General features: G+C 43.7%; 123 protein-coding genes and 2 pseudogenes. 70 read left to right on the top strand and 55 right to left on the bottom strand.

Features of this window, described 5'->3' with window-relative positions; translation table 11 throughout:
* A pseudogene (locus ACTNB3_RS05495) lies at positions 1–753 on the bottom strand (transposase); the annotation flags it as partial.
* A 174-nt stretch (positions 754–927) separates the two neighbouring features.
* Between ACTNB3_RS05495 and ACTNB3_RS05500 the strand changes: the two are divergent.
* The gene (locus tag ACTNB3_RS05500) at positions 928–1560 is read left to right on the top strand and encodes a histidine phosphatase family protein (RefSeq protein ID WP_427819825.1); all 633 of its coding nucleotides are present in this window, start codon (positions 928–930) and stop codon (positions 1558–1560) included.
* Between the two features lie 71 nt (positions 1561–1631).
* Here ACTNB3_RS05500 and ACTNB3_RS05505 read toward each other — a convergent pair whose 3' ends face one another.
* On the bottom strand, positions 1632–2630 hold the full coding sequence (locus tag ACTNB3_RS05505; RefSeq protein ID WP_441024733.1) for a LacI family DNA-binding transcriptional regulator: 999 nt from the start codon (positions 2628–2630) through the stop codon (positions 1632–1634).
* 237 nt (positions 2631–2867) lie between these two features.
* Between ACTNB3_RS05505 and ACTNB3_RS05510 the strand changes: the two genes are divergently transcribed.
* The 5 genes from ACTNB3_RS05510 (at position 2868) to ACTNB3_RS05530 (ending at position 7825) form a co-directional block, all read left to right on the top strand.
* On the top strand, positions 2868–4148 hold the full coding sequence (locus ACTNB3_RS05510) for a galactokinase (RefSeq protein ID WP_427819827.1): 1281 nt from the start codon (positions 2868–2870) through the stop codon (positions 4146–4148).
* A 38-nt stretch (positions 4149–4186) separates the two neighbouring features.
* Positions 4187–5677, top strand: coding sequence for a UDP-glucose--hexose-1-phosphate uridylyltransferase (gene galT, locus ACTNB3_RS05515; protein ID WP_427806552.1), 1491 nt, complete (start codon positions 4187–4189; stop codon positions 5675–5677).
* Positions 5678–6164: 487 nt separating this feature from the next.
* On the top strand, positions 6165–6827 hold the full coding sequence (locus ACTNB3_RS05520; protein WP_441024735.1) for a hypothetical protein: 663 nt from the start codon (positions 6165–6167) through the stop codon (positions 6825–6827).
* A gap of 281 nt (positions 6828–7108) precedes the next feature.
* Positions 7109–7612 (top strand): GNAT family N-acetyltransferase, encoded by a 504-nt coding sequence (locus ACTNB3_RS05525; RefSeq protein WP_441024736.1) that lies wholly within the window; start codon positions 7109–7111, stop codon positions 7610–7612.
* A 6-nt stretch (positions 7613–7618) separates the two neighbouring features.
* Positions 7619–7825: a hypothetical protein gene (locus ACTNB3_RS05530; RefSeq protein ID WP_427819832.1), complete on the top strand. Its 207-nt coding sequence runs from the start codon at positions 7619–7621 to the stop codon at positions 7823–7825.
* Positions 7826–8071: 246 nt separating this feature from the next.
* Here ACTNB3_RS05530 and ACTNB3_RS05535 read toward each other — a convergent pair whose 3' ends face one another.
* Positions 8072–9706, bottom strand: coding sequence for an ABC-F family ATP-binding cassette domain-containing protein (locus ACTNB3_RS05535; RefSeq protein ID WP_427806554.1), 1635 nt, complete (start codon positions 9704–9706; stop codon positions 8072–8074).
* A gap of 397 nt (positions 9707–10103) precedes the next feature.
* Here ACTNB3_RS05535 and ACTNB3_RS05540 point away from each other — a divergent pair, with 397 nt between their 5' ends.
* The 7 genes from ACTNB3_RS05540 (at position 10104) to ACTNB3_RS05570 (ending at position 18256) form a co-directional block, all read left to right on the top strand.
* Entirely contained in the window at positions 10104–11852 is a 1749-nt protein-coding gene (locus ACTNB3_RS05540) for an MATE family efflux transporter (RefSeq protein ID WP_441024737.1), read from the top strand.
* A 16-nt stretch (positions 11853–11868) separates the two neighbouring features.
* A complete protein-coding gene (locus ACTNB3_RS05545) occupies positions 11869–12723 on the top strand; it encodes a class I SAM-dependent methyltransferase (RefSeq protein WP_441024738.1) in 855 nt (284 codons plus the stop codon).
* Between the two features lie 3 nt (positions 12724–12726).
* The gene (locus ACTNB3_RS05550) at positions 12727–13341 is read left to right on the top strand and encodes a hypothetical protein (protein WP_427806557.1); all 615 of its coding nucleotides are present in this window, start codon (positions 12727–12729) and stop codon (positions 13339–13341) included.
* Positions 13338–14972 carry a SpoIIE family protein phosphatase gene (locus ACTNB3_RS05555; RefSeq protein ID WP_441024739.1) on the top strand — a complete coding sequence of 545 codons (1635 nt, stop codon included), beginning with the start codon at positions 13338–13340 and terminating at the stop codon, positions 14970–14972. Before ACTNB3_RS05550 ends, ACTNB3_RS05555 begins: the two co-directional genes overlap by 4 nt.
* 83 nt (positions 14973–15055) lie before the next feature.
* The gene (locus ACTNB3_RS05560) at positions 15056–16861 is read left to right on the top strand and encodes a bifunctional metallophosphatase/5'-nucleotidase (RefSeq protein WP_441024741.1); all 1806 of its coding nucleotides are present in this window, start codon (positions 15056–15058) and stop codon (positions 16859–16861) included.
* A 44-nt stretch (positions 16862–16905) separates the two neighbouring features.
* Positions 16906–17796 (top strand): patatin-like phospholipase family protein, encoded by an 891-nt coding sequence (locus ACTNB3_RS05565; RefSeq protein ID WP_441024743.1) that lies wholly within the window; start codon positions 16906–16908, stop codon positions 17794–17796.
* Positions 17786–18256 (top strand): acyl-CoA thioesterase, encoded by a 471-nt coding sequence (locus ACTNB3_RS05570; protein ID WP_441024744.1) that lies wholly within the window; start codon positions 17786–17788, stop codon positions 18254–18256. The genes ACTNB3_RS05565 and ACTNB3_RS05570 overlap by 11 nt, the downstream gene beginning before the upstream one ends.
* 36 nt (positions 18257–18292) lie before the next feature.
* Here ACTNB3_RS05570 and ACTNB3_RS05575 read toward each other — a convergent pair whose 3' ends face one another.
* Both ACTNB3_RS05575 and ACTNB3_RS05580 read right to left on the bottom strand, forming a co-directional pair.
* On the bottom strand, positions 18293–18562 hold the full coding sequence (locus ACTNB3_RS05575) for a hypothetical protein (RefSeq protein ID WP_427806564.1): 270 nt from the start codon (positions 18560–18562) through the stop codon (positions 18293–18295).
* Complete coding sequence (locus ACTNB3_RS05580; RefSeq protein ID WP_427806618.1) at positions 18444–19010, bottom strand: hypothetical protein; 567 nt, start codon at positions 19008–19010, stop codon at positions 18444–18446. The genes ACTNB3_RS05575 and ACTNB3_RS05580 overlap by 119 nt, the downstream gene beginning before the upstream one ends.
* A 212-nt stretch (positions 19011–19222) precedes the next feature.
* Here ACTNB3_RS05580 and ACTNB3_RS05585 point away from each other — a divergent pair, with 212 nt between their 5' ends.
* A complete protein-coding gene (locus ACTNB3_RS05585; RefSeq protein ID WP_427820516.1) occupies positions 19223–19375 on the top strand; it encodes a hypothetical protein in 153 nt (50 codons plus the stop codon).
* 56 nt (positions 19376–19431) lie between these two features.
* Here ACTNB3_RS05585 and ACTNB3_RS05590 read toward each other — a convergent pair whose 3' ends face one another.
* Entirely contained in the window at positions 19432–19677 is a 246-nt protein-coding gene (locus tag ACTNB3_RS05590) for a chorion class high-cysteine HCB protein 13 (protein WP_427806566.1), read from the bottom strand.
* A 136-nt stretch (positions 19678–19813) separates the two neighbouring features.
* Here ACTNB3_RS05590 and ACTNB3_RS05595 point away from each other — a divergent pair, with 136 nt between their 5' ends.
* From ACTNB3_RS05595 to ACTNB3_RS05685, 19 genes are all read left to right on the top strand, one after another.
* Entirely contained in the window at positions 19814–20725 is a 912-nt protein-coding gene (locus ACTNB3_RS05595) for a S8 family peptidase (protein WP_427820517.1), read from the top strand.
* 75 nt (positions 20726–20800) lie between these two features.
* The gene (ylxM, locus tag ACTNB3_RS05600; protein ID WP_427806568.1) at positions 20801–21145 is read left to right on the top strand and encodes a YlxM family DNA-binding protein; all 345 of its coding nucleotides are present in this window, start codon (positions 20801–20803) and stop codon (positions 21143–21145) included.
* Between the two features lies 1 nt (position 21146).
* Positions 21147–22508 (top strand): signal recognition particle protein, encoded by a 1362-nt coding sequence (ffh, locus tag ACTNB3_RS05605; protein WP_427806569.1) that lies wholly within the window; start codon positions 21147–21149, stop codon positions 22506–22508.
* 75 nt (positions 22509–22583) lie between these two features.
* Positions 22584–22829, top strand: coding sequence for a 30S ribosomal protein S16 (rpsP, locus tag ACTNB3_RS05610; RefSeq protein ID WP_427806570.1), 246 nt, complete (start codon positions 22584–22586; stop codon positions 22827–22829).
* A 23-nt stretch (positions 22830–22852) separates the two neighbouring features.
* Positions 22853–23083, top strand: a complete 231-nt coding sequence (locus tag ACTNB3_RS05615; protein ID WP_427806571.1) for a KH domain-containing protein — start codon at positions 22853–22855, stop codon at positions 23081–23083.
* Positions 23084–23163: 80 nt separating this feature from the next.
* Complete coding sequence (rimM, locus tag ACTNB3_RS05620; RefSeq protein WP_427820519.1) at positions 23164–23679, top strand: ribosome maturation factor RimM; 516 nt, start codon at positions 23164–23166, stop codon at positions 23677–23679.
* Between the two features lie 16 nt (positions 23680–23695).
* Positions 23696–24454 (top strand): tRNA (guanosine(37)-N1)-methyltransferase TrmD, encoded by a 759-nt coding sequence (gene trmD / locus ACTNB3_RS05625; RefSeq protein WP_441024746.1) that lies wholly within the window; start codon positions 23696–23698, stop codon positions 24452–24454.
* A gap of 85 nt (positions 24455–24539) precedes the next feature.
* Positions 24540–25262, top strand: coding sequence for an SIR2 family NAD-dependent protein deacylase (locus ACTNB3_RS05630; RefSeq protein WP_427806616.1), 723 nt, complete (start codon positions 24540–24542; stop codon positions 25260–25262).
* 128 nt (positions 25263–25390) lie between these two features.
* Positions 25391–25738 carry a 50S ribosomal protein L19 gene (gene rplS, locus ACTNB3_RS05635; protein WP_427806574.1) on the top strand — a complete coding sequence of 116 codons (348 nt, stop codon included), beginning with the start codon at positions 25391–25393 and terminating at the stop codon, positions 25736–25738.
* 91 nt (positions 25739–25829) lie between these two features.
* Positions 25830–26408, top strand: coding sequence for a signal peptidase I (gene lepB, locus ACTNB3_RS05640; protein ID WP_427820520.1), 579 nt, complete (start codon positions 25830–25832; stop codon positions 26406–26408).
* 19 nt (positions 26409–26427) lie between these two features.
* Positions 26428–27288, top strand: a complete 861-nt coding sequence (gene ylqF, locus ACTNB3_RS05645; protein WP_441024748.1) for a ribosome biogenesis GTPase YlqF — start codon at positions 26428–26430, stop codon at positions 27286–27288.
* Complete coding sequence (gene lepB / locus ACTNB3_RS05650; protein WP_427820521.1) at positions 27278–27868, top strand: signal peptidase I; 591 nt, start codon at positions 27278–27280, stop codon at positions 27866–27868. The genes ylqF and lepB (ACTNB3_RS05650) overlap by 11 nt, the downstream gene beginning before the upstream one ends.
* A complete protein-coding gene (locus ACTNB3_RS05655; RefSeq protein WP_441024749.1) occupies positions 27861–28622 on the top strand; it encodes a ribonuclease HII in 762 nt (253 codons plus the stop codon). Before lepB (ACTNB3_RS05650) ends, ACTNB3_RS05655 begins: the two co-directional genes overlap by 8 nt.
* Before the next feature lie 77 nt (positions 28623–28699).
* Positions 28700–29086 (top strand): YraN family protein, encoded by a 387-nt coding sequence (locus ACTNB3_RS05660; protein ID WP_427820523.1) that lies wholly within the window; start codon positions 28700–28702, stop codon positions 29084–29086.
* 2 nt (positions 29087–29088) lie between these two features.
* Complete coding sequence (gene pgeF, locus ACTNB3_RS05665; protein ID WP_427806580.1) at positions 29089–29949, top strand: peptidoglycan editing factor PgeF; 861 nt, start codon at positions 29089–29091, stop codon at positions 29947–29949.
* Between the two features lies 1 nt (position 29950).
* Positions 29951–30847, top strand: coding sequence for a mechanosensitive ion channel family protein (locus ACTNB3_RS05670; RefSeq protein WP_427820524.1), 897 nt, complete (start codon positions 29951–29953; stop codon positions 30845–30847).
* A gap of 60 nt (positions 30848–30907) precedes the next feature.
* Positions 30908–31474 (top strand): 16S rRNA (guanine(966)-N(2))-methyltransferase RsmD, encoded by a 567-nt coding sequence (gene rsmD / locus ACTNB3_RS05675; RefSeq protein WP_427820525.1) that lies wholly within the window; start codon positions 30908–30910, stop codon positions 31472–31474.
* The gene (gene coaD, locus ACTNB3_RS05680; protein ID WP_427820526.1) at positions 31468–31944 is read left to right on the top strand and encodes a pantetheine-phosphate adenylyltransferase; all 477 of its coding nucleotides are present in this window, start codon (positions 31468–31470) and stop codon (positions 31942–31944) included. The genes rsmD and coaD overlap by 7 nt, the downstream gene beginning before the upstream one ends.
* A 30-nt stretch (positions 31945–31974) precedes the next feature.
* Complete coding sequence (locus ACTNB3_RS05685) at positions 31975–32571, top strand: ATPase (RefSeq protein ID WP_427806584.1); 597 nt, start codon at positions 31975–31977, stop codon at positions 32569–32571.
* 21 nt (positions 32572–32592) lie between these two features.
* Here ACTNB3_RS05685 and ACTNB3_RS05690 read toward each other — a convergent pair whose 3' ends face one another.
* A complete protein-coding gene (locus ACTNB3_RS05690) occupies positions 32593–33531 on the bottom strand; it encodes a nucleoside recognition domain-containing protein (protein WP_427820527.1) in 939 nt (312 codons plus the stop codon).
* A 137-nt stretch (positions 33532–33668) separates the two neighbouring features.
* On the opposite strand from ACTNB3_RS05690, the gene ACTNB3_RS05695 reads away from it, so the two are divergent.
* The 30 genes from ACTNB3_RS05695 to rsfS all read left to right on the top strand — a co-directional run bounded on the left by ACTNB3_RS05695 (position 33669) and on the right by rsfS (position 60189).
* Positions 33669–34469, top strand: coding sequence for a M23 family metallopeptidase (locus ACTNB3_RS05695; protein WP_427820528.1), 801 nt, complete (start codon positions 33669–33671; stop codon positions 34467–34469).
* 38 nt (positions 34470–34507) lie between these two features.
* Positions 34508–35899, top strand: coding sequence for an RsmF rRNA methyltransferase first C-terminal domain-containing protein (locus ACTNB3_RS05700; RefSeq protein WP_427820538.1), 1392 nt, complete (start codon positions 34508–34510; stop codon positions 35897–35899).
* Positions 35896–36600: a pseudouridine synthase gene (locus ACTNB3_RS05705; RefSeq protein WP_441024752.1), complete on the top strand. Its 705-nt coding sequence runs from the start codon at positions 35896–35898 to the stop codon at positions 36598–36600. Before ACTNB3_RS05700 ends, ACTNB3_RS05705 begins: the two co-directional genes overlap by 4 nt.
* Positions 36594–37262 carry an HAD family hydrolase gene (locus tag ACTNB3_RS05710; RefSeq protein WP_427806588.1) on the top strand — a complete coding sequence of 223 codons (669 nt, stop codon included), beginning with the start codon at positions 36594–36596 and terminating at the stop codon, positions 37260–37262. Before ACTNB3_RS05705 ends, ACTNB3_RS05710 begins: the two co-directional genes overlap by 7 nt.
* Entirely contained in the window at positions 37263–39176 is a 1914-nt protein-coding gene (locus tag ACTNB3_RS05715) for a YgiQ family radical SAM protein (protein WP_441024753.1), read from the top strand. It abuts the gene before it with no gap.
* Between the two features lie 4 nt (positions 39177–39180).
* Positions 39181–39945: an SDR family NAD(P)-dependent oxidoreductase gene (locus tag ACTNB3_RS05720; protein ID WP_427806591.1), complete on the top strand. Its 765-nt coding sequence runs from the start codon at positions 39181–39183 to the stop codon at positions 39943–39945.
* A 44-nt stretch (positions 39946–39989) separates the two neighbouring features.
* Entirely contained in the window at positions 39990–40565 is a 576-nt protein-coding gene (locus ACTNB3_RS05725) for a hypothetical protein (protein ID WP_427806592.1), read from the top strand.
* Between the two features lie 12 nt (positions 40566–40577).
* On the top strand, positions 40578–41609 hold the full coding sequence (locus tag ACTNB3_RS05730) for an RluA family pseudouridine synthase (RefSeq protein ID WP_441024755.1): 1032 nt from the start codon (positions 40578–40580) through the stop codon (positions 41607–41609).
* On the top strand, positions 41567–42109 hold the full coding sequence (locus tag ACTNB3_RS05735; RefSeq protein WP_441024757.1) for a Holliday junction resolvase RecU: 543 nt from the start codon (positions 41567–41569) through the stop codon (positions 42107–42109). The genes ACTNB3_RS05730 and ACTNB3_RS05735 overlap by 43 nt, the downstream gene beginning before the upstream one ends.
* A 136-nt stretch (positions 42110–42245) precedes the next feature.
* Positions 42246–43493, top strand: a complete 1248-nt coding sequence (gene hisZ / locus ACTNB3_RS05740; protein ID WP_441024758.1) for an ATP phosphoribosyltransferase regulatory subunit — start codon at positions 42246–42248, stop codon at positions 43491–43493.
* An 11-nt stretch (positions 43494–43504) separates the two neighbouring features.
* A complete protein-coding gene (hisG, locus tag ACTNB3_RS05745; protein ID WP_427806597.1) occupies positions 43505–44152 on the top strand; it encodes an ATP phosphoribosyltransferase in 648 nt (215 codons plus the stop codon).
* Positions 44153–44155: 3 nt separating this feature from the next.
* Positions 44156–45457 carry a histidinol dehydrogenase gene (hisD, locus tag ACTNB3_RS05750; protein WP_427806598.1) on the top strand — a complete coding sequence of 434 codons (1302 nt, stop codon included), beginning with the start codon at positions 44156–44158 and terminating at the stop codon, positions 45455–45457.
* A 3-nt stretch (positions 45458–45460) separates the two neighbouring features.
* Positions 45461–46051 carry an imidazoleglycerol-phosphate dehydratase HisB gene (gene hisB / locus ACTNB3_RS05755; RefSeq protein ID WP_427820534.1) on the top strand — a complete coding sequence of 197 codons (591 nt, stop codon included), beginning with the start codon at positions 45461–45463 and terminating at the stop codon, positions 46049–46051.
* Positions 46052–46076: 25 nt separating this feature from the next.
* Positions 46077–47360 (top strand): bifunctional phosphoribosyl-AMP cyclohydrolase/phosphoribosyl-ATP diphosphatase HisIE, encoded by a 1284-nt coding sequence (hisIE, locus tag ACTNB3_RS05760; protein ID WP_427820535.1) that lies wholly within the window; start codon positions 46077–46079, stop codon positions 47358–47360.
* 142 nt (positions 47361–47502) lie between these two features.
* Positions 47503–47820, top strand: coding sequence for a hypothetical protein (locus ACTNB3_RS05765; RefSeq protein ID WP_441024760.1), 318 nt, complete (start codon positions 47503–47505; stop codon positions 47818–47820).
* A gap of 94 nt (positions 47821–47914) precedes the next feature.
* Positions 47915–48634 (top strand): TraX family protein, encoded by a 720-nt coding sequence (locus tag ACTNB3_RS05770; protein WP_441024761.1) that lies wholly within the window; start codon positions 47915–47917, stop codon positions 48632–48634.
* Between the two features lie 1088 nt (positions 48635–49722).
* Positions 49723–51588 carry a TIGR03960 family B12-binding radical SAM protein gene (locus tag ACTNB3_RS05775; protein ID WP_441024763.1) on the top strand — a complete coding sequence of 622 codons (1866 nt, stop codon included), beginning with the start codon at positions 49723–49725 and terminating at the stop codon, positions 51586–51588.
* A complete protein-coding gene (locus tag ACTNB3_RS05780) occupies positions 51572–52285 on the top strand; it encodes a TIGR03936 family radical SAM-associated protein (RefSeq protein WP_441024765.1) in 714 nt (237 codons plus the stop codon). The genes ACTNB3_RS05775 and ACTNB3_RS05780 overlap by 17 nt, the downstream gene beginning before the upstream one ends.
* Before the next feature lie 3 nt (positions 52286–52288).
* Positions 52289–53479 carry a ribonuclease E/G gene (locus tag ACTNB3_RS05785; protein ID WP_427820323.1) on the top strand — a complete coding sequence of 397 codons (1191 nt, stop codon included), beginning with the start codon at positions 52289–52291 and terminating at the stop codon, positions 53477–53479.
* Positions 53472–53954: a Cys-tRNA(Pro) deacylase gene (ybaK, locus tag ACTNB3_RS05790; RefSeq protein ID WP_427805700.1), complete on the top strand. Its 483-nt coding sequence runs from the start codon at positions 53472–53474 to the stop codon at positions 53952–53954. Before ACTNB3_RS05785 ends, ybaK begins: the two co-directional genes overlap by 8 nt.
* 22 nt (positions 53955–53976) lie before the next feature.
* Positions 53977–55296, top strand: coding sequence for an aspartate kinase (locus ACTNB3_RS05795; protein ID WP_427805701.1), 1320 nt, complete (start codon positions 53977–53979; stop codon positions 55294–55296).
* 71 nt (positions 55297–55367) lie between these two features.
* Entirely contained in the window at positions 55368–55805 is a 438-nt protein-coding gene (locus ACTNB3_RS05800) for a CBS domain-containing protein (RefSeq protein ID WP_427805702.1), read from the top strand.
* 138 nt (positions 55806–55943) lie between these two features.
* A complete protein-coding gene (rplU, locus tag ACTNB3_RS05805; protein ID WP_427805703.1) occupies positions 55944–56252 on the top strand; it encodes a 50S ribosomal protein L21 in 309 nt (102 codons plus the stop codon).
* A 12-nt stretch (positions 56253–56264) separates the two neighbouring features.
* The gene (locus ACTNB3_RS05810) at positions 56265–56597 is read left to right on the top strand and encodes a ribosomal-processing cysteine protease Prp (RefSeq protein ID WP_427805704.1); all 333 of its coding nucleotides are present in this window, start codon (positions 56265–56267) and stop codon (positions 56595–56597) included.
* Positions 56598–56600: 3 nt separating this feature from the next.
* Positions 56601–56885 (top strand): 50S ribosomal protein L27, encoded by a 285-nt coding sequence (gene rpmA, locus ACTNB3_RS05815; protein ID WP_008975781.1) that lies wholly within the window; start codon positions 56601–56603, stop codon positions 56883–56885.
* Positions 56886–56952: 67 nt separating this feature from the next.
* Positions 56953–58236: a GTPase ObgE gene (obgE, locus tag ACTNB3_RS05820; protein WP_427805705.1), complete on the top strand. Its 1284-nt coding sequence runs from the start codon at positions 56953–56955 to the stop codon at positions 58234–58236.
* 33 nt (positions 58237–58269) lie between these two features.
* Positions 58270–58560 (top strand): ribosome assembly RNA-binding protein YhbY, encoded by a 291-nt coding sequence (gene yhbY, locus ACTNB3_RS05825; RefSeq protein WP_427805706.1) that lies wholly within the window; start codon positions 58270–58272, stop codon positions 58558–58560.
* 42 nt (positions 58561–58602) lie between these two features.
* Positions 58603–59244 carry a nicotinate-nucleotide adenylyltransferase gene (nadD, locus tag ACTNB3_RS05830; RefSeq protein ID WP_427805707.1) on the top strand — a complete coding sequence of 214 codons (642 nt, stop codon included), beginning with the start codon at positions 58603–58605 and terminating at the stop codon, positions 59242–59244.
* Positions 59216–59830: a bis(5'-nucleosyl)-tetraphosphatase (symmetrical) YqeK gene (yqeK, locus tag ACTNB3_RS05835; RefSeq protein ID WP_427805708.1), complete on the top strand. Its 615-nt coding sequence runs from the start codon at positions 59216–59218 to the stop codon at positions 59828–59830. The genes nadD and yqeK overlap by 29 nt, the downstream gene beginning before the upstream one ends.
* Entirely contained in the window at positions 59830–60189 is a 360-nt protein-coding gene (gene rsfS / locus ACTNB3_RS05840) for a ribosome silencing factor (RefSeq protein WP_427805709.1), read from the top strand. Before yqeK ends, rsfS begins: the two co-directional genes overlap by 1 nt.
* Positions 60190–60275: 86 nt before the next feature.
* Here the strand turns inward: rsfS and lexA are convergent, their stop codons facing one another.
* A complete protein-coding gene (gene lexA, locus ACTNB3_RS05845) occupies positions 60276–60893 on the bottom strand; it encodes a transcriptional repressor LexA (RefSeq protein WP_427805710.1) in 618 nt (205 codons plus the stop codon).
* Positions 60894–61159: 266 nt separating this feature from the next.
* Here lexA and ACTNB3_RS05850 point away from each other — a divergent pair, with 266 nt between their 5' ends.
* The 4 genes from ACTNB3_RS05850 to ACTNB3_RS05865 all read left to right on the top strand — a co-directional run bounded on the left by ACTNB3_RS05850 (position 61160) and on the right by ACTNB3_RS05865 (position 64480).
* Positions 61160–61582 (top strand): LysM peptidoglycan-binding domain-containing protein, encoded by a 423-nt coding sequence (locus ACTNB3_RS05850; RefSeq protein WP_427805711.1) that lies wholly within the window; start codon positions 61160–61162, stop codon positions 61580–61582.
* Between the two features lie 145 nt (positions 61583–61727).
* Positions 61728–62702 carry a signal peptide peptidase SppA gene (gene sppA, locus ACTNB3_RS05855; RefSeq protein WP_441024766.1) on the top strand — a complete coding sequence of 325 codons (975 nt, stop codon included), beginning with the start codon at positions 61728–61730 and terminating at the stop codon, positions 62700–62702.
* Entirely contained in the window at positions 62692–63339 is a 648-nt protein-coding gene (locus ACTNB3_RS05860; RefSeq protein ID WP_441024767.1) for an RDD family protein, read from the top strand. The genes sppA and ACTNB3_RS05860 overlap by 11 nt, the downstream gene beginning before the upstream one ends.
* Positions 63340–63415: 76 nt before the next feature.
* The gene (locus tag ACTNB3_RS05865; RefSeq protein WP_427805714.1) at positions 63416–64480 is read left to right on the top strand and encodes a tyrosine-type recombinase/integrase; all 1065 of its coding nucleotides are present in this window, start codon (positions 63416–63418) and stop codon (positions 64478–64480) included.
* Positions 64481–64588: 108 nt separating this feature from the next.
* Here the strand turns inward: ACTNB3_RS05865 and pepV are convergent, their stop codons facing one another.
* The gene (gene pepV / locus ACTNB3_RS05870; protein ID WP_427805715.1) at positions 64589–65953 is read right to left on the bottom strand and encodes a dipeptidase PepV; all 1365 of its coding nucleotides are present in this window, start codon (positions 65951–65953) and stop codon (positions 64589–64591) included.
* A 49-nt stretch (positions 65954–66002) separates the two neighbouring features.
* Positions 66003–66452, bottom strand: coding sequence for a D-aminoacyl-tRNA deacylase (gene dtd / locus ACTNB3_RS05875; protein ID WP_427820329.1), 450 nt, complete (start codon positions 66450–66452; stop codon positions 66003–66005).
* A 201-nt stretch (positions 66453–66653) separates the two neighbouring features.
* On the opposite strand from dtd, the gene ACTNB3_RS05880 reads away from it, so the two are divergent.
* Positions 66654–67388: a tRNA 2-thiocytidine biosynthesis TtcA family protein gene (locus ACTNB3_RS05880; RefSeq protein ID WP_427805717.1), complete on the top strand. Its 735-nt coding sequence runs from the start codon at positions 66654–66656 to the stop codon at positions 67386–67388.
* Positions 67389–67440: 52 nt separating this feature from the next.
* On the opposite strand, the gene ACTNB3_RS05885 is transcribed toward ACTNB3_RS05880, so the two are convergent.
* From ACTNB3_RS05885 to ACTNB3_RS05925, 9 genes are all read right to left on the bottom strand, one after another.
* Entirely contained in the window at positions 67441–69324 is a 1884-nt protein-coding gene (locus ACTNB3_RS05885; RefSeq protein ID WP_427805718.1) for a fructose-1,6-bisphosphatase, read from the bottom strand.
* A 30-nt stretch (positions 69325–69354) separates the two neighbouring features.
* A complete protein-coding gene (locus tag ACTNB3_RS05890) occupies positions 69355–69999 on the bottom strand; it encodes an AAA family ATPase (protein ID WP_427820330.1) in 645 nt (214 codons plus the stop codon).
* Between the two features lie 62 nt (positions 70000–70061).
* Positions 70062–70979: an RluA family pseudouridine synthase gene (locus ACTNB3_RS05895; protein ID WP_441024769.1), complete on the bottom strand. Its 918-nt coding sequence runs from the start codon at positions 70977–70979 to the stop codon at positions 70062–70064.
* A 35-nt stretch (positions 70980–71014) separates the two neighbouring features.
* On the bottom strand, positions 71015–71536 hold the full coding sequence (gene lspA, locus ACTNB3_RS05900; protein ID WP_441015781.1) for a signal peptidase II: 522 nt from the start codon (positions 71534–71536) through the stop codon (positions 71015–71017).
* A gap of 32 nt (positions 71537–71568) precedes the next feature.
* Positions 71569–72345, bottom strand: coding sequence for an RNA-binding protein (locus ACTNB3_RS05905; protein ID WP_427805722.1), 777 nt, complete (start codon positions 72343–72345; stop codon positions 71569–71571).
* Between the two features lie 18 nt (positions 72346–72363).
* Positions 72364–72906, bottom strand: a complete 543-nt coding sequence (locus ACTNB3_RS05910) for a cell division protein SepF (protein ID WP_427805723.1) — start codon at positions 72904–72906, stop codon at positions 72364–72366.
* 30 nt (positions 72907–72936) lie between these two features.
* The gene (locus ACTNB3_RS05915) at positions 72937–73629 is read right to left on the bottom strand and encodes a YggS family pyridoxal phosphate-dependent enzyme (RefSeq protein WP_427805724.1); all 693 of its coding nucleotides are present in this window, start codon (positions 73627–73629) and stop codon (positions 72937–72939) included.
* Positions 73630–73642: 13 nt separating this feature from the next.
* Positions 73643–75067: an HlyD family efflux transporter periplasmic adaptor subunit gene (locus ACTNB3_RS05920; protein ID WP_441024770.1), complete on the bottom strand. Its 1425-nt coding sequence runs from the start codon at positions 75065–75067 to the stop codon at positions 73643–73645.
* A 32-nt stretch (positions 75068–75099) separates the two neighbouring features.
* Positions 75100–76071, bottom strand: a complete 972-nt coding sequence (locus tag ACTNB3_RS05925; protein ID WP_427805726.1) for a TIGR01212 family radical SAM protein — start codon at positions 76069–76071, stop codon at positions 75100–75102.
* Positions 76072–76181: 110 nt separating this feature from the next.
* Between ACTNB3_RS05925 and ACTNB3_RS05930 the strand changes: the two genes are divergently transcribed.
* The gene (locus ACTNB3_RS05930; protein WP_427805727.1) at positions 76182–76388 is read left to right on the top strand and encodes a DUF378 domain-containing protein; all 207 of its coding nucleotides are present in this window, start codon (positions 76182–76184) and stop codon (positions 76386–76388) included.
* Between the two features lie 37 nt (positions 76389–76425).
* On the opposite strand, the gene ACTNB3_RS05935 is transcribed toward ACTNB3_RS05930, so the two are convergent.
* The 30 genes and pseudogenes from ACTNB3_RS05935 to ACTNB3_RS06080 all read right to left on the bottom strand — a co-directional run bounded on the left by ACTNB3_RS05935 (position 76426) and on the right by ACTNB3_RS06080 (position 106564).
* Positions 76426–77397 (bottom strand): D-alanyl-D-alanine carboxypeptidase family protein, encoded by a 972-nt coding sequence (locus tag ACTNB3_RS05935; RefSeq protein ID WP_427820334.1) that lies wholly within the window; start codon positions 77395–77397, stop codon positions 76426–76428.
* Complete coding sequence (locus tag ACTNB3_RS05940; RefSeq protein WP_427805729.1) at positions 77381–77776, bottom strand: methylglyoxal synthase; 396 nt, start codon at positions 77774–77776, stop codon at positions 77381–77383. Before ACTNB3_RS05940 ends, ACTNB3_RS05935 begins: the two co-directional genes overlap by 17 nt.
* A gap of 13 nt (positions 77777–77789) precedes the next feature.
* Entirely contained in the window at positions 77790–78914 is a 1125-nt protein-coding gene (locus tag ACTNB3_RS05945; RefSeq protein WP_427805730.1) for an FtsW/RodA/SpoVE family cell cycle protein, read from the bottom strand.
* Positions 78911–79141, bottom strand: coding sequence for a cell division topological specificity factor MinE (locus ACTNB3_RS05950; protein ID WP_441024772.1), 231 nt, complete (start codon positions 79139–79141; stop codon positions 78911–78913). Before ACTNB3_RS05950 ends, ACTNB3_RS05945 begins: the two co-directional genes overlap by 4 nt.
* A gap of 11 nt (positions 79142–79152) precedes the next feature.
* Positions 79153–79944: a septum site-determining protein MinD gene (gene minD, locus ACTNB3_RS05955; RefSeq protein WP_441024773.1), complete on the bottom strand. Its 792-nt coding sequence runs from the start codon at positions 79942–79944 to the stop codon at positions 79153–79155.
* An 11-nt stretch (positions 79945–79955) separates the two neighbouring features.
* Entirely contained in the window at positions 79956–80612 is a 657-nt protein-coding gene (locus ACTNB3_RS05960) for a septum site-determining protein MinC (protein ID WP_427805733.1), read from the bottom strand.
* Between the two features lie 5 nt (positions 80613–80617).
* Entirely contained in the window at positions 80618–83488 is a 2871-nt protein-coding gene (locus ACTNB3_RS05965; protein ID WP_441024810.1) for a penicillin-binding transpeptidase domain-containing protein, read from the bottom strand.
* 61 nt (positions 83489–83549) lie between these two features.
* Positions 83550–84077, bottom strand: coding sequence for a rod shape-determining protein MreD (gene mreD / locus ACTNB3_RS05970; protein WP_441024774.1), 528 nt, complete (start codon positions 84075–84077; stop codon positions 83550–83552).
* Between the two features lie 2 nt (positions 84078–84079).
* Positions 84080–84940 (bottom strand): rod shape-determining protein MreC, encoded by an 861-nt coding sequence (gene mreC, locus ACTNB3_RS05975; protein ID WP_427805735.1) that lies wholly within the window; start codon positions 84938–84940, stop codon positions 84080–84082.
* The gene (locus ACTNB3_RS05980; protein ID WP_427805736.1) at positions 84941–85963 is read right to left on the bottom strand and encodes a rod shape-determining protein; all 1023 of its coding nucleotides are present in this window, start codon (positions 85961–85963) and stop codon (positions 84941–84943) included.
* Positions 85964–85983: 20 nt separating this feature from the next.
* Complete coding sequence (radC, locus tag ACTNB3_RS05985) at positions 85984–86694, bottom strand: RadC family protein (protein WP_427805737.1); 711 nt, start codon at positions 86692–86694, stop codon at positions 85984–85986.
* Between the two features lie 70 nt (positions 86695–86764).
* Positions 86765–87025, bottom strand: coding sequence for a DUF4321 domain-containing protein (locus ACTNB3_RS05990; RefSeq protein WP_427805738.1), 261 nt, complete (start codon positions 87023–87025; stop codon positions 86765–86767).
* Between the two features lie 81 nt (positions 87026–87106).
* Positions 87107–88798, bottom strand: a complete 1692-nt coding sequence (locus tag ACTNB3_RS05995; protein WP_441024775.1) for an NAD(P)/FAD-dependent oxidoreductase — start codon at positions 88796–88798, stop codon at positions 87107–87109.
* A complete protein-coding gene (locus ACTNB3_RS06000; RefSeq protein ID WP_441024776.1) occupies positions 88791–90029 on the bottom strand; it encodes an NAD(P)/FAD-dependent oxidoreductase in 1239 nt (412 codons plus the stop codon). Before ACTNB3_RS06000 ends, ACTNB3_RS05995 begins: the two co-directional genes overlap by 8 nt.
* Positions 90029–91288, bottom strand: coding sequence for an aminotransferase class I/II-fold pyridoxal phosphate-dependent enzyme (locus ACTNB3_RS06005; protein WP_427805866.1), 1260 nt, complete (start codon positions 91286–91288; stop codon positions 90029–90031). The genes ACTNB3_RS06000 and ACTNB3_RS06005 overlap by 1 nt, the downstream gene beginning before the upstream one ends.
* A gap of 35 nt (positions 91289–91323) precedes the next feature.
* The gene (miaA, locus tag ACTNB3_RS06010) at positions 91324–92307 is read right to left on the bottom strand and encodes a tRNA (adenosine(37)-N6)-dimethylallyltransferase MiaA (protein WP_441024777.1); all 984 of its coding nucleotides are present in this window, start codon (positions 92305–92307) and stop codon (positions 91324–91326) included.
* Positions 92308–92356: 49 nt separating this feature from the next.
* Complete coding sequence (gene mutL / locus ACTNB3_RS06015; protein ID WP_441024778.1) at positions 92357–94495, bottom strand: DNA mismatch repair endonuclease MutL; 2139 nt, start codon at positions 94493–94495, stop codon at positions 92357–92359.
* A gap of 34 nt (positions 94496–94529) precedes the next feature.
* On the bottom strand, positions 94530–97199 hold the full coding sequence (gene mutS, locus ACTNB3_RS06020; RefSeq protein ID WP_441024780.1) for a DNA mismatch repair protein MutS: 2670 nt from the start codon (positions 97197–97199) through the stop codon (positions 94530–94532).
* Between the two features lie 237 nt (positions 97200–97436).
* Positions 97437–98087 (bottom strand): hypothetical protein, encoded by a 651-nt coding sequence (locus tag ACTNB3_RS06025; RefSeq protein ID WP_441024781.1) that lies wholly within the window; start codon positions 98085–98087, stop codon positions 97437–97439.
* A 165-nt stretch (positions 98088–98252) separates the two neighbouring features.
* Positions 98253–98684 (bottom strand): putative ABC transporter permease, encoded by a 432-nt coding sequence (locus ACTNB3_RS06030; protein ID WP_427820340.1) that lies wholly within the window; start codon positions 98682–98684, stop codon positions 98253–98255.
* Positions 98685–98743: 59 nt separating this feature from the next.
* Positions 98744–99232 carry an ATP-binding cassette domain-containing protein gene (locus tag ACTNB3_RS06035; protein ID WP_441024782.1) on the bottom strand — a complete coding sequence of 163 codons (489 nt, stop codon included), beginning with the start codon at positions 99230–99232 and terminating at the stop codon, positions 98744–98746.
* A 5-nt stretch (positions 99233–99237) separates the two neighbouring features.
* Complete coding sequence (locus tag ACTNB3_RS06040) at positions 99238–99486, bottom strand: hypothetical protein (RefSeq protein WP_427820342.1); 249 nt, start codon at positions 99484–99486, stop codon at positions 99238–99240.
* Positions 99487–99513: 27 nt separating this feature from the next.
* Positions 99514–99966 carry a hypothetical protein gene (locus ACTNB3_RS06045; RefSeq protein ID WP_441024784.1) on the bottom strand — a complete coding sequence of 151 codons (453 nt, stop codon included), beginning with the start codon at positions 99964–99966 and terminating at the stop codon, positions 99514–99516.
* Positions 99966–100628 carry a hypothetical protein gene (locus ACTNB3_RS06050; RefSeq protein ID WP_427820344.1) on the bottom strand — a complete coding sequence of 221 codons (663 nt, stop codon included), beginning with the start codon at positions 100626–100628 and terminating at the stop codon, positions 99966–99968. The genes ACTNB3_RS06045 and ACTNB3_RS06050 overlap by 1 nt, the downstream gene beginning before the upstream one ends.
* 90 nt (positions 100629–100718) lie before the next feature.
* Positions 100719–101120: pseudogene (locus tag ACTNB3_RS06055) on the bottom strand (RNA polymerase sigma factor); the annotation flags it as partial.
* Positions 101121–101634: 514 nt separating this feature from the next.
* The gene (gene miaB / locus ACTNB3_RS06060) at positions 101635–103092 is read right to left on the bottom strand and encodes a tRNA (N6-isopentenyl adenosine(37)-C2)-methylthiotransferase MiaB (RefSeq protein ID WP_427805754.1); all 1458 of its coding nucleotides are present in this window, start codon (positions 103090–103092) and stop codon (positions 101635–101637) included.
* 23 nt (positions 103093–103115) lie between these two features.
* Complete coding sequence (locus tag ACTNB3_RS06065; protein ID WP_427805755.1) at positions 103116–103295, bottom strand: DUF4250 domain-containing protein; 180 nt, start codon at positions 103293–103295, stop codon at positions 103116–103118.
* A complete protein-coding gene (locus ACTNB3_RS06070) occupies positions 103292–103861 on the bottom strand; it encodes a DUF5662 family protein (protein WP_427805756.1) in 570 nt (189 codons plus the stop codon). The genes ACTNB3_RS06065 and ACTNB3_RS06070 overlap by 4 nt, the downstream gene beginning before the upstream one ends.
* An 8-nt stretch (positions 103862–103869) precedes the next feature.
* Positions 103870–105567, bottom strand: coding sequence for an alpha-amylase family glycosyl hydrolase (locus ACTNB3_RS06075; RefSeq protein ID WP_427820347.1), 1698 nt, complete (start codon positions 105565–105567; stop codon positions 103870–103872).
* A gap of 10 nt (positions 105568–105577) precedes the next feature.
* Complete coding sequence (locus tag ACTNB3_RS06080; protein WP_441024785.1) at positions 105578–106564, bottom strand: sugar ABC transporter substrate-binding protein; 987 nt, start codon at positions 106562–106564, stop codon at positions 105578–105580.
* Between the two features lie 126 nt (positions 106565–106690).
* Between ACTNB3_RS06080 and ACTNB3_RS06085 the strand changes: the two genes are divergently transcribed.
* The gene (locus tag ACTNB3_RS06085; RefSeq protein ID WP_427805759.1) at positions 106691–107026 is read left to right on the top strand and encodes a DUF1292 domain-containing protein; all 336 of its coding nucleotides are present in this window, start codon (positions 106691–106693) and stop codon (positions 107024–107026) included.
* Positions 107027–107136: 110 nt separating this feature from the next.
* Here ACTNB3_RS06085 and ACTNB3_RS06090 read toward each other — a convergent pair whose 3' ends face one another.
* The 6 genes from ACTNB3_RS06090 to grdC all read right to left on the bottom strand — a co-directional run bounded on the left by ACTNB3_RS06090 (position 107137) and on the right by grdC (position 114642).
* A complete protein-coding gene (locus ACTNB3_RS06090; protein ID WP_441024786.1) occupies positions 107137–108993 on the bottom strand; it encodes an ATP-dependent helicase in 1857 nt (618 codons plus the stop codon).
* Between the two features lie 25 nt (positions 108994–109018).
* On the bottom strand, positions 109019–110476 hold the full coding sequence (gltX, locus tag ACTNB3_RS06095; protein ID WP_427805761.1) for a glutamate--tRNA ligase: 1458 nt from the start codon (positions 110474–110476) through the stop codon (positions 109019–109021).
* A gap of 73 nt (positions 110477–110549) precedes the next feature.
* Entirely contained in the window at positions 110550–111056 is a 507-nt protein-coding gene (locus ACTNB3_RS06100; RefSeq protein ID WP_441024787.1) for a threonine/serine exporter family protein, read from the bottom strand.
* A 15-nt stretch (positions 111057–111071) separates the two neighbouring features.
* Positions 111072–111830 (bottom strand): threonine/serine ThrE exporter family protein, encoded by a 759-nt coding sequence (locus ACTNB3_RS06105; RefSeq protein WP_427805763.1) that lies wholly within the window; start codon positions 111828–111830, stop codon positions 111072–111074.
* 110 nt (positions 111831–111940) lie between these two features.
* Positions 111941–113095 carry a glycine/sarcosine/betaine reductase complex component C subunit alpha gene (grdD, locus tag ACTNB3_RS06110; RefSeq protein ID WP_427805764.1) on the bottom strand — a complete coding sequence of 385 codons (1155 nt, stop codon included), beginning with the start codon at positions 113093–113095 and terminating at the stop codon, positions 111941–111943.
* A gap of 14 nt (positions 113096–113109) precedes the next feature.
* Entirely contained in the window at positions 113110–114642 is a 1533-nt protein-coding gene (gene grdC / locus ACTNB3_RS06115) for a glycine/sarcosine/betaine reductase complex component C subunit beta (protein ID WP_427805765.1), read from the bottom strand.
* Positions 114643–114652: the final 10 nt, after the last annotated feature.

Raw genomic sequence — 114652 nt, forward strand, 5'->3', positions numbered from 1 at the left:
ATCCTTCAAAGCCTGGGAGGTTTTCCGCAGGGAGAGCCCGAGGTTAACGTGAAGAGTCAGGCACAGTGACATCACGTGGGAATCGAACTTGTTGAACTTCAGGGAAGAAGCATTTTTCGGGAGGGAATCCAGATCCATTTTAAAGAAATCCACGGTGAATTCACGGTAGATGTAGTGTAGCTTGTATTCGTTCTTGCCATAAGCTTTTTCAAGATGTTCCTTATCTACTTTTTTAAGATTGTGGAGATAGTAAGGGCATTTGGGATTCACGCATTTGTGGAGGATAAAGTGTTTCCTATCTTTTTTATGTACCAGAGCATTTCCACAGTGGGGGCAGCGTAAGGTGTACTCTTTAGAGAAACGGTTATCATCCGGTGAAAAGTTTGTGTCGCAGACCTTGCATTTGATCTGACCTTTCCTGCCGTTGTTGCGGTAGAGATAAGGTTGAGGGGCATTACAGCAGGGACACTTGCAGTCCTCGGAGATATCACATTCTTTGCGGCGTGAGACGGGTTTGATCTTCTTGTGATACTTGAATTCATAGTAGGGGATCAGGAGCTGCCAGTCCCAGTCGTTGTGATGGATTTCGATTTTGGGAAGTTCGTCTGTTTTGAGTTTCTGGTACTTTGGGGAATGAGAATCGTCAAAAGCCCACTGTTTCAGTGGAATATATTTGCAGATAAAAGTAATCAGCCAGCAATTCTGCTGATAAAGATATTGAATAACAGAAAGTAAGTATTGTATAATGTCCATGAGCATTGTCTCCTTTGGTGTTTTGGAATTTTGGTCGAGGACATTATACCAGAAAAAGGGAGGTCAATGCTCTTTTTATTTGCATTCTCCCATAAAATCAAGGTTTTTATTGAATTTTGGAACAAAAAAACAGGTAGTTTTTGACACTACCAAAGAGAGTCAGGAGGCATAAAAATGAAACTCTATTTAATACGGCATGGTGAGACCGACTGGAACAAGACACGAAGACTTCAGGGACAGGTGGATATTCCCCTCAATGACTTCGGACGAAAGCTTGCCCGCGAAACAGCGCCGGCACTTCAGACTGTTCCCTTTGAGGTGGTCTATACGAGTCCGCTTCTTCGGGCAAAGGAAACGGCAGAACTTGTGATCGGGGACCGGAAGATCCCGATGATCGAAGACACAAGGATTATGGAGATGGGATTTGGTGAATATGAAGGATTGATCTGTAAAGGACATGATTATAATATTCCGGATCCGGCATTTCGGAATTTCTTTCTGGCACCGGAGAAATATGACCCTCCGCAGGGAGGAGAGTCCTTCGAACAGCTTTCTGAACGGCTACATGCATTTCTGGAAGAGATCTTTCATAAGAAAGAGCTTGCAGATAAAACGATTCTCGTCTCCACGCATGGTGCGGCTTTATGTGGTATGCTACGTCTGATCAAGAAAGCGCCAATCGAACAATTCTGGGGCAGCGGAGTCCATAAAAACTGTGCAGTTACCGTTGTGGAAGTAAAAGACGGCAAGGCTCATATACTGGAAGAGGCTGTTACATATTACCGGGAAGAGGTTGCAGACTGGTAAAAGAAAAACTTAGGAATAAATAAAACCGGGAGAGCATGTATTATTTTACATTCTCTTCCGGTTTTTTCTATTTATTCAGGGGCGGCGCAGGATTCCCTTACCGCGAGAGAGCAGGGGAGCTGGATCTTCATCGCAGTACCGGACTGCTGCCGGATGATATGATGCAGAATCGACGCACCGTAATGTCCCATATTATAAGCAGGCGCATGGATCGTTGTGAGCGGCGGCGTCGTAAATTCGGCGATGCTGATATCATCAAACCCAATCACCGAGATGTCGTCCGGTATTCGGTATCCGTATTCCGTAAGTGCCTTGATCGCACCCATGGCGATAGGATCGCTGGCTGCAAAAATCGCCGTCGGAGGCGTTTTGCTTCGGATCAAATCACAGGTCATCTCATAGCCGGAATCAATTCGGAATAATCCCTCCCTGAGATATGGTTTATAATGAATCTGATGCTCCTCACAATAGCTCACGAACACCTTTTTGCGGTAATCCGGATAAAGCTGTTCAGGGCTGACATATTCCTTGCCGGTCAGGAAACCGATTTCCTTGTGACCAAGTCCGGTCAAATAATCCATCACAAGCTTTACCGCATGTTCAAAATCGATCATGATTGTGGAGATATCCGGATTTTTAACCGGCATATCAAGAAACAGAATCTTTGGATTTAAGTTTACCAGAGATTCAACTTCTGTTTTACTGAATTTGCCAATACAAATAATGCAATCCACGTCTTTTAACACGTCAAAATAATTGACATCACTCTTATATGTTCTTACCACCTGTATATTATGTGAAATGCAGTAGTCCTCGATTCCCTGGCGGATCAGGAGATAGTAGCTGTCCTCAAGTTCCTGCTGGGAAGAAAACCACTGGACGATCCCCATGGTGAACGCCGTCTTCACGGAAACGCGATTTCTTTTAACATAATGCATCTTATTGGCAGTATCCAGAACCTTCTGACGTGTCTCCGGTGAGACGTTGAGTGTCTCGTCATTATTTAAAATCCTGGAAACAGCCGCTGCCGAAACATTTGCCGCTGCAGCGATATCTTTAATGGTTGCCATAAAAGTCCCCCTTGATATTTGCAAGTTTACTATATTTTACTATTATAGCAAACTCAAATGGAAAATGAAAGATAAAGATTGCGTACAAAAGGATATTTCCGTACTTATCCTTCACTTTACACAAAAATCAAGCAGTAAATTTGTGCATAAATTTTAGTAAATTTATATTGAATATTTACTAAATATGTTGTATGATTTAGTTAATCAAAAATGTACGAAATAAACGGAGGGAACGTCATGAGACAAATCAATCAGATTGTGGAAGAAATGAAAGCCGGAGCTTGCAGAGAACTGTTAAGAGATATTTACGTAGACGAGGGAGTGATTGGATATCAGGAAGAACGCTATGTGAGAGCGCTTGGCGAATATGTGAAGATCTTCGGAGAACAGGAAGTAGAAATCTACAGTGCTCCGGGACGAAGCGAAGTAGGCGGCAATCATACCGATCATCAGCACGGCATGGTTCTGGCAACTTCAATTAATCTGGATGCCATCGCGATCGTAAATAAGAACGAGGATTCCAGCGTGAACATTTACTCAGACGGTTACGGAATGATCGAACTTTGTGCTGACGAGCTGGAAAAACGTCCGGAGGAAGAAAGCACTTCAGCCGGTCTGATCCGCGGTGTGCTTGCCGGACTGAGTGAAAGAGGATATAAAGTCGGCGGATTTAACGCGTATGTGACAAGCGATGTGCTGAACGGTGCCGGAATGTCTTCCTCCGCAGCATTTGAGACGATCATCGGCACCATCATTTCCGGATTATATAACGATATGGTGATCAGCATGGTTGAAATCGCGCAGGTGGGACAGTATGCAGAGAACGTATACTTTGGAAAACCTTGCGGACTGATGGATCAGACAGCATGTGCAGTCGGCGGACTGATCCACATTGATTTCGCAGATCCGGCAAAACCGATCGTAGAGAAAGTAAATGTTGACTTTGAAGAACACAAATACAGCCTTTGCATCGTTGACACAAAGGGATCTCATCACGATCTTACCGATGACTATGCAAAGATTCCGGAAGAAATGAAGCTCGTTGCAGAATTCTTCGGAAAAGAATTCCTTCGTGAAGTTCCAAAAGCAGATTTCTATGCAAATATTGCTGCACTTCGCGAGAAGACAGGAGACCGCCCGGTGCTTCGTGCGCTGCATTTTTTCGAAGATAATGACAGAGTGGCAGATCAGGTAAACGCACTAAATAACGGAGATTTCGAAGGCTTCCTGAAAATGATCAAACAGTCCGGCGATTCATCTTTTAAGTATCTGCAGAACATTTATACCAACAAGGACGTACAGAATCAGAGCATGTCCATTGCACTTGCAGTCAGCGAAATGACTCTGAAAGATCACGGAGTATGTCGTGTACACGGAGGCGGATTCGCCGGAACGATTCAGGCTTTTGTACAGAATGATTTCGTGGAAACTTACCGCGCAGCACTGGATGCCGTATTCGGAGAGGGCGCATGTCATGTACTGAAAGTGCGTAAATACGGTGGAATGAAAGTAATGTAATAATTCAGCATAAAGAAGTTGGAAAGGAAGAAAAAGAAATGATTTATGAAGCGGTTGCGAAACTGATGCAGTATGGTAGAACAACAGGACTGGTAGCGGCAGAAGATGAGATTTACGTTACAAACCAGGTGTTGGAAGCACTCAATCTGTCCGAGTATGAGAAACCGGAACAGATCCCGGAAGAAGTGGAACTTGAGGACATTCTGAAAGAGATCACCGATTACGCAGTAAGCCGGGGTATGATCGAAGATTCTGTTGTTTACCGTGATCTGTTCGATACAAAGATTATGGGAAAACTGGTTCCGGCTCCAAGTACTGTAATTGCAAATTTCAATGAACTCTATCAGGAAGGACCAAAATGCGCGACTGATTATTTCTATAAATTAAGTCAGGACAGTGATTACATCAGAAGATACCGTATCAAAAAGGATCAGAAATGGCTTACTTCCACAGAATATGGTGAACTTGAGATCACCATCAATCTATCAAAACCGGAAAAGGATCCGAAAGCAATCGCTGCGGCAAAGACGGCGAAACAGAGCGGATATCCGAAATGCCTTCTCTGTAAAGAAAATGAAGGTTATGCAGGCCGTGTAAACCATCCGGCCCGCCAGAACCACAGAATTATTCCGGTTGTAATCGACGACAAAAACTGGGGATTCCAGTATTCACCATATGTGTATTACAATGAACACTGTATCGTATTTAACGGCGAGCATGTACCGATGAAGATTGAGGAAGCTACATTTGCAAAACTCCTTGATTTCGTAACACAGTTCCCACATTATTTCGTTGGTTCCAATGCTGACCTCCCGATCGTAGGAGGATCCATCTTAAGCCACGATCATTTCCAGGGCGGCAATCATGAATTTGCCATGGCAAAAGCTCCGGTTGTAAGAGAATGTACGATTCCGGGATTCGAAGACGTCCATGCAGGAATTGTAAAATGGCCGATGTCCGTTATCCGTCTTCAGAGCCGTGAAAAAGAGCGCCTCATCAAAGCGGCAGCCCACATCCTGGAAGTCTGGAGAGGATATACAGACGAAGAAGCATTTATCTTCGCTGAGACTGACGGAGAACCGCACAATACGATCACTCCGATCGCACGTATGAGAAACGGACAGTTCGAGCTGGATCTGGTTCTAAGGAACAACATCACGACAGAAGAGCACCCGCTGGGTGTATACCATCCACATGCAAAACTTCATCATATCAAGAAAGAGAATATCGGCTTGATCGAAGTGATGGGACTTGCCGTACTCCCGGCGAGACTGAAACAGGAAATGGAAGAGCTTGCCAAAGCGATCCTTGCAGGAAGCGATATCCGTGCAGATGAAATGCTGGAGAAGCATGCTGACTGGGTTGAGGAATTCCTTCCGAATTACAGCGAGGTGAATGAAGGAAATATTATGGATATTCTTCATGAAGAGATTGGTAAGGTATTCAGTCAGGTGCTGGAAGACGCCGGAGTTTATAAGCAGACAGAGGATGGACAGAAGGCATTTGATCGGTTTGTAAGTAGTTTGTAAAAGGGGAATTAGTTTGTAAAGGGACGCCCCGCCCAATTCCATATTGTATTCCGGACACGCTTGCGCTCGGGAAAAAACGCAGCGGTACTATGATGCCAGGTTGTCGCCTGCCCGGCGACTCCTGCCATCAAGTGCCGGCGTTTTTTACGGTCCGGAATACAACATGGGATTGGGCGGGGCTGTGCTTTGCAAAACTTTAGGAGTAAAGTTGTTTGAGGGACGGATTGCGCCTTACGGCTTATCCTGGGAAAATATTAAGATGATAAGTTGTGAATGATAATTATTATGTACTTTTAGAAGAAAATATGAATTAAGTACGGTATAAGCAGGGATGTTTGGTTGATGATAGAAAAAGCATGTTCAACATGTAATAGTTAATAATTTGAGTTAATTGTTAAATATTAGTTAATTGGGTATTTTTATGTTTTGCTATATGATATGATGTTGTTAATTATTTATATCAATTTATGCGAAGGGGGATTTGGGGATGGAAGGTAATCGGAAGAGGAAGTTGTTCTGGGGCGGAGTGGTTTTGGTTGCGATTGTTTGTTTGGGGATTGGTTGGTATTTTACTTTGAGAAGTGGGGTGTATGTTGGGGATTATTTTTATTATAAGGTGAGTGAGACGCGGTATCAGAGGAATCGGTCGAATTATTTGGAGTTTGTTTCGGGGGATGAGGTTCGGATTGGTTTGGATGAGGGGGAGATGAGCGTTTCGATTGAGGAGAATGGGGATGATTCGTTTGCCTTTGCATTTTCGGACGGTAGATCGGTGCGGGGAAACTGGAATGGTGAGGATCTTGTGGACTCGGATGGGTTACTGATTGGATGGAGTGATGTGCGGATTGTGACGGATGATCAGTCTTATGTGCCGGGGGAAGCGGCAATTTGTCAGGCGATTTGTGATGTCCGTTTTGGAAATGAGGATACGATATCAAGACCGTATATTGCGTTTTTGGGTGTTCTTGTGTATGTATTAGGGATTGTGACTATTTTGAATCCGGATGGAGTTCATTTTTTCCTGAGCCGGTGGAAATATAATAATCCGGAGTTGTCTGAGCCCGGGCGATTGTTGGAGCAGATAGGCGGAGGTTTTATCGTTGTGATCGGTATAGGGATTATGACGGGGGCTTTATTACTTCTAGTATAACGTCCAGTTATTTTCGAGATGCTATATTAGTATTGTAATCTGTAGAGACGGAGTGTATAATTACAATTAATTTGAGAGAATTTGAAAGAGAAAGGTGAAAAGATGAGAAGATAATCGACGTTTGATACTTTTCGTCCGACTATGCTTATTGTGGAACATGATGCTCGGTTTCGGGATAAAATTGCGGCAAAAGTGATTGATATGTAAAATGAATATTGAAAAAGCAGATCGAAAAGAGCATAATGGTAGGAAAATATTTACTCAATTTGGAGGAAGAGCGTATGATGAAGCTGGAATTGAAAAAATGGTCTATCGAGGATTCAGATGATCTGGTATCTATTTGTAATGCAGTAAGCAGAACGTATCTTTCAAACCGGTTGCCTTTCCCATATACGGAAGATCATGCAAAATGGTGGCTGGGTATGGTGGAAGAAAACGAAGGTTCAAATGGTATTTTTCGTTCCATTTCTGTGGATGATAAAATCGTTGGAAACATTTCGGTTGAAAGGAAAGATGACGTTTTCTGCAAAGATGCGGAAATTGGATATTTTCTACTGACGGAATACTGGTCAAAAGGAATTATGACAGAGGCAGTCCGGCAAATATGTCAAATTGCTTTTGATGAACTTGATATTTTGCGGATCACCGGGCTGGTATATAATCCAAACAATGCATCCAAAAAAGTCCTTGAGAAAAATGGATTTGCAATGGAAGGCACGATGAAACAGGCCGTTGTGAAGGATGGGAGTATTTATGATCTCTGTATTTTGGGGAAACTGAGATAGAATAGTATGGACAAAGAAATTCCATTCAAACACCCAGATAAACGGCGTGAGACCATTGATCATACTGTTGTGCTGCACCGAGTATTTGAATCGGCATCTGCCAGCCAGAAAATACCGATACACGAATTATTTGCCGTTTGCCTGATTGCTGTCATCAATGAAGGAATCAAACTTACCAGCCGAAAAAGGAGAGAATACAATCACACAAAATAAAAATCCGTATTACTCCGTTATATTGAATGGTATTTCAGCTATCATACTCCCGTCTTTGAACTAGTCAGCCCCGCCCATCTGTCCCATCTATGCCAGGACCGTAAAAAACGCCGGCACTTGATGGCAGAAGCCGCACAAAATGCGGCGTCCTGGCATCATAGTACCGCTGCGTTTTTTCCCGAGCGAAAGCGTGTCCAGGTATAGACGGGACAGGTGGGCGGGGCGTCCCTTAGTCAACCAATCCTTCTAATCTTCATCATCCCCCGAAGCCGTATAAGTCTGACGTTTTCTCGCCATCTCATCGCTTGCAAGGTATTCATCATAAGTCGTGATCTTATCGATCATCTTACCTCCCGGCATAATTTCCATAATACGGTTTGCGGTAGTCTCGACGATCTGGTGGTCACGGGAAGCGAAGAGCAGTACTCCCGGGAATTTTTTCATTCCGTTGTTGAGTGCGGTAATTGCTTCCATATCCAGGTGGTCAGTCGGCTCGTCCAGAATCAGGACATTCGCACCGGAAATCATCATTTTCGAAAGCAGACAGCGCACTTTCTCGCCTCCGGAGAGCACTTTAACTTTCTTGACACCGTCTTCACCGGCAAAAAGCATTCTTCCGAGGAAGCCGCGTACATAGGTCACATCCTTGACTTCGGAATACTGTGTCAGCCATTCCACGATAGTGTCATCGTTGTCGAATTCTTTCCCGCTGTCTTTCGGGAAATACGCCTGCGAAGTGGTAACACCCCATTTATAGGTTCCCTCATCCGGTTCCATTTCTCCGATCAGGATCTGGAAGAGTACCGTTTTAGCAAATTCATTTCCACCGACAAATGCGACTTTATCGTCATGATTGAGTGTGAAAGAAATATTGTCCAGAATTTTCACACCGTCAATTGTCTTGGAAATTCCGTCGACTGTAAGCACTTCATTTCCGATCTCACGATTTGGCTTGAAATCGATATAAGGATATTTGCGGCTGGAAGGGCGGATCTCTTCAAGCTGAATCTTCTCCAACGCGCGCTTTCTGGAAGTCGCCTGACGGGATTTGGAAGCGTTGGCGCTGAATCGGGAAATGAATTCCTGTAATTCTTTGATTTTTTCTTCCTTTTTCTTGTTCGCTTCTTTCATCTGACGAATCAAAAGCTGACTGGATTCATACCAGAAATCATAGTTTCCGGCATAAAGCTGAATCTTTCCATAATCAATGTCTGCAATCTGTGTACAGACTTTATTCAGGAAATAACGGTCGTGGGATACAACAATCACAGTATTATCAAAGTTGATCAGGAATTCTTCCAGCCATGCGATCGCATCCAGGTCCAAATGGTTGGTCGGCTCGTCCAGAAGCAGAATATCCGGTGATCCGAACAGGGCTTGCGCAAGAAGTACTTTGACCTTCTGTGCACCGGTCAAATCCTTCATCAAAGTATAATGAAGCTCTGTCTCAATACCAAGTCCATTCAGAAGTGTAGCTGCATCGGATTCTGCCTCCCACCCGTTCAGCGTGGCAAATTCGGCCTCCAGCTCGCTTGCTTTGATTCCGTCTTCATCGGTAAAATCTTCTTTTGCATAGATGACTTCCTTTTCCTTCATGATCTCATAAAGGCGCGCATTTCCCATAATGACTGTGTCCAGAACCGGATACTGGTCATATTTAAAGTGGTCCTGCTGCAGGAATGACAGACGATCCCCCGGTGAAATGATTACTTCCCCGGAAGTCGGTTCAAGCTGTCCGGAAAGAATTTTCAAAAAGGTTGACTTTCCGGCTCCGTTCGCTCCAATCAGGCCATAGCAGTTTCCTTCCGTAAATTTAATATTTACATCTTCAAACAATGCCTTTTTCCCGACACGGAGCGTTACATTACTTGTGCTTATCATAAAGTTTAATCTCCTTCATATAAAAATATCTGATTTTAGGTAGTCCACGCATAATCGTAACATGCCTTGATGAATAACGCAAGTTAATTCATGCAGATTGTTCATATACCGTGAAAGAGGAAAATGACTTTCTTTTGTTGCAAAAAAACGTTTCCATTTCTAAACCAATATGATGATACAAGGGTCAAAAGGTCATGTTTTTCATGCTTGCATGAAAAAACATGACTTTGGGACCCGCAAAAACATGAGAAAGTAGCCCGAATAGGGCGGATTTCGAATGTTTTTAGGATTTCGAGAGCACAAAGTGCGAAGAAACCCGTGTATCATAGGGGTCTAAATACCTTTTGACCCCTACATCATATGATAAGATTATAGAAAAAGTAAACGTTCGGAGGAAATGAATATTATGACATACTCCAAAGAAATGGTAGATCTGAAATTTGCGAAAAGTGCATACTGGAATTTCCTTTTATGGGGGATCTGCTCTTCACTTGGAATGACGATATCGACCTTCGTTGATGCACTTCTGGTCGGAAATCTGGTCGGAAGCCAGGGGCTCGCCGTGACAAATCTTTCTACTCCGGTCTTTCTGGCATACGCATTGTTTGGGCTGACACTTGGAGTGGGTGCCAACGTATACATAGGGCGCCTGCTTGGTTCCTCCAATGTTGAAAAAGCAAACCGGGCTTTTCATTCTGTACTTGCAATTGGGCTTGGCATCAGTATCTGCTGTCTGATTCCTGCAGTTCTCCTTCGAAAGGAGCTGTTGGGGTTTTTGGGGGCAGGAGGAGAGTTGTATTCTCTCGCCGAACAATATTTGATTGTGGTATTTTGTTCTGCACCGGTTTTTATCATGTATCATATTCTTTCTGTTTCCGTGCGGACAGACGGTGACCCGAAACTTGCAGCATCAGCTTCCGCAGTCGTGATCTTGACGAATCTGACCTTGGATATTCTGTTTATGAAGGTGCTGAACCGGGGAATTATAGGAGCTTCTTCTTCTTTATGTATTGCAGAAGGACTTGGTCTTATCGTACTGATGTCCCATTTCTTGAAAAAGCAGTCCTTGCTCCGGTTGGGACTTGTTACTCCGAGAATGAAGGAACTCCGCAATTTTGTTGTTAACGGATTTGGTGTGGGGTCGGCATATATTTTCCAGGGACTTGTCATGCTTGTTTTTAATATGCTTCTATTATTATATGGCAAGGAACAAGGCGTTTTGCAGGTAGCGGTATTCGGAGTGATCTATACCATCAGCATGGCACCGTTCGCAGTATTTGACGGGGCCGGTAATGCGCTGGCAGTCGTGACCTCTATTTTTGCAGGCGAGCGGGACAGCGAAAGCATGATTGCGATCCTGCGTCAGGGTATGAAAGCAGCTGTGATCGCGGGAGGAATTTTCGGAATAATCTGTATCCTGTTTGCGAAAAATTTGGCCGGCTTTTTCGGCCTGGATCTGGCGGCGGTGCCATATGCAGAATCGGCAATCCGGATATTTGCATTCAGCATTATTTTCACAGGGATCAATATGGTAGCAACGGCCTTCTGGCAGGCAATCGGACGGGCGAAGCTGGCAGGTGCCATGTCCACATTGCGCAATTTTCTTCTGATGCTGATTTTTGGAAGTCTGTTGATTGCCAGATGGCAGATCAAAGGACTTGCTCTTACTTATGTGTTGGTGGAAGGAATCGGCACGCTTTTTGTTGCAATCGTACATAAATATCAAAGCTCTTATCCTTATATAACCGAAAAATATCATGTAGTGGGACATGTCTTTGAAAATAATTATCCAATCCATGCCGAGAGTGTGGAACACATTTCTTCAGATCTGGATTCCGTTTGCGAGGAATGGGAAATCAGCCCGAAACAATCGTTTTTTATTCATTTTATTGCCGAAGAACTTCTATTCAACATCATTAAGTTCGGACTCAGGGAAAAAGGTGAAAAACGTTATGTTGCCATTAAGCTGCTGGAGAACGAAGACGAATATATCATTCGTATACGGGATAATGTCCATACATATAACCCCTTTGATTCCAGCGGGGATGAGATTGATAATGGTGTATTAAAACTGATCACAAAAAAAGCAAAATACTATTATTATCAGCGAAAACTTATTTTTAACTATTTATACTTAATAATATGATTTGGAGAATGGAATTGTGAATTGTAATTTTGTATTTCAGGATGACCAGGAACTGCACAGACTAACCGTACAGAACAGACTGCTCAGAGAGTATGAGCTTCCGGTTTTGCGACGGATTCTTTCCGGTAAATCCGATGTCCGGATTCTGGATATCGGCTGCAATGATGGTCACAAAACAGTAAACCTGTTTTCGGATTTTCCCGGTGTACAGGTAATCGGACTTGAATATCTCGAAGATCTGGCTGCAAGGGCAGTTTGCCTTCATGGGAATGATCATTTTACTTTTTGCCGGTGCGATGTGGAAGAACGTGATTTTGCACAGATCCTCACTGATGTAATGAAAACCAGAAAGATTGAGGCATTTGATGTGATCTATCTTTCTTTCGTACTGATGCATCTTGCCAATCCCCAAAAGCTACTTGTTATCCTTCAGCAATTTCTTGCCGAGGATGGGAGGGTGGTCATTGTCGAACCAAGTGACCGCACATCCAGGCTTGTTCCGGATGAAGAGGAACTGTTGGGAACGTTTCTGGAAATTCTATCCAGTGATCCGCTGGCCGGAAACAGAACCTGTGGATATGATCTTCCAAAGCTGCTTGCATCAAGCGGGTACCAAGATATAATTATAGAACAAGAAGCAATCTCCTGTAAACCGGAAGAACTTGCTAAAAAACAGGATATTTTTGAAACCTTTTTTTCCTATCTCCCGCAGGATCTGGATATTTTATGCGAGCAGAACCCGGAGAATCCCCAATATAAAGAATGGAAAACATGGATGGATCTTCATTATGAGACTTTAAAACAATCTGTTTGTCAGAAAAATGCAAAGATTTCCATGGGACTTCTGATCGTATCTTGTACCAGGAGGTAGTATATGGAAAATATTTTAGTCGGAAAGGGACCGGAAAAAGAACGATTCTATTTAAAAGAGCTACAGGAAGAAGATTTGGATATGGCTGTCACGCTCTGTGACCGGTGCGTGGGTGTAAACCTATATCCAAGGAAAGAACTTGCTTCTGCAATTCAACGTAAAAATCATTTTTTTTATCTTCTTCTTACGTCAGACGGGAAAGCGGCGGGATATATTTATTTTTTTACCACTGTCATAAAGGAATTATCGACACGTGCCAGACTGCCGGAGGATCAAATCGCAGCAGTTTGTTCAAATAAGGAAGGGGTAATCGGAAACATTCAGTCAATTGGTGTCGCGGATGCTTTCCGCGGGAAAGGACTCTCTGTTTCTTTATTGGAGTTCAGCCTCAAAAATCTTGCAGAGCTCATGGCAGATACTGCATTTATTGTATGCTGGAAGATCGGGAAAAGAGTCCCGCTTCGCGCATCACTTGAAAAACTGGATTTCTGCTATCTCAGCGATGCGCATAAAGTCTGGTATGATCTTCCGGATTTAATCTGCCCGTATTGCGCAGGACGATGCAAATGCGACGCGGCGGTATACTATAAACCACTCACAAAGGAGGATGCACTATGAAAATGAAGTTGTTGCCTAAATTTATACTATCCCTTGGGGCAATGGGAGCCGTCTTAACTGTAACGATCTCTTTTTTCAGCTATGAAACGTCAAAAAAATCATTAGAAGAAATGTATGCGAAACAGGTGACGGTAGGAAGTGAAAGTATTGCTACGATGCTTTCAGTGGATGATGTCCGGGATATAATCGGTGAAAACGGCGATGAGACAGAAGCATATCGAGAAACGGAAGCGCTTTTCAATCAGTTAAAGGAAGACGGTGAGATTACTTATTTGTCTCTGGTGGTTCCGGATGAGGACAGCGTGACATTTTACATAGATGCAATGGTGAAAGAAATGGGAGATGATCCGGCAAATCAGATTCCATATGGTTCCGATATTCTGTATACGGATGCAGCTCAGGATGAAAAGGACCTGGAGAAATATGAACTGATCTGGGATCTCTATTCAGAGAATAAGGGAACAGACACACCGGTCATAACAGATAACTCTTATGGATACAACTATACTTCCGTTTCTCCGGTTCTGGATGAGAATGGAAATGCGATTGCGGAGATCCAATATATCCTTGATATGCAGAAGGTACGTGGGGAACTGAATTCTTTCCTTTATAAGATGCTGCTGATCGCTTTTCTGAATATCGTTGTTGTAATCATGCTTTACGTCGTATTTGTACGCAACAGTATTACAAAGCCGGTAAGTAAACTAGCTCTATTTACCAAAAAGATCATAGAATCCGGAGAGTTTAACAGGCAACATATTGAAATGAAGACCGGGGATGAAATCGAAGATCTCGGTCACTCATTCAATTATATGCTTGAAGAACTGGAAATCTATATCGATAATCTTGCCAAAGTTACAGCTGAAAAGGAACGGATCGGTGCAGAACTGAGTGTGGCTACCCAGATTCAGGCGAGCATGCTTCCATGCATTTTCCCTGCGTTCCCGGATCGCCCTGAATTTGATGTCTATGCCACGATGCAGCCGGCAAAAGAAGTCGGGGGAGATTTTTATGATTTCTTCCTTGTGGATGAGGACCATCTTGCTCTTGTCATTGCTGATGTGTCCGGCAAAGGAGTTCCGGCAGCACTTTTCATGGTCATTGCCAAGACTTTGCTGAAGAATAGTGCACAGACCGGCGCTTCACCAAAAGAAATTCTGGAAAAGGTGAACAACCAGCTCTGTGAAAATAATGATGCAGAAATGTTCGTTACAGTATGGATTGGAATTCTGCAGATTTCCACAGGAAAGATTGTCTGTGCAAATGCAGGCCATGAATATCCGGCAATCCGCCATGCCGGAGGATGTTATGAACTCGTGAAAGATAAACATGGTTTTGTTCTGGCCGGAATGGAAGGTGCCAGATACCGTGAGTATGAGCTTCAGCTTAAACAGGGCGACGGCCTGTATGTATATACGGATGGTGTGGTCGAAGCGACCAATGCGAATCAGGAGCTTTACGGAACAGAACGGATGCTGGCCGCACTGAACATAAATCCTCATGCAATACCAGAAGAGCAGCTTCCTGCTGTGAAAGCAGATATTGATTCGTTTGTCGGAGATGCACCTCAGTTTGACGATATCACAATGCTTGGCCTGTATTATCGGGGACCGGCAGGAAACAGTCAATAAAAATGCTTCAGAATGGTCATAAACAGTTATATTCGGCCTGAGAATAAGGAGGAAACGATGAAAAAGAGACTACTGGCACTACTATGTGTGACGATTTTGGTTGGGAAAAGACATCGGACACCTGGTCTTTGACAGCATCCAAAAAGTTATCGGATACCAAAGTCTATTATGCGGACGGTGTCGTTTACAGCGATTATTTCTATGTATATGGCCTGATATTATTTAATAATGACTATGATGTTCTGTGGAACCGGGTAAGTGTAAATGAACTCATAGAGGAAGATCCTGTGGATCCGGGGAAAGAAGATCCGGGTACCGATCATCCCGGAACGATCACTCCGGATCCGGATGATAACATCATCATCAAGATTGTACACACGAATGACATTCATGCACGAGTGACCGACTCAAGTGAAGGAATCGGTGTAGAACGCCTTAAGACGATTATTGACAGCTGGACTTCAGATGCCGCAATGAGCACCGTGATCGATTCGGGAGATCTTTTTCACGGACAGCCGATCGCAACGCTGTCAAAAGGCGAATCCATAGCGAAAATTACAAAAGCACTGGGATACGATCTGATGACAGCGGGCAATCATGATTGGAGCTACGGAAAAGACAGGTTGAAAGAGCTGGCGGAAATGGCTGACATTGAAATGCTTTGCGGACATGAACATATCAATCTGGACGAGACCGTGACAACACCGGACGGAGGAACTGCATATGTGATCGAGAGTGGTTACTACCTGCAAAACGTCAGTCTTATCGAACTGGAATGCTTTACCGATGAAAATAACGAATTCAGCGTATTTGAGCTGACACACACCGTCCTCAATGAGGAAGATGCTGAAGCCTATGCGAGGGATCCGGAAATGACAGCCCTATTGAATGAGATCAACGATGAACAGGAAGAAATCCTCAACACGGTAGTGGGACAGACACCGGAATATCTGGACGGAGACTGGTACAATCTGAGAATCGGAGAAACGAATCTGGGAAGAGTCGTGGCAGATGCTTATCTGCTGGAGACCGGAGCCGATGTAGCTTTTGAAAATGCAGGCGGTATCCGAGCTTCCATAAAAGCCGGTGATGTAACTTATGGGGATATCATCGGTGTCAGCCCTTATGGAAACTATATTGTAACAAAGAAGCTCACAGGTGCGCAGCTTCTTGACGTGTTTGAGACTTCACTTGACATCCAGGTTCAGTGTATTGAGGCATACGAAAGAGGAGATGACAGTGCATGGCCGTCATCCAGCGGGAGTTATCTTCAGTTTGGCGGTGTAACCGTGGAGTATGATCTGTCACAACCGGCAGGCAGCAGAGTCGTAAGTGCCAAAGTTCAGGGTGAACCGCTGGATCTTGAAAAGCTTTATACGGTTGCAACGAATAATTATGCCTCCGCATCCAATTATTATGACTCATTGGCAACTGCCAAAGAAACCGGTCAGTTCCGTGCATGTGACGAGGCACTGGCATCCTTCTTTGAGCAGGATGAAGAAGCCATTGCCAAGACTCTTTCTAACCAGGCTATGATTCCGGCAGAGAAATGTCAGCATACCGATACTGAAATACGGGATCAAAAAGATGCAAGCTGCACAGAAGAAGGATATACCGGAGATGTGTACTGTAAGAATTGTGGCGAGTTAATCGAAAGCGGAGAACCGATTTCGAAGACGTCTCATACATATAAAGACGGTATCTGTACCGTATGCAAGGCAAAGAATCCTTCTGCAAATCCGTCCGAAAAGGAAAAGACGGATACCCAGGCTTCCGCTGCCAGCCCTAAAACAGGTGATGAGAATCACGCGGGAGTATTCGGCGCGATGCTTCTTCTTTCAGCAATGACGATTGTGGCTTTTCGAAAGAAAAAAAGTATGGTATCATAGTCATTGATCAAATGAATTTAGTATAATTTGAAAGGGGCGATTTCTTGATTCAGGCAGGATTAGTATTAGAAGGCGGCGCGACGAGAGGAGTATTTACATCCGGAGCACTGGATTACCTGATGGAACAGGATCTATATTTTTCGAATGTGGTTGGTGTCTCTGCGGGTTCCTGCAATGCGGTCGATTATGTGTCAAAACAGATCGGACGAACGAAGGACTGTATGATCCACCAGGGAAAAGATTACAATTTTTACTATGGACTGAAGGGATTCGTAAAGGAGAGGAGTGTCCTGGATATGGATATGATCTTCAATAAATTTCCGAATGAACTGATACCGTTTGATTTCGATACTTTTTTCGAATCCGATATAAAATGTGAGATCGTAATAACAAATTGTGTTACAGGAAAAGCAGAATACAGGACCGAAGAAAGTGATCGTGAAAGACTGATGAAATTATGCCGGGCCAGCAGCAGTATGCCACTTGTTTGTCCGATTGTCACACTGGACGGAGTTCCATATTTAGACGGAGGTCTTGCGGACTCTGTACCGATCCTCCATATGCAGAAACAGGGGATAAAGAAGAATGTTCTGATCTTGACACGGCCGAAAGGATATCGTAAAAAGCCGGTATCTAAGGGCCTCGCACGTGTCTACAAAAAGATGTACAGCAAATATCCGGAAGTGGTACGGACCTGCATCCTCAGAGCCAAACGCTATAACCAGACGATGGAATATATTGATAAACTGGAAGAAAAAGGAGATATTTTTGTCCTTCGGCCTCAGATGAAGCCGGTATCACGTCTTGAAAAGGATCAGGATAAACTGGCTGCTTTCTATGAACATGGTTATACGTTGATGAGAGAAATGCTTCCTGATATGCTGGAATACCTGGGAGAAGTAATGGAAGACGGGGATCGGAAAGATGACGAATAAGAAAATCTCAGATTCTATCGTAGAAACGATCCATATTGTGCGCCCACAGCATCTGAATTCTGTAGGGAGGCTGTTCGGTGGTGTCCTGATGCAGTGGATTGACGAGGTTGCCTGCCTTGTTGCAAAGCGTCATTCTCATACCGGGGTAACCACAGCTTCTGTGGATAATCTGAATTTTATCATGAGTGCGTATCCGAACGACGTACTGGTTCTTATTGGTAAAATAACATTTGCAGGACGGACATCCATGGAAATACGTGTAGATACTTATAGAGAAGATATTGACGGAACAAGACATCCGATCAACCGTGCATACCTTACGATCGTTGCTCTGGATAAAAATGATCAGCCAACCGAGGTCCCGGGTTTGCTCATTGAGAGTCCGTCTGAGCAAATGGAATGGGAGAGCGCGAAAAAACGCAGAGAGATGCGGATCTTTCGGCGTCAGGAAGGGTTTTAATTGTCATGCATAAAAAAAGGTCCACTGGACCTTTTTTTAGTGCCTTTCCGGAGGGCCCCCGTTTTTCTGCATCATCTGAATCATCTGAACCATCCGGTCGATCTGCATTCTCTCCTCTTGTGACTTTCCTTCTTTTAGGAGATCAAGTATCAATGCGATTTCCTCCTGCGTGAACCGGATGCCCTTTTTATTCGCTCCTGTTATGAGTGTCATCATCACCGGAACCAGCGCTTTCCCGCTTTTTCCCTGAGTCTGCATCACTGCAGCTTTGATCAGTTCCAGTTTCACCGGATCGAGTTTCTTCATTGCAGGATCGTTCATCCATTCGTCCATTTGAATCCTTCCTTTCTGCCTGGAACGCATTCATCATTCCCATCATATCTGCCATGTCTGACATTCCGGAAGACTGCATCATTTCTTCCATATTTACAGACTGCATCATCTGCATCATTTCCACTGCCTGTTCCATATTATCAAACATTTCACAGGCCTCCTTGGTCAGATAAGGTCTTAGATCATCCATAAGAGTATGGATATCCAGCTTTTTTTGCCGCAGCCGCCTTCTGCGGCTATCATAATAAGGAGGTTGGAAATAGTAAATGGCATTCTGTAGTTCACTGAGTTTGGCATAAATACCAGCCATACGCTGTAAATCCGGCGGAAGATAGGGAATCATAAGCTTCATGGTCTGCAGCAACTCTGTTGTGACCATCAAGTCAAATGGTGTCATTTTAAGAGGCGGCTTTTTTTCCATATTCACTCCCCGGATACAACGTTATCAATATATATGATAAAAAGTAGCTTTTCAGAACCTCTTAAAAAAAGATAAGCCGATTCGTCGGCGATTTTACGAATATATGGAGAGAGATTATGTATAGTTACAATAAAATAGAAGTATTTCTTGTGAAAAGAGCATCATAGTAATTCAGCATATACTGATACTAAAGAAAGAAAGGACAGAATAATATGTATTCCAAAATCATGATTGATGGCAATTCCATTTATGAAATAGATGAAGAGTGTTTGAGGCAAAAGGAAAGAAAGAGACGAGAAAAAGAACGACAAAAAAGAGAAGAAAATCCAAAAAAGCAAAAGAATGTAAGAAACTTAACAAAATGAGTACACGTAATATAAGGGATGCCATATTAAGGCATCCCTTATAGTTTTATCTTAGTCTAGCATCCGCAGCCACAGTCCCAGTTGTTGTTTCCGTTACAGCAGAAAAGAAGAATCAAGATGATCCAAAGACAACTGTTGTTTCCGCAGTCATCTGAACGTCCGCTTCCGAATCCGCATCCGCCGCAGCAGAAGAGAAGAATGATGATCAGAAGGCAGGAAGAGATTCCACCTCTGTTACATCCGAACGTAGAAGCTGAATTTTCGCAGCCACAGCCGCAGTTTGTTGCACTTAAGTCACTCATGTTTATACCCTCCAACAGGTTTATTTACACTTTATCATATGTATCAAGGCTTGCCAGTGTTTCGAAGAAAACAAACATTTTTTGACGTGTTTGAATATTCTATATTAAAGAAAGAATGACTCGAGGAAATCGATGTATGTATAACCTGAAAAGAAATGTACATTACTGGTGTCAGGATACAATTTCAGGAAACCTGACCGGGAAAGGGATCAATATCGCAATCCTGGATACCGGTATTGCACCTCATCCTGACCTGAAGGATCATATGATTGCCTGGAAAGATATGGTTCATAATAGAGAAAAGCCGTACGATGATAATGGACACGGCACACATGTATCCGGAATCCTGTCCGGAGATGGGCGGAGCAGCCGGAAGACCATATCGGGAATCGCGCCGGAATCCGGAATCATGGCAGTGAAAGTGTTGAACAGTAAAGGAGACGGAAGAATCGCTCATGTGATTGGAGGTATCCAATATATCTTAAGAGAACGAAACCGGTATCGAATAAGGATCGTCAACATTTCCATCGGAACAGCACCGCATCCGGGAAATGCAGATGAAGCAGAACTAGTGTCCTGGGTAGATCGGTTATGGGACGCAGGATTGGTTGTTGTCACCGCAGCCGGAAATCTGGGGCCGGACACCTGCAGCATCACCCTTCCCGGAATCAGCCGCAAAGTAATTACGGTTGGTTCTTGCCTGGGACAGTCATTTTCTAATGAAGTTCCTCAGCAGGCTCTCCTTTATTCCGGCTGTGGACCAACCGAAGAATGTGTCAAAAAACCGGATATCACAGCACCCGGAAACGGGATCTATTCCTGCAATTACCGCTATCCGGTGTACAGTCGAATGCCTTATCTCAAAAAAAGCGGTACTTCCATGGCAACTCCGGTTGTTTCCGGAAGTGTTGCGCTTCTTCTGGAAAAATATCCGGACATGAAGAACACTGAAGTGAAATTGCGTCTTTGGGACAGCTGTGATGATCTGGGACTTCCGGAAAACAGACAAGGACACGGGCAGATCAATATAACCAAATTACTTACGTAAAAAAATTTTAGATTGTCAAGAAAAAACACTTGACACCAAAACGGAAATATTATATGATATCCGAGGTGATAAGTGATGGATGAAATTCTGAAGCAAACATTATTATATGATTTTTACGGTGAACTTCTGACGGATCACCAAAAGGAGATCTATGAACAGGTTGTTCTGGAAGATTATTCGCTGAGTGAGATTGCGAAGGATGCAGGGATCAGCCGCCAGGGTGTGCATGATATGATCAAGCGTTGTAACAAGACACTGGAAGGTTATGAAGAAAAGCTGCATCTTGTGGAGAAGTTCATGTTTATCAAACAGAAAGTTCATGAGATCAATTTATTACTGGAAGATTACGAGGATCAGAATGAGGCTGAACTGATACAGAAAGTCAGAAAGCTCTCAGGCGAGATTATAGAGGAGTTATGATATGGCATTTGACAGCTTAACTGAAAAACTTCAAAATGTATTCAAGAACCTGAGAAGCAAAGGTCGTCTTACGGAAGACGATGTCAAGACCGCACTCAGAGAAGTGAAGATGGCGCTCCTTGAGGCGGATGTGAATTTCAAAGTGGTAAAGAAATTCGTGAAAGATGTTCAGGAACGTGCAGTAGGACAGGACGTGATGAATGGCCTGAACCCGGGGCAGATGGTGATCAAGATCGTAAATGAAGAACTGGTAAATCTGATGGGATCCGAGACAACCGAGATCAAGCTCCAGCCGGGCAGCGCGAAGACAGTCATTATGATGGCAGGTCTTCAGGGTGCTGGTAAGACGACAACGGCGGCAAAGCTCGCCGGTAAGTTCAAACTCAAGGGCAAGAAACCACTTCTGGTCGCATGCGATGTTTATCGTCCTGCTGCGATCAAGCAGCTACAGATCAACGGGGAAAAGCAAGGCGTGGAAGTTTTTTCCATGGGCGAGAATCAGAAACCTGCGAACATTGCCAAGGCTGCGTTGGAACATGCAGCGAAGAACGGCAACAATCTGATCATTCTGGATACAGCCGGACGTCTTCATGTAGACGAAGATATGATGGCGGAGCTTCAGGAGATCAAGAAAACCGTGGAAGTGCATCAGAGTATTCTGGTTGTGGATGCGATGACCGGTCAGGATGCCGTCAATGTAGCGGATCAGTTCAATAAACAGATCGGGATCGACGGTGTGATCGTTACGAAGCTCGACGGTGATACCCGTGGCGGTGCGGCGCTTTCTATTAAAGCCGTGACCGGATGTCCGATTCTCTATGTCGGCATGGGTGAGAAACTTTCAGATCTGGAACAGTTTTACCCGGATCGAATGGCATCACGTATACTCGGTATGGGCGATGTGCTAAGCCTGATTGAAAAGGCAGGTCAGGAAATCGATGAAGACCAGGCCAAGAAGATGACCGAGAAGCTCAAGAAGGCACAGTTCGATTTTGATGATTATCTGGAAAGTATGAAACAGATGCGTAAGATGGGCGGTTTCGGAAATGTAATGAGCATGCTTCCGGGACTGGGAGCGATGGGCGGCAAAGGAAAGATGCCGGATATCGATTCCGACGAAGCGGAGCGTAAAATGGCCCGTGTGGAGGCAATCATTTACTCTATGACTCCTGCGGAGAGAAGCAACCCGGATCTTTTGAATCCTTCCAGAAAGCGAAGAATTGCAGCCGGAGCAGGTGTGGACATTGCCGAAGTAAATCGCACAGTCAAGCAGTTTGACCAGATGCGCAAAATGATGAAACAGTTCCCGGGAATGATGGGAGGAAAAGGCGGAAAACGAGGCAAATTCAGAATGCCGTTCTAGCCGTTATCAGAAGATATATACGCCTTGTGCGTTTATATACACAATATTAGAAAATAATTCAGGAGGTGACATAAAATGGCAGTAAAAATCAGATTAAAAAGAATGGGACAGAAGAAGGCTCCTTTCTATAGAATCGTTGTAGCTGATGCAAGATCTCCAAGAGACGGAAAGTTCATCGAAGAAATCGGAACTTATGATCCGAATCAGGATCCGAGCGTATTCAAGGTAGATGAAGAAGCAGCTAAGAAATGGTTAAACAACGGTGCTCAGCCTACAGAAGTAGTTGGAAAGATTTTTAAAGCAGCAGGTATTGAGAAATAGGCTGCTTCGCGGAGGTGCGAGTGATGAAAAATTTAGTAGAAGTAATTACGAAAGCACTTGTGGACAATCCGGAAGGCGTTGTAGTTACCGAGAAACAGGAAGGCAAGACAACCGTTATCGAAGTGCATGTATCCGACAATGATATGGGCAAGGTAATCGGTAAGCAAGGCCGTATTGCAAAAGCAATCCGTTCCGTTGTTAAAGCAGCTGCGGCAAAAGAAGACAAAAAAGTTGTAGTTGAAATTATGCAATAATAACCGTAAGAAAATGAACGCAGGTAAGGTTTTATCTGCGTTTTCTTTTCGTAATCAACATGAAAGCAAGGGAGAAAACGATGCAGCAAAATGAATATTTACAAGTAGGCGTCATCACCTCGACCCATGGTATACGCGGAGAAGTAAAGGTGTTTCCGACAACCGACGATCCGTCACGCTTTGAAGACTTGAAAGAAGTCGTTCTGGATACCGGTAAAGAATACCGGAAACTCGCAATCGAAGGTGTAAAATATTTCAAACAATTCGTAATCCTTAAATTTAAAGGAATCGATAATATAAATGATATAGAAAAATATCGAAAGATGCCCCTTCTGGTGTCAAGAGAAGACGCTGTAGAACTGGAAGATGACGAATACTTTATGGCTGATATTCTGGAAATGGATGTATATACAGATGGGGGAGAATTATTCGGAACGCTCACAGATATCCTGGAGACGGGCGCCAATGATGTGTATGTGATCGACACCAAAGAACACGGAGAAGTGCTGATCCCTGCGATTAAAGACTGCATTCTGGATGTGAATACCGAAGAAAATAAAATGACGATTCATCTGATGGACGGATTGATTTCATAGGACAGGAGAAAAACGTATGAGATTTCACATTATGACTTTATTTCCGGATATGGTATTAAATGGTCTAAATACGAGCATCATCGGACGTGCAACCGAGAAAGGAATTCTCCAGATTGAAGCCTGGAATATCCGGGATTATGCGTTTAACAAACACAACAGTGTCGATGATTATCCTTACGGTGGCGGTGCGGGAATGTTGATGCAGGCAGAACCGGTTTTTCAGACTTATAAGGCAATCTGCGGTGAAATCGGGGCTTCCGATGACAAGAAACCGCGCGTTGTCTATCTATCACCCCAGGGCAGACCGTTCAACCAGTCCATGGCAGAAGAATTTTCCAAAGAGGAAGAACTGATCCTTCTCTGTGGCCATTATGAAGGAATTGATGAACGAGTTCTGGAAGAGATCGTAACAGATTATGTATCGGCAGGCGATTATGTTCTGACCGGAGGCGAGCTCCCCGCTATGATGATGGTGGATGCCATATCCAGACTGATTCCGGGAGTCCTTCACAATGATGTGTCAGCAGAATTTGAAAGCTTTCAGGATCATCTCCTGGAATATCCGCAGTATTCCAGACCGGAAGTATGGCACGACAAGCAGGTACCTCCGATCCTCCTTTCCGGTCATCATGCAAACGTAGAAAAATGGCGCAGAGAACAATCCGTAATCCGGACTGCCAAATGGAGACCGGATCTTCTGAAACATGCACTCTTAACAGAAGATGAGTGGAAAATTGCCAGAGAAATACGTGATAAAAAGAAAATAAACGAATAAATAATCTACTTGGCTGTAAACAGTGTCATATGGTATAATATTTTCAGGTATAATTCTTTGTGTCTGGAAAGGGGGACTCTATATGATGGAACAGAAAATAGAGAGTCTGAAACGTGCATTAAAAGAAAGTAAATACACGGTAGCACTCTGTGGTTCCGGTATTCTGGAAGAGGAAGGGTACATGATGCTCAAAAAACCGGAGAGAGCTTATGATATCGAAACCCGATATGGTGTGTCACCGGAATACATTTTTTCTGATGGGTATTACAGCACAAGACCTGATAAATTTTTTGAATTTTACAGGAATGAAGTGCTCCTGGATATTGAGCCGGGAGATTCTCCGAGAAAACTGGCAGAACTTGAAAGAGCCGGAATGATCGACTGTATTGTAACGAGCAATATTTACAACCTGTCAGGGCGTGCAGGATGCAGAAATGTCGTCAATCTGCACGGAAATATTTACGATAACAAATGCCCGCACTGCGGAAGAAGTTATTCGGTCGATTATATAAAAAATACCGTCAAAGTTCCTCGATGTGAGAGCTGTGGATCTGTGATCCGGCCCATGGTATCGCTTTTCGGAGATATGCTGGACGGACAATTGATTGCCAGAACAGCTACAGAGCTTGAAAAGGCAGATGTTCTTCTGATTCTTGGAACTACACTGGATTCTGAAGTATTTCATAATTATGTAAAATACTTTGACGGAAGCCGACTTATCGTCGTTCATAAGGAACCACATCTGAAAGACAGATACGCAGACCTGGTTATTTGTGATGACCCGAAAAATGTGTTGAATGCACTATGATTTCACAAAAAACCCTTGCATCCTTTGCTGTGTTGTGGTAAAATGTAGCATGTTGTGAGAAGAAAGAGATGGTCCTCTGGTACGAATTACGTATTTATGAACGTCAAAATATGAAGGAGGTCACACACATGAACGAAATTATTAAAAACATTGAAGCAGCACAGTTAAAAGCAGATGCTCCGGAATTCAGAGTTGGTGATACTGTAAAAGTATACGGTAAAATCAAAGAAGGAAACCGTGAAAGAATTCAGGTTTTTGAAGGAACTGTTTTAAAAAGACAGGGCGGCGGAGCAAGAGAAACATTTACAGTAAGAAAAAATTCTAACGGAATCGGTGTTGAGAAGACATGGCCGCTGCACTCACCAAACGTAGAAAAAGTAGAAGTTGTTCGTAAAGGTAAAGTAAGACGTGCAAAACTGAACTACTTAAGAGATCGTGTAGGTAAGAGAGCAAAAGTAAAAGAGTTAGTAAAATAGTAAATGCTTTAGAGGGACAAATACAAATGGGTACTTGTCCCTTTTTCACACTATAGAATAGGATTTCTGATATTTACAAAAGGGGAGAACTATGCACAGAGATTTGCAATTCGGGAAAGAGACGAAAAGGCGGGCCAGTTTTGAATGGGTTCCGGGAGCTTTGAAATGGCTTCTGCAGATCATCATCGTATGTTTTATGGCGTTTGTATTTGTGTGGTATTTCGGACAGCGAGTCAGCAACATCGGGGATTCCATGAGTCCGATCATTAAGAACGGGGATATCGTTCTGGTAAATCGCATTCTCTACGACGCAAGTACACCCAAAAGAGGAGATGTGATCGTATTCAAACCGAACGGAAATGAAATGCTTCATTCATACATTAAGCGAATCATTGCACTTCCCGGTGAGACGGTGAAAATCGAAGAAGGAAAGATATTCGTTAATGGGAAAGAGCTGGAAGAGGAATATGAAACCAGTGCAATTGTCGATGCCGGGCTTGCGTCTGAAGAAATCACGCTTGCAGGAGATGAATTCTTCGTACTGGGAGACAACCGCGAGAGCAGTACAGACAGCAGAATGCCTGAAATCGGTAATGTGAAACGTTCTGAAATCGAGGGAAAGGCATGGTTTATCATAACCCCCGGGAAGCGTTTTGGATGGATAGAATAGAAAGAAGTGAGGATGAAGTATGAATTTTCAATGGTATCCTGGACATATGACAAAGGCAAGAAGGATGATGCAGGAGAATATCAAATTGATCGATCTGGTAATCGAACTTGTGGATGCAAGAATCCCCATGAGCAGCCGGAATCCGGATATTGACGAACTGGGACGAGGCCGTGCCAGACTGATCCTTCTAAATAAAAGTGATCTTGCAGATGACAGATGCACAGATGAATGGGTAGCATATTTTAAAGGAAAAGGATATTCAGTTGTAAAAGTAAATTCGAGAAAAGGCGGCGGAATGAAAAGCATTCAGAATGTGATTCAGGAAGCGTGCCGTGAAAAGATCGAGCGGGACCGGAAACGAGGAATTTTAAACCGTCCGGTTAGAGCTATGGTTGTCGGAATTCCGAACGTCGGAAAATCTACATTTATTAATTCTCTTGCCGGAAAGGCCTGCGCCAAAACCGGAAACAAACCGGGAGTCACAAAGGGAAAACAGTGGATACGCCTGAACAAAAATGTCGAGCTTCTCGACACACCGGGAATCCTCTGGCCGAAATTTGAAGACCAGACAGTAGGTCTCCGACTGGCTTTAATTGGCTCCATTAAAGATGAAATCATAAATATTGAAGAACTGGCAGCTGAACTTTGCGGATTCATGAAGAAAGAATATCCCGGAAGATTAGCTGAAAAATATGCGGTAGATGAAGTGGAAGATAATTATCAGATGCTGGAACAAATTGCAGAAAGCCGTCATTGTCTGGTTCGCGGGAATGAACTTGACACGAAAAAAGCAGCTTCCATGCTTCTGGATGATTTCAGGAATGGTAAGATCGGACCGCTTACGCTTGAATTTGTAAAGGAGTATGAACATGAATCATAATACAGAGCAGGAACTCGTTAACGCAGCGGATACTGTTAAAAAAACTTCCGGTTTCTGGAAAGAACTGGGCAGCTGGATCCTTTATTTTTTATTTGTCATCGTAATCACATATCTGATTATTACATTTGTCGGTCAGCGCACCAAAGTTGACGGACATTCCATGGAACCGGCGTTAAGCAATGGAGATAATCTGATCGTAGACAAGCTGTCCTTCCGATTCCGTGATCCGCAGCGGTATGAAGTAATCGTATTCCCATACCAGCACGCGGAAAATACATATTATATCAAACGCATCATCGGGCTCCCGGGCGAAACTGTCCAGGTGAAGGACGGAGCCGTATATATCAACGGTGAACAGCTGGACGAACATTTCGGAGCCGAGCCGATGGTAAATGCCGGAATTGCGGCGGAGCCGATTACGTTGGGTGAAGATGAGTATTTTGTATTGGGAGATAACAGAAATCACAGCAGCGACAGCCGGGAACCAAGCGTCGGTGTCTTAAAGCGAGACCAGCTCATAGGGCGTGCATGGGTTCGGATCTATCCGTTCAACAAAATCGGAGTGGTAAATCATGGATAAGAAAAGCATCAGAGAAATTGAAGAAGAATTCAAACAGACTACGGGGGACCGAAATACGCTTTATTTGCGTTATGCTGATGATGACCGCGCCGGAGTCATTCGCCTGATTGCGAAATACAGGAAACAGGATGAGAAATGTAAAAAAGAACAGGATCGCCTGGAGGCGATGTGCTGTTATGAGAAGGAATACAGCAGCTACGGCATAGTATGCGGTATCGACGAAGCCGGAAGAGGACCACTGGCAGGTCCGGTCGTTGCCGGTGCGGTGATTCTTCCGAAAGATTGCCGCATCCTATATCTGAACGATTCCAAACAGCTTTCTGCTAAGAGAAGAGAATGTCTTTACGATGAGATCATGGAGAAAGCGATTTCGGTCGGTGTCGGTATGGCAAGCCCGGCAAGAATCGATGAGATCAATATTCTTCAGGCAACTTATGAAGCAATGCATAAGGCAATCGGCAATCTGAACTGCGTACCGGATGTCCTGCTCAATGACGCCGTTACCATACCTGAAGTTTCTATCAGACAGGTGCCGATCATCAAGGGGGACGCAAAAAGCCTTTCCATAGCCGCAGCAAGCGTCATTGCGAAGGTCACAAGGGACCGGCTCATGATTCAATACGATGAAGTGTTTCCGGAATATGGTTTTAAGGATCACAAAGGATACGGATCCGCCGCACATATCGAAGTGTTGAAACGTCTCGGTCCGACACCGATCCACCGACAGACATTCATTAAAAATTTTTTTGACTGATCCGCTAGAAAGAGAGCGGCGTGATCAGCTATCTGAACACACAGGTTGTACTTACGGGAAACCAGATCTGATGCGATATGAACATACAAAAGGGACACAGAAATCATCATTCAAACAGACGAAGAACAGGAGCTGATTATGAACTCCTTGCAGGAGATTTTCTGAAAAAGCAGGGTTATCGGATCCTTCAGTATAATTTTCGCTGCAGAAACGGCGAGATCGATATCATCGCAGAAAACGGATGTGATTTGATATTCTGTGAAGTGAAATACCGAAGTGGTTCCCAATCTGCTATTCCGCTTGAAGCGGTGCATCCAGAAAAGCAGCGCCGGATTTCCAAAACGGCACTGTATTATCTTGCAAAGACGAATCAGACAGAACGATTCTGCAGATTTGACGTGATCGGAATTACGGATCAGGAAATAACTTGGGTAAAAAATGCATTTGATTTTACAGGAGTGTAAGAATGAAAATAGGATTACATTATAAAGATAACAGAAAGGTATTTGAAGAAAAAGAAATCGAACAGGTTCCTTTCCTTCAGTATCCGCTTTTTGAAAATACGAACATCGTGAATCACGGGATTTCTACACGTCTTGGTGGTGTGAGCAAAGGAATCTACGCGACAATGAATCTCAGCTATACCCGTGGTGACGCGGAGGAGAATGTGCGTGAAAACTATCGCAGAATCGGAAAGGCAATTGGCGTTGATCCTGCCCGTATGGTTTGTTCACGCCAGACACATACTACCAATGTCCGGATTGTGACGGAAGCAGATGCCGGAAAAGGAGTGACGAGAGAGCGGGATTATGATAATGTGGATGGCCTTGTGACCAATATCCCCGGCATCTGCCTTGTAACGTTCTATGCAGACTGTGTTCCGCTTCTTTTTGTTGATCCGGTCAAACGTGTCATCGCATCCAGTCATTCTGGGTGGAGGGGAACTGCCGCGAGGATGGGTCAGGTAACCGTAGATATCATGCGAAGCAAATTCGGTTGCAGGCCGGAAGATATTCTTGCGGCAGTCGGGCCTTCCATCTGTCAGGATTGCTATGAAGTAAGTGAAGATGTCATTCAGAAATTTCAGAACGCATTTGATGAAGCAGACTGGAATGATCTATATGATCGAAAGGAGAACGGAAAATATCAGCTGAATCTATGGAAAGCAAATGAGATTGTGCTTCTTCAGGCCGGCATTTTACCGGAGCATCTGGCCGTGACGAATCTCTGTACCTGCTGTAATCCGGATCTTCTGTTTTCACACCGTGCATCGAATGGAAAACGAGGAAATCTGGCAGCATTTCTTGCATTAAAGGAGGAGCAATAGCATGCAGTTACGTAATCCTGTTTTATTTCTTGCCGAATCGACGGATCTTACAGTAAACGCAGAAGAAGCGGTTGAAAAAATCAGTACATTTAACAAAATACTTGAGACAAAAGGACCGGAAGTCCTTTCATTCGCGATCCGTGTGCTTCTGGTCCTTGTCTTCTTTTATATCGGGCATCGCCTGATTGGCTGGGTAAGGAAGATCGTCCGTGGCTCCATGAAACGCGGTAATATTGATACCGGTGCATGCCAGTTCGTGGATTCCCTGTTGAAATTCGGGCTCCATATTCTTCTGGTTCTGTATCTGGCTAATGAACTGGGCATCGAATCCACATCCACAGCAGCTATTATTGCCTCCGGTGGTATGGCAGTCAGCCTTGCACTGCAGGGAAGTCTCTCCAATCTTGCAGGCGGAATGCTGATTCTCCTTTTGAAACCGTTCGTAGTCGGGGATTATATTATGGAGGACAGTCACGGCAACGAAGGAACGGTGAAGGAAATACAGATTTTTTATACAAAGCTTTCAACGGTGGACAATAAAACGATCGTCATTCCGAACGGTACACTTGCAAATACCAGTCTGACCAATTTTTCCGACAAAGAATATCTCAAACTGGATCTACGGGTAGACATTTCCTATGATTCTGACTTGCGTAAAGCGAAAGCGCTCCTTTACGACATTCTGGATAAGGACGAAGATGTTGATAAAGAAAGGGAACACATTGTATTCGTACATGATCTGGGAGAGAGTTCTGTCGTATTAGGAGTGCGTGCATTCGTGAAGACGGAAAAATACTGGCCGACGCGATGGCGACTGCTGGAAACGATCAAACTGACCCTGGATGAGAACGGTATTGAAATTCCGTTTGCACAATTAAAAGTACATATGGATAAATAGTTTGACAGCTTTTGTGTGAGAGATTATAATAAACGGGAAATTTAACAGGGAGAAGATACGATGAGAGTGATAGCAGGGAAAGCACGGCGTATACAACTGAAGACGATTGAAGGGATGGATACCCGTCCGACTACGGACCGGATCAAGGAGACTCTTTTCAATATGATTTCACATGGGCTTTACGACTGCACCTTTCTTGATCTTTTTGCAGGCAGCGGTGCAATCGGTATCGAAGCTCTGAGCCGTGGTGCAGAAAAAGCGGTATTTGTAGAGAAGAACCCCCGTGCGGCAGCGTGTATCAGGGAAAACCTGGAACGGACGAAGCTTTCCGGTCAGGCTGAAGTGATTATAAGTGATGCGCTAGGAGCACTTCGAAAATTGGAAGGGAAGAAAAGATTTGACTATGTATTTATGGATCCGCCGTACAATCATCTGTTGGAAAAGCAGATGCTCGAATATCTGGCTGATTCTTCACTGCTTGCTTACGACGCACTGATTATCGTAGAAGCATCTCTTGAAACGGATTTTTCCTATCTCGAGGGGCTTGGTTTCTCTTTGATTAAACGAAAAGAATACAAAACAAATGCACATGTTTTTGTGCAGCGCAAAGGAGAAGACCAATGTTAAGAGCAATCTATCCCGGTAGTTTTGATCCGGTTACCTTCGGGCACCTCGATATCATGACAAGAGCCTGTAATATTGTGGACGAACTGATTATCGGTGTGCTGCGGAATAAAGCAAAAATGCCGTTGTTTTCTGTAGAAGAACGTGTTAAAATGTTAGAAGAAGTAACTTGTAATCTGCCGAACGTCAGAATTATTCCTTTTGAAGGACTGCTTGTCGATTTCGCAAAGAAGATGGATGCGAAAGTTGTCATTCGAGGACTTCGTGCGATCACAGACTTTGAATACGAACTGCAGATGGCTCAGACGAACCAGAAGCTGCAGTCAGATATAGAGACATTATTTCTCACCACCAGCCTGGATTATTCATATCTGAGCTCAACAACTGTAAAAGAAGTGGCAGCCTTTGGCGGAGATATTTCTCAATTTGTGCCGGAAGCTGTAGCTGACAGAATGAAAGATAAAATGCCGTAAATCCAAACGGCAAGAAGGAGAGTGTAAATTATGAGCAGCCGTATTGAACAGATTATTGAAGAAATTGAAGAGTACATCGACAGTTGTAAATTTCAGCCCTTATCTACAACTAAAATTATTGTAAATAAGGATCAGATGGATGAACTTCTTCGCGAACTCCGTATGAAAACTCCGGATGAGATCAAGCGCTATCAGAAGATTATCGCAAACAAAGATGCGATCCTTGCCGATGCCCAGTCTAAAGCAGAAAGCATGATCGAGGAAGCGCAGATCCACACCAACGAGCTTGTAAGTGAACATGAGATCATGCAGCAGGCATATTCTCAGGCAAATGAGATCGTAATGGCGGCCACAGAGCAGGCTCAGCAGATCCTGGATAATGCAACGAACGATGCAAACGATATCCGCATCGGTGCGATGCAGTATGCGGATGATCTTCTTGCAAATGCCGAAAGCATCATTGGTCATACGCTGGACAGTTATACGACGAAGTATGACGGACTTGTGAATTCTCTGCAGGAATGCTACGATGTTGTACGTAACAACCGCGCAGAACTTGAAATACCGGATAAATCTGCTCGAGGACTTGAAGCAGAATTCGGTACAGAAGAATTACCGGAAGAATAATAAGGGGAGCACGGCAATTCATCAACGATACAATGTCACAAAGGCAAAAGATAAAAGGCTGGTTACCAAAGCGGTAATCAGCTTTTCTGTTATGTAGCGTGCCATGGAGAAATCGGTTTTCGCAGTCATACATCTGGTCTGAAATACAGCACAGATTCCACCAAAAGAAATAAGTGCCATCATAAGAGCATACCGGATTGGAAAGAAAAACCGGCTATTTGCCAGCATGCTGATACCGGCTGTGATTTCTATAGAGGGAAGAATCAAATTGCACCAGATCAGATTTCTGCAAGGAATCTCCTTGAGCAATGCAAGCGCAATGGAGCAGACGATGATATATCCGCCTATTTTCACAATTCCTTCACAGCTCTCTGTAATACAGTCATCAAGAAGTTCCAACATCGTTTCCGGCTTCGATGAGAGATCCGCCATAATTTTGGATGCTCTCGGGGTACTGGTTCTACCGTAAAAGTTGCGAAAAATGAAACTGCAGATTACCGAGGATGAGACCAGAATCATAAGACTTATCAAAGCCAGATCTTTTCGCTTCAGCGTTTGCATGCATACATAGCTAATGACGAACATCGGACTGGTGTTGTTACAAAAAGACAACAGATATTCACCTTCTTTTTCGGAAATATATCCGGATTTCACAAGACTTACGGAGGTTCTTGCACCCATTGGATATCCGCAGAAAAAGCCGGTCAGAACGGCAAGAGAAGAAGCCGGCGATATCTGAAATAATGCACCGGTTACCGGATGCAAAAGAGAAGATATTGCTTCCAGAGCACTGCTTCCTGTAAGCAGACCGGTGATAACCATGAACGGAAACAGGGTGGGAAGAACCGTTCGAAACCATAGAAGAAGCCCCTCTCTGGCACCTGCAAATACTACTCCCGGGAAAGTAAGCATCAGGACAAAAAGTGTGATCAGGAATAATGTGTTGAGATTATGCTTCATAAAACCTCAAAATACAAAATCTTTTCTTCACAATATACGGGACAATATCACAGTATATTCCATTTCCGGATCCAGTGAAAATAACATAAGATTTCGCTATTACGCATAGATTCATAAAAAAACGGAGATGCGTCTGGATGCGTAAAAACAAATCCAGCCTTTTCCTTCTGTATCTACTGGGTGCTGCCTTTCTTGTTATGATTCTTAACACAAATCTGAAGATGAGGGCACGTCTGACAAAACTGAATGATACGACGATATTTTCGGATGAATTCCGCTCTCATGAAATCGGTGAGGAGAATCTCAAGATACTGAAAGAGATGCAGCCGGAGGACCGGGGAACATCCGCAGCGCTGATGATACTGGGGGGATTTGAAAACGGGGAAGAAAAGCTGTGGACCTCCAGGCCTGCCTGGAGAGCGTACAGGGACGCCTGCTGTGCAATCTGGAATGAAGCAATTTATTTTCCGGTGCCGAACTCAACTGTACATGAGGAATATCAGGTCCATTTTACGGATTCCTGGATGAACGAACGCACTTATGGTGGGAAACGAGGACATGAGGGTACTGATCTTATGGCCTCGAAAGATGTACCCGGTCTGTATCCGGTTGTCAGTATTTCGGACGGCACTGTTATGAATAAAGGCTGGCTGGAAAGGGGCGGATACCGTATCGGAATTCTGTCTGCTCAAGGCGGCTATTATTATTATGCACATCTGGATTCCTATGCGGATCTGGAGGAAGGAGACACTGTTTGTGCGGGAGATCTCATCGGATTTATGGGAAATACTGGTTATGGGGAAGAAGGGACAAAAGGAATGTTTCCGACGCATCTCCATATCGGTATCTATTTATATCCTGGCGAAAATGAGATCAGTGTGAATCCGTACTGGATTTTACGAACATTGGAAGAGAAAAAACTTTCCTGTTCATTCTAACTATGTTATACTTAAACGATATGGAGGAAAGATTCATGATACAATTGCCAGAAAGATTTGAAGAAAAGATGCAGTGCCTTCTGGGCTCTGAATTTGAGGAATATATCCGCTGTTACGAGGAGCCGCGTTATTATGGGCTTCGGGTTAATACACGAAAGATCTCTGTGGAGGACTTCCTGAAAATTGCACCATTTCCGCTGACACCGATCCCGTGGATTGAAAATGGATTTTATTATGACGGGGAGCAGGTCGCGCCGGCGAAACACCCCTACTATTTTGCAGGGCTGTATTATCTGCAGGAGCCCAGCGCGATGACACCGGCCAATCGGCTTCCTGTATCACCGGGAGAACGTGTGCTGGATGTATGTGCAGCCCCCGGCGGAAAAGCAACGGAACTTGGAGCAAAGCTTATGGGAGAAGGGGTACTGGTTGCCAATGATATCAGCAGTTCCCGTGCAAAGGGGCTTCTTAAGAATCTGGAAGTATTCGGCATCGGGAACATGCTGGTCCTCAGCGAAGAACCGGGTAAGCTGGAGAACTATTTTACCGGATATTTTGACAAGATTCTTATCGATGCTCCCTGCTCGGGAGAAGGGATGTTCCGCAAGGACAGGAAGATGGTAAAAGCCTGGGAAGAACATGGCCCATCCTTTTTTGCGAAACTCCAGCGAAGCATCATCACCCAGGCTGCACGCATGCTGAAGCCGGGAGGCATGATGCTGTATTCAACATGTACCTTCGATCCGGAAGAGAATGAAGGTACGATCATGCATCTTTTGAAGGAATATCCGGAATTTGAAATTCTTGAGATGAAAGGATATGAGGGCTTTGCAGAAGGAATCCCATCGGCAATAGACGGAGGAATTCCCAAACTGACGAAAACCGTACGCATTTTCCCGCACCGCATGAGAGGCGAGGGGCATTTCCTGGCACTTCTGCAAAAAGGACAGGCGGATACAGAACATGATGCCGATCATTATCCTTCCGCAAAGGGGGGCAGGAAAATTCCGGAAGAGCTTTCTGAATTTTTTGCGGATGTCGCATGGGATCTGAAGCCGGAACGCCTTGATATCCGCAATGAACGGGTTTATTACATGCCGGAGGATCTGCCTGATCTAAAGGGAATCCGTTTTCTGAGAAGCGGCCTTCTGCTTGGAGAACTAAAGAAAAAGCGTTTTGAGCCAAGCCAGGCGCTTGCCATGAATCTTTCGATGGAATCATATGCCCATACCTTGGATCTAAAAGCGGAAGATACACGTGTACAGCGTTATCTGAAAGGTGAGACCATCGACGTAGATGATCTTGTTTCTTCCCGGGCAAAGGGATGGCATCTTGTCTGTGTGGACGGATATCCGCTTGGATGGGGCAAGCTTGCAGGAGGAACACTGAAGAATAAATATCTGCCAGGATGGAGGAATCAGTCTGCATGATCCGGTTAGACAAATACCTTGCCGACATGGATATGGGTACACGAAGTGAGATTAAGAAAGCAATTCGTCAGGGAATGGTAAAAGTCGATGACGTGACGGTGAAAAAACCGGAACTGAAGGTTGATGCCGATACGCAGAAAATCGCGGTGAACGGAAAAGAAGTTGTGTATCGCCGGATGGAATATTACATGATGAACAAACCGGCCGGAGTGGTCTCTGCGACAAAAGATCCAAAAGAGAAAACCGTGCTTGATCTGTTCAAAGGACAGCGGAGAAAGGATCTCTTTCCCGTAGGAAGACTGGACAAGGATACGGTAGGACTGCTTCTTGTCACCAACGACGGGGAACTGTCGCATCGCCTCCTGGCGCCCGGAAAACATGTCGATAAGATTTATTATGCAAAAATAGACGGAGAAGTTAATTCTGAAGATGCAGATGCATTTGCACAGGGAATAGATATAGGAGACGAGAAGCTGACCCTTCCGGCCAGACTTGAGATCCTGACTTCCGGGAAAGAATCCGAGATCCGTCTTACTATTCAGGAAGGACGTTTTCATCAGGTCAAAAGAATGTTCGAAGCTCGGGGCAAGAAGGTGATCTATCTGCGGCGAGAGTCCATGGGAACACTTGTACTGGATCCACAGCTCAGAGAAGGAGAGTATCGTCCATTGACCGAGGAGGAACTGAAGAAGTTATGTTAGAAGAAATGGAAGCCGTGATCTTTGACCTGGACGGAACATTGGTTGATTCCATGTGGGTCTGGGTCGAAATCGACAAAGAATATATTGAGAAATACCATCTTCGTGCGCCGGAGGATTTTTACGAACAGATGGAAGGGAAAAGTTTTACAGAGACAGCACAGTATTATCTGGATGTCTTTCCCGAACTTCCGCGCACGATCGAGGAAATAAAACAGGAATGGTATGAGATGGCACTGCATAAATATACGCATGAGGTCAGGCTGAAAGACGGTGCAAAGGAGTTCCTGCATGGAATCCACAAAAACCGGATCCGTACCGCCATAGCGACCAGCAATGACCGGAAACTGGTTCTGGCCACACTGAATGCTCTGGGAATCCAGAATGATATTGATGTAATCTGCACATCCTGTGAAGTGAAGAAGGGCAAACCGGCCCCGGACGTGTATCTGGCTGCAGCAAATAATCTTGGCATTGCGCCGGAGAAATGCCTGGTGTTTGAAGATGTACCGATGGGCATCCTTGCCGGGAAAAATGCCGGTATGAAGGTGTGTGCTGTAGAAGATGCATTTTCCAGCTGGCAGGAAGAAAAGAAACGGCAGCTTGCCGATTATTATATTCACAGCTATCATGATATAAAAAATCAAACATTCGAGGTATTATAAATGAGTCAGGGATTTTTACCAATTAACAGAAAGGAAATGCAGGACAGAGGATGGGATCAGGTTGATTTTGTCTATGTGTGCGGAGACGCTTACGTGGATCATCCCTCATTTGGTCATGCCATCATTACAAGGCTTCTGGAATCACACGGATACCGGGTTGCAATCCTGTCACAGCCGGACTGGAAAACGTCGGACAGCATTTGCGAATTCGGGGAACCGCGTCTGGCCTTTCTGGTTTCTGCGGGAAATATGGATTCCATGGTCAATCATTATACCGTTTCAAAGAAAAGGCGCCATCAGGATTCCTACACTCCCGGAGGCGTGATGGGAAAACGTCCCGATTATGCCGCTGTGGTTTATGGGAATCTGATCCGCCAGCGTTATAAAAAGACTCCGATTATTTTAGGGGGAATCGAAGCAAGCCTTCGAAGACTTGCCCACTACGATTACTGGTCAGACCGTCTGAAACGCTCCATCCTTCTGGATTCCGGAGCAGATCTGATTTCCTATGGAATGGGGGAACGCTCGATCATTGAGATTGCAGAGGCACTGGATGCCGGACTCGATGTCAAAGATCTGACCTATCTTGACGGAACTGTCTGCAAAGTGAAGAGTCTGGACAGCATTTATGATGCAGTCATGCTGGAATCCTACGAAGCAATGAAAGAAGACAAGCTTCTCTATGCCAAGAGTTTCTACACCCAGTATCAGAATACGGATCCCTATTCCGGCAAACGTCTGGTGGAACCTTATTCTGACCATCTTTATGTGGTTCAGAATCCACCGGCGAAACCACTTACCCAGCAGGAAATGGATGATGTGTACAGCCTTCCCTATATGAGAACGTATCATCCGTCCTATGAAAAATTCGGAGGAGTACCGGCGATCAGTGAAGTGAAATTCAGCCTGATCAGCAACAGAGGCTGTTTCGGCGGCTGCAATTTCTGCGCACTGACTTTCCATCAGGGTCGTATCATTCAGACAAGAAGCCATGAATCTTTAATTGAAGAAGCAAAGGGATTTACAGAAGACCCGGATTTCAAAGGCTACATTCACGATGTAGGTGGACCAACTGCAAATTTCCGTGCACCCGCCTGCAAGAAGCAATTAAAATACGGCGCCTGTCCGAACAAACAGTGTCTGTTCCCGGCCCCTTGTAAAAACCTGATTGCCGATCATACAGACTATACGGCTCTGTTAAGGAAATTAAGAGAACTGCCGAAGGTGAAAAAAGTTTTCATTCGTTCTGGAATCCGGTTTGATTATCTTCTGGCGGATTCGGACGACACGTTCTTCCGGGAACTCTGTCAATATCATGTCAGCGGCCAGCTGAAAGTCGCACCGGAACACGTATCGGATGATGTTTTGAAGATGATGGGCAAGCCGGAACATGCCGTATATGAAAAATTCACAAAAAAATATGAGAAGCTGAATCAGAAAATGGGATTGAAGCAGTATCTGGTTCCCTATCTGATGTCTTCGCACCCAGGATCTACACTTAAAGATGCAGTATGTCTTGCAGAATATCTGAGAGATCTTGGGTATATGCCCGAACAAGTACAGGATTTCTATCCGACACCGTCCACGATTTCTACATGCATGTACTATACTGGTGTAGACCCGCGTACCATGAAGCCGGTCTATGTGCCAAAGAATCCGCATGAAAAAGCGATGCAGCGGGCATTGATCCAGTATCGTAACCCTCAGAATTACGATCTGGTCATGGAAGCACTGAAGAAGACAGGACGTATGGATCTGGTCGGATTCGGAGAAAAATGTCTGATTCGTCCCAGAAAACTGCGTTCTGAAAAACAGAATACAGAATCAAAGAAAAAGAAAGATTCAAAGAAAAATACGGATATGAAAAAGAAAACCGTTCCCACAAAGAAATCAAACGTAAGAAAGAAGAGGTGATACGATGAAGATAGCAATTGTAACCGGAGCATCTTCCGGGCTCGGCCGTGAATTTGTCAGACAGATTACACGTCTCTATAAGAATCTGGATGAGATCTGGGTGGTTGCGCGAAGAGCCGAAAGGCTGGAAGAACTGAAAGAAAAGCTCCCAGTGTATATCCGTGTCTTTGCAGGAGATATGGAAGAGGATCTAATTTACAAGCAGGTGCTGAACCGCCTGGAAAATCAGAATCCGGATGTCCGAATGCTGGTAAATGCAGCCGGATTCGGGAAAATGGGAACGATCGAAGAGATTGCAGCCGAAGATAAAAAACTGCAGCTCCGCATGATCGATCTGAATTGCCGAGGACTTACCGAGATGACTCTGACTTGCCTTCCTTACATGTCAAAAGGGAGCCGGATCATAAATGTGGCCAGTGCTGCTGCGTTCTGCCCACAGAGCGGATTCGCGGTATATGCAGCCACAAAAGCCTATGTACTCAGCTTTTCCAAAGGGCTTGGTGCCGAAGTCAGAAAGAAAGGAATTATTGTCACAGCTGTCTGTCCGGGACCGGTAGATACCGAATTCTTTGATGTAGCAGGGACCAATAACAGTCTGATGAAAAAAAAGGTTCTCAGTGATGCACCTTCCGTAGTGAGAAAGGCTCTTATCGATGCCAGAAACCGCAAATCTATGTCTGTCTACGGAATCCCGATGAAAGCGGCACAGGCTGCGGCCAAGCTGCTTCCGGATCACATGATTCTGGCAGCGATGGAAAAACTCGGATAACTTCACAATGAATCAATGATATAAAAAGTAAGGCGGGATAACAAATGAAAATACATAAGGGAGAAGCAGGATATCTGAAAAAAAGAAAAGTTCAGCTTATGATCGAGCTGATTCTGGAGGCATCTCTGATCGGAGGGCTTCTTATTGCCGGATATCTTCTGAACCATACAAGACTGAATATATTTACACTGGTAGCCATCCTTGCATGCTTACCGGCATGCAGAGCACTGGTCAATCTGATCATGCTCCTTCCGCACCATTCCATGGATGAGGCGACAGAGCTTGAGATTTCCGGTGTGACGGAATACCTGACGATGCTCTATGACCTGGTCATCACCAGTGAACGAAAAGCGATGCCGGTTGATGCAATTGCCATTTCAGGTAAAACGATCTGTGGATATGCCCGAAACAAAAAGGTCGATACGAATTACTGCGCAAGGCATATCAAGTCCATACTTGCACAGAATAAAATTGAGAAAGTAACCGTTAAGATTTTCCATGATTATGTTGCTTTTCTTAGCAGAGCTGAAGGAATGAATAACATTGCCGCAGTTGAACGCGCAGATCAGCAGCGTCTGGAAGATGATATCAAGCAGATTATAATGGATATTTCTCTGTAGAAGGAGACCGTCATGCAGAAAATCATCGTTTCACCAAACGAGGCCGGACAACGTCTTGACAAATTACTGGCCAAACACTTAAGCGAAGCTCCAAAAAGCTTTTTCTATAAAATGCTTCGGAAGAAAAATATTAAATTAAATGGAGCAAGAGCTCAGGGAAATGAAAAACTGAAAGCCGGAGATGAGATCACACTCTTTCTTGCGGAAGAAACCATACAAAAATTTTCAGGCAAAAAAGAGACGATTCAGAATGAATTTCTGCGTCTGAAAGAGCAAAAAACTCCATTTCAGGTTCTGTACGAGGATTCAGAGGTTCTTCTTGTCGACAAACCTTCCGGGATGCTTTCTCAGAAAGCAAAACCACAGGATATTTCACTCAACGAATATGTGATTGCGTATATGCTCAAAAGCGGATCGCTCTCCTTAAAAGAACTAAAAAGCTTTAAGCCCGGTATCTGTAACCGTCTAGATCGGAATACAAGCGGCCTGGTCGCTGCGGGAAAGACACTTCGCGCTTTGCAGCAGCTTGGGGAAATGTTTCGCTTAAGAACGATGAAAAAGTACTATCTTACCATTGTAAACGGTGAACTTACCAAAGAAACACATATCCACGGATGGCTGGTGAAAGACGAACAGACCAATAAGGTAAGAATCAGTCAGACAGAAGAGCCCCGGATGCAGGAAATTGAGACGGCTTATCGTCCCCTTGCCTCAAACGGCAGACAGACACTTCTTGAAGTACATTTGATCACCGGAAGGACCCATCAGATCCGTGCACACCTTGCATCTATCGGGCATGCAGTGATTGGAGACTATAAATACGGTTCGTTCGGAGTCAATTCTTATTTCAAAAAGAGCTATCACTTAGAAGCACAACTCCTTCATGCATGGAAGATGGAGTTCCCGATCTGCGATGGAGCCCTTTCGGGATTATCCGGCAAAACAGTGACTGCTCCGATTCCTGAAATGATGGAACAGATTATAAAAGGAGAACATCTGGCATGGCAACCTGGAATTCAAGAGGACTGCGCGGTTCAACGCTAGAAGATTTTATTAACCGTACCAATGAACGCTATCTGGATCAGGGCCTTGCCCTGATCCAGAAGATCCCGACCCCGATCACACCTGTCCGGATGGACAAGGAAAACCGCCATATTACACTGGCGTATTTCGATCAGAGGAGTACCGTGGATTATATCGGAGCCGTCCAGGGAATTCCCGTCTGTTTCGATGCGAAAGAATGTAATACAGATACCTTTCCGCTTCACAACATCCATGATCATCAGGTCACATTTATGGAAAATTTTGAGAAACAGGACGGCATTTCGTTTATTATCATTTATTACAGTGCACGGAACGAACTCTATTATATGCGCTTTCAGGAACTGAGACAATTCTGGATGCGCGGACAGGAGGGCGGGCGAAAAAGCGTGAGACTGGAAGAACTGGATCCATCTTTTTTCATGCAGTTAAAAGGCGGGATCTATGTACCGTATCTTGACATGATACAAAAAGACCTGGATTTGCGGGAAGATACACCTTGACAATTATCAGGAAAGTACTTATAATACAACAAGGCTTTATTTAGCATGGTAGCATACTAAAGTGAATATTCACACAATGCCTGTTGCATTTCTGAAGAGAGAATAAAATCAGAATCTAAAAAGGAGTTATCAATTTATGAAGCAGTTATTACATACCCCGGAAGGCGTAAGAGATATTTATAAGGATGAGTGTGCCAGAAAGCTTGCACTGACAAACCGTCTCCATAAAGTACTCCATTTATACGGATATCACGATATTCAGACACCGACTTTTGAATTTTTTGACGTATTCCGCAAAGAGATCGGAACGATACCTTCCAGGGAATTATATAAATTTTTTGACCGGGAGGGGAACACACTTGTTCTGAGGCCGGATATGACACCACAGATTGCCCGTGTTGCGGCGACGCTTCTCGGGGAACATGAATTCCCGGCTCGTCTGTGCTATGTCGGAAATACTTTTATCAACCATTCCAGCTATCGGGGAAGACTGCGTGAGACGACCCAGCTCGGAGCCGAATTTCTCGGACTTGATAATGTGGATGCCGATGCAGAGATGCTGGCACTGGTTGTTGACTGTCTGAAGAAGGCAGGGCTGGAGGAATTCCAGATCAACGTCGGCAACGTGGATTTCTATCAGAGTCTGATGGAGGATGCACAGGTAGACGAAGAGACCGAACAACGCCTTCGTGAGCTGATCGCTAACCGGAACTATTTCGGAATGGATGAACTGCTCCAGGAGGCGGAAGTAAAGAAAAGCTCACGCGAAGCATTTTCAGCTCTTCCCGAACTTCTGGGCGGTGTGGAGATCCTTGAACAGGCGAAACGGATCGCTCCGAATTCGAAAGCACTCAAAGCAGTCAAACGTCTGGAAGCCATTTATGAAGTATTGAAAGCTTACAATGTATCCGACTATATCAGTTTTGACCTGAGTATGTGCGGAACATACGGATACTATACCGGAATCATTTTCCGGGGCTATACCTTCGGAACGGGCGATGCCATTGTAAAGGGCGGACGTTACGACCAGCTGGTGGAAAAGTTCGGAAGAACCATGCCTTCCATCGGATTTGCAATCGTGATCGATGATCTGATGAACGCACTGCAGCGCCAGAAGATCCGGATCCCTCATGGTCAGAAGAATACGCTCATCATTTACGATGAAGGACGGCAGAAAGATGCTGTACTGCTGGCGCGCGAATTCCGAAGCAAAGATAAAAACACAGAATTACTGATGAAAGAAGAGGACCGTTCGGTCGAGTTCTATATCGACTACGGTAAACGAACGCTTGCTGGAGGACTTTTGTATCTTCAAAATACCAGTCAGATACGAATGTTCAATCTTCAGACCGGTGAACAGAAAATTATAAAAAGTAGGGATTAACGATGAAGGACATGAGATATTTAACATTTGCCCTCTGTAAGGGACGACTTGCAAGACAGACGCTGGAACTGTTAGAGCAGATGGGAATTACCTGTGACGAGATGAAGGATAAAGATTCCCGGAAACTGATTTTTGTAAACGAAGAACTGAAACTGAAATTCTTTTTATCAAAAGGGCCGGATGTGCCAACCTATGTAGAATATGGTGCGGCAGATATCGGTGTTGTCGGAAAGGACACCATTCTGGAAGCCGGCAGAAAAGTGCATGAAGTACTGGATCTCGGATTCGGGAAATGCCGGATGTGTGTGTGCGGTCCTGCCGAAGCCAGATCTTGCCTGGATAACCACGAACTGATCCGGGTTGCAACGAAATACCCGGCGATTGCAAAGGACTATTTCTACAACACCCGACATCAGACTGTGGAGATCATCAAGCTCAACGGTTCTATTGAACTGGCACCAATCGTCGGACTTTCCGAAGTAATCGTTGACATCGTGGAAACCGGATCTACTCTGCGTGAAAACGGTCTGACGGTGTTGGAAGAGGTTTGTCCGCTTTCTGCGCGTATGATCGTCAATCCGGTCAGTATGCGTCTGGAGAACAAACGAATCAAAGAACTTCTGATGAATATGCGTACGATTTTGAAAGGAGAAGAATAGACGATGAGAATACAAAAGCTGAATAAAGATACGAAACAGAATCTTCTTGAGGATCTTCTGAAAAGAAGTCCGAACAGCTATGGACAGTATGAAGCAAGCGTACAGTCCATTCTGAACGAAGTGAAAGAGAAAAAAGACGAAGCTGTGTTTGCTTTTACCAGAAAATTCGACGGAGCTGAGATTTCAGCGGACAACATTCTGGTGACCGAAGCAGAGATCGAAGAGGCCTATCAGGAAGTGGATGCTTCCCTGCTGGATGTGATCCGCAAAGCCCGTAACAACATTGAAAATTTCCATGCAAAACAGCGTCAGAACAGCTGGTTCGACAGCAAACCGGATGGAACCATCCTTGGACAGAAAGTCACACCGCTTCAGAGAGTCGGAGTCTATGTACCGGGCGGAAAAGCAGTCTACCCGTCTTCCGTACTTATGAACGTCATGCCTGCAAAGGTTGCCGGTGTGGATGAGATCATTATGGTTACACCACCAGGTAAAGAAGGAAAGATCAGTCCCAATACGCTGGTTGCGGCAAAAGAAGCAGGAGTCGATAAAATCTATAAAGTAGGCGGGGCACAGGCAATCGGAGCCCTTGCGTACGGAACGGAATCCATTCCAAAAGTAGATAAGATCGTGGGCCCGGGAAATATTTATGTGGCACTTGCAAAGAAGGCGGTCTATGGACATGTAAGCATCGATTCCATCGCCGGCCCAAGCGAGATTCTGGTGATTGCCGATGAAACTGCAAATCCAAGATATGTAGCCGCAGACCTGTTGTCTCAGGCGGAACATGATGAACTGGCTTCTGCGATCCTGGTTACTACAAGCGAGGAACTTGCAAAAGCTGTTTCCAACGAAGTGGACGGATTCCTGAAAGTTCTTTCCCGGTCTGAGATCATTGCAAAATCTCTCGACAACTATGGTTATATTCTGATTGCAGATACGATGGATGATGTGATCGATGTGGCAAATGAGATCGCTTCCGAACATTTGGAGATCCAGACTAAGAATCCATTTGAAGTGATGACTAAGATTCGTAATGCGGGAGCGATTTTCATCGGAGAATACGCAAGCGAACCTCTTGGAGATTATTTTGCGGGGCCGAACCATATCCTGCCGACCAATGGAACGGCCAAATTCTTCTCACCGCTCTCCGTAGACGATTTTGTGAAGAAGTCCAGTATTATTTCTTACTCCAAAGATGCCCTTTCCAGGGTTCACAAAGATATCGAAGCCTTTGCAAAAGCAGAACAGCTTACCGCACATGCCAATTCCGTACATGTTCGTTTTGAAAATGAGGAGGAATAGAATATGCCGGATCGAAGTGCAATAGTTGAAAGAATTACAAAAGAAACACAGATTACCGTCGAGCTGAATCTGGACGGACAGGGTATGACTGATATTTCCACCGGAATCGGTTTCTTCGATCATATGCTTTCCGGTTTTGCCCGTCACGGACTTTTCGACTTGAAAGTCAAAGTAAACGGGGACCTTGATGTGGATTGTCATCATACCATTGAAGATACCGGAATTGTGCTCGGACAGGCGATTCAGAAAGCCCTTGGTGAGAAAAAAGGTATCAAACGCTATGGGCATTTTCTGCTTCCGATGGATGAGACCCTGGCTCTGTGCGCCATTGACCTGTCCGGCAGACCTTATCTGAATTATGATGCGTCCTTTACTACCGAGCGGATCGGAGAGATGGATACAGAGATGATACGTGAATTCTTCTATGCCGTTTCCTACAGTGCAGCCATGAACCTCCATTTGAAAATACTGGATGGCATCAACAATCATCACATGGCCGAAGCTTTATTCAAAGCATTTGGAAAAGCACTGGATATGGCTGTCATGGAAGAACCCCGGATGAAAGATGTATGGTCAACGAAGGGGACCTTATAAGAAACGACGAAAAAAGGAGTACAACATGAGTTATAAAAGATTAATTCCCTGTATTTTCATCAATAAAGGGAAAGCTGTAAAATGGTTTGACAATATGGAAATTGTATCCGATGATGTAGTAGCCCTGGCGAAGGAGTACAACGATCACGGTGCGGATGAACTTCTTGTGTTCGACCTTTCCAACTCCGATGACGATCACGACGAGTCCATCGATCTGATGAAAAAAATCAACCGTGTTATCCAGATCCCGATGGTTGCAGGGGGAAATATCAGACGACAGGAAGATGTAAAGAAAATTCTCTATGCAGGTGCCAAACGCGCCATGCTGAATTTCTCCAAACCGGATGCCGGAAAACTGATGGAAGAGGTTTCCAAACGTTTTGGAAAAGATAAAATCGCAGTGTCTTTAAATGATTTTGATGCACTTTTTAAACAGCAGCATACCATTCAAAACTACAGCAGCGAGATCATTTTCATGCACAGACTGGATCTGGATTCGGTCATGAATATCACGGATATACCATGTGTTGTGGTTACCGATACACTGGAAGAACCGGAGCTTCTTAAAATTCTGAAATGTCCGGGTGTCAAGGGACTCTCCGGACGCTATGTAAGCCAGAAAGGAATGGATTTCACCGCCTATAAGGAAACTTGCGCTAAGGAAGGAATTCGAATGACATCCTTCGAAAGCAAGATGGATTTCTCCGAATTCAAACTAAATTCGGATGGACTGCTTCCGGTTATCGTACAGCACTATAAGACATCTGAAGTATTGATGTTGGCATATATGAATCAGGAGGCGTTTGAACAGACTGTCAAATCCGGAAGGATGACCTATTTCAGCCGCAGCCGTCAATGCCTCTGGACGAAAGGAGAGACCTCCGGTCATTTCCAGTATGTTAAATCCCTCACTATTGACTGTGACAAGGATACCTTACTCGCAAAGGTGGATCAGGTAGGCGTAGCCTGCCATACCGGCAATCCGACCTGTTTCTTCCAGCCGGTGGTGGGCAACGATTACGACGAGACCAACCCGCTTCAGGTATTTGAAAGTGTTTACCAGACGATTCAGGATCGGAAAATACATCCAAAAGAAGGTTCTTACACGAATTATCTTTTCGATAAGGGAATCGATAAGATCCTGAAAAAAGTAGGAGAGGAAGCAACCGAGATCGTGATTGCGGCCAAGAATCCGAATCCGGAAGAGATCAAGTACGAGATCTCCGATTTCCTTTATCATGCAATGGTTCTTATGGTAGAACGCGGTGTAACCTGGGACGATATCGTAAGGGAACTTGCGGACAGATAAAGAGAAAAACGTGTCTCAATGTCCCCACTAAAACCGAACTCATAGAAACCGACAGCCCGGCATATATTTTCTTAAGATATATGCCGGCTTATTTTTTTGCACGAAAAAGCATGCCTACCCTGATTGAAAGGAGCGATCCATCATGCCAAATACCCAAAAGCAAAGAGAAGAACTATTGCGTGCGGCCAGGGAAATGGGAATGAGCGGGAGTACTCCGGCTGTCCATCCCCGCTACCGTGCACTTTACCACAGCCTTTATGGCGAAGAATCCGTACATACGCCGTCCGGAACACTGGGAGCCCGGATTCTGCTGAGTCTGATCCTTTTTGCAGTTTTCCTATCCGCGGACTACAGCAACCAGCACATATGGAAATTCTCCCAGACGGAGATTATGGAAGAAATTCAGGCACAGCCGGATTACAGAAGCTATGTCAATCAATTTCTGGATCTGCTTCCCTGAAATGGAATCAAAACCGGATTTAAAAACCAGCGTATGAATTGACTTTTTGGCTGTAAGAATTTATAGTATACACCAGAAATAAAAAAGGAGTCATATGAATAAAATGCTGATGATGAAAAAAAGAACTTATCATGGAGCGGATCTAAAGCTCTGGGCTATGTGGTCCATGCTGATAGACCATGCCGGTGCGGTACTGATTGAAAATACTTCCCTTTATCAGATTACCGGCTTTCGTATGCTGGCCGTAGCTTGCCGGCTGATCGGGCGGATCTCTTTTCCGCTCATCTGTTTCCTGCTGATCGAAGGGTTTTGCCACACCGAAGACCGCAGAAAATATCTGATGCGTATGGGCTGCTTTACCCTGATTTCCGAAATCCCGTTCGATTTAGCCTTTTTCGGCAAATTAGATCTGCAAAGGCAGAATGTGTTCTTTACCCTTTTTACCGGAATCCTGCTGCTTTACGCGCTTGAGAAGGCGGAAACACTGGAGCATTCGCCTCTGATACGCAGTTTCATGATGGCAGCAGCCATCCTGGCGGGATGCGCGGCAGCCACGGCGGGCCGGTTTGATTATTCCTATATGGGGATCCTTCTGATCGCAGCCTTGTATTTGTTCCGGAAGGATCGTAAAAAACAGTGTATTGCCGGAGCTGTTCTCTCACTTTATGAATTAACGGCCGCTCTCGCATTCATTCTTGTCGGGAAATATAACGGTGAAAAGGGTGACGGCCGGCTTCCAAGAAATTGGTTTTATATATTTTATCCACTTCATTTACTGGTTCTGTCTGCAATTGTCTTTTTGTTAAAGATGTGATTCTTAAAAAAAATGATTCATTCTGTTTCATCTGGAGTTTTTTTACTCGATATGTTATACTGAATGATGTTACTAGCAGAGAATTAAGTGAAATATTACATTTAAGTGTGACAGGAATTAATATGTTAGTTTCGGAGATAAATGCAGAAATAGGAAATTATGCGGAAATAATAAATACTATGTCTAATTTATCTATATATTATAAGAGGGAAAATAATCTTACAACTTTAGTGCATATCATATGTAGGAATTCAAATGTACTATTGTGCATGAAATTTTACATTACAAATAAAAATAATCGCTCTTTCTCTGATTTTTATGACCAGTATTTTCTTAGTCCTGCAAATGAATTGCATTATCGTTCTGGAAAAAAAAATTTGAAGATCTGATAAAATATCATACGAAAGAAAACGGAAATAAGAAAATCATCTCAATCACTGTGGAAAAGGGGAAGAGAGAAATTCAGGCAATTGATGATGCTCTTTTTGAATATGAAGAAGTTATTTTCAATGATTTCCTTAATTCAATGATTTGTCATAGTTGATTGTTAGGATTAAAGCTTGCAAGCTAAATGCATAGGACATTTAGTTTGCAGGCTTTTCTCTTTTTCTGTGGTTTTACTTTATTTATTCTGAGAATTCATTGGAAAACAAGCGTGCTATAATTTCTGTAGTAATTGTTTGGTGTGGAAACTACAATAAGTAGGGATGGGATGCATATTCCGCAAGAACTGCGCATCCGTTCCGGAGGAACGGAGCGCCATTCCGCTTCAAACAATGTTTCCATATTTTTGAATCTCCTTAACACCGCTTTCAATGGTCGGATAAGAGGTATCCGCTGCGGATGCAGGCAGAGCCAGGCTAATTTACAGGTGACAGTGTGTCCGTGGATTTATTGGGTTTAAAGAAAGAAGAGACAGGGGGAATGCTCCCTGGCCACTTACTTATAATTTAGTGATAGAATATTGTTTTTTTAAGCTAACTATTTTGTATATATTGATGTTTTGACATAAAAGAAACTTTATAGTACAATTTATTCTGACGTTGACTTTACGATTGTTAAATTGCGTAATTTGAGGTATATAATTTATGAAAAAGCTAGCATTAAGCGATGATATTTTATTAAAAGTAGATAAACCTGCCAGATACATCGGCAACGAAGTCAATTCTACAATCAAAGATTCCGAAAAAGTGGACATCCGCTTTGCCTTCTGTTTCCCTGAGGTCTACGAAATTGGAATGTCCCACCTCGGACTCCAGATCCTTTATGACATGTTCAATCGCCGTGATGACGTCTGGTGTGAGCGTGTCTTTTCGCCGTGGGTGGATCTGGACAAGATCATGCGTGAGGAACATATTCCGCTTTTCGCATTGGAATCTCAGGATCCTGTGAAAAAGTTCGATTTCCTTGGCTTCACACTCCAGTTTGAGATGTGCTATACGAACATTTTACAGGTGCTGGATCTTTCCGGGATCCCGCTTCACAGCAGTGATCGTACTCTGGATGATCCTTTTGTTATCGGAGGAGGCCCTTGTGCCTATAATCCGGAGCCGCTTGCAGATTTCTTCGACATGTTCTACATCGGAGAAGGAGAAGTGGTATATGACGAACTTTTTGATGCATATAAAAAATGGAAGGATTCCGGCAAAGACCGGACTGCATTTCTGGAGATGGCTGCGGAGATTGAGGGAATCTATGTGCCTTCTTTCTATCGTGCCGATTACAATCCGGATGGAACGATTGCAGCATTTACACCGGTAAATGCGCATGCGAAAGAAAAGATACGCCGCCAGGCCTTAGCGGATATGAGTACAACGACCTACCCGCTGAAGCCGATCGTACCATTTATCAAGGTGACACAGGATCGGGCGGTTCTTGAAATTCAGAGAGGCTGTATCCGTGGATGCCGTTTCTGTCAGGCGGGAATGGTGTATCGGCCGACGAGACCGCGGGATATCAATATGCTGAAGGAGACCGCAAGAGCGATGCTCCGGAATACGGGACATGAAGAAATTACTTTAAGTTCGTTGAGTTCCAGTGATTACAATGAATTAGAAGAGATCGTGAATTTTCTGATCGATGAATTTCACGGGCAGGGTGTAAATATTTCCCTTCCTTCGCTTCGAATTGATGCTTTTTCGCTGGATGTCATGAGCAAGATCCAGGATATCCGTAAGAGCAGTCTTACGTTTGCCCCGGAAGCCGGTACGCAGCGGATGCGAAATGTGATCAATAAAGGTCTTACGGAAGAAGAAATTCTGGAAGGAGCGGGACAGGCCTTTGAAGGCGGCTGGAATAAGGTGAAGCTTTATTTCATGCTGGGGCTGCCCACCGAGACAGAGGAAGATATGGAAGGAATCGCGGTCCTTTCTGATAAAGTTGCCCGCAGATATTACGAGATTCCGAAGGAACAGCGCAATGGGAAATGCCAGATCACGGCCAGCAGTTCGTTCTTTGTACCAAAGCCGTTTTCTCCGCTTCAGTGGGCTCAGATGTATCCTGCCGACGAATATGTTCGCCGAGCTGGAATCGTTCAGGAAGCGATGCGCAACCAGCTGAACCGGAAAAGCCTGCGCTATAACTGGCACACGGCTGAGCTCACGGTGCTGGAAGGCGTATTTGCCCGCGGGGACCGGAAGATGGGCACGGTTCTGGAAGAGGCCTACCGTCTTGGATGTATTTACGATTCCTGGAATGAACATTTCCGCTATGATCTGTGGATGCAGGCGTTTGAAAATACAGGAATCGATCCGGATTTCTACAATCTGCGTAAACGGGAAGCGGACGAGATCTTCCCATGGGATTTTATCGATTGTGGCGTGACCAAGTCCTTCCTCAGAAAAGAGTGGGAGAGAGCCATGAACGGGGAAGTGACCCCGAACTGCCGCAGACAGTGTTCCGGCTGCGGCGCTGCAAGCTATGGAGGAGGTGTCTGCTATGAAGGCAAGAATTAAATTCCGCAAAAACGGTGTCATGAAATTCATCGGACATCTGGACATTATGCGCTATTTTCAGAAAGCGATCCGCCGTGCACAGATACCGATCGCATTTACCGGAGGCTACAGTCCGCATATGATCATGTCCTTTGCAAATCCGCTCGGCGTCGGTCTTACAAGTGACGGAGAATACTTTGACATCGAGCTCACTGAACCGATCGCCAGCAAAGAAGCCATCCGCCGTCTGAATGAGCAGATGGTAGAAGGTATGGAAGTGACCGGCTTTGTGGAAATTCCGGATGACAAGAAAAGCAAAGGGATGACGATCGTTGCCGGGGCAGACTACCTTTCAATAGTAAAAAAAGGCGTTCTTCCGGAAGGATGGCAGAAGCATCTCGAACACTTTTATGCGCAGGATGAAATCTTTATCCTTAAAACAACAAAGAAAAGCGAAAAGGAAGTCAACTTACGTCCCATCATTTATGATCTTCATCCTCAGGGTGAAGGAATCTACATGCGGGTTGCGGCCGGAAGTGTGCAGAATCTGAAACCGGAACCTGTTCTGGAAGCCTTCCTTGAATATATGAATATGCTCGGTGAAGAAACGGATGGGATTGAATTTGCCCATCATCGGCTGGAAACGCTGGCCAATACCGGAAGTGAAGAATATCCGGACTTTGTGCCGCTTTCTGCTCTTGGAACGGAGATTATCTGACCAATGGAACGAAAATTATTGATAACCGAATGTCGGGGACACATCCTGACCGCACTTCAGGAGGACGGGAAAATTGCAGAATTGCATTACAGTCCCTTACGTGATACAAAAGCATGCAGAATCGGTGAGATCTATATCGGAAAAGTCCGGAAGATTCTTCCGAATATCAACGGTGCATTTATCGAAATAAAAAATGGTGTAGAGTGCTACTATTCACTCGAAGAAAAAGCAGAGCCGTATTTTACGGACAAACATGGCAAAAAGAACCTGAATGTGGGAGATGAGCTTCTGGTTCAGGTGCGCAAAGAGGCAGTCAAGACAAAGCAGCCTACGGTGAGCGGCGATCTGAATTTTGTCGGGAAATATGTAATCCTCAGTTCCGGGAACCGTCAGATCGGCGTTTCCGCAAAGCTTTCCCGGGATCAGAGAGAACGGCTGCTTGCACTTGGTCAATCATTTGCCGACAAGGATTATGGAATGATTTTTCGAACCAATGCCGGCGAGGCACCGGATGACAGGATTCTTTCGGAAATACAGATGCTGGAAGAAGAGTTTCACCGCGTTCTTACATATGGTAAAAACCGTACCTGTTTCAGTTGTGTTTCCCATGTGCCGGATGATTGGCTTTTATCGCTTAAGAATCTTTATCGACAGGGGCTTACGGAAATCCTTGTCGATGCCGTTGCCCAAAATGGACTGCTTTACAATAAGACAGAAGCATTTCTTACGCAGGAACAGCCGGAAGACCTGAAGCTTCTTCGCGCGTATACGGATGCGTCCTATCCACTATGCAAGTGTTACAGTCTCGAGAAAGCGACTGATGACGCGCTTTCGGAAAAAGTATGGATGCCCTCCGGAGCCTATCTGGTGATCCAGCCAACCGAGGCACTTACTGTGATCGATGTGAATTCCGGGAAATGCCTGAAAAAGAAAAAACTATTTGCAGACATCAACCGGGAGGCTGCAAAAGAAGCCGCAAGACAGATCCGGCTTCGCAATCTGTCCGGTATCATTCTCATTGATTTCATCAACATGGACACGGAAGCGGAAAAAAATGAATTATTACACGAACTGCAGATGCTTCTTTCCATGGATCCGAATCCCGGTCATGTAGTGGAAATGACTAAACTGCAGCTCGTTGAGATTACACGAAAAAAAATCAGGAAAACACTGAAGGAGAGTTTATATGGCTAAGAAAGAAATTAAAACGAATGCGATGCGTATTCTGGACCGAATGAAGATTCCATATAAGTTCCAGGCGTATGAGTGTGATGAATTTACAGACGGGATCGAGACGGCGGACAAACTGAATCTTCCCCATGAACAGGTATATAAAACCATCGTCACGACTGGCAAAAGCGGACAGCATTATGTCTTCGTACTTCCAATCGAGAAGGAAATTGACTTTAAAAAAGCGGCCAAAACCGTTGGCGAAAAATCTCTGGAAATGTTACATTTAAAAGAGCTGACACCCCTGACCGGCTATGTCAGAGGCGGATGCACCGCAATCGGTATGAAGAAACAGTTTCCAGTTGTTATAGATGAAACGGCATGTGCTTTTGAGGAAATTTATGTAAGTGCAGGCCGGATCGGTGCACAGCTCACCCTTGCGCCGGAAGGATTAAGAAAAGCGGCAAATGCAAAATTTGCAGATGTCATTCATACATAAGAGGAAAAGGAGGAAACCTTCAATGAAAAAGGTTGTAAAATTCGGTGGAAGCTCATTGGCTGATGCCGCACAATTCAAGAAAGTCGGTCAGATTATTCATGAGGATGAATCCAGACGATACGTGATCCCTTCTGCACCGGGTAAACGTTTCCCGGAAGATGTGAAGGTCACTGATATGCTTTATAAATGTTACGGTGCTGCGGTGCGTGAGAAAAACTTTACCAAACAGCTGGAAGAAATTCAACAGCGTTATCAGGGAATCATCGATGGCCTCGGGTTGGACCTTTCTCTGGATAAAGAGTTTGAAATTATCCGACAGAACTTCGGTCAGAAAGCAGGAAGAGAGTACGCCGCTTCCCGCGGTGAATACCTGAACGGTATTATTATGGCACACTATCTTGGATTTGAATTTATCGATGCGGCGGAAGTAATCGCCTTTGACGAAAACGGCAGTCTTCTTGTGGATCAAACGAATGACCTTTTGTCCGAACGTCTTTCGCATACTGAAAAAGCTGTTATTCCGGGATTTTATGGTGCAGATCCGAACGGTAATGTAAAAACCTTCAGCCGCGGAGGCTCAGATGTAACCGGCTCCCTTGTTGCAAAAGCGATCCATGCGGATATGTATGAGAACTGGACTGACGTTTCCGGATTCCTGATCGCAGATCCCCGTATCATCAAGAACCCAAAAGGGATTGAGACAATCACCTATAAAGAATTACGAGAGCTTTCCTATATGGGTGCGACCGTACTTCACGAGGATGCGATCTTCCCGGTACGAAAGGAGGGTATTCCGATCAATATCCGTAATACCAATGCACCGGAAGAAAAGGGGACGCTGATTGTAGAGGGCACCTGCCGCAAACCGAAATACACGATTACCGGTATAGCCGGAAAACGTGGTTTTGCTTCCATAACGATTGAAAAAGCAATGATGAACTCGGAAGTGGGATTCGGAAGAAAAGTCCTGGAGGTATTTGAAAACGAGGGAATCTCATTTGAACACATGCCTTCCGGAATTGATACCATGACGATTTTTGTTCAGCAGGAAGAATTCGAAGAACATGAGCAGCGTGTCATTTCCGGAATCCATCGTGCAGTAGAGCCGGATGATGTTGAACTGGAATCCGATCTTGCGCTGATCGCAGTTGTTGGAAGAGGAATGAAACAGACCAGAGGAACAGCCGGGCGTATTTTCTCTGCACTGGCTCACGCACACGTAAATGTGAAAATGATCGACCAGGGTTCCAGTGAGCTGAATATCATTATTGGCGTGAGAGAGCATGACTTTGAAGCAGCTATTCAGGCAATTTATGATATTTTTGTTAACACTCAAATCTAAATCTACAATTTTCTTGTAAAATATGCTATTCTTATCTCAGATAATATTTCTGGATAAGAAAGGATTTACAAATGAATATATTATTTTTTTTGAAACCAAAAGCAGAGCTTGCATTCGTCTATGATTATCATACACTCAGACAGGTAATGGAGATCATGGAATACCACAAATATTCGTCCATACCGATGATCAATCGGGACGGAAAATACATAGGCACCATTACAGAAGGAGATCTTCTCTGGGGAACGAAGTCCTTGAAACTTATGAATATCAAGGAAGCGGAGACCATCGCTATTACAAAGATTCATCGCAGACTTGACTACCGACCTGTTCGGGCAGACTCGGATATGGAAGATCTGATCGAGCGTGCCATGGAACAGAACTTTGTTCCTGTTGTTGATGATCAAGATAATTTCATCGGTATCATAACCCGGAAGGATATCATCGGTTTCTGTTATGATAAATTAAAGGCATGCAGGATTGCTCTTTCTGAAAAAGCAGAACAGTAAATTTAATATTTTTTCTAAAAAACACTTGACTTTGTGCGGCATACTGGTATATAATTTACCAGTATGCCGCACAACGAGGTTAAAGCCCTGATTTTTCAGGCACCGTAGTTGGCGAGTAATGATAATAGGAGGTGCCATATGTACGCAATTATAGCAACAGGTGGTAAACAGTACAAAGTAGCCGAAGGCGATATCATTAAAGTAGAAAAGCTTGGTGTGGAAGCCGGACAGACTTATACATTTGACCAGGTTCTTGCAGTAAGCGGTGATGAGATGAAAGTCGGAACACCAGTCGTAGAAGGAGCAACAGTAGAAGCATCCGTAATCGGCGATGGAAAGGCTAAAAAGGTAATCGTTTACAAGTATAAGAGAAAATCAGGTTACCACAAGAAAAATGGTCACAGACAGCAGTACACAGCAGTTAAGATCGAAAAGATCAATGCTTAATTCTTATCTGTCATGATCAAAACAACAATTTATAAAAACAAGAGAAATGAATGCGTTGGTTTTAAGACATTCGACCATGCAGGGGCCGGAGACAGCGGACAGGATATCGTCTGTGCAGCCGTTTCCATGCTCGTAATCAATACCATGAATTCCATCGAAAGGTTTACGGATGCCCAGACATCCCAGGTTTCGGATGATACGAAGGGCATCATCGAATACAGACTGCTGAGCCGTCCGACGGAAGAGACAGAATTACTTCTGAATTCCATGATTCTTGGTCTTCAAAGCCTGGAAGATGACTCTGATTATACCACGTATATTGATTTAATATTTGAGGAGGTGTAAACCATGATGAAATTAAACCTTCAGTTTTTTGCTCATAAAAAGGGAGTTGGTTCTACAAAGAACGGACGTGACTCTGAGTCCAAGAGACTTGGTGCCAAAAGAGCAGACGGACAATTTGTAAAAGCCGGAAATATTCTTTACAGACAGCGCGGGACAAAAATTCACCCGGGTGTGAACGTTGGACGCGGTGGAGACGATACATTATTTGCATTAGTTGATGGTGTGGTTCGTTTCGAAAGAAAAGGAAGAGATAAGAAGCAGGTTTCTATCTATCCGGTAGCTGAATAAGCAGATTTTACATGAGGCTTCAAACTTTTGGGTTTGAGGCCTTGTTTTGAATTGGAAAGGAGTATTTATGTTTGCAGACAGAGCTAAAATATATATCCGGTCGGGAAAAGGCGGAGACGGACATGCCAGCTTTCGACGGGAATTATATGTTCCGAACGGCGGTCCCGACGGCGGCGATGGCGGACGCGGCGGGGACGTAATCTTTGAAGTAGACAAAGGATTAAACACCCTTGCAGACTTCCGTCACAAAAGAAAATTTACAGCTCAGGACGGAGAACCGGGCGGCAAGAGACGCTGCCATGGAAAAGATGCGAAAGACATCGTTTTAAAAGTACCTGAAGGGACGATCATTCGCGAAGCTGAGACCAATAAGATCATTGCGGATATGTCTGGCGATAACACACGCCAGATCGTACTGAAGGGCGGCAAGGGCGGTCTTGGAAATATGCATTTTGCCACCGCCACCATGCAGGTTCCCAAATATGCGCAGCCGGGAAAACCGGCACAGGAGCTTTGGGTGAATCTGGAACTGAAAGTCATCGCAGATGTAGGACTGGTCGGATTTCCGAATGTCGGAAAATCAACCTTTCTTTCCCGCGTGACAAATGCACAGCCTAAGATCGCCAATTATCATTTTACAACGCTGACTCCGAATCTTGGTGTTGTGGATCTGGAAGGCGCAAAGGGATTCGTAATCGCCGATATTCCAGGTCTGATCGAAGGTGCATCCGAGGGTGTTGGACTTGGACATGAGTTTCTCCGCCATGTAGAGCGTACCAAGCTGATGATCCATGTCGTGGATGCCGCGGGAACCGAAGGACGTGACCCGGTGGATGATATTTATAAGATCAATGCGGAATTGAAAGCATATAATGAAGAAATTGCCTCCCGCCCACAGGTAATTGCAGCGAACAAGATCGATCTGATCTATTCGGAAGATGAAGATCCTATAGAACGTCTTCGCAGCGAATTCGAGCCACAGGGAATCAAAGTATTCCCTATCTCCGGTGTAACCGGCGAGGGCTTAAGCGACCTTTTGTATTATGTGAGCAGCGAACTCCAGAATATGGACGAGAAACCCATCGTATTTGAACAGGAATACTTCCCGGAGGAAGAGCTGATTCATATCGATCTTCCATATACTGTCGAAATAATTGATGATATGTACGTTGTTGAAGGTCCAAAAATAGAGAAGATGCTGGGTTATACAAATCTGGATTCTGAAAAGGGATTTGCATTCTTCCAGAAATTCCTGAAAGAAGCCGGCATCCTTGAAAAGCTGGAAGAAGCCGGTATCCAGGAAGGTGACACGGTTAAAATGTACGGGCTTCAGTTTGAATATTATCGTTAAATTTCGTTGACTTTATTAAGAAAGGGGATTACTATGACATCTAAGCAAAGAGCATATTTAAAAAGTCTTGCCATGACAATGGATCCGATTCTTCAGATCGGGAAATCCAGTGTAACGCCGGAAGTGACTGCATCTGTGGCAGAAGCACTGGAAGCTCGTGAACTGATCAAAATTCATGTACTGCAGAACTGTGCAGATGATGTTCGTCAGCTCGCCGAGATTCTTGCAGAACGTACCCATTCTCAGGTAGTTCAGGTAATTGGCAAAAAAATCGTATTGTATAAAGAAGGCAAGGACGAAAAAAAGAAGATCGTTCTTCCTTAATTGTATGTTTATAACATGATGAATGCAATGGAGAAATAAAGTATGAAGATAGGGATAATGGGTGGGACTTTTGATCCGATTCATAATGGTCATCTAATGCTGGGAGAGTACGCATATCGTGATTATGAGCTGGATGAAGTATGGTTTCTTCCGAACGGGAACCCGCCTCACAAAAATAATCCGGCAATTTTAAAAAGCACAGATGATCGTGTAAAAATGACAGAACTTGCAATTGCAAATGTGCCGTATTTCCGCATCAGCACCTATGAAACTGACCGGACGGAACCTTCCTATTCCTATCAGACAATGGAGCATTTCCGTAGTGTTTACCCACAACATGAATTCTATTTTATTTTAGGCGCGGATTCTCTGTTCGACATTGAAAAATGGAGGAATCCAGATCAGTTTCTGAAGCTTGCAACCATACTTGCTGCTTACCGTGATGATGCGGATAACAGCCGGAAATTGAATGGAAAGATTGAATATCTGAATCGAAAATACGGAGCCGATATTCGTCTTCTCCGAACTCCATTACTGCATGTTTCCTCCCATGAAATCAGAGAAGCAATAAGAAATGGTAATATGAAAAATATTCCTGTTCCGAAAGCAGTACTGAATTATATAGAGGATCAACATTTATACCAGGGTGATGAATATGACAGAAACATTAATGAAAATGCGTAAAAAACTTAAAGGAGATTTGGATAAAGAGCGTTATGAACACACGATCGGCGTGATGCATACAGCTGGATGTCTTGCAATGCGTTATGGATGTGATTTAGACCAGGCACTCACGGCAGGTTTATTACATGACTGTGCCAAATGCATTCCAAATGAAAAAAAGATTGAAATGTGCAAAAAATATCACTTGCAGATTTCCGCTGCCGAACTTGCGAATCCCGGACTTCTTCATGCAAAACTCGGTGCATATGTCGCATGGAAAAAATTTCAGATTGAAGATGAGGAAATTCTGCGCGCAATTGCTTCGCACACAACAGGTCGTCCCGCTATGAGCCTGTTGGATAAAATCATATACATTGCAGATTTCATTGAGCCCGGACGTACAGAAGCACCGAATCTGCCGGCAGTAAGAAAACTGGCTTTTTGTGATATAGACGCATGCCTTTACAGAATATTGGAAGATTCTCTCTCATATCTGGAGAATAAAGGTGTAACCGTAGACCCTATGACTGAAAAGACTTTTTTATATTACAGAGATTTAAATAAAGGTGAATCTTCTGATGATTCGCCGGAAAGGATGGAAAACTGATGCAACAGAAAGATATATCCAGAAATATGGCGAAAATTGCCTGTAATGCGATTTCAGATAAAAAAGGAGAGGATATCCGTGTAATCGACATCTCACAGATATCCGTGCTCGCTGATTACTTCATTATTTCAAATGGTTCCAATGAAAGCCAGGTCCGTGCAATCGTTGATAACGTAGAAGAACAGATGTATAAAGCAGGGTATCAGATCAGGCAGAGAGAAGGATATGGGAGCGGAGGATGGGTTCTTCTTGACTTCGGCGATATTATCGTCCATGTCTTTGATAAAGAAAACCGTCTGTTCTATGATCTGGAACGAATCTGGCGTGACGGAAAGCAGATCAGTGTAGATGATCTATAGACAATAAACATATATCATATATATAGAAAAGAGCTGGCTCCCGGCGGAATAAAGCCCGGATCCAGCTCTTTTTCAAACATTTCTTATTATTTCATAAACCGCATAACGGCAATTACTTTTCCAAGGATCTCAACATCCTTTAAGATAAATGGCTCCATATTATCATTCTCCGGCTGGAGACGAATCACACCTTCTTCTCTGTAAAATGTCTTGACCGTAGCACCGTCATCTACTAAGGCTACAACCATATCTCCGTTAGAAGCAGTGTTCTTTTTCTCGACAACAACATAATCACCGCTCAGGATTCCTGCATTGATCATACTTTCCCCGCGAACCTCCAGCATGAACACCTCATTATTCGGCATACGTTCGACCGGAAGCGGGAAGTAGTCCTCAATATTCTCCTGTGCAAGAAGCGGCTCCCCTGCAGCCACACGTCCCAGAATCGGCACCTGTACCATCTCACGTCTGGTAAGATTGAAATTCTCATCCAGTATCTCAATTGCTCTCGGTTTTGTAGGATCTCGCCGAATATAACCGTTCTTCTCAAGGGTTTCGAGATGAGAATGAACGGAAGAAGTGGACTTTAGTCCCACTGCATCACAAATTTCACGGACTGAAGGCGGAAAACCGCGTACAAGTATCTGCGATTTGATATATTCCAAAATCTCCTCCTGTTTCTTCGTTATTCTACCATTACCCATATGTAAACCTCCTTAAATCCGTCACTCATTTGTAAGTTCAAGTACGCCTCAGCAATCCGCCGGAGGCTTTGTCTTCTTACATGATAAATAAATAATAACATATTCTCCGCCAAAAAGCAAACAAATGTTTTGAGAAAATATGTTCGATTAATTATTGACAAACATTTGTTCATGCGATATATTATTTACAGAACTTCTGTTCGGAACGTATTTTCGTATCAATAGACAAATAATGGAGTATAAGATTAGATCAGGGGGAATTTCAGATGAGCAGATATCAGGAAAAGCAGAATAGCGGAGCAGAAAGAAAAAAAGTCACCAACAGCCATAAGAAAGTTGCAGTCTCAAGAGGCAGAAGATCAAGGAACAGTGCCGGACGGTTCATGGTTGGAGTCATTGCCGTTTTGCTGATACTGGCATGCAGTTTTTCGTTCGGAAGCTTCTTTTCCAGTGCGCATGATGTGCAGGCGGAGACGGGTTCGGATCTGAAGTATTTCAAAAGTGTCCGGATTGAAAAAGGAGATACCCTCTGGACCATCGCTCAGACCTACTGCACAAGGGAAGAGGATTCCATCTATGATTATATGAATGAATTGGCACAGATCAATGGAATTGATTCTGCTTCCATGGATTATCTGCGGGAAGGAGATTATCTTACAATCGTATACTATGAAGCAAATCCGCTTTAATTTATAGACAAAAGATTGACAAGCTGCCATAATCAATCCTATACTGTTATGTATACAAATTTCGTTGGTTTAATATAGAAAAATACATGTATTATTTTATATCATGCATTGATTCAGATTTATCGAAGCAAAGGAGAAATTCATCATGAAGAAAAAACAAATCATAGCACTGGCAGTGGCAGCCGCTTTGTTCATCGTGACAGGTGCTGCAAGCGTTCTTACTCATGCGGCGGCAGGTCAGTTATTCGACAATTCTATAACAGATATGATTTTTAACACAGAAGACCTGGGGTATGATTTCCCTGCCGAATCATTTATTGCTGTTGTTCGTGTTGAGGGGACAATTGAAGAACAGACAGAGACAAGTGCATTTGAAGCGTCTCAATCCTACCAGCATCTTACCACACTGGATTACATTGATGAACTGATGTATGATCCGGATAATGCCGGCATCATGCTTTACGTAGATTCCCCGGGAGGAACTGCATATGAGTCCTCCGAACTACACGACAAATTAAAGGAGTATTCCGATACAACAGGACGTCCTATATGGGCTTATATGGCTCATATGGCGGCTTCTGGCGGTTATATGGCATCAGTGGCCGCTGATTATATTGCAGCCAACCAGGAGACGATGACAGGCTCTATCGGAGTAATCATATCAACATATGACATGACCGGACTTTATGAGAAACTCGGGATCCGTTATATCAGTATCACGAGTGGTCCAATGAAAGACAGCACAAAGATGACCGATGAGCAGATTCAGATGTATCAGTCCATCGTTGACGAATCCTATAACAGTTTTGTCGATAAAGTTGCTGAGGGACGTAACATGGCCCGTGAGGATGTTCTCACTCTTGCTGACGGAAGAATCTATTCAGCTGCTCAAGCTCTCGATAACGGCCTGATTGACGCAATAGATACCTATGACAATACACTAGACCGGATGATGGAAGAAATGGATTGTGAGATGATTTACGAGCTTCCAGAAGAATCTGATATGTTAGCAGGACTTTTTGCAAGAATCGAATCTCTAATACCGAAATCAGAAGCACAGACACTCAATGAGATAGCAGCGGAGAAAGAAAGTGGGGTATTGATGTATTATGCAGAATAAAAATACCGATTTCTCTGGAACAGATCAGGAATATGTCTACGCTGGTTTCTGGGTACGCTTTGCAGCATTTACGCTGGACAGCCTGATTCTTTTTGCCGGAACTTTGATTATCAAATTATTATTTTCTTTGATTTCATTGCTTACCGGCACATCTATATTTGATACGGAAATATTGTTTTCGTATACATTAAAGGACATCATAGTTTATGGATGCCATGCCATATACTTTGTACTTTTGACCTATTATACCGGAGCAACTCTTGGAAAAAAAGCTTTCAATTTAAAAGTAATTCCTTGTCGTTCTTTAAAAGACGAAAATAATGTTGATGATAATAATACAAATGAACAGCTTACACTGATCAATGTGGTTTACCGTGAAACAATCGGCAGATATCTTTCCGGAATCATTCTATATATTGGTTATCTACTTGCCGGATTAGATCAGGAAAAACGAGCTTTACATGATATTCTCTGTGATACACGTGTGATCTATACTAAAAAAGTAAAAATCTATCCTGAATATCAGCCACCGATTATGCCTGACCCCGGTTACAACATATCAAGTCAACAACCACTTGTAAATACAAGTGAATATGATAATTTTGATTATGATATTAATAACAGACCACACGAGTAGGGTGTGGTTTTGCGGGATCAATCTATACGACAAATACTGATTTTTCCAAAAGATTAAGATAAGGAGGAACCTATTTATGGCATCAGAGCCAAAAACATACCAGGATCAGCTCTATATAGATAATACTTTGCGTCTGCGTGAAATATTGCAGACAATGCCAGAATTTGCAAAGGATTATTTCCGTGCTGTAGAGCCAACAACATCACCTAAAACAAGGATTTCCTATGCTTATGATATCCGTGTTTTCTTTCAGTTTCTTCTGGACGAGAATCCGGCTTTTAAGAATTATAGTATGAAGGATTTTACACTTAGTGATCTGGATCGACTTACACCGATGGATATCGAGGAATACCAGGAATATCTGAAGGTTTATCGTCCCAAAGACGGGCGACGCATCACGAACGCTGAGAAAGGCCTTTCACGCAAAATGTCGGCGCTCAGAAGCTTCTACGGATATTATTTTAAACGGCAAATGATCAGTAATAATCCGACTTTATTAGTCGATATGCCTAAACTCCATGAGAAGGCAATCATTCGTCTGGATACAGATGAAGTTGCTTCCCTTCTGGATTATGTGGAATCCTGCGGCGTGAAGCTGACCGGCCAGGCCCGTGTTTATTATGAAAAGACAAAGGAGCGTGATCTTGCCATTCTTACCTTATTGTTAGGTACCGGAATACGTGTTTCGGAATGTGTTGGTCTTGATCTGGGCGATGTGGATTTTAAGAATAATGGAATCACAGTAACCAGAAAAGGCGGAAACCAGATGGTGATTTATTTTGGCGAGGAAGTGGAAAAAGCCCTGCGTACTTATATGGAATCCAGCAGGAAAGCCGTTAATCCTCTGCCAGGACACGAAAATGCCCTCTTCCTCTCCACTCAGCGGAAAAGGATGGGTGTACAGTCTGTGGAGAATATGGTCAAAAAGTATGCCCGTCAGGTAACACCGAATAAGAAGATTACCCCTCACAAGCTCAGAAGCACCTATGGAACCGCTTTATACAAAGAAACAGGCGATATTTATCTGGTTGCTGATGTACTTGGCCATAAGGATGTAAATACGACGAAAAAGCATTATGCGGCCATTGACGAAGACCGGCGCCGAAGTGCTGCTGACATCGTGAAGCTCAGGGAGCCGTAATGTTGTATTACACAAAAAATTCTTCCCAAATTACGTGAAAAAAAACAGCACCACTCCTGTTTCCAGGAATGATGCTGTTTTTTTTCACGAAAGTCCCAAAATCAATGATTATTTCTTAGCCAGTTCATACATTGCAGCTGCTGTAACCTGTGCTGCACGGATCAGCTGCTCAACGGCAACTCTTTCGTTCGGCTGATGGATCACATCCGGTTCTCCCGGGAATACTGGTCCAAAGGCAACCATATTCGGAAATTCTTTCGCGTAGGTACCGCCTCCGATGGCGATCGGTTCTCTTTTATCTCCTGTTTGTGCCTCGTAAACTTTCACCAGTTTTGAAACAAGCTCTGAGTCCTTCGGAACATATAATAATTTATTGTTTGTTTTTTTCAGAACATCAAAGTTGTAACTGTTGATCCGATTGATTACTTTATCGTCGATCACTTCGGCATCTCCGTTTTTCGGATAACGGATATCCAAAGTAAAGGACATTTCTTCCCCATCATATTTTACAACACCAAGATTGACTGTCGTTTCACCGGTTTCCTCATCCTGATACAGAATATCGAGTGATTTTCCATTTGTTTCATTTCCGATTTCTTCTAAAATAAAATTAACAAGCTGCTGGAAATCACCTCCAAAGTCATTTTCTTTGACTGCATTCAATAATTTTACTACAGCATTAACACCAAGTTCAGGTGTACTTCCATGTGCACTGAAACCGGTAGCTTCCACGATCGTCTTTCCGTTTTCTTCTGTGACAGTAATTCCTTCCTCAGGAGTAACTTTCAGCGGGCCATTTACAATCAGCTTGCATACCGGCGGAACAACGTTTGCGGCAACTCCGCCGCCAAAATATTCAACATCAATCTCGCCTTTGTTGTAAATCTTCGTTCCTGCAAGGAAATTGGACGTGCCTTTTTCACAGAAAATTGCTGGGAACTGCGCATCCGGCGTGAAACCGATCGTTGGCATTTCATAACCATTTTCTACATAGTATTTCACGCAGGAAGAACCACATTCTTCGTCAGAGCCAAATAACACACGGATTCTGCGGTCAATTGGAAGATTCAAATCACGAATTGCTTTTAGCGCATAGACAGCCATGATGACCGGTCCTTTATCATCCAGACATCCTCTGCCCCAGAGAACGCCGTCATGGATCTCTGCACCAAATGCCGGATGAGTCCATCCGTCTCCGGCAGGTACGACATCCACATGTCCGAGGATACCAACCATCTCTTCGCCTTCCCCATACTCAATCCATCCGACTCTGTTATCAGCCTGTCCTGTACGAAATCCCAATTTTTCACCGAGCGCCAGCACATCATCAAGGGCAGCCTTCGGTCCTTCTCCATAAGGAGCACCGGGAGCTGATTCTCCTCTCACACTCTCAATTCTCATATTCTGCTGGATAGACGCAATCATATCGTCCTTTAATTCCAGTACTTTCGCATTCAATGTTTCATAACTCATTGCAATATCCCTCTCTTTCATTCTTTCTTATTTTACCACATTTCTTATTTTACGCAAGCTGGGCTGAATCCAGAATTATTGTAAACGGTCCATCATTTACGAGGCTTACTTTCATATCCGCTCCAAACTGTCCTCTTTCAACGACGGGAACTACTTTTTTACATTCTTCTATGATATATTCATACATCTCATTCGCTTTATCCGGAGCGCCCGCCTCGATAAAGCTTGGACGATTTCCCTTCCGGCAGTTTGCGTACAATGTAAACTGCGAAATAAGAAGCATCTGTCCGCCCACATCTGCCAGAGACAGATTCGTCTTCCCGTTCTCGTCCTCGAAAATACGAAGTCCGGTCATCTTCTTAACCATCTTATCCGCTATTTCTCTGGTATCATCTTCACCGACTCCGATCAGAACCATGAAGCCTTTGCCGATCTCGCCGATGATCTCACCATCCACTTTTACATTCGCTTCCGTCACTCTTTGAATTACGAATTTCATCTTGCTATCCTCTCATTATTTGTACTTGGCTGACTTTTAGAACTTCAGTCTATAGCTATCTTAACACGCCCGACTTGTTCAGGCAATCCTTCTTTCAAAAGAATTTCCCAAAGAATTTAGCACGCATTTATACTTGTAATTCTTTTATAAATGCGGTAACATTAGGGCGATATGTTTATGAAAATAAGGTGGTGATTGACAATGAAATTACAACAATTACTGAGTTATACAAGGAAAGCTGTTGACGAATATGATATGATCCAGGAAGGCGACCACATTGCAGTAGGGATCTCTGGCGGGAAGGACAGTCTCACACTCCTTTACGCAATGCAGGGACTTAGAAGATTCTATCCGAAGCATTTTGAACTGAGCGCAATTACTGTGGATCTCGGATATGAGAAATGCGATTTCTCGCAGGTAACGGAACTGTGCAAGGAACTTGATGTTCCATATCAGATCGTGAAGACAGACATTGCCCGCATTTTGTTCGATGAGCGTAAGGAGTCCAACCCCTGTTCGCTCTGTGCAAAAATGCGGAAGGGTGCTTTAAACGAAGCGGTAAAAAAGATGGGATGCAATAAAGTTGCCTACGCGCATCACAAGGATGATATCATTGAGACGATGCTGCTCTCCCTCATTTTTGAAGGAAGGTTCCATTCCTTCTCTCCGAAGACTTATCTGGACCGAATGGATTTAAGCGTCATCCGCCCGATGATGTTTGTGGATGAGATGGATGTGATCGGTTTTCAGCATAAATACAATCTGCCTGTTGTAAAAAGCCGATGCCCGGTCGACGGATTTACCAAGCGTCAATATGCAAAAGATCTGGTTCGAGAACTGAATCAGGCTCATCCGGGTGCGAAGAATCGCATGTTTACGGCGATTCTAAACGGAAATATTGAAGGATGGCCGCCGCGAACGCCGCATACCCGTTAATCTTTAAAGAGGAACCTCTCACAGTGTGTGAAATGTTCCTCTTTGTAGATTTTTAGAATAATTCTTTTTTCCCTTTTTTGTACGATTCCAGAAGATGTGTCAAAACCTGAATATCTTCCTTGATCTTCTTTCCGTCATCCGTGTCTCCCACGAGGAGCCGGTGCGGTTCAGTCTCAAACATCTTGGATGTAGACTCGATATCTTTGTTCTCCTCCAGAACCTTCTCCACACTTTCAAACGGTTGATGTGCCTTGATTCGCATTCCATGAGAATTATAGATCAAAGTATATCCTGCAATACCGGTCGTTTTATGATAAGCTTTGCTGAATCCTCCGTCAATCACGATCAGCTTGCCGTTCGCGCGTACAGGCTTCTCTCCTTTTTCTGTCTTAACCGGTGTATGTCCGTTAATGATATGCGAAATGTCGGAATACAAGTGAAATTCACGCAGGATCATATTGCAGGTCTTTTCGCTATAATAATGCTTATAGTATGGATTCGTCTCCTCATGCCATGCTTCCTTATCGGCAATAAACGTACGCTCAAAGGTTTTTACATTTCTGCCTGATAGAGGAGATTTTCTTCCGCACCACAGGTACCACATGAAATCAAGGTCCCACTGGGATGCCTGTGCTGACCAGGCCTTTCTGGCAATCTTTTCTGCGTAATCCAGATAGGATTTGCCGGTATAAATGCAGCCTCCGAATTTGACTCCATCAAAGTTTCCCTCTTCATCCAGAGGAATGCATCCGTGGTAGAGCAGGTTTCCGTTGTAACATTTGTACATGCATCCTTTGTCATATAAAAATTTCACATGCTCATGCAGGCGGTGGCTGTTTACGAAAGCAAACCTTAGATTATCCATGACTTCCTGTTCTGCCTCTGAAAGCACATATGCGTTTGTCGGGTCGACAGTCGGAAAGAAGGTATCCTTCATTTGATAGACCGTTCCCTCACTTTCAATCGTCCCATTCTCATAATTTATTTTATCAAGAAGCAGGCGTCCCTCCATCTCATATTCCGGACGGCGCATGATGATCTGGCCCTCCAGCTTAAACAGAATCACCGAAATCGCCTTCAGTGCAGCTTCCATCGGCGGCAGATCAGGATAAGTCTTCTCCGCGAATAAAGTCAGCGATCTCAGACTAATCCCATATCCGTTCTCCAACGTTTCAATACAACTGTATTTGATATTATTCCGTACAACAGATGCAATGCAGGCATCGCTTCCACAGGCTGCACCCATCCAAAGAATATCATGATTGCCCCATTCCAGATCAAGCGAATGATACTTCATGAGCAGATCCAGAATCTTATCTGCATTCTCTCCTCTGTCAAAGATGTCGCCTACGATGTGCAGATGATCTACCGCAAGACGTTTGATCAGTTCTGCAAGAGCAATAATAAATTCTTCCGAGCTCTCAATTCCGATAATGGTATCCAGTATTTTTTTGTGATACAGGATCTGGTTGTTGTCTTCATCCGGCATAAAATGCAGAAGTTCATCAATAATATATCCAAATTCCTCCGGAAGTGCTTTACGTACTTTCGAGCGCGTATATTTGGAAGAAACCACTTTTGCCAGCTCAATCAGGTAGTTCAGCATCAGGCGGTACCAGTCTTCCGTAATTCTTCCCTCCCGCTTCATACGGTTCATCTTCTCACGGGGATAATAGATTAATGTGCAGATCTCATCGCGCTCTTTCAAGCTGAGCGAATCTGCCCAGAGTGCATCAACCTTTTCGCGTATGACCCCGGAACAATTATTTAAAATATGGAGAAACGCTTCGTATTCGCCGTGCAGATCACTCATGAAATGCTCCGTACCCTTTGGCAGATTAATGATTGCATTCAGGTTAATAATTTCACGACAGACCGCCTGCCTGGTCGGATATTTTTCTTGTAAAAGATTTTTAAACAAATTCTCTGTTTCCATTCTCACTCCTATATGTATATTTGATCTCAATCAGATTCTTGGATCTGTTACGGATTCTCGAAGCTCGATCAATGCTTCAAGTGCTTTCACAGTTCCTTCAATTCCTAATTCAGAGCTGCAGATACTGATGTCATAGCTTTCTGCATCTCCCCATTTTTTATTCGTAAAATAATTATAGTAACTTGCACGCTTTTTATCTGCTTTCAGGATTATATCCTTGGCTTTTGCATCCGTGATGTCATACATTTTGGCAATTCTCCGGACTCTGCTTGTTAAGTCCGCATGAATGAAAACACTCATGACATTATCATAAGATTCCAAAGCATAATCTGCACATCTTCCAACAAGGACACATGGCCCTTCATCTGCAATCTTCTTGATTGCTTCAAATTGTGCTAAGAACACTTTATGATTCAGCGGCATATCTGCAAAAGCTCCTGTTGCATAGCCTCCAGAATAAGTATCCATTACCAGCGAATACAAAAAACTGTTCGTCGGTTTTTCATCATGAGTCTCAAAGAGTTCCTGACAGATTCCGCTTTCCTTTGCAGCAATATCCAGCATCTCTTTATCATAAAGCTTTACTCCAAGATCTTCTGCCAGACGTGTACCAATCTCTTTACCGCCACTTCCAAACTGTCTTCCGATTGTAATAATTGTATTCAGGTTTTTCATATCAGTCACACTCCTTTTCTTATGCATATTATATAACAAAGTGCGAATATTGTATAGACATTTTATCTATTTTGACGCATTCGTCCGAGTAAATCTTCAAAATATTCCGGAAGCGGCGCGTCAAATTCCATATATTCACCGGTTGTAGGATGTGTAATGCCCAGAATCTTTGCATGCAGCGTCTGTCCCTGCAGCTTAAAGGGACACTTCTGTGGACCGTATACGGTATCTCCGAGCAATGGATGCCGGATACTGGCCATATGAACACGGATCTGATGTGTTCTGCCAGTCTCAAGTCGGCAGGAAATATAGGTATAGTCTCCAAAGCGCTCGAGAACCTGATAATGCGTGACAGCCTCTCGTCCGTTCTGGTAATTAATACTCATCTTTTTCCGATCGACCGGATGTCTCCCGATAGGCGCGTCAATCGTACCGCTGTCTTCCTTCAGATTCCCGCAGACAATAGCATGATAGACCCGCTTGATCGAATGCACTTTTAATTGCTCTGCAAGTTTCTGATGAGCCTGATCATTTTTACAGACAAGAAGGGATCCGGTTGTGTCCATATCGATCCGGTGTACGATTCCGGGACGCATAACTCCGTTTATCCCTGAAAGGCTCTCGCCGCAGTGATACATCAACGCATTAACCAGTGTTCCGCTATAATGTCCTGCAGCCGGATGGACTACCATCCCTTTAGGCTTATTTACGATCAATATGTCATCGTCCTCGTAGAGAATATCAAGAGGAATATTCTCAGGAACAATATCAGGCTCAACTAGATCCGGGACTTCCACAGTGATCATATCGTCATAAGCCAGCTTATAATTTGCTTTCACTGCTTTTCCATTTACGTATACATGTCCATCTTTCATTAGTTTCTGAATATAAGAACGGGAAAAGCCGCTCATCTCATTTGAGAGATATTTATCGATTCTTTCCCCGTTTTCTGTTTCAATTTGAAATTCTTCTAACCGCATTTAAAAATCCTGCTTTCTCTGAATGAGATTCTTTTCTATATCTGATGTTCTTTCCGATATTGCCTTGAATAAATCATCAAATCTTCTTCCTTATAATAGAAAAAGATCAACAATACCAGTACAAAAAATGTGACGGTTACATAAATATCGGCAACATTAAAAATCGGAAAATCGATCAGTGAAAAATAAAAGAAATCCACAACATATCCGCGCAGTAACCGGTCGATAAAATTCCCCGCCGCACCGGCTGCAAGGAAAACCATACAGAGCCTGAGCGGAAGATACCGACGTGTGACAGGTGTAAGGCTGTACAGATACACCATGATTCCAAGCACAACGACCGTAATAATCAGGAAAAAAAATCTCTGGTTCTGCATCATTCCAAACGCCGCACCTCTGTTTTCCAGATACTGCAGTTCAAAAACACCTTTCAAGATAACAACTGCCGGCTGATCTTTCAAAAATCGAAGTGCCAGAATCTTCGTATATTGATCCAAAAGCAGAAGTGCCAGAACACCGACCGCAGCACTGATATATTTTTTGAGTTTCTGATTCATGATGATGCTCCTTTTCCATTTACAAAATATAGCTATATATATTTATATACCAGGACATAGCATCTGCCCTTTTTCGTCTCTGAAATCATCCCCATATACCGGAATCTTCCCATCCCTCTTACGGAAATGATGTCGTTTTCTCTGACATGATATCCATTGCTTGTTATCAGCTTCCCGTTGACATATACACGAGCCTCTTCTATCAGAGGGGCCATTTTACTTCTGGAAGAATTCCACGCCAGGCTCAACAGTGAATCCAGACGCACGGATGCAACCGTACCTCTGATTTCCTCGTACCTTGGTTCATAATCAAATTCCTCTCTCTCGATCCGGACAGCCTGGACCGTTGTATGCCTGACACGAGTCAGTTCATTACAAATAAAATCTACCATACCGTCACAAGCAAAAAGATACGCCATTTTCTCTTGAATCAGAATATCTCCCAGCTTAGAACGTTCAATACCCAGATTCAACAATGCTCCAAGATAATCGCGATGCCCCAGATCTTCGGCAAATTTCCCGTTTAATGGAGAGATCTGTATTACGCTCATGGGATATTTTTCCAATATTTCGTCTTCATCAGTATACAAATAAAAAGCATCAGGTAGAAATGCAGCCATCTGACGCTCAGCAAATGCATAACCGCCAAAGGTTCTGAAGGGAACAGCCAACAAATTCTTTGGCGTTGTATGCAAAATATTTAATTCATTCAAATTCAGGAAATCGGTATACATTACGATTCCCCTTTGAAATGCCTGATTGGAAAGTTCCAAAAAACGTTTGCGAAGTAATTCTTCTTCCTTGTCCATTTCCATAATTCCTATGTATTAATAGCGATTCTGAATCGGAACATCAAAAGATGAGGTGTTCAGAATATCCTGAAGATCTCCGGAAATATCTACATTCGCCGGTGTGACAAGGAATATGAAGTTTGAGATCTTCTGAAGATTTCCATCAATTGCAAAAGTTGATCCTGATGTGAAATCTATGATTCTCTGAGCGACCTCAAGATCCATGCCTTCAAGATTCAAAATAACTGTACGTCCACCAAGAAGCGTCTCAGTAATCTCTCTGGTGTCTTCCATGTTGTTCGGTTTGATTACGCATACTTCCATAGCAGGTGCACTTTTTCTTGATGGCTGACGCATTGGAGTTACTTTATTATTGGTCGGACGAGAAGATCTTCTAGGTTCAAATTCTTCTTCCTCTTCATAAGAAGTATTGGCTTTTTCTTTCTTAAAAATTCCACGCTTCGGTTTTTCTTCTTCGTACTCGTCTTCAAAGTCATCTTCATCGAAGAAGTCATCCTCATCGTAATCGTCATCACCGTCTAATTTCATTACTTCCAAGAACTTATCTAAAACTCCCATTTTTACACTCCTATCTGTTGTATCAGTTTCTTATTGAACATAATTTCTTTCACCAAAAATTGCAGTACCAACTCGTATCATAGTTGCTCCCTCTTCGATTGCAATTTCAAAATCATTTGTCATACCCATGGAAAGAATGCTCATATTCACATTATCAACTTTTTCCTTTCCAATGTCAACAGATAATTTTCGTAAGTTTGCAAAATATTTGCGATTTTCCTCTGGATCACTTACAAAAGGAGCAATTGTCATTAAACCTTGTACTTTTATGTGCTGAAATCCGGCAATTTGCCTAACAAAGTCCGGAACCTCTTCCGGCATCAATCCGAATTTTGTTTCTTCTCTTGCCATATTTACCTCGAGAAGCACATTTGCAACGATACCTTTTTTCTCGGCTTCTCTGTCAATAGTTTCCGCAAGACGAATGGAATCAACGGAATGAATCAGCTCCGCCTTATCAATAATATACTTCACCTTATTGCGCTGAAGATGACCGATCATCTGCCAATGGATATCCTTCGGCATCACTTCATATTTATCCACCAGCTCCTGAACTTTATTTTCACCGAAATATCTGGTACCTGCACCATACACCTCTTCCAGCATTTCCACCGGTTTTGTCTTACTCACTGCGATCAAAGTCACCTCGTCACGGCTTCTCCCGGCACGTCTGCAGGCTTCACAAACGCGTCGTTCTACATCCATTAAGTTCTCTGCTACCATGTTTTGTCACTCCTTACTGACTTACTATATCATTTTCCCGGACGGAAGCTCCATCCAAAGCAATGTGATCATAATTGGACAGCCCATAGCTGTTTCCTTCTTCTATAATATAATACTCTTCGCTTTCACAGAGGATCTCAACCTGTTTAAATACGGCGTATCCCTTATTAACATTGTAAACCCCTTTTAGCGTTCCCGTTTTACTTAATGTAAAAGTCTCGGTTGACTCCGGACGTACCAGAACATCTCCGGCTTGGAAATCTCCCGGATCAAGATAAACCATACTATTTTCCACATCACGATAACACACGTTTACATCAAGGAATTCTACAATAGAATCTCCTTTTTTATTTTTTGTCTGCCGAAGAACTCCTTTATTGTTAGAAGCCCCGCCTGTAGTCAGATAATCCTCAGGAACCAGATAGAATTCCTTTTCCGTCACAGCGGATTTCGGAATCTTAAGGCCTGATTCATCCTCAAGAATCAGTTCAATATCGAGATATCTGTCCTGTGCATATCGAATCATGGAATCAGCAAACTGGATATAACCGTAAGTCTCATCTTCTCCTCTATTAAAAATACGCAGACTTCCCCACATCGTCTTATTATCTTTATCAAAACGGATTTTTACAGACAGCTTATCCTTATCGCCCATCTTTTTATACAGCATCTCTTCTGTCTCTTTATTGAGCTTAAATACAATACTCCACGCCTCACCGGTAACCAAACGATAAACAGGCGAACCGGCACTGATTTTCGTGTTATTCAGAATCTCAGTCTGTGCATATCCTTCTTTAGAAAACTCATCTTCCGTGAGATCCTCCATGGACAATCCTTCATAACCGTCATAAGAATACTCGATAATACCGTCATCCTGAGTTTGGAATACCTGAAGTCCATCAATGCTTCCCTCTCCCAGTAGTGTATTGAGCTGGGTTACCCTGTTCTGGTTTGTATTACTTTGAAGCAAAGCTGTGGTTTCTTCCTTAAGGACTCGTACATCTTTAAAATTCTGCAATCGAAAATTTTCATGAAACGACTGAACTTTCATCAGTATACTGTTCCACTCATCCGTAGACAAATCCACTTCATCATTCGATTCCGTCGAAGAAGTATCTGCAATTTTATTCGTGCTCAGCGTATAGACATTGTTTCCGACTGCTACTTTCTGTCCGGCTTCGACAAAATAATTCACATATCCTTCCTGATCGGCATATACCAGATTTTCATCACGCAGTGCAATGCATGTAAAAGAAGTATTTTTTAAAATACTGCCTTCACGCACCTCATAAACAGCAATTCTGTCTTTGGTAAGATAGGTAAGAACCGTGACAACAAGGTAAATAAAAATGACACCAAAAAGTATCGTTCCAATATTCCAGGTTCCTTTTCTTTTATAGCGTTTCAAACTGATAACATCTTTATTCCTTCCAGCCAATACTTCAGCCTCCTCAATACCATAATGTCAAATTATTGATCTAATTTTTTCAGGGCAGCTCCGTTAAGGTAATTACATAGTCTTCCCTGATATCGTCCCTCTTGTTTCATTTTTGCAAATAATTCGTCCCTGAGTTTCCACCAGCTGTTTCCCCAATTGCAAAAAACAGAATCCTTCTCCGGAATCCTTGAAAAGAGCCGTTCCACAGCCATATTTTCAGGAATCAGTTCTAGAAAAGAAGCAACCCTTTCCAGGTATTCTTCTTTGGAACACAAACATATTCTACCATTTTCATACCAATCACACAATAAGGTATTTTTTGCAATATATAAAGAATGCAGTTTCACGATATCTATCCCAAGCGCAGTGAGAACACGTGCCGTTTCGCAGGCATCGTTCCTGTCATCTCCGGGAAGATTCAGAATCACATGGGCACAAATAGTAAACCCTTTGTATTCCTTAATCATCAAAACGGCATCAAGGAATTCCGCCAGCCCATGTCCTCTTCCTATTCGATCCAGTGTATGGTAATTAACGGTCTGCAGCCCCAGCTCAATGTTCATCTGAATCCCGGTCTCACGTTGAATGGCATCCATTACATCCAAATATTCTCTGTTCAAACAATCCGGTCTGGTAGAAACAGATATTTCCACGATATCCGGCACCGCCGCAGCCTCCCTAAGATACTTAGTGAAATGCTCCAACGGCTGAAATGTATTCGTATAATTCTGAAAATAAGCTATAAATTTATGCGCATGATATTTTTCTTCAATTCGTTCCTTGGTACGGAGAATCTGCTCAGAGACGCAGATCTGTGCGTCCATTGCTTCAAATCCCGTACCGGCTCCTGCACAAAACGCACATCCCGGCCCATCCACACGGTTCGGACAGGAGACCGGCAGATTTACGGGCAGTTTATAGACTTTTTCATGATATTTTTCTTTTAAATAATCAGAATAAGGATAATACAATCCTTTATTTTCAAACTTTCTTTCCTTTTCCATTATTCTTTCCTGTAGTTACTGTTTATAGAAACTATTTGCATCAGAGTGGTATAACTGCATTATTTACTGTACATACTAGTAGACAGAAACCATATAAGGAGGAAACTGTCATGAAATGGTTTGATAACACAGCTTTAACAATCGTAATTATTGGTGCACTTAACTGGCTTCTCGTCGGTATATTTCGCTTTGACCTGGTAGCCTACATCTTCGGCAACCTGTCATGGCTGTCACGAATTATCTATACGCTGGTCGGACTGTGCGGTCTTTATTTAATCAGCCTGTTCGGTCGTATAAACAGCATATCTGAATCATAGTAAAAAGGGGTATCCCACCAAATGGATGCCCCTCTTTTTATGTGATTTTCTCAATTAAAGATGTCATATCCTCATAAAGTGTTGATTTATCAGGTGCTCCCATCACGATGGATATATAAGGACGATTCTGTGAATCCCTTACAAGGAGGATTAGACAACATCCGGCTTCATCTGTTGTCCCTGTCTTACCGCCAACGATCGTAACATTATCCGGTTCTTCAACAACCCCTTTTGCATACAGATTGGTAGGCGTAAACGTCATCTCCTGCTGAGAACCGTCTGCCGCGGTATAGACTGCAGTATAAGAATCGCTGCTGATAATCTCTACAAAATGTTCATTTTTAATACATTCATTAAAAATCAAATATAAATCGTAAGCAGTAGTATAATGTTCATCATCATGCAGGCCATGCGGATTGGTAAAATGCGTATTATTCGCCATTAATTCTCTGGCACGGCTATTCATCATATTTACAAATGATTCTTCAGTTCCTGCTATATGTTCGGCGATGGCAGAAGCGGCATCATTCCCTGAATACAGAAGTAGTGCATTAAGAAGATCTTCTAATGTCCAGACTTCTCCTTCTCTCAGACCACACACCTGTGCATCGGAAGGAAAACTTGCAGCAGCAGCTGTTTTACTGATCGTAACCGTATCTTCCAGATTTCCATTTTCCAGTGCAAGAAGGGCTGTCATGATTTTTGTCGTACTTGCCGGATACAGTCTTTCATGGGACTGCCAGGAATATAGAACATTTTTATTCTCCAGGTCAAACAAGGATGAAGCGTGTAACGCTGTATCCCCTTCATATCCTTCAAGCGCCACATCCGTTTCAGCTACGCACAACTCTTCTGCATAAAGGGTGCTCTCATATAATTCTGCATTATAATGAGCTTTCTCAAATTCTGTTACGAGCGCTTTTGGTTCCCCCGAACAACCACTCAAGTACAGAAATGCGAAAGCCATACATCCGATCAAACATAGTCTGCCTTTACTTGTACATCTCACGCCAGTCTAAATCTCCTCTGTCAATTGCTAAAATCAGGATCTCCGCAGTTGCAAGGTTCGTAGCCATCGGAATATTGTGCATGTCACACAAACGGATAACATCGTTTACATCCGGTTCATGCGGCTTTGGATTCGATGGATCACGAAGGAAAATCAACGCATCGATCTCATTCTGTCCTATCTGTGCTCCCAGCTGCTGTTTTCCGCCAAGCGGCCCGGCGAGATACTTATGGATAGAAAGATTCGTGACCTCTTCTATCAAACGTCCGGTAGTGCCGGTAGCAAATAATTCGTGCTTACTTAAAATTCCTCTGTAAGCGATGCAGAAATTCTGCATTAAAGTTTTTTTTGAATCATGAGCAATAAGTCCTATGTTCATTTTCACCACTCCTTTATTGGTATTTTTTCGGCTGAAGGCCAACATTTAACACAAAACCGATTCCCATAAACATACTGACAAGTGATGTCAGCCCGTAACTGACAAAAGGTAACGGAATACCTGTATTTGGGAAAATTCCTGTAGCCACGCTGATATTGACGAACGACTGCACCGCTATCTGCGCGGCTATTCCGCAGCAGATGATTCGCCCCGCCATATCCTGTGCTTTAATCCCTATCAAAATACACTGTATTACTATTAATAATAACAGACCAATCACAATACAGCAACCCACAAAACCTAATTCTTCACCAACAATTGCAAAAATAAAGTCTGTCTGGGGCTCCGGTATATAATTTCCATTCTTCACAGATGTCGTCGTATTGTTGTTCAGCCCTTTCCCCGTGAGCTGTCCGGATCCAATCGCCATCATAGAATTGTTCTGCTGAAATGCCTGATCACTGGCATATTTTTCCGGCTCAAGCCATGCCAGAATTCGCTCCTGCTGGTAGTCTTTTAGGAACGGCTGATTCGGCTGTACCGCAATACTGATAAAAATCACTGCCGTTGGTATGAGGATTGCCAGCATTGTACCAATAAATTTATAGCTCAGTCCCGCGATATACATCATGACACAGAACACCAGAACAATCGATATCGTAGTAGACAAATCCGGCTGCATTACAATCAGAAGTGCGGTTGGAGCAAACAGTAATACAGCAGTTATAATCGTGCGAAAACTGTTGAGATCTTCCTCATGATTCATAAGAAATTTTGCAAAAAACAGAACCATCAATATCTTAGTGAGTTCCGAAGGCTGGAAATTGGTAAAATACAGATTGATCCATCTCTTCGCACCGTTTACTTCTGTGCCAAAAATCAATGTGATCACCAGCATCACAATATTAATCGCATAGATCATCCAGTATAAGTTCAAGACCCATACATAATCAATAAGTGATACGATGACCATAACGATCAGTCCCAGTACAAGACCAATGATCTGCTTATTCTGCACTGATTTCTGGGCACTTCCGATAACCAGAATTCCCAGAATTGTCAGCGCAACAACAGAAATGATCAGATTAAATTTGTAATCCTTCAAATGATAAGGTTTCGTTTTTTTTGGTAATCTCACGATTCGTCTCCCGTTAAATCAATAGTAATCCTTGACCGTGTGATATCCACGTCAAATTGTTCTTCAGTTACTTTCATGTACTTTGAAACTGTGCGGAATAATTCCCGGCACAGAAACTCATATGTATCCGGCTGACATTGCATACGATCTGCTACGATCAATGCTTTCAGCCTGTCTCTTGCAATCGAAACAGATGGTTTCCGATATTTTGTTTCAAATACATGCATAAGCCTGCCTCCTAATTTTTCCGAAATCTGCGAATAAACTTATGCAGCATACTATTCTGTTTATCAAAATCCAGAAACGGAACATCTTCTTCCAAAATTCTCCGGCAGATATTCATATAGGCTTTTCCTGCCAGTGAATCCATATCAATAACCGGCTCTCCCTGGTTGGTACCGACAACGACCTGTTCATCATCTGGGATCGCCCCCAGAAGGTCAATGGAAAGTATTTCAGTCACATCGTCAATGGACATCATATCCCCCCGTTTTACCATATCGATCCTGATACGGTTTATGATCAGATTCATCTTTGCCATATGATGAGCTTCCAAAAGTCCAATGATCCGGTCAGCATCACGAATCGATGAAACTTCAGGAGTAGTTACAACAATTGCCCGGTCAGCTCCGGCAATCGCATTCTGAAATCCCTGTTCGATTCCAGCCGGACAGTCCAGAAGCACGTAATCATATTCTTCCCGGAGTTCCGAAGTCAGCTTGATCATCTGTTCCGGGGAAACAGCAGATTTGTCTTTTGTCTGAGCAGAAGGAAGCAGATGCAGATTCTCATGCCTCTTGTCCCTGATAACCGCCTGTTTCAGTCGGCAGCTTCCTTCAATTACATCTACGAGATTGTACACAATCCGATTCTCCAGTCCCATAACTACGTCCAGGTTCCTGAGCCCCAGATCTGTATCAATTACAAGTACCTTCTGGCCAAGACTTGCAAGTCCCGCTCCAATATTTGCTGTAGTGGTCGTTTTTCCGACTCCGCCTTTTCCTGATGTCACAACAATAATCTCGCCCATAACACGTCCTCCTACCAAATTTGATTCTTAAGCGGACCAATAGAAATGTGTTCTTCGTCCAGCCGTGCAATCCGCGCTTCCGGCTTTTCCCCTTTACGCAAATACACACGATTTGCACCGACTCCTGCAATCTTCAGCATCTGAGGCTTCATAGCCAACGCAACGACAAACGCATTTTTATTTCCTGCCGCTCCTGCATGTACAGTACCACGGATCGTACCGAGCACCACAATATTACCGCGTGAAACGACAGTCGCTCCAAATTCTACATCGCCTAATATAATGATGCTTTTTTCCGTTTCCAGTACCTGCCTCTTCTTCAGTGTCCCCCGGTAGAACTGTCCTTCTCTTCTGGGCAAATCTTCAAGACATTCTTCCACCACGCTTTTGTACAATCTTTCTGTATTCTCGTTTTTGTCGAAAATACATACAATATGGATGTGCGCAATATCTGTGATCAAATCTATGATTTCTTCTTCCTGCGGCTTGGTAAGCACTCGCCCCTCAAAGGTAATCGCCATGCTTGCATCTTTAAAAAATTTTGCCGATTCAGTGAAACTTGTCCTAAGTTCCTCAAGGATCTGCTTATATTCTGCCTCAGGATCCATATGAACGATCAAGCCGTATTTATTACTTTTAATTACGACTTTCTGATTCAAGTCCCCCACTCCTTCTAATCTCCGTGAACTCCTGTCACAGTAATTTCTGCAGCATGACCGGTGATAAGTTCATTACGATCAGCCAATCCATAATAATACCGCATCAGATCACGTCCAATTTCAGAAACATACAACGATTCATATCCGTTTTTAATTCGGATTGCAAATGCAATCTCTGGTTCGTCACTCGGCGCGAATCCAACAAACAGACCATGGTTCGCATGCGATTTACTTTGCTGGGCAGTACCCGTTTTACCGGACATCGCAAATCCATTCAAAGAAGAATAGGTACTGCTGCTGGTGACAACGGCACGCATTCCCTGATGCACCGCATCCCAGGTGTTGTTGGAAACATTTTCAATCTGATTCAGAGCACTCGGCTCAGACTGTTCAATCACATCGCCTTCCACAGTTGTAACTTTGTCGATCAATGTCAGATTATATACGGTTCCACGGTTCGCAACAGCAGTAATATATCTGGCAAGCTGTGTCGTTGTATAGTTATTGGTTCCTTGTCCAATCGCAGACCGGACCGCATCCTGATCGGAAATCTGAGGCTCCGATTCTGGTATCTCTATACCTGTTTTCTGCCCGAGACCAAATAAAGTCGCATACTGCTTCAAAACCGCAAGGCCTTTATCGGACGAATATCTTGTAGCTGTAGCTTCGCCACTTGTATCCGAAAGATCATTCTCATTAAGCGCATCGTTCGTAAGTCCCAGACGATATCCCACCTCATAGAAAAACAGGTTACATGATTTCTGAATCGCACCGGATACATTCAGTGATCCATGGGAGCTCGGATAAACCCAGCACTTCGGATTCGGTGATACTTTTTTATAAACACCGCTGCAGTTCAGATATGTATCAGAACTAATCACACCCTCTGTCAATCCTGCAGTCGCAACCAACGGTTTGTAAGTAGAACCCGGTGCCGTCCGCTCCTGTGTGGCATTGTTATAAAGCGGTGCCGCCTGATTCTGCCGCAGCTGGCTATAATAATCAGAATCCATACTGTTCGCCAGACGGTTATTATCATATCCCGGATAAGAGACGCATGCCAGCACTTCTCCTGTATTGACATCCGTCACTACAACAGATCCTGTACATGGTTCCAGTCCAAGCTGCCCCGGAGTGATTTCAAGCGTTTGAATCTTACCGCGAATAAAATCATAAGGACCGGTCGCACCACTTACAAGGTTATTGTATTGGGTTTCATCATAATCCAGGACTTCCTGTTCATACAAGAGCAGACAGATCTGCGTACCTGTAATCCGGCCTGTCTTGATCATATATTTATAAATCAGTTTCTCAAATCCGGAATCCGTCGACAGTTTCTTCCCAATGAAGTTCACGAGTCCCTGGTAAGTCTCACCAAGATCAGAATAACTGCTCTCCTCATCCATGTATTCCTTCAGTTTCGATGTATCGATCCAGTTCTGGGAAATTGCATAGTTCAAATATGTATATAAGCTGATCGTCTCATCTTCTTCCCAGGCAAGGTATGTCTTGTCCTTCGTATCAATCTTATCTGTCTGTAATATCTTTGCATTGGTTGTAAGAAGATCACTGATCACATAGCTCAAATAAGCCTGCATTTCTTTTGAACATTCTTTATATGCAGGAGCATTCGGATTTCCCAGCTGTTCCAGAACTTCTGAAATCACTTCTTCATGTCTCGTAATGTATGCCTGATACACAGCCTGTTCTGTCGATTTGGCATCCGGATTTTCAAAATGTCCGGTATCCAGGATCTCATTTGAAATAAATGCATTGTAGACGTCATCGATTGGAATGATAACATCACTCTCATCTGTAAGCTGACTCCGATCATAGTTCATGACATTCGCCATCTTTGCAACCACAATTCCGGCAATCTTTTCTTCCAGCAAGTCATAAGCTGCTTTTTGTAGATTTGCATCGATTGAAAGATAGACATCATTTCCTGCTTTTGCCTCGGAAACTTCATCTGTTTCTATGATTTTCCCCACGCTGTTTACGTAAAGCTTGATTTCTCCTTTCGGCCCCTGGAGCGTCTCGTCCAGAACCTGTTCCAATCCAGCTTTACCAACAATATCTGTAAGGGAATATCTTTCCTGCGTTTCTTTGTCCATGGAGTCATACTCTTCCTGGGAAATGGTACCGGTATATCCGAGAATAGATGCAAAATACTTGCTGTCGGGATAAACTCTCAGAGAATCTTCTGCGATATTGACGCCCTGAAGTGTATCAATATTCTCCATAATGGCTGCTTTTGTTTCTTCACTCACATCACTTGCTACCGTTGTAGCGACATATTTCTGATACCGGTTCAGACTCATGGCATAACGGATATTGACCATTTTCAGAACCATCTCTTTCGAAAATTCTTCCTGATCAATTCCATATCCCCATCGTTTATCCGTACAGAGATAGTTGATGATATCTTCTGCGGTATATGCCTTCTGTTCATCAGAAAGCTTGTCAATTGTGGCATATCCGAAAATATCCGCAAGAAAACGAAGCTTCTGAGTCGAATCTTCATCCATCGTATATTGATATTCTCCGTTATCATTCAGAACAATCTTAAAATTATTGATGATGGAATCCCCGTTAGATTCTACAATATCAATTACTTTCAGAACCGTCTCATTGATAATCTGATTCTTTTCGGCAGTAGTACTGTTGCTGTAATCCCCGTTGTCTTCTATTGTGACAGAATAGGCAAGCTTATTGTCGGCAAGAACCACACCGTTACGGTCCAGAATCCGGCCTCTTGTTCCTTGTACTTCTTTTGTCTTCTGAATCTGTAATTTATAGTCATCCAGATACTCCTGTCCTTTTACGATCTGCAGATAAAAAACTCTCTGAACAAGAATTGCTGACATCACACAGAACGCGATCATTACAACAAAAGCCCTGGATTTAACTATCTCGATTGCCCATGCCTTCAGGCGTTCCCATAATTTATACAAATTTACTTGCACTCCTTTTTTCTTCCTCTTCCAGTCGTCGATTCGTATGCAGGATCACCTGATATAAGCCCAGTGTGATCAGAATGGTGTAAACAAGTTCCGGCATTATGATATGATTGAAATAATACCAGAAATTAAAATCGCTTTTCAGCATAAAAAGGAAAATATAAACAACCAGGCTGTAAACCAGTTCACTCGCCGAAATCAGCGCCAGCGGAAGCTTGATGTCTTCATCATAAAATACCCTGCTGAAAAATCCGTTGCAATATCCAATCACCATATACACCAAGGCATAAAATCCAATTAAATCGCCACCCAGAATATCTTTGAGTAATCCGCAAAAGAATCCGATGAACAGACCTTCCTTTCTTCCGCGCATAAAACCAAAGGAAGAAGTGACTACGATCAGTAGATTCGGGATGACCGATGCCAGGGCCAGATATTGAAATATTGTCGTCTCCAGTAGGAAACAGATCAGTATGATAACGGTACAGACTGCAATCCGTTTTAATTTCTTCATCCTTACTCCTTTTTATCAATCAAGTCTTTCTTTGTGGTAGTGATAACCAGCACTTCATTTAATTCATGAAAATCCGTAGCCGGGATAATATATCCAGAACGTGTCAGATTGTTTGCATCAACCGTAACCTCGGAGACATATCCAATCAGAAGCCCCTGAAGATATTTGTCACTGATATTGGAAGTTACGACCTGAGTGCCTACCTTAACTTCATTCTCATTGTTTGCAAGTTGCTCGAATTTGACAACACCTTCACCTATCAGCTTCAGATCGCCGCTGACAATACATTTGTCAAAAGTTTCCAGCATCATGGCACTCACATTTTTATCATCAATGATGGAACTTACAATGGAATAATTCGGCCCGACTTCTGTAACGATGCCGACAAGCCCTGCACCTGAAAGCACATTCATATCCACTTCAATACCGTCGTTGCTTCCCTTGTCGATCGTGAATCTTGAAAACCAGTTGCTGTTTTCACTGGCAATAACATTCGCCCCGACCTTTGGATAATCTGCCGTATCCTGATGCATTTTAAAAAGTTCCTGAAGTCGTTCCAGCTCTGCGGAATTCTGTTGAAGCTGATTATTTTCAATCGTCAGCTCCGCAACTTTTTCTTTCAGTTGTTTATTTTCTTCTCTCACTTCCTGAAGCGTTGCAAAATTATCGGACACATCACTGATCCACATCCCCACACGGTTGATGCCCTTCTGCATTGGTACCACCGTATATCCGGCTACCCATGCGAGCGGCCCTTTCCCGGTATCTGCAAAACCGGAAAGTCCCATTAATATAATACAAATTATTGCAAGGATCAGAAGCCAGTATTTGCTTGCAAGTGAAAATTGGTTTTTTGCTTTCATCTATCTCATCCACCTATAATTCTCGTCTAGCATTGAATATGCGTGTTTTCTAAGCTCTTTGGACCGGATAATCTGACTCAGTCCTTCCACCGCGCAAATATCCGGATGACGCGCAGTGTGAACCCGGTAACCGGTTGCCCCTTCTATGTAACTGGAAAGACCCGGAAGATAGGAAAGACCTCCTGTCAGAAAGATACCGTTCTTCTGTATGGCCTTCAATACTTCCGGAGGCGTTCTTTCAAGCAGAAGGTTGATCTGCATGATACATTCCGAAAGCGGCTCCTTCATGGCGGCACGTACCAGGCTGATCGGAATTTCCTGTTGTTTCGGAACTCCGGTTACCAGATTTCTTCCGGCAACGACCATAGTCTCACTGCTCTCTCCGCCAAACACACCGAAACGCCGCCTCAGTGTTTCTGCCGTAAGCCTTCCAATCAGGAAATCATAATTATGCCGCACCAGATTCGCCACAGCATTGTCAAATGTATTCCCACCGATTTTGATCAGTTTATTCAGCACCATACCACCGGATGCGACAACCGAAATTTCCGTCGTCTCACCTCCGAAATCTGCAATCATAACCCCTTTTGTATTCTGAACATCCATTCCGAGTCCGATGCAGTGTGCAATTCCCCGTTCTACAATATTGACCTCCCGGGCTCTTGCGGTCGAATGGACCACGAGATCAAAGAAAGCCCGTTTCTCCACCTCAGTAACATCGGTCGGAACAGCGATCACGTATTCAGCACCTCTTGCAAACTGGCGGTCTTTTTTCAGCAGATTCTGAAGCAGATACTGCATATCGTTAAATCGGCTGATGACCCCTTCCTTCATAGGAAACACAACCTGTATATTTCCCGGGGCTTTTTCATACATTTCATATGCTTCATCACCGACAGCAAAAATTGTTTTCTGATTGGCGATTGCAATGACATTCTTTTCCTTCCATATGGTGTCCTTTTTTTTATCATAAACTTTGATCTCATAAGTTCCAAGATCAATACCGTAAACATTTCTTGCCATTTGCTATATTCCTTTCACAGCTACGCATTCCCTAAATACCCCTCAAGGGCAAGACTGACATAACAGTTGTCTCCGATAATAATATGGTCAAGGAGCTCAATTCCCAGGATTTCCCCTGCCTCCTTCACCCTTCTGGTCACCAGAATATCAGCCCGGCTCGGCGACGGATCACCGCTGGGATGATTATGCATAAGTATGATGTATACTGCATTTTTCATAAGAGCTTCCACAAAAAGCTCACGCGGGGAAACCAGCGACATATTGATCGTTCCTTTGGATATCTCACTTTCACCGATCAGTTTAGATCGGGTATTCAGCATAAGCAGCTTCATATGCTCCTGCCTGCGGTGACGCATATCTTCCATATAATAGTCCGCTATGGTATCCGGTTTGGAAAAATCCAGTTCTTTCCCGGCAGAAAGCTGCGCCATTCTTTTGGAAAGTTCACAAAGGCAAAGAATCTGTATCGCCTTTACCCTGCCGATTCCCTGCACTTTCATCAGTTCTTCTTTGGTCCAGTTCTGCAGATGAGTCTCATCCTTATTCTGTACACCGGTATCCGGGTACAAAAGTTTTCTGGCCAGTTCAAGGGAATTTTCTCCCTTTGTACCTGTACGCAGCAGAACGGCAAGCAATTCAATATCTGTCAAACTGCCCGCCCCAAAACGCTCGCATTTTTCATACGGGCGTTCATCTGCTATCATGTCTTTCATGGTTTTGTTTTGATTCATAATCCTTATATAGGATTCGATAATTCGAAAAAAGACGTTCTCATACAGCACAAAAAATGCCTTACGGCATCTATAAGAAACGATAAATAAATATGGCAAGCACTACACCAATGATGCTCGCTATCGTAATCTTGATGCTAAGCCCAAAGGTAATTACCACCATACCGAGATTTAGAATGATCGGACTGTCGAATCCGAATGTCTGTCCATAGGACAGCCAGCTAAGTGCCGGTACATTCTCTGTCATCATGGCAATAAAACCTCCCAGCACAATTCCTGTTAAAACAAACAGAAACAGAGCCCATGTATTCTTGCTTCCGGCTCCCTTCATCTGTACTCCTCCTCTTTTTTTGAATCACAAACTGTGATTATTTTAGCATATTTTAAAAAACGTGTATAGCCTTTTTAGACATTAAATTTTTCTTAAAGCATCTTCATTTTTGTCGAATGAAGCATATTTTTTGCGGATCGTTTCCGCGATCTTTATGCCGTCCACTGCGGCTGACGTAATCCCGCCTGCATATCCGGCGCCTTCTCCACACGGATATAGTCCGCAAATACGGCTCTCCATCGTTTCATTTCTGAGAATTCTGACCGGGGAAGAGGTTCTGCTTTCCACCGCCGAAAGAATCGTATCCGGATGCGAAAAACCTCGGATTTTCGTATTAAATTCTTCCATTCCCTCAACCAGAGATCTTGCAATCTGCTCCGGGAAAATCTGTTTTAGCTCCGCTTTTTTCCAACCGCCTTTCATACACGGAACCATTTCTCTGAATTCCATGCACACAGGACGTGTGTCCAACTTCCCGGCATCCAATTGAAGACTTTGGCAAAAATCCCCATAGCGCTGAACCGGGATCCTGCCATTTCCCGCTTCATAGGCCGCCTTTTCCAGTTTACGCTGAAATTCCACACCAGAAAGCGGATGCTTGGAACCAAAATCTTCCGGAGATACGGTTACGACGATAGCACTGTTGGCGTTCCGGCTGTCTCTCGCGTGATAACTCATTCCGTTTACCGCCAGGTGTCCTTCTTCCGATGATGCATTGACCACATATCCACCCGGACACATGCAGAATGAATACACACCACGCCCATTCGGTAGTTTTGCTGTCAGTTTATAAGCCGCAGCCGGGAGTGAATCCGGATATTCTGCCCCGTACTGGGAACGGTTGATCAGTTCCTGAGGATGCTCCGCACGCACCCCCACCGCAAATGATTTTGCTTCCATTGGGATCCCGGTCTCATAAAGCATGCCAAATGTATCCCTCGCACTGTGTCCCGGCGCCAAAACAAGAACTTCGACCGGTAATTCCCTCACGTTATTTTTCTCTTCGGCATCTGTTTCTACCCAGATTCCCTTCAATTTTCGTCCGGACTCATTTAGGATAAGTGACGTCATTTTCGTATGAAAATGAACTTCTCCTCCCCATGCAAGAATCTGCTCGCGCATATTCCGAATGACCGTACACAGAATATCCGTTCCGATATGCGGTTTTGCGTCATACAGGATCTCCTCCGGCGCTCCGTGTTTGACGAAGGTTTCCAGCACGGCCCGGATCCTTCCGTTCGGGTCTTTGACCAGTGTATTGAGTTTTCCGTCGGAAAATGTTCCGGCTCCTCCCTCTCCGAACTGAACATTGGAATCCGGCTTAAGCACTCCGGTTTCCCAGAATTTCTTCACATCCTCCTGTCGTTCTTCCACAGGAGCTCCCCGCTCGATCAAGATCGGACGCATCCCACACTTGGCCAGAAAATACGCGCAGAAAATTCCCGCCGGACCGCATCCGACTATGACCGGCCTTTCTTTCAGACGGCAGGAGCCCTCTTCGGGGAAATGATACCGTTCTTCCCGGCAGACGCTGACATCTGAATTGCCTTTCTTCTTCGACACCCGTTTCCAGACAGCCTGCTCATCGTTTACTTTCACATCAATGGTGTATACATAATAAAGTTCCGGCTTGCGCCTGGCATCCAGAGATCTTTTCCGAATGGTAAGATCCAGCAACTGCATTTCCTGAATTCCGAGACGCTTCCGTACCTTCTTTTTCAATTCTTCTTCGGTATGCCCCACCTTTATTTTTAACTGACTGATTCTAAGCATTCGCTGCTCCTTTCCCTGCCAGATATCCGCTTGCCCATGCCCAGTGCAGATTGTATCCTCCGCAGATTCCGTCCACATCGACCAGCTCACCCGCGAAATAAATGCCTTTTGCAATGCGTGATTCCATCGTCTGAGCAGAAAGTTCCGCTGTCGAAACACCTCCTGCGCAAATCTGAGCCTGTTCAAATGGATTCGTATCTATAATATCTGTCCGAAAATGTTTCCCTTCTTTCACCAGGCGTTCCAGTTCAGCCTCCGTAAGTTCCCCCGCCTTTTTCATCCGCGGTATCCCTGAAATTTTGAGCAGCACCTCCGACAGTTTCTTGTGAAATACTCCGGTAAAAAAGACACTCATTTCCTTTTCTGGATGAAGCCTTTTCCTCTCTTCAAGCATCTGTCTCCATGCATCGTCCGTTAACTGCGGCATAAAATCAACTTCTGCACAGACAGATTGTTTCCGGTAAAGTCCTTTCGACGCGATCCTGCTGATCTGAAAGACCGGAATTCCGGAAATACCGTAAGCATTCATCTGTAGCTCGCCCGTATCCTCTCCATGCTTCTTTCCGTCAATCCATATAGAAACTTTTCCGTTCACACGCACGCCTGCTAAAGAGGGATAAAAGTTTTCCCGGCATTTGAGCTGTACAAGTGCCGGGACCACAGGAATGATCTTATGCCCCAGCTTCTTCGCAAGATCGTAACCGCTTCCGTCATTTCCGAGCTTTGAAGCTGCTCTCGAACCGCAGGCAAGAATTACGGAATCACAATTCATTTTTTCTTTCTTTTTACCACCATGGAGAATTTCAACCTGCCAGCCTTTTTTTGTTCTTAAAATATCCGACACATGGGCAGATGTCACAATACGGACTCCGCATCGATCGAGTTCCATACGAAGTACATCCAGCACCGCACTTGCCTGTTCGGAAAACGGATAAATGTAGCCATTTTTGTCTTTTGGCATAACACCCATTTCTTCAAATTTACGAATGACCCACTCTGCCGGAAATCTGCTGATGATCTTCCAGGGGAAATCGTTCTCATCGCTTCGGTAGCACTGTGGGCTCTGGAACAGATTTGTATAATTGCATCTTCCGTTTCCGGTAGAAAGGATTTTCCTGCCGACGCGATCATTGTGTTCCACGATTGTAACGCTTGCCCCTTCTTCCGCAGCGGAAAGTGCAGCCATCATACCGGCAGCACCTCCTCCTGCAACCACAATCTGTTTTCCCATTATGGAAGCTCCTTTACGATTCCAGCGTCATAGAGTTTCTGAAGTGACATCAGGATTCCGAATTTAGCATGTTCCCAGGTCAATCCTCCCTGGAAATAAACGGCATACGGTGGTTTGATCGGTCCATCGGCGCTAAGTTCGATCGAGGATCCTTGCACAAACGCTCCGGCTGCCATGATAACTTCGCTATCATAACCCGGCATCGCCCACGGAACCGGTGTCACATAGCTTTCAACCGGTGCAGCAGCCTGGATTCCCTGGCAAAACGCAATCACGCCTTCTGGTGTTCCAAGTGTCACCGCCTGAATAATATCATGACGCGGTTCACTTCCGTTCGGAATGACCGGATATCCGAGTTTTTCATAAATATTCGCTGCAAAAACAGCTCCTTTTAACGCGCCTGCCACTACGGTCGGTGCGAGGAAAAGCCCCTGATAGAAGGACTGCATTACACCAAGAGAGGCACCGACCTCTTTCCCCAGTCCCGGTGAGGTAAGACGGTACGCACACTGCTCGATCAGATCCTTTCTTCCCGCAATATAGCCTCCGATCGGCGCAAGGCCTCCGCCGGGGTTCTTGATCAGGGATCCGACAACCATATCGGCACCGACATCACTCGGCTCCTTCTCTTCTACGAATTCACCGTAGCAGTTATCCACCATGCAAATAAGTTCCGGCTTTATTTTTTTCACAAACGCAATCCCTTCCCCAATCTGATCTACCGAAAAGCTTGGCCGTGTCTGATACCCTTTCGAACGCTGGATCGTAACCAGTTTGGTTTTTTCATTGATCGCCTCACGTATCTTATCATAGTCGAAACTGCCATCCTGCAGCAGATCCACCTGGCGATAGGTAATTCCATATTCAGCAAGTGAACCGGTGGAAGGACGAATTCCGATCACTTCTTCCAGCGTATCATAAGGTTTACCTGCAATCGAAAGAAGTTCGTCTCCCGGCCTTAAATTGGCTGAAAGCGCCAGCGCCAGCGCATGGGTTCCACATGTAATCTGAGGACGCACCAGTGCATCTTCAGTATGAAATACATTTGCATACACTTGTTCTAATGTATCTCTTCCGAAATCACTGTATCCGTATCCGGACGCATAATTAAAACATTCCGAGCTCACCTTCGCCTCCTGCATTGCATGCAAAACCTTGAGCTGATTAAATTCAGCCATCCGGTCGATTTCAGCGAACCGATCCTTCAGTCCTGCTTCGATTTCAAGTCCGTACCGCAGCACGTTCGGGTCAATTCCCATCTGAATATAAAGTGATTCTGTTTCTTGATTTAAACTCATGATTCTATTATTTTCCTTTCTCTTAAGATTCTCAGCATTGCTTCCAATATCGCAGTTTCATCATAATTGTACTGATCCTTGGGCAGCCAGATTACATCACGCTCCCGCTTAAACCAGGTAATCTGCCGTTTTGCGAAATGTCTGGTGTCCCGTTTTAAAATATAAACAGCCTCTTCAAGGGAACACTCCCCTTCAAGATATGACAGAATTTCTTTATAGCCCAGCCCTTGCATAGACACCATTTTACGGTCATAGCCTCGCAGCTTTAGTGCCCGGACTTCGTCCACAAGTCCCTCATCGATCATCTGATCTACCCGCCTGTCTATCCGTTCGTAAAGCCGGCTTCTCTCATCATTCAGAACAAAATATGCAAAAGAATACGGAGATTCTTTCTTACGCTCTTCTTCATTATGCTGAGAGATGGGCATCCCCGTCTGATGGTAAAATTCCAGTGCCCTTATCACACGCTTCACATTATTCGCATGAATCTCATCGGCAGATTTCGGATCCACCTCGCGCAGACGATCATGCAGCGCATTTGCACCATTTTCATTTGCAAATGCTTCCAGTTCCTTTCGATACGCAGTATTTTCTTCTCCTTCGGAGAAATCAATGTCATACAGAAGTGCCTGTATATAAAATCCTGTTCCGCCCACCACGATCGGGATATGTCCGTTTGCATAAATCTGCTCCATCGACTGCTTTGCCATCTGTTGAAATCTGGCTACATGAAATTCTTCGTCTGGCTCAAGTACGTCCACAAGATAATGAGGAATTCCTTCCATTTCATCCCTGCGGATTTTTGCGGACCCAATATCCATATGCCGATATACCTGCATAGAATCTGCAGAAATGATTTCTCCACCGACCGCCTTTGCCAGTCCGATCGAAGCTTTCGTTTTTCCCACAGCGGTAGGTCCGGTCAATACAATAATCGGCGGTTTTGTGACATCGTCCGTTTCTTTCCGTTTTTCTTCCATTACAGACACCTCCTCTACATTTCTTAATTCATTGAAAAATATGCGCTTATTAAATGATACGCTTAAACTTTTTCTCAAGTTCCCGTTTGGTCATTGAAATAATCGTGGGCCTGCCGTGTGGACAATGGTATGGATTATCCAACGTCAGAAGTTCACCGATCAAAGCCTCAACCTCTGCAGCAGACAATCTGGAATTACCCTTGACCGCTGCTTTGCAAGACATGGATGCAATTTTCTCATCAATCAATGAAGGTTCCAGATTAGAAGCCAGGCCTTCAGACAATCCATCCAACATCTCAAGCAAGAGCTCCTTCTTAGCAATTCCGAATAGATTATCAGGAACTGCTCTCACAGCATACTCATCGCCGCCGAATGGTTCCATCTCAAATCCAATCGATGTGAACCGGTCTTTGTAAGTCTCCAGTACATCAATTTCCTGCATAGATAAACTTAAGATGATCGGAGGACTCAGGTACTGAGAAGTATACTCCCGATTTTTCATTCCTGCAAGTGTACGTTCATACAATACTCTTTCGTGTGCAGCATGTTGATCGATAATATAGAGACTATCCCGAAATTGTACCAACCAATAAGTATCGAACACTTGACCAATTATTTTATACTCCTGTTTTACTTCTTTTTTGAGTAAATTTTCCTCAAACAAATCTAATTGTTTGCTTTTTTCTGACTTTTGTGGATTATTATGCGGAAATTGTGGATTGTTTTGCAGATCGCGCTCTGTTTTTTGGGTATCGCTATTGTCTTTTTGCAGAGTTTGCTCTGTTTTTATTGGATCGTACTCTGTTTTACTTGCTGTATTGTGTAGAGTGTGCTCTGTTTTTGAAGGACTGTTTTGTAGAGCGTACTCTGTTTTTTCGGAATTCAAGCGCCTTTTTACAGCTTCTTTTACCTTGTCCGTTTCCTGTGCCTTTTTCGATATGTCTTCCGTACTTTCCACTTCCGCATGCGAAACCTGATTATGATAAGCCTGTACTCTCTCCTTCATTTTTTTCATGAAATAATCAAGATTCTTCTCTTCATCGCTCTCTTCTTTTTTTACTGGTTCCGGATTCAAATTCCCGTAAGGCCGTTTTGGGACCTCCTGTACCAATACAGCGTTTTTCCTCGCACCTGCTCTCCGGTCATTTATTTTATTTTCAAGCGACGGCGGTTCCGGTATCTCCACTTCCGGGATCAGATTCTTTTCGTGCAGGCCGTCACTGACAGCCTGATAAATCCGGTTGTAAATCTCCTGCTGATTGCTGAAGCGAAGTTCCATTTTTGTCGGGTGTACGTTGACATCGATCTTCTCTGGATCCACCTGAATGTGAAACGCTACAAACGGATATTTATGCTGCATCGTAAAATCTTTGTATGCGTCTTCAATCCCTTTCGACAAGATGTTACTGCGGATATATCGTCCGTTTACAAAATAGTTTTCAAAATTTCGATTTCCGCGGGAGATAAGCGGTTTTCCAAGAAATCCATTAACACGCATCCCTTCACAATCATATTCCAGCGGGAGCAGATTATTGGCAATCTCTCGTCCGTAAATATGATAAATCACATCTTTTAGACGTCCGTTTCCGGATGTATGTATCTTCGGCTGATGGTTATTAATGAACTGGAAGGAAACCTCTGGATGCGAAAGTGCAAGCCGTGTCAGCAGATCGCTGATATGGCTTGCCTCTGTCATTGGTGTTTTTAAAAATTTTCTCCTTGCAGGTGTATTATAGAAGAGCTGACGTACCAAAAACGTTGTTCCGTCGGGAGCTCCCGTTTCTTCCAGAACCTTTTCCTGTCCTCCTTCTATAACATACCGGGTTCCAAATATATCATTCGCCGTTTTTGTCACCAATTCAACCTGAGCAACAGCGGCAATACTGGAAAGCGCCTCACCACGAAATCCAAGCGAAGAGATGTGCACTAAATCATCTGCGCTTCGAATCTTACTCGTCGAATGGCGTAGGAATGCTTTTCTAACATCGTCCCTCTCAATCCCACATCCATTATCGGTGATCCGCATAAATGTGATACCACCATCCTCTATCTCTACTACAACCGCCGTTGCACCGGCATCAATTGCGTTTTCCACCAGTTCTTTGATCACCGAGGCCGGCCTTTCTATCACTTCCCCGGCTGCTATTTTATCAATTGTGATCTGATCCAACAATTCAATATGCGGCATATTGTTCTCCTTTATTCATTCTAAGTATCTTATCTTACCATCGATTTTTCAGTTTATTCTGGAGCTGATACAATTTGTTCATCGCATCGATCGGAGTCATATGACTGATATCCAGTTCTTTTAATTCTTTCAGAACATCATCATCCTTTACCGTATCGAAAAGAGAAAACTGTGCCAGATCAACTTCATCCAGCTTCTTCTGTGGCTTTTTCTTCTGGTTTTCTCCCTGTACGGCGATTTCCTTCACCCGCGCCGTAATATCTGCATTGACCAGCTCTTCCACGATTTCTTTCGCACGATTAATGACAGAATCCGGAACCCCCGCCAGTTTAGCAACCTGGATTCCGTAGCTCTTATCCGCACCGCCTTTTACTATTTTTCGAAGGAAGACGATATCATCTCCCTTTTCCTTTACAGCAATACAGTAATTATTGACATTATCGATTTTCCCTTCCAGCTCCGTTAATTCATGATAATGTGTAGCAAATAATGTCTTCGCCCCCAGAAGCTTACTATTGCTGATATGTTCCACGACCGCCCATGCGATACTTAAGCCATCGAAGGTACTGGTTCCTCTTCCGATCTCGTCCAGGATCAGAAGGCTTTTGCTGGTTGCATTTCTCAGGATATTCGCCACCTCGTTCATTTCCACCATAAAGGTACTCTGTCCGGATGCCAAATCATCGGAGGCACCTACTCGCGTGAAAATACGATCTACAAGTCCGATATTCGCGGACGATGCCGGGACAAATGAACCGATCTGTGCCATCAATACGATCAATGCAGTCTGACGCATGTACGTCGATTTACCGGCCATATTCGGTCCGGTGATAATCGAAATGCGGTTCTTTTTATCATCCAGATAGGTATCATTGCAGATAAACATATCATTAGGGATCATTTTCTCCACCACCGGGTGACGTCCGTCTTTGATATCAATGACACCTTTCTCGTTAATTTTCGGGCGGACATAATTATTTCTCTCCGCAACCAGGGCAAGGGAGGCAATCACATCCAGCTTGGCAATCGCTTTTGCAGTCGTCTGGATGCGAAGGATTTCTCCGGCGATTTTGTTCCGCACTTCACAGTACAGTTCATATTCCAGTGCACAAAGCCTGTCCTCAGCTCCCAGAATCGTGTCTTCCAGTTCTTTCAGCTCCGGGATGATATAACGTTCCGCGTTGGCCAGCGTCTGTTTTCTCACATAGTAATCGGGCACCAGATTTTTGAACGAATTCGTCACTTCCAGATAATAGCCAAACACCTTGTTATAACGGATCCTCAGATTTTTAATTCCCGTCTTCTCCCGCTCTTTTGCTTCCAGCTCAGCAAGCCAGCCCTTTCCATCCGATTTAGCTCTGCGCAGACGGTCTACTTCTTCGTTGTAGCCTTCACGAATAATGCCGCCTTCCTTCATTGCAAGCGGCGGATCCTCCATGATTGCTTCCTTGACCAGAGTGCAAAGCTCCTCAAGTGTATCCATTTCCCCGTAAATCTCTTTCAGAAGCTCTGACTGCATATCCTCCAGGATGCATTTAATCGGAGGCAGCATGGAAAGGGAGCTCTGAAATGCAATCAGATCACGCGGATTTGCAGACTGGTAGGTGATCTTTCCGACCAGGCGCTCCAGATCATACACAGGACCTAAGTACTCCCGTATTTCCTCTCTGCAAATAGCGTTGTTCTTTAATTCTTCTATCGCATCCTGTCTCTTTTTAATAGAAGCTTTATCGATAAGTGGCTGCTCCACATTTTTTCGAAGAGTTCGGGCACCCATTGCTGTTTTCGTCTTGTCCAGCACCCACAGAAGCGAACCTCGTTTCTGCTTCTCCCGCAACGTCTCAACCAGTTCCAGATTTCGACGCGTCGAACTGTCAAGGACCATATAATTTCCCGTCGTATAGGTGGTAAGCCGGCTCAGATGGGACAGCGAATTTTTTTGTGTTTCTTCCAGATATTTCAACAATGCGCCCGCTGCAATCATACCACAGTCATAGTCTTCAAGGCCGAGTCCCTGCAGCGATTTCACTTGAAAATGCTCCATCAGTGTCTTTCGACAGAGTGCATCGTCAAAATACCAGGCGTCCAGAGAATAGATGGTGATTCCAAGCCGGTTTTTCAGATCATCCAGATTCATTCCGCTCATATAGAACGCCTCATTACAAATGATCTCCGAGGGCATAAATTTCGTAAGTTCGTCCATCATTTTTCCGGAAGATTCGATTTCTGTGACCATGTATTCACCTGTCGTTACATCAGCAACAGACAGCCCGAAACGATCTGCGATGTATACGATACTCATGATATAGTTGTTTTTCGTCTCATCCAGTGCCTGCATGTCAAGATTGGTACCTGGGGTGACGATACGAATAACGTCCCTTTTAACTATTCCCTTCGCAAGCTTCGGATCTTCCATCTGCTCGCAGATTGCCACCTTGTATCCTTTTGATACAAGACGATTCAGATAACTGTCCACAGCATGATAAGGGACTCCACACATGGGAGCCCTTTCCTCGAGACCACAGTTTTTTCCTGTCAGTGTTATTTCCAGTTCTTTTGATGCGGTTATTGCATCGTCAAAAAACATTTCATAAAAATCGCCAAGTCTGTAAAAGAGGATACAGTCTGGATATTCTTCCTTCGTTTGAAGGTACTGCTGCATCATTGGGGTCATTTTCGATGCCATGTTGGTTTTATCTATCATATTTCCAAATTCTCCTTATTTTTCAAGGGTTTTCACAGTTTTGAAAGTAGTTGCTTCCCACGTTACTTCACCTATCCTTTCGCATTTGCAGCCAAATGGATAGGGGCATTTGTCACATTCAAATCTTAACAAATTTATGGAGGCATTTCAAGCAAAAGCTGAAATCGCCCCCACAAACAATGGACTGTTTTATCGAGAATCTGGATGGTTGTCCTTTTCTTGTTTTCCTCGATAATATTATTTAAGCTTAACTAAATAAATGTATGATGGATTCGTAACAGGAGTAATCACAGATATCTGGTTTCCGCTTCCCGGTTTTGTAGAAGAATGCCAGAAACGATTATCGGAAGAATCGTTTTCCCAGAAAAAACCGATGTGACAATCCGCACCGCTTTGGCTCCAATCCTTGGGATCGCAGAAAATGATATCTCCTTTTTCTGCTTTCCCACTATTAAGTAATTCTCCTACTGTTGAATACTGATAGTAGGTGACATTATATTTTTTGAAGTATCTCAACCAGTTGGAGGCATTGCAGTAACTTCCTCTAAGACCCATATTCCCGATTGTTTCCAGATTTGCTCCACACTTCTGGAAAACGAATGCTACAAAGCCGGTACAGTTCATTCCGGGGTTATTGTTCGCATACTCACCATACGGGCGCATACATAATTTGAAATCTTTATTTGGGTTGAGTCCAACATATTTTGTATTCAAATAGTAATCATCAAATTGATGCATTATCAGTTCACTTACGATTGCGTTTGGGTTTACGCCAAGCTTACTGGACAGGCTGGATTTCGATGCGGATCCGCCCTGCTGGAATGCGTTTTCTGTGCTTCCCGGAGCGGACTGCCCTTTTATTCGGAGGGAAATCTGGATGGCTTCCATCCGGTGTACATGATATTTCTCTGCAAATTCAAAATTTTCAAAAAGATTCCAAGATTTTCCTCTTCATATTATCCCAATTATAACAAATATATGCATAAAATCAACCTATTCGACATGAACGGTCATGTTCACGACATAAACGGTTTAATGGAAAAATCAGAAATATCAAAGAATATGAAAATCCGGCTTTCTTTCCCCATAAATCCAATATGTCAATGTCCCGCCCAAAAGAATTCCAATCACAATCAGCCCGGAAAATAAGATCATAAACGGCACACAGATCTGCCCCCATAATTGAAACGGCTGGTCGCTATAGTCCCACACTTCAAGATGAAGCCATTTATTCACAATAATCCCTGTTATAAATTCCAGTGAAGTAACAAATACGACCGATCTGATGACCTGAATCCATAATGGCTCCGTCCACTTCATCGCCTGCCCCTGAAATGTACAGAAACAAAGCGCAAGTCCGCCAACCACAAACATACTCCAATGCGAAAAACCTCGCGTCACCATCTCAATCGTATAGTAAATCGTTCCGCCCAGTACCCAGATAAACAACACTTCACTGATATATTTTGATCTTCTGCTCTTCATAAAAATCGCCCTCACTATGCAAATCTTCCTACATAGTGTGAGCGATTTTGGGAAAATTATTACAGCCGATATACATTTTCATAAAGCATTACATACTCTTCTTTCAAATGATGTATGATCAGAATTAAGGTAAGTTCCGGGCAGTTCAAAAGTGCATGTTCGATTATCAATGCATTTTCCTGATCCAATGCAGATGTTCCTTCGTCTACGAGTAGAATTTTACGATCATGAATTAAAGCTCTGGCCACCGCTATTCTCTGTTTCTGCCCACCGGAGAGATTCTTCCCGTTTTCTCCGACTTTGGTATCCAATTCTTCCGGAAATGTTCGAATATCTTCTTCCAGTGCGCTCATTTTAAGCACTTTATCTATCTCGTCTTCACAATACGAATCCCCCAGTGTAATATTATTCCGGATAGAGGTATCGAACAGGAATACATTTTGTTCGATGTATGCCATCTGTTCATAAAATGTATTTATATCATAGCAGGACAATTCTTTTTTATCATAGAGGATACTTCCCTGATATCCCGTAAACTGTCCGAGCATGAGCTTCAGTAAGGTCGTTTTCCCGCAGCCGCTTTTTCACGGGTCTTTACGTACCTGCATCTCTGCCTTTCCAGCTCCCTGGATGCCGTCTGGATATTTCCCTTAAAATCCATCTCGTGTCCGAATGATTTCAGAACATGTACTCCACCTACCTGCTCTTTTACCGCCTGCGTAAATGTCTCCCATCCCTTGGACACTTTCCCGGACTCTTCTTCCACATTTCCATGAAAATAGTGAGAAAACACATAAACCATTCCGGACGTCAGCAGCGTACATATTAATTATTTCCACTGGATCCGGGCAAGTACCGCGATACCGATGGTCAGTTTAATCACTGCGTCCACAGCAGAATAAAAATTCTGAAATCCCTGTGTTTCTGCTTCTTTTAAATCATTGGTGTACCAGGAGATATATTCTCCCGTGTCCGTTCCGTTAAGCTCTTCTGCATTCCTCTCTATGATCTGCCGATTGAGGCTTGCCCTTACATCCTGATTCATATGCGCTATCGTTCTGGCAGTCTGCACATCATAGATCCAGAACAGGAAATGCAGCGTCAGATACACGATAATTACAAAAATCATACATGCCACGATTCCCTCGAAATCTCCGTCCATCACCAGACGCGCCATGCGCATCGTAGTCAGAGTACTCGCTAAAAGAAGCAGATTCTGGAGTAACAACAGCATAATTATGAAAACATTCTGATATTTGTAACTTCTGATGAATGAAAGCATTATTTTTCAACTCCCATCCAGCATCCTTCTGCACCCACACCGTCTTCCGGCGGCACGAGCATTCCTTTTTCAATCAGAGCCTCCACGACCGAATCAATCACCGGAAGCGACACCAGCCGATTTGCAAATTTCCATTCACTCAGCAGATAATCCGGCACACAGTCATAAATCAGTTTTGCCATTTTGTCAGCGATGATCCTTGCCGTTTTTTCAAAACAGCCTTTTTCTAAACGTTGACTGATATCATATAATTTTTCAGAATCGCACAGACGATTAACGAGAATTTTCGTGTACAGCATTTCGCCTTCCCTGTAAAGATAGCCACACGAAACAGCCATCGCTGCATATTCCTTTTCCGCTTCTGTCAGCGAGCCGATATTCAGCCCGTCAATCGCCCGAAGAGCCAGCTGGATCGGGATATCATTTGCAAGATTAAGACCACAGTGGAAATGCGCTCTAACTTGTGTAGTGTAAATATTGTCAACACGAATTTTTGAGTATCCACATACATTTTCAGCATTCACGCCGTCCCAGCCACTTCCAAAATATTTCCCATTATCAATATAACCATAGACATAAAACGGCCGTTTCTTCTTTTGGATCCGAGAAAAATAGCGTTCTTCCATGTCTTTTTCAACATTTTTAATTAAAGAATCCACCATTGGAACAATCTGCTGCCAGAGTACCAGATTCTGATCGATTTTCCGGTTTAAATACGGAAATGTAAGATACTGTTCCTCATTGTCTTTATGTTAGTAGCACATGTACACTACATGCTTCGAAAACCGCCTTGTGCAAACCGTTCTGGGATCATTCCCGCATGGATTTCCCTCCCCCCAGATCACGTAATTGATTCTGTCAAGCACCACCGGTTTCGGATAAGTCTCTGTCATTTCTTTTACCTCGCTTTTAATTCTTTTTCTCGCCGAAAATAATCTTTGACGAACCGCCGTCTCACTAATATTCTGCCTGACGGCAATTTCCGCGGTTGATAAACCATCAAGATAAAACAGAATCATAACCTCCCGGTATGCCTTCGTCAGAAACGCAATCTGACGATACACCGCATCAAGCAGTTCTTCACTTTGATCGTTATCCTCTTCATCGGCAATAAACGGAAGTACCGTTTCAGAATCATCCTCGTAAAACATATCCGTATGTTTTCTTCGCCTATCCGAAAATCAGCATATACATTTCGCGCAACTTTCCATATAAATGGATAAAGATTTTCAATTTCACCATTTGAACAGGCAGCCTTGATCAGCGCAAAAACAATATCCGAACATAGCTCCTCATCCTCATAACTGTCCTTCGTTCTCGTGTAACAGAATCCAAACAGTTCCTCAAGCAGTTCATTGTCAATTATTCTCAGCAAATCTTGTTTCTTCATTTTTCTCTCCAAAGTGATTGATCAATACTTTCATATATATAGTCCTGCAAAATGTAAAAATGTTAGTAGGGACGGTTCTTTTGTCCCGACCATCGCCCTTTGGTCTGATCGACCTGTCCGTATCGTATTACATATGATTGGAAAAGGCAGAATTTGGCAAATTGTCAAAAGAGTGCTATGAAAAAAGCAGCCTTTTCAGATTCTTTCATTCTTCTGTAAAGACTGCTTTCCAATTCTCTTAGAATATTTCTTTTTTTCCGCTTACAAAAGCCAAGGGGCTATGGTCGTGGCAAAAGAACCGTCCCCAAATAATAGAATCCCTTCGCCTCATCCAGATGAACCGGTACGATTTTCCCAATCAACTCTTTATCCCCAGGGAAATGCACCAGCAGGTTATTGCTAAGTCGCCCGGTAACAAGACTTGGATCGTGATCGTTCACGCTTTCGACAAGTACTTCCTGAACCGTTCCTTCATGTACAGAACATACTTCCGCGGAGATTTCCTGTACTTCTTTCAAGAGTCGGTCAAATCGGTCTTTTACTACATCTTCCGGTATCTGTTCTTCCATCGCCGCTGCCGGTGTGCCTGTACGTTTGGAATAGATGAATGTAAAGGCGCTGTCGTAACGTACTTTTCTGACTACGTCAAGTGTTTCCTGGAAATCTTCTTCTGTCTCTCCCGGGAATCCTACAATAATATCGGTCGTAAGTGAGATATCCGGAACTGCGGCGCGGATCTTATCTACCAGTTCGAGATAGTGTTCTTTGGTATAGCGGCGGTTCATCTTCTGAAGGATCCGGCTGCTTCCTGACTGGATCGGCAAATGCAGATGACGACAGATCTTCTTTGATTTTGCCATCACTGCGATCAATTCATCGGAAAGGTCTTTCGGATGTGATGTCATAAAACGGATCCTTTCCAGGCCATCAATTTTCTCAATTTCTTCCAGAAGCTGGGCGAAGCTCATCGGCTCATCCAGTGTCTTTCCGTACGAATTAACATTCTGTCCAAGGAGCATGACTTCCACAACTCCGTCCGCGACCAGCGACTCGATTTCGCGGATAATGTCTTTGGGATTCCGGCTTCTCTCGCGTCCGCGCACATACGGTACGATACAGTAGCTGCAGAAATTATTGCAGCCGAACATGATATTAACGCCTGATTTAAAAGAAAACTTTCTCTCACTCGGCAGATCTTCTACGATCTTATCTGTATCCTTCCAGAGATCGATCACCATTCGTTCTGATTCAAAACGCGTCACGATTAATTCCGCGAACTTGTAAATATTATGAGTCCCGAAAATCAGATCCACAAAACGATAGCTTTTCTTGATCTTCTCGACCACTTCCGGCTCCTGCATCATGCATCCGCAAAGTCCGATAAACATGTACGGTTTCTGCTTCTTTACACGGTTTAACTGCCCCAGACGTCCATACACCCTTGTGTTTGCGTTCTCGCGGACAGTACAGGTATTAAAGATGACGAAATCAGCCTTCTCCTCGTCCGGCTCCTCCACATACCCGATCTGTTCCAGCACGCCGACCAGCTTCTCGGAATCTCTGGCATTCATCTGACAACCAAAAGTGGTCACGCAGAACGTGAGATCTCTCCCCAGTTCCCTGCTCTTTTCCTGCACATAATGCCTTGCTTTGGCCATAAAATAGTATTGACGCTGCGGCTCTTCTACCGGCGGCTGCTTTGTCAAATCAATTTCATCAAAATTTATATCAAACATGTTATTATCCTTCCATAATCCTGTTATATGAACTGATTCGTTTCCTCATCATAGCGATAGTCGATCTGTTCCAGTTTCTTTTCAATCATTTCCCGATCCACTTCCATATCCTCACACAGCTCATCCAGCCCGGAATATGAGTCTCTCAGTTTCATGTTGATCACACTCAGCAGGATCATCGGATCATTTGGCAATGATATCATCTCCTACTCCTCCTGTTCTTCCCCATATTTTCATAATCGTGCGTCTTCAGCACCGTATTTTTAATATAGGCAAATGTCTCCCTTTCTCCCTTCTCGGCAAGCATATGCAGCAGTTCTTCCAGCAGTGCCCGAGTATCTTCATGAATAAGCTGTCCGGCAATCCCATTGTCATAATACTGAAGGGGAGAAGAATCCGTATAATTCTCTTTCATATATACTTTCGATGCCGCAATCCGATCCATAAACATCTCAATCACATATTTTTTCGGCATCTTCATACCGGTTAGTCCCGGTTGTTCTAATCCATAGTCGATCCAGTATTCATAATGATGCTTATTGCGTCCTTTATGATGTAGCCAGGCCGTCGAACAACCGGTTATTTCACGCTCCGCATTGTTCGGGCTTCTGGTTCCCTGATAGTATCTGCATCCCACAAGGAACTCAGACGGCATATATTTGGACATATCATGCAAAAGCCCCTGACGGTACAATCCTACCCGGAAACAATTCTTCATAACCAGAATTTTATGATTTGTAATGGTGCAAAAATGCTGCCAGGCTTTCATATTTCCTCCTACTTCACAATGAATACTTTGATGGTACGTTCCTCTACTTCCACACACTTTGCTTCTTCAATGAGTACCGGTTCTTTCAATACTCCATCATCCGTAGAAGCTGCAAGATACCAGTGTTTACCCTTTGGAAGTGCCGGAAGCGCAAAAAGATGCGAAACCCAGTGCATATTATATGCAACATAGCAGCTTTCCTCCTCGTCGCTGCCGTGATAGAATACACCGATCTGTCTACTTGAAACCTCGGAGGATGTCTGCCATGCGTTTTCACTGTGATAAGAGATATCCGGAATTCCGCAGCTGGTACTGTCAATTCCCATCATTTCATGTTCCGGATGCAGCACCTTATGTGCCTTGCGGAAAGCGATCAGATCTTTTACAAACTGATGCAACTTCTCTTCTTTTTGAAGTTTGCTCCAGTCAAGCCAGGAAACCGGATTGTCCTGGCAATAGACATTATTATTTCCCTTCTGGCTGTTCGCGAATTCATCACCTGCAAGAATACAAGGTGTTCCCTGTGCAAGGAGCAGGAGGAAAAATGCATTATAGATCTGCTTTCTTCGCAATTCCACGACAGAGCGTTTGCGGGTCGGCCCCTCTACGCCACAGTTCCAACTAAAATTATAATCCGGTCCGTCCTGATTCTCCTCTCCGTTTTCTTCATTATGTTTTTGATCATAAGAAACCAGATCATTCAGAGTGAAACCTGTCTGTCCGGTGATATAATTAAAGGTCTCTTCCTCTTCTGACTGATGTCTCAGCCACCACATGACCCCCGGAACCATACCCTCGTCTCCTTTCAGGAAGCGGCGCATGGTATTCTGGAAATCATCCATTTTCTTCATGATCTTGGTACCATAGAGAACAGGATCGTTGATCAGAGACTCTCTGTCTATAATACATGGATTGAGAATAAACCCATCAATATGATATTCCATCACCCAGAAACGAAGACATCCCAGAATCATCATTTTCGGAGTATCTCCCGTAAAAGGCATTTCAAGGATCAACTCCATATTCTCCGAATGAAGAGTTTTAATCAGATTCTTCAGTTCTGTAACTTCCTCTTTGGCAGCATAGGAGCTCTTAGGAGCGAAATAATACCCTTCTCCGTATCCCCAATAATTCAGGTAGGATTTATTCTCCTCAAAATCATATATTGGCATTACATGAATCTGATTCACTCCAAGATCCTTTAAATATGGCAATTTCTCCAGAACACCTGCAAAAGTTCCCTTATATCGCACCTTTGAAGAACTGTGTTTGGTAAAGCCACGAACATGAAGGCTGTATGCAATCACTTCATTTTGTGCCAGATGAGGCCTTTTATCATCCTCCCACGGAAATTCCGTATCAATGATCCGGGCACGGACTTCATGCTGTTCTATATTTCTGGCTTCACCCCAGACTTTACGTCCCGCAAAAGCTCTTGCATAACTGTCAATTACGATTTCTCCGTCAACTCTGTAATTATATTCATAAGCTTCAGCTCTTGGTATACGAAGCGCAATACAGCGAATCAGCCCGGAAGAACCCGTTTCCTGCATGTCAAATATCTGCTCCGGAACCTTCTTCCCCTTTTTATAAAGAAGGAGCTCACATTTTTTTCCAGAAGGAACACATACCGAAAAATTCACATTTTCGCCGCGCACTGTACAGCCCTGCGGCAATGGATAACCTGTTGTTACTTTTATCATCATCTTCTCCTCTTTACTGCCATCCGTCAGCACCATACATTTCTACATTATCTGCATCAATAAAAAAGACATCTTCATAAATCGCCTCTTCATATTTTTCCCCATTTAAAATGGCAAATGCTGTTTTTGCGGCATCTTTTCCTATATTAATAGGGGATTGACCACTTGTCCCCCGAATTAAGCTCCCCGGTTTCAAAAGCTCTTTTTTGAGATCGGGTGAACCGTCAACACCATAAATCATGATATCATGCAATGCTTCCGTATGAGCTGCCACCAGCGCACCAAGTGCGATCTGATCATTTCCGCACATGACCGCCGTGATGTCCTTATGCTCAGCAAAGATCTGGTTCGCCGCTTCTCTCGCCAGATTGAGATCCCCCTGCGTATCCATGCGAGCAACCACTTCAAAGCCTTTATCCATAATCGCTTCCTCAAATCCGGTAATGCGCTCATTGACCGAATTCTGAGTCGGACTTTCCAGGATCGCAACCTTTCCTCCTTCCGGACATTGCTTAATCAGATTTTCTCCACAAATATAACCTGCATTATAGTTGTTGGATCCTATAAAAGCATCTACATAATCCATTTCCTTTACTTCTGAGTCGATATTAATGATTTTGACATCCGCTTCTTTCAGATGTTCCAGCGCCGGTGTGATTTCTTCCCATTCGACCGGGCACAGAAAAATGGCATCGATTCCCTGCTCTATCATCTCATCGATCTGTTGAATCTGCGTATTCACATTCAGCTCCGGATCCATCGTAATCATCGTGCACCCTTCATTCTCCACATACTCACGAAGCGACTGCTCCAGTGTAATAAAATAAGGATTCTCCATTGTGATACAACTGAACCCAAAGGTATAAGACACCGTTTCCTCCTGATCTTCTTCCAGCTTTATTGCATTATCCTCACTGGTCCCCACATTTTTCTTACAACCTGTAACCATCATACAACACATAAGAAATGTAAGAAACAGTGCTATTTTTCTCTTATACATACCAAACCTCCCTAAACCTTTCTTTTATTGTAACTTTTTTATCGTCAATGTCAATAGTTTTTCCCCTTGCAAATCCTTGCATAGTCTGTTAGAGTGGAAGTATCATATGAAAGGAGAAGCCGAATTATGGGACATAATCATGAAGGCGGAAATGAAGATAACGATCTTCTTGAAACACAGGTAGTCACGATTACTCTTGACGACGACGAGGAGATTGAATGCTCCATCATTACTACATTTGAGGTTAATTCAAAAGAATACATTGTACTTCTTCCATTAGACGAGAACGGGGAGAACGAAGACGGCGATGTATGGATTTATCGTTTCATCAGGGATACGACCGGTGGAAACAATCATGATCTCGAAAACATCGAAGATGATGATGAATACGAACTTGCTGCGGATGCATTCGATGAATGGCTGGACGAGCAGCAATTCGAAGAGTTTGGTATTGATGACTAGAACCGTCTGTTTCAATCCATTAAATGAAAGAGTCTGGCATGCCAGGCTCTTTCCTGCTCTATAGAAAACTGCATTTTTAAAGAGATAAATATCCGGTGAACATCGTGTTGTCAAACATGTCTTCCCAGAAGCTCTTCTACAAACCGGGAAGCTTTGACTGGATTCCCATTTTTCTCTGTTATATAAGAAATTGTAAGATGCTCCTTTGCTCTTGTCATTGCAACATAGAACATACGTCGTTCTTCTTCCATCTGTTCTGGTGTCACCGCCTTCTGATAAGGCACTTCTCCCTCATTGGCATGAATCAGAAATACAGTCGTAAATTCCAGACCTTTCGAGGAATGCATCGTCATTAACTGTACCTTTTCAGGATCTGCCGACTGTCGATTTCTACGAGCTTTCTCCTGCTCTTCCAGATCAGCGGTGTATGTATCAATATGACACATCCAATCCTGAAAGGTACGATAGGGCTTGCATCGTTCTTCCAGTTCGGTCATGACTTCAAGCAGAGTATTCCAGGGAACTTGATGTTCTTTCGCATATTCTTTCAGAAATGTATCGTAACCGATACGCTTCCTGATATACTGGATCGCCGAATAAGGCGTCATGTTCTCCAGCATTTTGATATCAACCTCAAACTGGTCAATGATGTCCTGCATCCATTCTTTATCCAGATAAAATCTTCGCAGATCTTCAAATTCCACTCTGGCACCATCCATACTGTTTCTGGCAAGATATCGCACTGGCCTGTTTGCAATCATCAAAAACCAACGTCTTTCCCGATTCCCGGCCGCAAGCTGCATATAAGCGATCATATCCCGGACAATGAAATGATCATAAAAATTAGGAATATGTTCTTTCATCTCAAACGGGATCCGGTATTCATTCAGGATCTCCGTCAGCATCCGCGCCTGAATTCCGGCACGGAAAAGTACTGCAATCTCTCCCGGCTTCTCACCAAGATCCAGATGTTTCTGAATCTCACCTGCCACATATCTGCTTTCTTCATTCTCATCCAGCACTTCCTGAACATGGACACTTTCTCCTTTTCCTTTCGATGACTGGACCCTTTTATAGAATCTCGACTCATTATGCAGGATCACCCGCGATGCGGCACCTACGATAAACTCGGTAGAACGGTAATTTGTTGTAAGCGGAATCTGCCTGATATTTGGAAATTCCTGCTTCATGTAAAGCATAAGTTCAGGCTTTGCCCCACGGAATCCATAGATAGATTGGTCATCATCCCCTACAACAAACAAATTGTATTCAGGAGCCGCAATCATCCGAATCACCTCATACTGCACCCGGTTGATGTCCTGAAACTCATCGATCAGAATATATCGGAAACGTTCCTGCCACGCTTTTAAAATGTCCGGACGTTTCTGAAACAATGCATAGCACTGAACCAGCATATCGTCAAAATCAAATTTCTTTCGTTCTTTTTTCTTTTTTTCATACTGGCGGAACAAAAGCGTAAATTCTTCCTGATTCAAATGTTGACTGTGAAAGTCCTTCAAATGGAGAAGGCTGTTCTTCACGATTCCGATTTCCTGCATCAATTCATGTGTCAGTTCTTCATCGTCTTCCGGTCCTTGGAGTGATTCAAGTTTCAGTTCATCCATTGCCTGTTTCAGGATCTCAAGTCCTTCCTGCTCGGCAAGCAGATTCGAACCGTTGATGCCATAAGCACATTTCAGTATCCCATAAAAAACACTGTGGAAAGTTCCGAACGTGACCGGATAATGCTTTCCTTCGGTCAAAGAAGTAAATCGTTCTCTCATTTCACGCGCAGCAAGCCGTGTAAATGTAATCACAAGTATCTGACCGGGATCGATTCCGGCCTCTTCAATCAAATACCGGATTCTTCTGGTTATGGTCAGTGTCTTACCTGACCCCGGCGGTGCAATCACCATACATGGCCCCTCCAGGTGATGTACCGCCTCTTCTTGTCCTTTGTTCAGCATTCACCAAAACCCCTTATTATATTAATTATTTACTCAGCATTTCAATTGCTTTTCTGATTCTGGCACAGGATTCTTCTCTTCCAAGTATCTCCATCAGTTCGGTCGCTCCGCCCGGTGTGTTCTGTTTACCGGAAACCGCCGTTCTGACAGGCCACATTACATAGCCGTTCTTACAACCTTTTTCTGCCACATAATCCTTCAGAAGACCGTACAGCGCATCATTACTGTAATCGTCCCATGCTTCCAGACGCGGAAGCAGTTCTTTCAATACCTCAAGAGAAGTCTCTTCATTCGTTTTCATCTTCTTGTGACAATACATAGCCGTATCATATTCCGGAAGTTCTTCGAAGAAATCAATCTGCTCTGCGATATCCGGGAAGATCTCAATTCTACTCTTAACAAGTGCAGCAATCTTCTTCAGATCATAATCTTTTGTAATAACTTTTCTGATATATGGTTCAGCCATCTCATAAAAGGTATCGAAATCCATAGCTTTCAGGTATTCACCATTCATCCATTTCAGCTTAGTTGTATCAAAAACAGCCGGCGATTTACTCATATGATGATAATCAAATGCCTCCACCAGCTCAGGAAGAGAGAAAATCTCCCGGTTATCCTGTGGACACCATCCAAGCAGTGCAACATAATTGACGATTGCCTCACTCACATATCCCTGATCTAACAGATCTTCATAAGAAGAGTGTCCACATCTCTTGCTAAGCTTCTTATGGTTTTCATCTGTGATAAGCGGACAATGTACATAAATCGGAACTTCCCATCCGAACGCCTCATAAAGACGATTGTATTTCGGTGCAGACGATAAATATTCATTACCTCGCACGACATGTGTGATTCCCATCAGATGATCGTCAATGACATTAGCAAAATTATAAGTCGGATATCCGTCTGATTTAATCAGAATCATGTCATCCAGCTCGGCATTCGGAACGGTGATATCTCCATAAATCTCATCATGGAATGTCGTTGTACCTTCTGTCGGCATATTAATACGAATAACATAAGGCTTTCCTGATGCAAGATTTTCCTCAATCTCTTCCTTACTGAGATGCAGGCAATGTTTATCATAGTTTACAATTTCAGTACCTTCAGAAGAAACAGAAGTTTTCAAAGATTCCAAACGTTCTTTGTCGCAAAAACAATAATAAGCATCTCCCTGTTCGATGAGCTGTTTAGCATATTTCAAATAAATGCCGGACGCATTACGCTCGCTCTGAACATACGGTCCATATCCGCCGTCTTTGTCCGGGCCTTCATCATGAACAAGCCCAGTTTTCTCCAGCGTACGGTAAATAATATCCAGTGCACCTTCCACAAATCGTTCCTGGTCTGTATCCTCAATACGAAGCATAAAATCGCCATTCTCATGCTTTGCAATCAGATATGCATACAATGCGGTTCTAAGATTTCCAACATGCATACGTCCGGTAGGACTCGGCGCAAATCTTGTTCTAACTTTACTCATAATCGGTTCCCTCTCTTTATCTTAATCTTTTCTATCTTTAAATGTCCCAAAATATACTACCACATTCCGATTTTTACTTCAAGTGGGCATCGTTACTTCCCTCTTCTTTTCGAATGTATTTCATGGAATTCTGCTTCCATTCACCCTTCTGGAACGAATAAAAAACAGTATCTATAATAAAGATTGCCAGCGCAAAAACCCCCGCAATCTGAAGCGTCTGAATCAGATAGTACCCAGTCATTTTCTCATTTCCTTCCAGTATATAATGGACGATCCGGTACATGCCGGCTCCCGGTACAGTCGGCAAAAATCCTGCAATCAGAAACAGAGTAACCGGAGTCTTAAATATACGTGCAAAAATATGGGATATCACTGCCACTACAAGTGCAGAGATAAAAGATGAAAAAACAACATCCAATCCATTCTGAATGCAGATCAGATACACCAATCCTCCTGCCGCACCAACACCCCCTGCATGAAACAAATACTTTTTTGGAGTATCAAGCAGTACGGCAAAACCGTAGATTGCCAGAAATGCTCCGGAAACCTGAATCATTATTCTAAACATCTCTCGATTCATAACTGTCTCCTCCTTCTAATAACTCCCCATAATTGCCAGACCGATACCAATACCGATAGCAATTCCTGCCGCCTTGATGAATGCTTCCAGCATTCGGGCAATGCCTGAAAGATAATCGCCTCTAAGTGTATCTCTCGCTGCATTTGTGATTGCCATTCCCGGAACAAGCGGCATGATACAAGAGATGATTACAATATCAATATCCATTCTGCCGCCAAGCATGATTTTCATAACTGCACTTGCCATTGCAATGCCCATAGACGAAAATACGTCTTCTATAAAAGCATGGACCTTAAGATCACGCACTGCTTCGATACAAAATGCGAGAAATGCGCCTACAATCAGCGATGACACAACCTCCCAGATTCCTCCTCCAAAGAAAAGGGAGAATCCCACACAAACAGCAACCGTTGCAATACTATAGGAAAAACGGCGATATTCTTTCTTTTTCAGTGAATTCAGCTCCTCATATGCCGCCTGCAAGGACAATTCTCCACCACAGTAACGTCTCGAAATATCATTAACCGAAACCACACGGCTCAGATTATTTTCACGGCTTTCCACACGCTTCACAAGCGTCACAACTTTCTCACCCTTCACCTTCACAGAAGCTGTGATTCCTGTCATCACGACCAGTACTTCTGACATTTCCAGATTATCTGCTGTCTTTAAAATATGGTACATGGTATCTTCCACCCGGTAAGTCTCAGCTCCGCTGCAGAGCATCAACTCACCTGCAGACATCGCTGTTTTGATTAGCAACTGTAAATCCATACTACACTCCTGTCTCCCCAATTACCCAGCTGATCTAAAAACTACGAAAGGAGACGCAGCAAAAACGCTACGTCTCCCAATATTATACGTTATTTCCATCAATTAATCAACTAATTGATATATCCTGCCTTCTTCAGCTCTTCTTCTGCTTTCGCAAGATTTGCATCAGACACACGGATGATCGGGCCTGTACATCCCATTCCGCTCTCTGCGTAGATGTTGATCTTCCAGAGTGCTTTCACCGCATCTTCAAGATCCATAACTTCGATTCCAGGAATCTGTGCTGTTACGATTTCCTTCGGCGGCTCTTTTACTTCTTCTTCTGCAGCTGCAGGTTTCTGTGCTGCCTTGTGAGCATCCAGAATTTCCTTCAGACCAGCTTTCTTAGCTGCTGCAAATTCAGCTTTTGCTACTTCAAATACTTTTCCTCTTACGAGCTGTGCTGCGTAACGGATTGCATTTGCAATAACCGGAGCGCCAGATGCACGGGATACGATCATAACGAGCTGTTCATATCCTTCTCCGATACCAGGTCCATAACCAAATCCGGTTGCTTCGAAGCTTCCGCCTGTCATGAAGGATGAAAGCATCTTAACAAGGATGTTACCGGTCAGGGAATCTGTTACCATGATGTCCGGAGCTGCCTGAAGAACATCGTTTCCTCTCATAACGCATCCGCCGTCTGCACGGGTAGATTCAGCAAATGTGATATCATATCCGTTTTCTTTCAGCTGTTTCAAAGCTTTTTCTGTCTGACGTGCACCGTCAACATTCAGAATACCAACTGTCGGATTCTTTTTACCGCATGCTTTCGCTGCGATGATTCCGTAGATCGCATTCTTGATCATTCCTTCAATACGGTCTGTGCTGGATGTACCTGTTGTGTTAGCAACAAACATCTCTTTCGCCTTTGCAGGTGTTACACAGCGTCCAACGGTAGAAACACCGATCGGGAATGGGAAGTGCATCGTTACAGCAGCGTCAATTTCTTTATTTTTGAGCATTTCTTCCATCTTATCATGGCCTTCTTCGTCGTTAGCCACTTTAACGGTCGTAACACCCTCTGCTTCTAACGTACCGATGTAGTATACATCGATTCCGTCTTTTGCCGCCTCAATTGCAGCTGCCATAGAGTTTTCTTCTCCATGCTCGCTGCCCATACCGGTCAGAGCAATTTTCGGACGTTTTCCGAAGCTTCCGGTCTCCAGTCCTTCTGCCATGCTCATGAAGGTCTCGGCGATCATTTTTTCAATTCCACTTGCCATAATCGTCCACCTCTCTATTCTGCCAGCATTGATGCAGCAAAGTCTTTCATAGCTTTAGCGATTAATCCTTTAACTTCTTCTTCAGAAACTCCGCTGTTGTCTTCTGCTCCGGTATTAGCCTGGATTACAAAAGAAACACCGTCAAACAGGTTGGTCATACGTCCAAGGAACAAGCTTCCTTTTCCGATAATCATTGCATTCTTGATCTTGCCTGCAAGAATATCTTCTCTTGCAAATCCGATGTACGGCACACCTGAAGGAATATGTCCCTGTGTCGGAGCCCATCCTGTAAGTCCGTGCTCGGTTGCAAAGCTTGCAAGCTGTTTCTTGTCAAGGTCACCACGCTTAACAGCAAGTGCACCGATCATCTTGTAGTTAGCAAGCGGTACATCTCCTGCTCCAGCCGGTTTTGTGATATCCGGGTTCTGCATTTCCGGAGAGAATTTATCAATATCAGTAATCTTCATTCCAGCTCTTTCCAGAGGATCAGCTACAAGGCTTCCGATAACGTTCTGCGGAGCACTTCCTGTTCCTACTGTATGACGTCCAAGGATATCAAGGTTGATTTCCGGGTTCACACCATCGTTTTCAGCAATGATTACACAGAATCCGCCAAGGCAGTCTTCCAGGATCGGAAGGCCTTTCTTAACATGGTCTTTACCGTTCATACCAAGTTTAGCAGTACATCCGCCAGCTGTAACAGCTACGCATTTGTATGCTCCAGACTTAACAAGAGCTGCTGCTTCAATCAGTGCATGAGAAGGTCCTGCACAGAATCCACGAGAGTCAGATCCGGTAGCATTCATAAGACCCGCAACTTCAGCTGCCGCCTTAGCGAAGTTACCGCCACCTCTCTGGTTCATATCACCACATGCTTCCTCAGCACAGTCGATAACGTATTCAATATCTGTCTTTTCGATACCTGCATTTCTTACACCATATAATAATGCAAGAACGCTGGTAGCTTTGCTCATGATATTTTCATGCATAACATGTGCAGAAAGGTTTACATCGATATCATGTGCTCTCTTAACGCATCCAACAAGCTTTCCGGCATGGTAAATACCTTCAGCATGCTCTTCGTTAACAAACTGTTCAATTTCAGAAAGTTCAACACCTTCTTCAACTTTAGCAACAATATCTTCCGTGATAATCGGATCAGCTGCGAAAGCTTCTTTGTGAGCTGCAACAAACTCTTTGTCAAGTTTAACAACTTCGAACATATCGCAGGTCTGAGCTAAAAGAATGAATTCTTCTTCCGGCATGATCTCGCCGTATTTTCCATATCTTTCAGCGCCTTCTTTAACTTTATCATAATAAGGGAACTCTACCTGAGCCAGTTCATCCGGATGTGCATTTCCGATATATACCTGGTTCGGCCAGTAGTTTACGCATTCTTCATAAGAACGAAGATGACTTTCTAATTCTTTTAAGTATTCTGATTCTGGATTCACAACCCGCTCTGTTGTCTGAGTTGTTCCGTTGTATACTACCATCTGCGGAGTATGTGCCAGAACATAGCTGGCTCCTTTAATTACACTGTTCATCGCAAGTGTC

The sequence above is a fragment of the Bariatricus sp. HCP28S3_D3 genome (assembly GCF_052065755.1).
Taxonomy (GTDB): domain Bacteria; phylum Bacillota; class Clostridia; order Lachnospirales; family Lachnospiraceae; genus Allocoprococcus.

What these genes read in the sequence shown, in the direction of transcription:
- ylqF (WP_441024748.1), top strand. Translation starts at nt 26,428, where the DNA reads ATGAATTTTCAATGGTATCCTGGACATATGACAAAGGCAAGAAGGATG.
- ACTNB3_RS05510 (WP_427819827.1), top strand. Translation starts at nt 2,868, where the DNA reads ATGAGACAAATCAATCAGATTGTGGAAGAAATGAAAGCCGGAGCTTGC.
- rsmD (WP_427820525.1), top strand. Translation starts at nt 30,908, where the DNA reads ATGAGAGTGATAGCAGGGAAAGCACGGCGTATACAACTGAAGACGATT.
- pgeF (WP_427806580.1), top strand. Translation starts at nt 29,089, where the DNA reads ATGAAAATAGGATTACATTATAAAGATAACAGAAAGGTATTTGAAGAA.
- ACTNB3_RS05570 (WP_441024744.1), top strand. Translation starts at nt 17,786, where the DNA reads ATGACGAATAAGAAAATCTCAGATTCTATCGTAGAAACGATCCATATT.
- ACTNB3_RS06100 (WP_441024787.1), bottom strand. Translation starts at nt 111,056, where the DNA reads ATGAATCGAGAGATGTTTAGAATAATGATTCAGGTTTCCGGAGCATTT.
- ACTNB3_RS06045 (WP_441024784.1), bottom strand. Translation starts at nt 99,966, where the DNA reads ATGCTTTCATTCATCAGAAGTTACAAATATCAGAATGTTTTCATAATT.
- ACTNB3_RS06050 (WP_427820344.1), bottom strand. Translation starts at nt 100,628, where the DNA reads ATGGTGGATTCTTTAATTAAAAATGTTGAAAAAGACATGGAAGAACGC.
- ACTNB3_RS05710 (WP_427806588.1), top strand. Translation starts at nt 36,594, where the DNA reads ATGTTAGAAGAAATGGAAGCCGTGATCTTTGACCTGGACGGAACATTG.
- ACTNB3_RS05715 (WP_441024753.1), top strand. Translation starts at nt 37,263, where the DNA reads ATGAGTCAGGGATTTTTACCAATTAACAGAAAGGAAATGCAGGACAGA.
- ACTNB3_RS05735 (WP_441024757.1), top strand. Translation starts at nt 41,567, where the DNA reads ATGGCAACCTGGAATTCAAGAGGACTGCGCGGTTCAACGCTAGAAGAT.
- ACTNB3_RS05780 (WP_441024765.1), top strand. Translation starts at nt 51,572, where the DNA reads ATGAAGGCAAGAATTAAATTCCGCAAAAACGGTGTCATGAAATTCATC.
- ACTNB3_RS05690 (WP_427820527.1), bottom strand. Translation starts at nt 33,531, where the DNA reads ATGAAGCATAATCTCAACACATTATTCCTGATCACACTTTTTGTCCTG.
- ACTNB3_RS05685 (WP_427806584.1), top strand. Translation starts at nt 31,975, where the DNA reads ATGAGCAGCCGTATTGAACAGATTATTGAAGAAATTGAAGAGTACATC.
- ACTNB3_RS05905 (WP_427805722.1), bottom strand. Translation starts at nt 72,345, where the DNA reads ATGGACAAGGAAGAAGAATTACTTCGCAAACGTTTTTTGGAACTTTCC.
- yqeK (WP_427805708.1), top strand. Translation starts at nt 59,216, where the DNA reads ATGACAGAAACATTAATGAAAATGCGTAAAAAACTTAAAGGAGATTTG.
- trmD (WP_441024746.1), top strand. Translation starts at nt 23,696, where the DNA reads ATGAGATTTCACATTATGACTTTATTTCCGGATATGGTATTAAATGGT.
- radC (WP_427805737.1), bottom strand. Translation starts at nt 86,694, where the DNA reads ATGAATCAAAACAAAACCATGAAAGACATGATAGCAGATGAACGCCCG.
- ACTNB3_RS05525 (WP_441024736.1), top strand. Translation starts at nt 7,109, where the DNA reads ATGATGAAGCTGGAATTGAAAAAATGGTCTATCGAGGATTCAGATGAT.
- ACTNB3_RS05995 (WP_441024775.1), bottom strand. Translation starts at nt 88,798, where the DNA reads ATGCTTAGAATCAGTCAGTTAAAAATAAAGGTGGGGCATACCGAAGAA.
- ACTNB3_RS05720 (WP_427806591.1), top strand. Translation starts at nt 39,181, where the DNA reads ATGAAGATAGCAATTGTAACCGGAGCATCTTCCGGGCTCGGCCGTGAA.
- hisIE (WP_427820535.1), top strand. Translation starts at nt 46,077, where the DNA reads ATGAGTTATAAAAGATTAATTCCCTGTATTTTCATCAATAAAGGGAAA.
- ACTNB3_RS05795 (WP_427805701.1), top strand. Translation starts at nt 53,977, where the DNA reads ATGAAAAAGGTTGTAAAATTCGGTGGAAGCTCATTGGCTGATGCCGCA.
- ACTNB3_RS05990 (WP_427805738.1), bottom strand. Translation starts at nt 87,025, where the DNA reads ATGAAGGGAGCCGGAAGCAAGAATACATGGGCTCTGTTTCTGTTTGTT.
- pepV (WP_427805715.1), bottom strand. Translation starts at nt 65,953, where the DNA reads ATGAGTTATGAAACATTGAATGCGAAAGTACTGGAATTAAAGGACGAT.
- rpmA (WP_008975781.1), top strand. Translation starts at nt 56,601, where the DNA reads ATGATGAAATTAAACCTTCAGTTTTTTGCTCATAAAAAGGGAGTTGGT.
- dtd (WP_427820329.1), bottom strand. Translation starts at nt 66,452, where the DNA reads ATGAAATTCGTAATTCAAAGAGTGACGGAAGCGAATGTAAAAGTGGAT.
- ACTNB3_RS05585 (WP_427820516.1), top strand. Translation starts at nt 19,223, where the DNA reads ATGTATTCCAAAATCATGATTGATGGCAATTCCATTTATGAAATAGAT.
- lepB (WP_427820521.1), top strand. Translation starts at nt 27,278, where the DNA reads ATGAATCATAATACAGAGCAGGAACTCGTTAACGCAGCGGATACTGTT.
- ACTNB3_RS05590 (WP_427806566.1), bottom strand. Translation starts at nt 19,677, where the DNA reads ATGAGTGACTTAAGTGCAACAAACTGCGGCTGTGGCTGCGAAAATTCA.
- ACTNB3_RS05885 (WP_427805718.1), bottom strand. Translation starts at nt 69,324, where the DNA reads ATGGAAACAGAGAATTTGTTTAAAAATCTTTTACAAGAAAAATATCCG.
- coaD (WP_427820526.1), top strand. Translation starts at nt 31,468, where the DNA reads ATGTTAAGAGCAATCTATCCCGGTAGTTTTGATCCGGTTACCTTCGGG.
- ffh (WP_427806569.1), top strand. Translation starts at nt 21,147, where the DNA reads ATGGCATTTGACAGCTTAACTGAAAAACTTCAAAATGTATTCAAGAAC.
- ACTNB3_RS06025 (WP_441024781.1), bottom strand. Translation starts at nt 98,087, where the DNA reads ATGGAAGCCATCCAGATTTCCCTCCGAATAAAAGGGCAGTCCGCTCCG.
- ACTNB3_RS05540 (WP_441024737.1), top strand. Translation starts at nt 10,104, where the DNA reads ATGAATATTATGACATACTCCAAAGAAATGGTAGATCTGAAATTTGCG.
- mutS (WP_441024780.1), bottom strand. Translation starts at nt 97,199, where the DNA reads ATGATAGATAAAACCAACATGGCATCGAAAATGACCCCAATGATGCAG.
- ACTNB3_RS05730 (WP_441024755.1), top strand. Translation starts at nt 40,578, where the DNA reads ATGCAGAAAATCATCGTTTCACCAAACGAGGCCGGACAACGTCTTGAC.
- ACTNB3_RS05785 (WP_427820323.1), top strand. Translation starts at nt 52,289, where the DNA reads ATGGAACGAAAATTATTGATAACCGAATGTCGGGGACACATCCTGACC.
- ACTNB3_RS05705 (WP_441024752.1), top strand. Translation starts at nt 35,896, where the DNA reads ATGATCCGGTTAGACAAATACCTTGCCGACATGGATATGGGTACACGA.
- ACTNB3_RS05550 (WP_427806557.1), top strand. Translation starts at nt 12,727, where the DNA reads ATGGAAAATATTTTAGTCGGAAAGGGACCGGAAAAAGAACGATTCTAT.
- rpsP (WP_427806570.1), top strand. Translation starts at nt 22,584, where the DNA reads ATGGCAGTAAAAATCAGATTAAAAAGAATGGGACAGAAGAAGGCTCCT.
- ACTNB3_RS05530 (WP_427819832.1), top strand. Translation starts at nt 7,619, where the DNA reads ATGGACAAAGAAATTCCATTCAAACACCCAGATAAACGGCGTGAGACC.
- ACTNB3_RS06000 (WP_441024776.1), bottom strand. Translation starts at nt 90,029, where the DNA reads ATGGGAAAACAGATTGTGGTTGCAGGAGGAGGTGCTGCCGGTATGATG.
- miaA (WP_441024777.1), bottom strand. Translation starts at nt 92,307, where the DNA reads ATGGAAGAAAAACGGAAAGAAACGGACGATGTCACAAAACCGCCGATT.
- grdD (WP_427805764.1), bottom strand. Translation starts at nt 113,095, where the DNA reads ATGGCAAGTGGAATTGAAAAAATGATCGCCGAGACCTTCATGAGCATG.
- ACTNB3_RS06080 (WP_441024785.1), bottom strand. Translation starts at nt 106,564, where the DNA reads ATGTATAAGAGAAAAATAGCACTGTTTCTTACATTTCTTATGTGTTGT.
- ACTNB3_RS05810 (WP_427805704.1), top strand. Translation starts at nt 56,265, where the DNA reads ATGATCAAAACAACAATTTATAAAAACAAGAGAAATGAATGCGTTGGT.
- ACTNB3_RS05895 (WP_441024769.1), bottom strand. Translation starts at nt 70,979, where the DNA reads ATGCGGTTAGAAGAATTTCAAATTGAAACAGAAAACGGGGAAAGAATC.
- hisZ (WP_441024758.1), top strand. Translation starts at nt 42,246, where the DNA reads ATGAAGCAGTTATTACATACCCCGGAAGGCGTAAGAGATATTTATAAG.
- ACTNB3_RS05800 (WP_427805702.1), top strand. Translation starts at nt 55,368, where the DNA reads ATGAATATATTATTTTTTTTGAAACCAAAAGCAGAGCTTGCATTCGTC.
- ACTNB3_RS05505 (WP_441024733.1), bottom strand. Translation starts at nt 2,630, where the DNA reads ATGGCAACCATTAAAGATATCGCTGCAGCGGCAAATGTTTCGGCAGCG.
- lepB (WP_427820520.1), top strand. Translation starts at nt 25,830, where the DNA reads ATGCACAGAGATTTGCAATTCGGGAAAGAGACGAAAAGGCGGGCCAGT.
- ACTNB3_RS05725 (WP_427806592.1), top strand. Translation starts at nt 39,990, where the DNA reads ATGAAAATACATAAGGGAGAAGCAGGATATCTGAAAAAAAGAAAAGTT.
- rimM (WP_427820519.1), top strand. Translation starts at nt 23,164, where the DNA reads ATGCAGCAAAATGAATATTTACAAGTAGGCGTCATCACCTCGACCCAT.
- ACTNB3_RS05595 (WP_427820517.1), top strand. Translation starts at nt 19,814, where the DNA reads ATGTATAACCTGAAAAGAAATGTACATTACTGGTGTCAGGATACAATT.
- ybaK (WP_427805700.1), top strand. Translation starts at nt 53,472, where the DNA reads ATGGCTAAGAAAGAAATTAAAACGAATGCGATGCGTATTCTGGACCGA.
- ACTNB3_RS06035 (WP_441024782.1), bottom strand. Translation starts at nt 99,232, where the DNA reads ATGCTCGGACAGTTTACGGGATATCAGGGAAGTATCCTCTATGATAAA.
- lspA (WP_441015781.1), bottom strand. Translation starts at nt 71,536, where the DNA reads ATGAATCAGAAACTCAAAAAATATATCAGTGCTGCGGTCGGTGTTCTG.
- ACTNB3_RS05560 (WP_441024741.1), top strand. Translation starts at nt 15,056, where the DNA reads ATGTGTGACGATTTTGGTTGGGAAAAGACATCGGACACCTGGTCTTTG.
- mreC (WP_427805735.1), bottom strand. Translation starts at nt 84,940, where the DNA reads ATGAAAGCAAAAAACCAATTTTCACTTGCAAGCAAATACTGGCTTCTG.
- rplS (WP_427806574.1), top strand. Translation starts at nt 25,391, where the DNA reads ATGAACGAAATTATTAAAAACATTGAAGCAGCACAGTTAAAAGCAGAT.
- ACTNB3_RS06085 (WP_427805759.1), top strand. Translation starts at nt 106,691, where the DNA reads ATGGGACATAATCATGAAGGCGGAAATGAAGATAACGATCTTCTTGAA.
- grdC (WP_427805765.1), bottom strand. Translation starts at nt 114,642, where the DNA reads ATGAACAGTGTAATTAAAGGAGCCAGCTATGTTCTGGCACATACTCCG.
- ACTNB3_RS05940 (WP_427805729.1), bottom strand. Translation starts at nt 77,776, where the DNA reads ATGAACATAGGACTTATTGCTCATGATTCAAAAAAAACTTTAATGCAG.
- ACTNB3_RS06040 (WP_427820342.1), bottom strand. Translation starts at nt 99,486, where the DNA reads ATGGTTTATGTGTTTTCTCACTATTTTCATGGAAATGTGGAAGAAGAG.
- ACTNB3_RS05535 (WP_427806554.1), bottom strand. Translation starts at nt 9,706, where the DNA reads ATGATAAGCACAAGTAATGTAACGCTCCGTGTCGGGAAAAAGGCATTG.
- yhbY (WP_427805706.1), top strand. Translation starts at nt 58,270, where the DNA reads ATGACATCTAAGCAAAGAGCATATTTAAAAAGTCTTGCCATGACAATG.
- ACTNB3_RS05670 (WP_427820524.1), top strand. Translation starts at nt 29,951, where the DNA reads ATGCAGTTACGTAATCCTGTTTTATTTCTTGCCGAATCGACGGATCTT.
- ACTNB3_RS05580 (WP_427806618.1), bottom strand. Translation starts at nt 19,010, where the DNA reads ATGGAAAAAAAGCCGCCTCTTAAAATGACACCATTTGACTTGATGGTC.
- lexA (WP_427805710.1), bottom strand. Translation starts at nt 60,893, where the DNA reads ATGGGTAATGGTAGAATAACGAAGAAACAGGAGGAGATTTTGGAATAT.
- ACTNB3_RS05980 (WP_427805736.1), bottom strand. Translation starts at nt 85,963, where the DNA reads ATGGCAAGAAATGTTTACGGTATTGATCTTGGAACTTATGAGATCAAA.
- ACTNB3_RS05965 (WP_441024810.1), bottom strand. Translation starts at nt 83,488, where the DNA reads ATGATCGCGTTCTGTGTGATGTCAGCAATTCTTGTTCAGAGAGTTTTT.
- ACTNB3_RS05775 (WP_441024763.1), top strand. Translation starts at nt 49,723, where the DNA reads ATGAAAAAGCTAGCATTAAGCGATGATATTTTATTAAAAGTAGATAAA.
- ACTNB3_RS06065 (WP_427805755.1), bottom strand. Translation starts at nt 103,295, where the DNA reads ATGATATCATTGCCAAATGATCCGATGATCCTGCTGAGTGTGATCAAC.
- ACTNB3_RS06090 (WP_441024786.1), bottom strand. Translation starts at nt 108,993, where the DNA reads ATGCTGAACAAAGGACAAGAAGAGGCGGTACATCACCTGGAGGGGCCA.
- ylxM (WP_427806568.1), top strand. Translation starts at nt 20,801, where the DNA reads ATGGATGAAATTCTGAAGCAAACATTATTATATGATTTTTACGGTGAA.
- ACTNB3_RS05890 (WP_427820330.1), bottom strand. Translation starts at nt 69,999, where the DNA reads ATGAAAAACCTGAATACAATTATTACAATCGGAAGACAGTTTGGAAGT.
- rsfS (WP_427805709.1), top strand. Translation starts at nt 59,830, where the DNA reads ATGCAACAGAAAGATATATCCAGAAATATGGCGAAAATTGCCTGTAAT.
- sppA (WP_441024766.1), top strand. Translation starts at nt 61,728, where the DNA reads ATGAAGAAAAAACAAATCATAGCACTGGCAGTGGCAGCCGCTTTGTTC.
- miaB (WP_427805754.1), bottom strand. Translation starts at nt 103,092, where the DNA reads ATGTTTGATATAAATTTTGATGAAATTGATTTGACAAAGCAGCCGCCG.
- ACTNB3_RS05915 (WP_427805724.1), bottom strand. Translation starts at nt 73,629, where the DNA reads ATGGTAGCAGAGAACTTAATGGATGTAGAACGACGCGTTTGTGAAGCC.
- ACTNB3_RS05930 (WP_427805727.1), top strand. Translation starts at nt 76,182, where the DNA reads ATGAAATGGTTTGATAACACAGCTTTAACAATCGTAATTATTGGTGCA.
- ACTNB3_RS06030 (WP_427820340.1), bottom strand. Translation starts at nt 98,684, where the DNA reads ATGAAGAGCAGAAGATCAAAATATATCAGTGAAGTGTTGTTTATCTGG.
- hisD (WP_427806598.1), top strand. Translation starts at nt 44,156, where the DNA reads ATGAGAATACAAAAGCTGAATAAAGATACGAAACAGAATCTTCTTGAG.
- ACTNB3_RS06105 (WP_427805763.1), bottom strand. Translation starts at nt 111,830, where the DNA reads ATGGATTTACAGTTGCTAATCAAAACAGCGATGTCTGCAGGTGAGTTG.
- ACTNB3_RS06075 (WP_427820347.1), bottom strand. Translation starts at nt 105,567, where the DNA reads ATGATGATAAAAGTAACAACAGGTTATCCATTGCCGCAGGGCTGTACA.
- ACTNB3_RS05910 (WP_427805723.1), bottom strand. Translation starts at nt 72,906, where the DNA reads ATGGGAGTTTTAGATAAGTTCTTGGAAGTAATGAAATTAGACGGTGAT.
- ACTNB3_RS05575 (WP_427806564.1), bottom strand. Translation starts at nt 18,562, where the DNA reads ATGAAGAAACTCGATCCGGTGAAACTGGAACTGATCAAAGCTGCAGTG.
- ACTNB3_RS06005 (WP_427805866.1), bottom strand. Translation starts at nt 91,288, where the DNA reads ATGGGAATTGACCCGAACGTGCTGCGGTACGGACTTGAAATCGAAGCA.
- ACTNB3_RS06070 (WP_427805756.1), bottom strand. Translation starts at nt 103,861, where the DNA reads ATGAAAGCCTGGCAGCATTTTTGCACCATTACAAATCATAAAATTCTG.
- minD (WP_441024773.1), bottom strand. Translation starts at nt 79,944, where the DNA reads ATGGGCGAGATTATTGTTGTGACATCAGGAAAAGGCGGAGTCGGAAAA.
- nadD (WP_427805707.1), top strand. Translation starts at nt 58,603, where the DNA reads ATGAAGATAGGGATAATGGGTGGGACTTTTGATCCGATTCATAATGGT.
- mreD (WP_441024774.1), bottom strand. Translation starts at nt 84,077, where the DNA reads ATGAAGAAATTAAAACGGATTGCAGTCTGTACCGTTATCATACTGATC.
- ACTNB3_RS05950 (WP_441024772.1), bottom strand. Translation starts at nt 79,141, where the DNA reads ATGCATGTATTTGAAACAAAATATCGGAAACCATCTGTTTCGATTGCA.
- ACTNB3_RS05770 (WP_441024761.1), top strand. Translation starts at nt 47,915, where the DNA reads ATGAATAAAATGCTGATGATGAAAAAAAGAACTTATCATGGAGCGGAT.
- ACTNB3_RS05925 (WP_427805726.1), bottom strand. Translation starts at nt 76,071, where the DNA reads ATGGAAAAGGAAAGAAAGTTTGAAAATAAAGGATTGTATTATCCTTAT.
- ACTNB3_RS05850 (WP_427805711.1), top strand. Translation starts at nt 61,160, where the DNA reads ATGAGCAGATATCAGGAAAAGCAGAATAGCGGAGCAGAAAGAAAAAAA.
- ACTNB3_RS05615 (WP_427806571.1), top strand. Translation starts at nt 22,853, where the DNA reads ATGAAAAATTTAGTAGAAGTAATTACGAAAGCACTTGTGGACAATCCG.
- ACTNB3_RS05520 (WP_441024735.1), top strand. Translation starts at nt 6,165, where the DNA reads ATGGAAGGTAATCGGAAGAGGAAGTTGTTCTGGGGCGGAGTGGTTTTG.
- ACTNB3_RS05765 (WP_441024760.1), top strand. Translation starts at nt 47,503, where the DNA reads ATGCCAAATACCCAAAAGCAAAGAGAAGAACTATTGCGTGCGGCCAGG.
- mutL (WP_441024778.1), bottom strand. Translation starts at nt 94,495, where the DNA reads ATGCCGCATATTGAATTGTTGGATCAGATCACAATTGATAAAATAGCA.
- ACTNB3_RS05655 (WP_441024749.1), top strand. Translation starts at nt 27,861, where the DNA reads ATGGATAAGAAAAGCATCAGAGAAATTGAAGAAGAATTCAAACAGACT.
- rplU (WP_427805703.1), top strand. Translation starts at nt 55,944, where the DNA reads ATGTACGCAATTATAGCAACAGGTGGTAAACAGTACAAAGTAGCCGAA.
- ACTNB3_RS05865 (WP_427805714.1), top strand. Translation starts at nt 63,416, where the DNA reads ATGGCATCAGAGCCAAAAACATACCAGGATCAGCTCTATATAGATAAT.
- ACTNB3_RS05880 (WP_427805717.1), top strand. Translation starts at nt 66,654, where the DNA reads ATGAAATTACAACAATTACTGAGTTATACAAGGAAAGCTGTTGACGAA.
- hisG (WP_427806597.1), top strand. Translation starts at nt 43,505, where the DNA reads ATGAGATATTTAACATTTGCCCTCTGTAAGGGACGACTTGCAAGACAG.
- gltX (WP_427805761.1), bottom strand. Translation starts at nt 110,476, where the DNA reads ATGAGTAAAGTTAGAACAAGATTTGCGCCGAGTCCTACCGGACGTATG.
- galT (WP_427806552.1), top strand. Translation starts at nt 4,187, where the DNA reads ATGATTTATGAAGCGGTTGCGAAACTGATGCAGTATGGTAGAACAACA.
- ACTNB3_RS05860 (WP_441024767.1), top strand. Translation starts at nt 62,692, where the DNA reads ATGCAGAATAAAAATACCGATTTCTCTGGAACAGATCAGGAATATGTC.
- ACTNB3_RS05630 (WP_427806616.1), top strand. Translation starts at nt 24,540, where the DNA reads ATGGAACAGAAAATAGAGAGTCTGAAACGTGCATTAAAAGAAAGTAAA.
- ACTNB3_RS05695 (WP_427820528.1), top strand. Translation starts at nt 33,669, where the DNA reads ATGCGTAAAAACAAATCCAGCCTTTTCCTTCTGTATCTACTGGGTGCT.
- hisB (WP_427820534.1), top strand. Translation starts at nt 45,461, where the DNA reads ATGCCGGATCGAAGTGCAATAGTTGAAAGAATTACAAAAGAAACACAG.
- ACTNB3_RS05555 (WP_441024739.1), top strand. Translation starts at nt 13,338, where the DNA reads ATGAAAATGAAGTTGTTGCCTAAATTTATACTATCCCTTGGGGCAATG.
- ACTNB3_RS05660 (WP_427820523.1), top strand. Translation starts at nt 28,700, where the DNA reads ATGAACATACAAAAGGGACACAGAAATCATCATTCAAACAGACGAAGA.
- ACTNB3_RS05500 (WP_427819825.1), top strand. Translation starts at nt 928, where the DNA reads ATGAAACTCTATTTAATACGGCATGGTGAGACCGACTGGAACAAGACA.
- obgE (WP_427805705.1), top strand. Translation starts at nt 56,953, where the DNA reads ATGTTTGCAGACAGAGCTAAAATATATATCCGGTCGGGAAAAGGCGGA.